The 91,539-nt window shown below is 55.8% G+C and carries 97 protein-coding genes and 2 tRNA genes (1 of these 99 running past the window's edge); 68 read left to right on the top strand and 31 right to left on the bottom strand.

Going from position 1 to position 91,539, the window contains the following annotated elements:
* A tRNA-Asn gene (locus ABMA60_RS11000) sits at positions 1-76 on the bottom strand.
* A 12-nt stretch (positions 77-88) separates the two neighbouring features.
* Positions 89-164, bottom strand: a tRNA-Asn gene (locus tag ABMA60_RS10995).
* A gap of 234 nt (positions 165-398) precedes the next feature.
* On the opposite strand from ABMA60_RS10995, the gene ABMA60_RS10990 reads away from it, so the two are divergent.
* The 4 genes from ABMA60_RS10990 to tusA all read left to right on the top strand — a co-directional run bounded on the left by ABMA60_RS10990 (position 399) and on the right by tusA (position 3,443).
* Positions 399-941: a hypothetical protein gene (locus ABMA60_RS10990; protein ID WP_392802827.1), complete on the top strand. Its 543-nt coding sequence runs from the start codon at positions 399-401 to the stop codon at positions 939-941.
* A 230-nt stretch (positions 942-1,171) separates the two neighbouring features.
* Positions 1,172-2,137 carry a YheT family hydrolase gene (locus ABMA60_RS10985; RefSeq protein ID WP_392802824.1) on the top strand — a complete coding sequence of 322 codons (966 nt, stop codon included), beginning with the start codon at positions 1,172-1,174 and terminating at the stop codon, positions 2,135-2,137.
* Positions 2,137-3,204, top strand: coding sequence for a 23S rRNA (cytidine(2498)-2'-O)-methyltransferase RlmM (gene rlmM / locus ABMA60_RS10980; protein ID WP_392802821.1), 1,068 nt, complete (start codon positions 2,137-2,139; stop codon positions 3,202-3,204). Before ABMA60_RS10985 ends, rlmM begins: the two co-directional genes overlap by 1 nt.
* Complete coding sequence (tusA, locus tag ABMA60_RS10975; RefSeq protein WP_392802818.1) at positions 3,201-3,443, top strand: sulfurtransferase TusA; 243 nt, start codon at positions 3,201-3,203, stop codon at positions 3,441-3,443. The genes rlmM and tusA overlap by 4 nt, the downstream gene beginning before the upstream one ends.
* On the opposite strand, the gene ABMA60_RS10970 is transcribed toward tusA, so the two are convergent.
* Positions 3,416-4,828: an MATE family efflux transporter gene (locus ABMA60_RS10970; RefSeq protein WP_392802815.1), complete on the bottom strand. Its 1,413-nt coding sequence runs from the start codon at positions 4,826-4,828 to the stop codon at positions 3,416-3,418. The genes tusA and ABMA60_RS10970 overlap by 28 nt on opposite strands.
* Positions 4,829-4,945: 117 nt before the next feature.
* Here ABMA60_RS10970 and ABMA60_RS10965 point away from each other — a divergent pair, with 117 nt between their 5' ends.
* Positions 4,946-5,503, top strand: a complete 558-nt coding sequence (locus ABMA60_RS10965; RefSeq protein ID WP_392802813.1) for an elongation factor P hydroxylase — start codon at positions 4,946-4,948, stop codon at positions 5,501-5,503.
* A 3-nt stretch (positions 5,504-5,506) separates the two neighbouring features.
* Here ABMA60_RS10965 and ABMA60_RS10960 read toward each other — a convergent pair whose 3' ends face one another.
* Positions 5,507-8,116 carry an EAL domain-containing protein gene (locus ABMA60_RS10960; RefSeq protein WP_392802811.1) on the bottom strand — a complete coding sequence of 870 codons (2,610 nt, stop codon included), beginning with the start codon at positions 8,114-8,116 and terminating at the stop codon, positions 5,507-5,509.
* A 479-nt stretch (positions 8,117-8,595) separates the two neighbouring features.
* Between ABMA60_RS10960 and rhlB the strand changes: the two genes are divergently transcribed.
* The 3 genes from rhlB to ABMA60_RS10945 all read left to right on the top strand — a co-directional run bounded on the left by rhlB (position 8,596) and on the right by ABMA60_RS10945 (position 11,718).
* A complete protein-coding gene (gene rhlB, locus ABMA60_RS10955; RefSeq protein WP_392802809.1) occupies positions 8,596-9,987 on the top strand; it encodes an ATP-dependent RNA helicase RhlB in 1,392 nt (463 codons plus the stop codon).
* A 3-nt stretch (positions 9,988-9,990) separates the two neighbouring features.
* Complete coding sequence (locus tag ABMA60_RS10950; RefSeq protein ID WP_392802806.1) at positions 9,991-11,130, top strand: 4-phosphoerythronate dehydrogenase; 1,140 nt, start codon at positions 9,991-9,993, stop codon at positions 11,128-11,130.
* A gap of 204 nt (positions 11,131-11,334) precedes the next feature.
* Entirely contained in the window at positions 11,335-11,718 is a 384-nt protein-coding gene (locus ABMA60_RS10945) for a VOC family protein (protein ID WP_392802803.1), read from the top strand.
* A 104-nt stretch (positions 11,719-11,822) separates the two neighbouring features.
* Here the strand turns inward: ABMA60_RS10945 and ABMA60_RS10940 are convergent, their stop codons facing one another.
* Positions 11,823-11,981, bottom strand: a complete 159-nt coding sequence (locus tag ABMA60_RS10940) for a YqaE/Pmp3 family membrane protein (RefSeq protein ID WP_108165774.1) — start codon at positions 11,979-11,981, stop codon at positions 11,823-11,825.
* A gap of 371 nt (positions 11,982-12,352) precedes the next feature.
* Between ABMA60_RS10940 and ABMA60_RS10935 the strand changes: the two genes are divergently transcribed.
* The 10 genes from ABMA60_RS10935 to ABMA60_RS10890 all read left to right on the top strand — a co-directional run bounded on the left by ABMA60_RS10935 (position 12,353) and on the right by ABMA60_RS10890 (position 18,421).
* Entirely contained in the window at positions 12,353-12,922 is a 570-nt protein-coding gene (locus tag ABMA60_RS10935) for a cysteine hydrolase family protein (RefSeq protein WP_392802801.1), read from the top strand.
* Positions 12,923-13,062: 140 nt separating this feature from the next.
* A complete protein-coding gene (locus ABMA60_RS10930) occupies positions 13,063-13,638 on the top strand; it encodes a dihydrofolate reductase family protein (protein WP_392802799.1) in 576 nt (191 codons plus the stop codon).
* Between the two features lie 128 nt (positions 13,639-13,766).
* Positions 13,767-14,345 (top strand): GDP-mannose pyrophosphatase NudK, encoded by a 579-nt coding sequence (nudK, locus tag ABMA60_RS10925; protein WP_392802796.1) that lies wholly within the window; start codon positions 13,767-13,769, stop codon positions 14,343-14,345.
* A gap of 44 nt (positions 14,346-14,389) precedes the next feature.
* Entirely contained in the window at positions 14,390-14,968 is a 579-nt protein-coding gene (locus ABMA60_RS10920; RefSeq protein ID WP_392802793.1) for a YdeI family protein, read from the top strand.
* Positions 14,969-15,179: 211 nt separating this feature from the next.
* Positions 15,180-15,824 carry a hypothetical protein gene (locus ABMA60_RS10915; RefSeq protein ID WP_392802790.1) on the top strand — a complete coding sequence of 215 codons (645 nt, stop codon included), beginning with the start codon at positions 15,180-15,182 and terminating at the stop codon, positions 15,822-15,824.
* Entirely contained in the window at positions 15,824-16,255 is a 432-nt protein-coding gene (locus ABMA60_RS10910; RefSeq protein ID WP_392802788.1) for a hypothetical protein, read from the top strand. Before ABMA60_RS10915 ends, ABMA60_RS10910 begins: the two co-directional genes overlap by 1 nt.
* Positions 16,256-16,306: 51 nt before the next feature.
* Positions 16,307-16,942 (top strand): hypothetical protein, encoded by a 636-nt coding sequence (locus ABMA60_RS10905; protein ID WP_392802785.1) that lies wholly within the window; start codon positions 16,307-16,309, stop codon positions 16,940-16,942.
* Positions 16,939-17,388 carry a hypothetical protein gene (locus ABMA60_RS10900; RefSeq protein WP_392802782.1) on the top strand — a complete coding sequence of 150 codons (450 nt, stop codon included), beginning with the start codon at positions 16,939-16,941 and terminating at the stop codon, positions 17,386-17,388. The genes ABMA60_RS10905 and ABMA60_RS10900 overlap by 4 nt, the downstream gene beginning before the upstream one ends.
* 38 nt (positions 17,389-17,426) lie before the next feature.
* Positions 17,427-18,026, top strand: coding sequence for a glutathione S-transferase family protein (locus tag ABMA60_RS10895; RefSeq protein ID WP_392802779.1), 600 nt, complete (start codon positions 17,427-17,429; stop codon positions 18,024-18,026).
* Positions 18,027-18,031: 5 nt separating this feature from the next.
* Positions 18,032-18,421 (top strand): DUF2784 domain-containing protein, encoded by a 390-nt coding sequence (locus ABMA60_RS10890; protein ID WP_392802777.1) that lies wholly within the window; start codon positions 18,032-18,034, stop codon positions 18,419-18,421.
* Here ABMA60_RS10890 and ABMA60_RS10885 read toward each other — a convergent pair.
* Both ABMA60_RS10885 and ABMA60_RS10880 read right to left on the bottom strand, forming a co-directional pair.
* Positions 18,393-19,103, bottom strand: a complete 711-nt coding sequence (locus ABMA60_RS10885; RefSeq protein WP_392802774.1) for a DUF4386 domain-containing protein — start codon at positions 19,101-19,103, stop codon at positions 18,393-18,395. The genes ABMA60_RS10890 and ABMA60_RS10885 overlap by 29 nt on opposite strands.
* 41 nt (positions 19,104-19,144) lie before the next feature.
* On the bottom strand, positions 19,145-19,840 hold the full coding sequence (locus tag ABMA60_RS10880; protein ID WP_392802771.1) for an NAD(P)-dependent oxidoreductase: 696 nt from the start codon (positions 19,838-19,840) through the stop codon (positions 19,145-19,147).
* A 124-nt stretch (positions 19,841-19,964) separates the two neighbouring features.
* Here ABMA60_RS10880 and ABMA60_RS10875 point away from each other — a divergent pair, with 124 nt between their 5' ends.
* From ABMA60_RS10875 to ABMA60_RS10855, 5 genes are all read left to right on the top strand, one after another.
* On the top strand, positions 19,965-20,867 hold the full coding sequence (locus ABMA60_RS10875; RefSeq protein ID WP_392802768.1) for a LysR family transcriptional regulator: 903 nt from the start codon (positions 19,965-19,967) through the stop codon (positions 20,865-20,867).
* A gap of 258 nt (positions 20,868-21,125) precedes the next feature.
* Complete coding sequence (locus ABMA60_RS10870) at positions 21,126-21,662, top strand: MOSC domain-containing protein (RefSeq protein ID WP_392802765.1); 537 nt, start codon at positions 21,126-21,128, stop codon at positions 21,660-21,662.
* 1 nt (position 21,663) lies between these two features.
* Positions 21,664-22,302, top strand: a complete 639-nt coding sequence (gene tmpT / locus ABMA60_RS10865) for a thiopurine S-methyltransferase (protein ID WP_392802762.1) — start codon at positions 21,664-21,666, stop codon at positions 22,300-22,302.
* 27 nt (positions 22,303-22,329) lie between these two features.
* Positions 22,330-22,722 carry a GFA family protein gene (locus tag ABMA60_RS10860; protein WP_392802759.1) on the top strand — a complete coding sequence of 131 codons (393 nt, stop codon included), beginning with the start codon at positions 22,330-22,332 and terminating at the stop codon, positions 22,720-22,722.
* A gap of 59 nt (positions 22,723-22,781) precedes the next feature.
* Complete coding sequence (locus ABMA60_RS10855) at positions 22,782-23,285, top strand: DUF1993 family protein (RefSeq protein WP_392802757.1); 504 nt, start codon at positions 22,782-22,784, stop codon at positions 23,283-23,285.
* Between the two features lie 2 nt (positions 23,286-23,287).
* Here ABMA60_RS10855 and ABMA60_RS10850 read toward each other — a convergent pair whose 3' ends face one another.
* Entirely contained in the window at positions 23,288-23,836 is a 549-nt protein-coding gene (locus ABMA60_RS10850) for a hypothetical protein (RefSeq protein ID WP_392802755.1), read from the bottom strand.
* Between the two features lie 173 nt (positions 23,837-24,009).
* On the opposite strand from ABMA60_RS10850, the gene ABMA60_RS10845 reads away from it, so the two are divergent.
* From ABMA60_RS10845 to ABMA60_RS10830, 4 genes are all read left to right on the top strand, one after another.
* The gene (locus tag ABMA60_RS10845; protein WP_392802752.1) at positions 24,010-24,366 is read left to right on the top strand and encodes a DUF1304 domain-containing protein; all 357 of its coding nucleotides are present in this window, start codon (positions 24,010-24,012) and stop codon (positions 24,364-24,366) included.
* Positions 24,354-25,382 (top strand): hypothetical protein, encoded by a 1,029-nt coding sequence (locus ABMA60_RS10840; RefSeq protein WP_392802749.1) that lies wholly within the window; start codon positions 24,354-24,356, stop codon positions 25,380-25,382. The genes ABMA60_RS10845 and ABMA60_RS10840 overlap by 13 nt, the downstream gene beginning before the upstream one ends.
* A 15-nt stretch (positions 25,383-25,397) precedes the next feature.
* Positions 25,398-26,054 (top strand): YoaK family protein, encoded by a 657-nt coding sequence (locus tag ABMA60_RS10835; RefSeq protein WP_392802747.1) that lies wholly within the window; start codon positions 25,398-25,400, stop codon positions 26,052-26,054.
* Positions 26,055-26,189: 135 nt separating this feature from the next.
* Positions 26,190-26,606, top strand: a complete 417-nt coding sequence (locus ABMA60_RS10830) for an SRPBCC family protein (RefSeq protein WP_392802744.1) — start codon at positions 26,190-26,192, stop codon at positions 26,604-26,606.
* A gap of 52 nt (positions 26,607-26,658) precedes the next feature.
* Here ABMA60_RS10830 and ABMA60_RS10825 read toward each other — a convergent pair whose 3' ends face one another.
* Positions 26,659-28,518 carry a monovalent cation:proton antiporter-2 (CPA2) family protein gene (locus ABMA60_RS10825; RefSeq protein ID WP_392802742.1) on the bottom strand — a complete coding sequence of 620 codons (1,860 nt, stop codon included), beginning with the start codon at positions 28,516-28,518 and terminating at the stop codon, positions 26,659-26,661.
* Positions 28,519-28,690: 172 nt separating this feature from the next.
* On the opposite strand from ABMA60_RS10825, the gene ABMA60_RS10820 reads away from it, so the two are divergent.
* Positions 28,691-29,596 carry an alpha/beta hydrolase gene (locus tag ABMA60_RS10820; protein WP_392802739.1) on the top strand — a complete coding sequence of 302 codons (906 nt, stop codon included), beginning with the start codon at positions 28,691-28,693 and terminating at the stop codon, positions 29,594-29,596.
* Here the strand turns inward: ABMA60_RS10820 and ABMA60_RS10815 are convergent.
* Positions 29,593-30,810, bottom strand: a complete 1,218-nt coding sequence (locus tag ABMA60_RS10815; protein WP_392802737.1) for a pyridoxal phosphate-dependent aminotransferase — start codon at positions 30,808-30,810, stop codon at positions 29,593-29,595. The genes ABMA60_RS10820 and ABMA60_RS10815 overlap by 4 nt on opposite strands.
* Positions 30,811-30,982: 172 nt before the next feature.
* Between ABMA60_RS10815 and msrB the strand changes: the two genes are divergently transcribed.
* The gene (gene msrB / locus ABMA60_RS10810) at positions 30,983-31,387 is read left to right on the top strand and encodes a peptide-methionine (R)-S-oxide reductase MsrB (protein WP_392802735.1); all 405 of its coding nucleotides are present in this window, start codon (positions 30,983-30,985) and stop codon (positions 31,385-31,387) included.
* Positions 31,384-32,058: a DNA-3-methyladenine glycosylase I gene (locus tag ABMA60_RS10805; RefSeq protein ID WP_392802733.1), complete on the top strand. Its 675-nt coding sequence runs from the start codon at positions 31,384-31,386 to the stop codon at positions 32,056-32,058. Before msrB ends, ABMA60_RS10805 begins: the two co-directional genes overlap by 4 nt.
* Before the next feature lie 86 nt (positions 32,059-32,144).
* Here the strand turns inward: ABMA60_RS10805 and ABMA60_RS10800 are convergent, their stop codons facing one another.
* Entirely contained in the window at positions 32,145-32,738 is a 594-nt protein-coding gene (locus ABMA60_RS10800) for a LysE family translocator (protein ID WP_392802730.1), read from the bottom strand.
* A gap of 57 nt (positions 32,739-32,795) precedes the next feature.
* Positions 32,796-33,635 (bottom strand): AraC family transcriptional regulator, encoded by an 840-nt coding sequence (locus ABMA60_RS10795; RefSeq protein WP_392802728.1) that lies wholly within the window; start codon positions 33,633-33,635, stop codon positions 32,796-32,798.
* A gap of 375 nt (positions 33,636-34,010) precedes the next feature.
* On the opposite strand from ABMA60_RS10795, the gene betI reads away from it, so the two are divergent.
* The 6 genes from betI (at position 34,011) to choV (ending at position 40,902) form a co-directional block, all read left to right on the top strand.
* Complete coding sequence (betI, locus tag ABMA60_RS10790) at positions 34,011-34,619, top strand: transcriptional regulator BetI (protein WP_392802726.1); 609 nt, start codon at positions 34,011-34,013, stop codon at positions 34,617-34,619.
* Positions 34,619-36,082, top strand: a complete 1,464-nt coding sequence (gene betB, locus ABMA60_RS10785; RefSeq protein WP_392802724.1) for a betaine-aldehyde dehydrogenase — start codon at positions 34,619-34,621, stop codon at positions 36,080-36,082. Before betI ends, betB begins: the two co-directional genes overlap by 1 nt.
* 49 nt (positions 36,083-36,131) lie before the next feature.
* Positions 36,132-37,805 carry a choline dehydrogenase gene (gene betA / locus ABMA60_RS10780; protein WP_392802722.1) on the top strand — a complete coding sequence of 558 codons (1,674 nt, stop codon included), beginning with the start codon at positions 36,132-36,134 and terminating at the stop codon, positions 37,803-37,805.
* Between the two features lie 121 nt (positions 37,806-37,926).
* Positions 37,927-38,856 (top strand): choline ABC transporter substrate-binding protein, encoded by a 930-nt coding sequence (locus ABMA60_RS10775; RefSeq protein WP_392802719.1) that lies wholly within the window; start codon positions 37,927-37,929, stop codon positions 38,854-38,856.
* A gap of 55 nt (positions 38,857-38,911) precedes the next feature.
* On the top strand, positions 38,912-39,745 hold the full coding sequence (choW, locus tag ABMA60_RS10770; protein ID WP_392802716.1) for a choline ABC transporter permease subunit: 834 nt from the start codon (positions 38,912-38,914) through the stop codon (positions 39,743-39,745).
* On the top strand, positions 39,742-40,902 hold the full coding sequence (choV, locus tag ABMA60_RS10765) for a choline ABC transporter ATP-binding protein (RefSeq protein WP_392802713.1): 1,161 nt from the start codon (positions 39,742-39,744) through the stop codon (positions 40,900-40,902). The genes choW and choV overlap by 4 nt, the downstream gene beginning before the upstream one ends.
* Before the next feature lie 52 nt (positions 40,903-40,954).
* Here choV and ABMA60_RS10760 read toward each other — a convergent pair whose 3' ends face one another.
* Complete coding sequence (locus ABMA60_RS10760) at positions 40,955-41,407, bottom strand: MarR family winged helix-turn-helix transcriptional regulator (RefSeq protein WP_392802711.1); 453 nt, start codon at positions 41,405-41,407, stop codon at positions 40,955-40,957.
* Positions 41,408-41,541: 134 nt separating this feature from the next.
* On the opposite strand from ABMA60_RS10760, the gene ABMA60_RS10755 reads away from it, so the two are divergent.
* The 4 genes from ABMA60_RS10755 (at position 41,542) to ABMA60_RS10740 (ending at position 44,591) form a co-directional block, all read left to right on the top strand.
* Positions 41,542-42,006 (top strand): DUF1499 domain-containing protein, encoded by a 465-nt coding sequence (locus ABMA60_RS10755; protein ID WP_392802708.1) that lies wholly within the window; start codon positions 41,542-41,544, stop codon positions 42,004-42,006.
* Between the two features lie 6 nt (positions 42,007-42,012).
* Positions 42,013-43,410: a dihydrolipoyl dehydrogenase family protein gene (locus ABMA60_RS10750; RefSeq protein ID WP_392802706.1), complete on the top strand. Its 1,398-nt coding sequence runs from the start codon at positions 42,013-42,015 to the stop codon at positions 43,408-43,410.
* Between the two features lie 156 nt (positions 43,411-43,566).
* Complete coding sequence (locus ABMA60_RS10745) at positions 43,567-44,274, top strand: AzlC family ABC transporter permease (protein ID WP_392802703.1); 708 nt, start codon at positions 43,567-43,569, stop codon at positions 44,272-44,274.
* The gene (locus ABMA60_RS10740; protein WP_392802700.1) at positions 44,271-44,591 is read left to right on the top strand and encodes an AzlD family protein; all 321 of its coding nucleotides are present in this window, start codon (positions 44,271-44,273) and stop codon (positions 44,589-44,591) included. Before ABMA60_RS10745 ends, ABMA60_RS10740 begins: the two co-directional genes overlap by 4 nt.
* Positions 44,592-44,597: 6 nt before the next feature.
* On the opposite strand, the gene ABMA60_RS10735 is transcribed toward ABMA60_RS10740, so the two are convergent.
* Positions 44,598-45,014: a MarR family winged helix-turn-helix transcriptional regulator gene (locus tag ABMA60_RS10735; RefSeq protein WP_392802697.1), complete on the bottom strand. Its 417-nt coding sequence runs from the start codon at positions 45,012-45,014 to the stop codon at positions 44,598-44,600.
* Between the two features lie 86 nt (positions 45,015-45,100).
* Here ABMA60_RS10735 and ABMA60_RS10730 point away from each other — a divergent pair, with 86 nt between their 5' ends.
* The gene (locus ABMA60_RS10730; protein ID WP_392802695.1) at positions 45,101-45,484 is read left to right on the top strand and encodes a VOC family protein; all 384 of its coding nucleotides are present in this window, start codon (positions 45,101-45,103) and stop codon (positions 45,482-45,484) included.
* Position 45,485: 1 nt separating this feature from the next.
* Here ABMA60_RS10730 and ABMA60_RS10725 read toward each other — a convergent pair whose 3' ends face one another.
* The 4 genes from ABMA60_RS10725 to gatC form a co-directional block, all read right to left on the bottom strand.
* Complete coding sequence (locus ABMA60_RS10725) at positions 45,486-47,489, bottom strand: methyl-accepting chemotaxis protein (RefSeq protein WP_392802692.1); 2,004 nt, start codon at positions 47,487-47,489, stop codon at positions 45,486-45,488.
* 161 nt (positions 47,490-47,650) lie between these two features.
* A complete protein-coding gene (gatB, locus tag ABMA60_RS10720) occupies positions 47,651-49,084 on the bottom strand; it encodes an Asp-tRNA(Asn)/Glu-tRNA(Gln) amidotransferase subunit GatB (RefSeq protein WP_392802689.1) in 1,434 nt (477 codons plus the stop codon).
* 63 nt (positions 49,085-49,147) lie between these two features.
* Positions 49,148-50,590, bottom strand: a complete 1,443-nt coding sequence (gene gatA, locus ABMA60_RS10715) for an Asp-tRNA(Asn)/Glu-tRNA(Gln) amidotransferase subunit GatA (protein WP_392802686.1) — start codon at positions 50,588-50,590, stop codon at positions 49,148-49,150.
* A 13-nt stretch (positions 50,591-50,603) separates the two neighbouring features.
* Positions 50,604-50,891, bottom strand: a complete 288-nt coding sequence (gene gatC / locus ABMA60_RS10710; protein WP_392802684.1) for an Asp-tRNA(Asn)/Glu-tRNA(Gln) amidotransferase subunit GatC — start codon at positions 50,889-50,891, stop codon at positions 50,604-50,606.
* A gap of 254 nt (positions 50,892-51,145) precedes the next feature.
* On the opposite strand from gatC, the gene ABMA60_RS10705 reads away from it, so the two are divergent.
* The 8 genes from ABMA60_RS10705 to ABMA60_RS10670 are packed head-to-tail and all read left to right on the top strand — an operon-like array spanning position 51,146 to position 60,478.
* Positions 51,146-52,180 (top strand): rod shape-determining protein, encoded by a 1,035-nt coding sequence (locus ABMA60_RS10705; protein WP_108165728.1) that lies wholly within the window; start codon positions 51,146-51,148, stop codon positions 52,178-52,180.
* A gap of 19 nt (positions 52,181-52,199) precedes the next feature.
* Entirely contained in the window at positions 52,200-53,036 is an 837-nt protein-coding gene (mreC, locus tag ABMA60_RS10700) for a rod shape-determining protein MreC (RefSeq protein WP_392803115.1), read from the top strand.
* Positions 53,033-53,527 carry a rod shape-determining protein MreD gene (mreD, locus tag ABMA60_RS10695; RefSeq protein WP_392802680.1) on the top strand — a complete coding sequence of 165 codons (495 nt, stop codon included), beginning with the start codon at positions 53,033-53,035 and terminating at the stop codon, positions 53,525-53,527. The genes mreC and mreD overlap by 4 nt, the downstream gene beginning before the upstream one ends.
* A gap of 26 nt (positions 53,528-53,553) precedes the next feature.
* Positions 53,554-54,156, top strand: coding sequence for a Maf family protein (locus tag ABMA60_RS10690; RefSeq protein ID WP_392802677.1), 603 nt, complete (start codon positions 53,554-53,556; stop codon positions 54,154-54,156).
* A 52-nt stretch (positions 54,157-54,208) separates the two neighbouring features.
* Positions 54,209-55,669, top strand: coding sequence for a ribonuclease G (rng, locus tag ABMA60_RS10685; RefSeq protein WP_392802675.1), 1,461 nt, complete (start codon positions 54,209-54,211; stop codon positions 55,667-55,669).
* A gap of 33 nt (positions 55,670-55,702) precedes the next feature.
* Entirely contained in the window at positions 55,703-59,641 is a 3,939-nt protein-coding gene (locus ABMA60_RS10680; RefSeq protein ID WP_392802672.1) for a YhdP family protein, read from the top strand.
* A 40-nt stretch (positions 59,642-59,681) separates the two neighbouring features.
* Positions 59,682-60,347, top strand: a complete 666-nt coding sequence (locus ABMA60_RS10675; protein WP_392802669.1) for a nitrilase-related carbon-nitrogen hydrolase — start codon at positions 59,682-59,684, stop codon at positions 60,345-60,347.
* Positions 60,266-60,478, top strand: coding sequence for a nitrilase-related carbon-nitrogen hydrolase (locus ABMA60_RS10670; RefSeq protein ID WP_392802666.1), 213 nt, complete (start codon positions 60,266-60,268; stop codon positions 60,476-60,478). Before ABMA60_RS10675 ends, ABMA60_RS10670 begins: the two co-directional genes overlap by 82 nt.
* Here ABMA60_RS10670 and ABMA60_RS10665 read toward each other — a convergent pair.
* Positions 60,446-61,261 carry an NRDE family protein gene (locus ABMA60_RS10665; RefSeq protein ID WP_392802663.1) on the bottom strand — a complete coding sequence of 272 codons (816 nt, stop codon included), beginning with the start codon at positions 61,259-61,261 and terminating at the stop codon, positions 60,446-60,448. The two genes, ABMA60_RS10670 and ABMA60_RS10665, sit on opposite strands and share 33 nt — an antisense overlap.
* A 116-nt stretch (positions 61,262-61,377) precedes the next feature.
* Positions 61,378-62,181 (bottom strand): DUF1338 domain-containing protein, encoded by an 804-nt coding sequence (locus ABMA60_RS10660; protein ID WP_392802661.1) that lies wholly within the window; start codon positions 62,179-62,181, stop codon positions 61,378-61,380.
* Positions 62,182-62,333: 152 nt separating this feature from the next.
* Here ABMA60_RS10660 and ABMA60_RS10655 point away from each other — a divergent pair, with 152 nt between their 5' ends.
* Complete coding sequence (locus ABMA60_RS10655) at positions 62,334-62,954, top strand: LysE family translocator (RefSeq protein ID WP_392802658.1); 621 nt, start codon at positions 62,334-62,336, stop codon at positions 62,952-62,954.
* 13 nt (positions 62,955-62,967) lie between these two features.
* Here ABMA60_RS10655 and rarD read toward each other — a convergent pair whose 3' ends face one another.
* Entirely contained in the window at positions 62,968-63,894 is a 927-nt protein-coding gene (gene rarD, locus ABMA60_RS10650; protein WP_392802656.1) for an EamA family transporter RarD, read from the bottom strand.
* Positions 63,895-63,917: 23 nt separating this feature from the next.
* Positions 63,918-65,309, bottom strand: a complete 1,392-nt coding sequence (locus tag ABMA60_RS10645; protein ID WP_392802653.1) for a PLP-dependent aminotransferase family protein — start codon at positions 65,307-65,309, stop codon at positions 63,918-63,920.
* 186 nt (positions 65,310-65,495) lie between these two features.
* Here ABMA60_RS10645 and ABMA60_RS10640 point away from each other — a divergent pair, with 186 nt between their 5' ends.
* The 7 genes from ABMA60_RS10640 (at position 65,496) to ABMA60_RS10610 (ending at position 71,655) form a co-directional block, all read left to right on the top strand.
* Positions 65,496-66,194, top strand: coding sequence for an alanyl-tRNA editing protein (locus ABMA60_RS10640; protein WP_392802650.1), 699 nt, complete (start codon positions 65,496-65,498; stop codon positions 66,192-66,194).
* A gap of 56 nt (positions 66,195-66,250) precedes the next feature.
* Positions 66,251-67,042: a PhzF family phenazine biosynthesis protein gene (locus ABMA60_RS10635; RefSeq protein WP_392802648.1), complete on the top strand. Its 792-nt coding sequence runs from the start codon at positions 66,251-66,253 to the stop codon at positions 67,040-67,042.
* On the top strand, positions 67,030-67,638 hold the full coding sequence (locus tag ABMA60_RS10630; RefSeq protein WP_392802646.1) for a LysE family translocator: 609 nt from the start codon (positions 67,030-67,032) through the stop codon (positions 67,636-67,638). Before ABMA60_RS10635 ends, ABMA60_RS10630 begins: the two co-directional genes overlap by 13 nt.
* A 249-nt stretch (positions 67,639-67,887) precedes the next feature.
* Positions 67,888-68,895, top strand: a complete 1,008-nt coding sequence (gene cysP, locus ABMA60_RS10625) for a thiosulfate ABC transporter substrate-binding protein CysP (protein WP_392802644.1) — start codon at positions 67,888-67,890, stop codon at positions 68,893-68,895.
* Positions 68,892-69,746 carry a sulfate/thiosulfate ABC transporter permease CysT gene (gene cysT, locus ABMA60_RS10620; RefSeq protein WP_392802642.1) on the top strand — a complete coding sequence of 285 codons (855 nt, stop codon included), beginning with the start codon at positions 68,892-68,894 and terminating at the stop codon, positions 69,744-69,746. Before cysP ends, cysT begins: the two co-directional genes overlap by 4 nt.
* Entirely contained in the window at positions 69,746-70,573 is an 828-nt protein-coding gene (cysW, locus tag ABMA60_RS10615; RefSeq protein ID WP_392802639.1) for a sulfate ABC transporter permease subunit CysW, read from the top strand. Before cysT ends, cysW begins: the two co-directional genes overlap by 1 nt.
* Positions 70,570-71,655 carry a sulfate/molybdate ABC transporter ATP-binding protein gene (locus ABMA60_RS10610; protein WP_392802636.1) on the top strand — a complete coding sequence of 362 codons (1,086 nt, stop codon included), beginning with the start codon at positions 70,570-70,572 and terminating at the stop codon, positions 71,653-71,655. Before cysW ends, ABMA60_RS10610 begins: the two co-directional genes overlap by 4 nt.
* Positions 71,656-71,704: 49 nt before the next feature.
* On the opposite strand, the gene ABMA60_RS10605 is transcribed toward ABMA60_RS10610, so the two are convergent.
* Entirely contained in the window at positions 71,705-73,450 is a 1,746-nt protein-coding gene (locus ABMA60_RS10605) for a sugar phosphorylase (protein WP_392802633.1), read from the bottom strand.
* A 254-nt stretch (positions 73,451-73,704) separates the two neighbouring features.
* On the opposite strand from ABMA60_RS10605, the gene galU reads away from it, so the two are divergent.
* The 6 genes from galU (at position 73,705) to ABMA60_RS10575 (ending at position 77,812) form a co-directional block, all read left to right on the top strand.
* Complete coding sequence (gene galU, locus ABMA60_RS10600) at positions 73,705-74,553, top strand: UTP--glucose-1-phosphate uridylyltransferase GalU (RefSeq protein ID WP_392802631.1); 849 nt, start codon at positions 73,705-73,707, stop codon at positions 74,551-74,553.
* 63 nt (positions 74,554-74,616) lie between these two features.
* Positions 74,617-75,081 (top strand): GNAT family N-acetyltransferase, encoded by a 465-nt coding sequence (locus tag ABMA60_RS10595; RefSeq protein WP_392802628.1) that lies wholly within the window; start codon positions 74,617-74,619, stop codon positions 75,079-75,081.
* A 65-nt stretch (positions 75,082-75,146) separates the two neighbouring features.
* A complete protein-coding gene (locus ABMA60_RS10590; RefSeq protein ID WP_392802625.1) occupies positions 75,147-76,187 on the top strand; it encodes a serine hydrolase domain-containing protein in 1,041 nt (346 codons plus the stop codon).
* 36 nt (positions 76,188-76,223) lie between these two features.
* Complete coding sequence (locus ABMA60_RS10585; protein ID WP_392802622.1) at positions 76,224-76,556, top strand: SMR family transporter; 333 nt, start codon at positions 76,224-76,226, stop codon at positions 76,554-76,556.
* Positions 76,557-76,615: 59 nt separating this feature from the next.
* Positions 76,616-77,353 (top strand): hypothetical protein, encoded by a 738-nt coding sequence (locus ABMA60_RS10580; protein ID WP_392802620.1) that lies wholly within the window; start codon positions 76,616-76,618, stop codon positions 77,351-77,353.
* A 30-nt stretch (positions 77,354-77,383) separates the two neighbouring features.
* The gene (locus ABMA60_RS10575; RefSeq protein WP_392802617.1) at positions 77,384-77,812 is read left to right on the top strand and encodes a GNAT family N-acetyltransferase; all 429 of its coding nucleotides are present in this window, start codon (positions 77,384-77,386) and stop codon (positions 77,810-77,812) included.
* A 51-nt stretch (positions 77,813-77,863) separates the two neighbouring features.
* Here ABMA60_RS10575 and ABMA60_RS10570 read toward each other — a convergent pair whose 3' ends face one another.
* Together ABMA60_RS10570 and ABMA60_RS10565 are read right to left on the bottom strand one after the other, a co-directional pair.
* Entirely contained in the window at positions 77,864-78,520 is a 657-nt protein-coding gene (locus ABMA60_RS10570; RefSeq protein WP_392802614.1) for a cytochrome b/b6 domain-containing protein, read from the bottom strand.
* A 12-nt stretch (positions 78,521-78,532) separates the two neighbouring features.
* A complete protein-coding gene (locus ABMA60_RS10565; RefSeq protein WP_392802612.1) occupies positions 78,533-78,973 on the bottom strand; it encodes a cytochrome b562 in 441 nt (146 codons plus the stop codon).
* Positions 78,974-79,371: 398 nt separating this feature from the next.
* Between ABMA60_RS10565 and ahpC the strand changes: the two genes are divergently transcribed.
* Positions 79,372-79,938, top strand: coding sequence for an alkyl hydroperoxide reductase subunit C (ahpC, locus tag ABMA60_RS10560; protein WP_392802610.1), 567 nt, complete (start codon positions 79,372-79,374; stop codon positions 79,936-79,938).
* A 114-nt stretch (positions 79,939-80,052) separates the two neighbouring features.
* Positions 80,053-81,648: an alkyl hydroperoxide reductase subunit F gene (ahpF, locus tag ABMA60_RS10555; protein WP_392802607.1), complete on the top strand. Its 1,596-nt coding sequence runs from the start codon at positions 80,053-80,055 to the stop codon at positions 81,646-81,648.
* A gap of 81 nt (positions 81,649-81,729) precedes the next feature.
* Here the strand turns inward: ahpF and ABMA60_RS10550 are convergent, their stop codons facing one another.
* Positions 81,730-82,941, bottom strand: a complete 1,212-nt coding sequence (locus ABMA60_RS10550; protein WP_392802604.1) for an MFS transporter — start codon at positions 82,939-82,941, stop codon at positions 81,730-81,732.
* Positions 82,942-83,026: 85 nt separating this feature from the next.
* On the opposite strand from ABMA60_RS10550, the gene ABMA60_RS10545 reads away from it, so the two are divergent.
* Positions 83,027-83,938, top strand: coding sequence for a LysR family transcriptional regulator (locus ABMA60_RS10545; RefSeq protein WP_392802601.1), 912 nt, complete (start codon positions 83,027-83,029; stop codon positions 83,936-83,938).
* Between the two features lie 53 nt (positions 83,939-83,991).
* On the opposite strand, the gene fabB is transcribed toward ABMA60_RS10545, so the two are convergent.
* Together fabB and fabA are read right to left on the bottom strand one after the other, a co-directional pair.
* A complete protein-coding gene (gene fabB, locus ABMA60_RS10540) occupies positions 83,992-85,209 on the bottom strand; it encodes a beta-ketoacyl-ACP synthase I (RefSeq protein WP_392802599.1) in 1,218 nt (405 codons plus the stop codon).
* A gap of 3 nt (positions 85,210-85,212) precedes the next feature.
* Positions 85,213-85,734 carry a bifunctional 3-hydroxydecanoyl-ACP dehydratase/trans-2-decenoyl-ACP isomerase gene (fabA, locus tag ABMA60_RS10535; protein WP_392802597.1) on the bottom strand — a complete coding sequence of 174 codons (522 nt, stop codon included), beginning with the start codon at positions 85,732-85,734 and terminating at the stop codon, positions 85,213-85,215.
* Between the two features lie 441 nt (positions 85,735-86,175).
* On the opposite strand from fabA, the gene ABMA60_RS10530 reads away from it, so the two are divergent.
* Both ABMA60_RS10530 and ABMA60_RS10525 read left to right on the top strand, forming a co-directional pair.
* The gene (locus ABMA60_RS10530) at positions 86,176-86,970 is read left to right on the top strand and encodes a hypothetical protein (protein ID WP_392802594.1); all 795 of its coding nucleotides are present in this window, start codon (positions 86,176-86,178) and stop codon (positions 86,968-86,970) included.
* Positions 86,971-87,202: 232 nt separating this feature from the next.
* Positions 87,203-87,853 (top strand): hypothetical protein, encoded by a 651-nt coding sequence (locus ABMA60_RS10525; protein ID WP_392802591.1) that lies wholly within the window; start codon positions 87,203-87,205, stop codon positions 87,851-87,853.
* 92 nt (positions 87,854-87,945) lie between these two features.
* On the opposite strand, the gene ABMA60_RS10520 is transcribed toward ABMA60_RS10525, so the two are convergent.
* The 3 genes from ABMA60_RS10520 to ABMA60_RS10510 all read right to left on the bottom strand — a co-directional run.
* Positions 87,946-89,628 carry a FecR domain-containing protein gene (locus ABMA60_RS10520; protein WP_392802588.1) on the bottom strand — a complete coding sequence of 561 codons (1,683 nt, stop codon included), beginning with the start codon at positions 89,626-89,628 and terminating at the stop codon, positions 87,946-87,948.
* Positions 89,629-89,699: 71 nt separating this feature from the next.
* On the bottom strand, positions 89,700-90,569 hold the full coding sequence (locus ABMA60_RS10515) for a FecR domain-containing protein (protein WP_392802585.1): 870 nt from the start codon (positions 90,567-90,569) through the stop codon (positions 89,700-89,702).
* A gap of 13 nt (positions 90,570-90,582) precedes the next feature.
* A protein-coding gene (locus tag ABMA60_RS10510) for a tetratricopeptide repeat protein (RefSeq protein ID WP_392802583.1) crosses the window boundary here: on the bottom strand, positions 90,583-91,539 show its 3' portion. 474 nt of this gene lie beyond the right edge of the window; only the last 957 of its 1,431 coding nucleotides appear in the window; its start codon lies off the right edge, out of view; it ends in the stop codon at positions 90,583-90,585.

Genomic DNA, 91,539 nt, shown 5'->3' with positions numbered 1-91,539 from the left:
TGGCTCCTCGAGCAGGACTCGAACCTGCGACCAATAGATTAACAGTCTACTGCTCTACCAACTGAGCTATCGAGGAAGATAGCGGTTGTGGCTCCTCGAGCAGGACTCGAACCTGCGACCAATAGATTAACAGTCTACTGCTCTACCAACTGAGCTATCGAGGAACAACGAACAACGGCGCGTATTCTAGAGGATGCTTCTTTAGTGTCAAGCGTTAGGCCTTTGTTTTTTTTGGAGTTTTTGGCTAAGTGAGTCGTCTTGCGGTGACCTGAAAGGGCCGTTAACGGCGGCAGCCGCAGAGCAGAGGGAACAAAATTGCCGAGGCTGTCAAAATGGGCACGAAAACTGCTGAAGGAGGGTGTTGGGCTGCAAAGCGTCAAAAAAACAACGAGGAAACCATGATTACGCTGGAAATGATCGATACCGGTGTCAAAATTGCCGGCGGTGTGCTGATCAGCGCGCTGATATTTTGGCTCTACCTGCGTCGCCATCGCACCCTGGACCAGAAGATTGTCGAGGACGTGCGCAAACGGCGCGAATTGTTCGAACGGGTGGCCGCGAACGTAGGTCGGGTACATCACGTTTATCAGCAGTATTTGGGCTTAGCGACCGAGTTCACACGCTATGGTCAGCAATGGCCGCGTAATCGACGCGAGGAAATGGCACGCGTTGGTCAGGAGTTGGTTGATGTGTTCCGTGAACTGACTGAAGCGGAAAGTACGCTGTTGCTCTTGGGCGAAAAGAAGCTGGAGCGTACGCTGCGCATCTATGGCTCCAAGATCGTTAACCTGCGGCGTCAGGTTCATGCCGAAAAACAGCAGTTCAGTGGTGATGAAATGCACGTCATCGACGAAGTTAAAAAGGAGATTTCGCAATTGCGTGAGAGCTTTTTTGACAACCTCAGCAGCCGCTATATGCCGCCGGCGCGTAAGTCTGCCTGATGGCTAAGAAACCCTGTCGTCGTTGTCAGCAAATACGCTATAGCGGTTTTGTGTTGGCCACCTTGATGTTGCTTGGCTATGGATTGATGCGCGCCCTCGGTAGTTGAGTGGCGCCGCTGTTCTGCTTTGCGTAGAATGCCCGGCCTCACGCTTGTCCGGGGTTCTGACTCAATCTGAAGTTGGGTCGTTGTGAAATAACCCCGTGCGCTTTTGGCAGAGGTTTCAAGGCTGTGACGCACGACGATCTCGAATATTCTTCCTATGTGGCCGGTCTGGGTTTGTCCAACGGCCATCTGCAATCCATTGTGCCGTCCGTTATGCGTCACGTCAGTGTGCCGTACCAGCGTCAGCGCCTGGAGCTGGACGACGGCGATTTTCTGCTGATCGATGAACTCGCTGCCGAGCAGGAAAACGCCCCTCTGGTGATTCTCAGCCACGGTTTGGAAGGCAATAGCCAGCGTGCTTATATGCAGGGCATGGCGCGTCATTTTCACGACGCCGGTTGGCATGTCTACGCCTGGAACTTCCGCGGCTGTGGTGGTGAATTCAATCGCCTGCCACGTTTTTATCACAGCGGTGCCATCGAGGATTTACGCGCCGTGATCCGGCTGGGAGTCGAGCGTGGTTTCCAGCGTATCTTTCTGGTCGGTTTTAGCATGGGCGGCAACCAGACGGTTTTGACCTTGGCCGAGCCGGATCTGGAACCGGAAGTGATCGGTGGCGCAGCCTATAGCGTGCCGCTCGATCTGGCAGCCTGTGCTGAGCAACTGGCCAAGCCGGCGCAATCACTTTATATGCGCCGTTTCCTGAAAGACCTGCGCGTCAAAATTGCCGACAAGGCTGAGCATTTTCCGCAGCTGATCAGCCTGGAAGGTTATGAGCAGCTGCGTAACTTTGAAGACTTTGATAACCGCTATACCGCGCCACTGCATGGTTTTCACGACGCTCAGGATTACTGGCAGCGCTGTTCGTCACGAACGGTGCTCAGTCGCTTGCAGCGACCAACCCTGGTCGTTAATGCGCTGAATGATCCGTTCCTGGCCGACGCTTGCTATATGCGGCCATCCGATGCCTCGGCTCATCTGTTGTTCGAAACCCCGCCCCGCGGTGGTCATTGCGGTTTTATCCGCTGGCGTCTGAACCAGCCGCTGTGGTCGGAAAAGCGGGCGCGTGCTTTTGCTCAGGCACTGCTGTGATGTCCAGCCAAGCGTTGTTATTGCTGTGCCGCCCCGGTTTTGAAAAAGAATGCCTGGCGGAAATCACCGCGGTAGCGGCTGGGCTCGGCCACAGTGGCTGGGCGCGTCTGGAAACCGATTCCGGCTTTATCCGTTTCGAGTGTGCCAGTGCTGAGCCGCTGTATCAGTCGCTCTCTCCCCTGGTCTTTGCCCGCGAAGTCTGGCCTGTGCTGGCGACCATCGACGACCTGCCGGCCGCCGACCGAATTACGCCCATTGTTGACGCCCTGAGTGCAGCGCTTGGCGCTGAAACAGCCACCTTTGGTCAACTGTTTTGCGATACCGCCGAAGGTGATGCCTACCGCGCCACCGCGCGCTTCGCCGGTAAATTTGTGCATCCGTTACGGCAGGCATTACGCAGCCAGAAGTTGTTATTGGCCAAAGACAACGCCTCGCGCCCGGCCTTGCATGCTTTTTTCCCCGATTCCGGTCGTGTCTGGCTGGGGGTGGATCGCCCAGCTTTGCGTCCGGCCTGGTCGATGGGTGTGGCGCGCTTGAAATTTCCCGCTGCGGCGCCAAGTCGGTCGACGCTGAAACTGGAAGAAGCGTTTCAGGTCTTTCTCGGTGCCGATTGGCGTGAGCAGCTGAGTCACGATCACAGCGCTGTCGATCTGGGTGCGGCGCCCGGTGGCTGGACCTGGCAGCTGGTACGTCGCGGTTTGCATGTCGATGCCATCGATAATGGCCCGATGAACGACGAACTGATGGCCACCGGCCAGGTGACCCACCATCGTGCCGATGGTTTTCGCTGGCAGCCGGAACATCCGGTCGACTGGCTGGTCTGTGATATGGTCGAGCAACCTTCCAGGGTGGCCGAACGCATGCTCGATTGGCTGGAAAATGGCTGGGCGCGCCAGGCGATCTTCAACCTGAAATTGCCGATGAAGCAACGTTGGGCCGGTTGGTGCGAGATTCGTGCACGCATCGAGCAACGCCTGGCAGAGCGTCGCTACCAACTGCAGGCCCGGCAGCTGTATTTCGACCGCGAAGAAATCACCCTCTATCTGGCGTTGGAGGAAAGCTTATGAGTGCTCATCACAGTGATCATGAACTCGATACCCGCGGACTGCGCTGCCCGGAACCGGTGATGATGTTGCATAAGCAGATTCGCACCATGGCGGCCGGTGAAACCGTCCTGATTCAGGCCACCGATCCGGCCACCCAACGCGATATCCCACAGTTCTGCGAATTTTTAGGTCATCAACTGATCGATCAGCAAATAGCGGGCGATGATTATCGTTACTGGGTGCGCAAGAAAGCCGACTGAGCTTGGGGTCGACTGAACCAGAACAGACGCGTCAGCAACAGCACACCGGCAGAACTCAGCCCCACGGTTAAACCGATCCAGAAGCCGGCCGCACCCATGGCCGGCACCAGCCTGTCGGTGAAGGTGAGGACGTAGCCCAGCGGCAGACAGAAACCCCAGAATGACAACACCATGATGTACATCGGCAAGCGCGTATCGCGATAGCCGCGCAAGGCGCTGATGCAGGTCACCTGGAAGACATCAGCAATCTGGAACAGCGCAGCGAAGGCCAGCAATCGAATGGTCACCGCCTGAACATCGGCCTCGCCGGTATAAAGGGTCGCCACCCAGGGCGCGCCGACATAAAGACCCGCGGCGTAGAATAGGGCGATCGCCAACGCCAGAATCAAGCATGAGCGGGCGACCAGGTGCGCCGTTTCAACCTGACGGGCGCCGATCAGAAAGCTGATGCGCAGCGTCAGCGCCATGCCGATGCTCAACGGCACCATAAAGATCAGCGACACCACATTCAGCGCTATCTGGTGACCGGCCACGACCACCGGTCCAAGGGGCACCAGAAACAGCGCGATCACCGCAAACATGCTGACTTCCACAAAGATGGTGAAACCGATGGGAATGCCCAGCTTCAACAGATACTTCAGATCAGCCAGGTTCGGCGCCGCCCAATCCTGAATCAGATGGAAGGCACGATAGGTTTTGCTGCGCTGCAGATAGATCAGCAAGCCGATAAAGGCCAGCCAGTTGGAAATGGCCGTCGCCCAGCCACAGCCAATACCGCCGTAAGCTGGCAGTCCCAGCTTGCCGTAAATAAAGATGTAATTCAGTGGCAGGTTAATGGCCGCGCTGATCAGCGAGAACACCATAAAGACCTTGGTGTGACCCAGACCGTCGGTCAAGCCGCGCAACGCAACCATCGCCAGCATGGCCGGCACACCCCAGACAAAAGCCTGCAGATAACCCAGCGTAATACCCGACGTCACCGGTTCCAGCTGACGCCAATCCAGAAAGGGCTGAACCTGGCCCAGCACAAAGACCATGATGACGCTGGCGGCCATGGCGACATACAGACCCTGCCAGGTTATCGGCATAATGCGATCCATGGTGGCACTGCCGCGATGGCCGGAAATGATCGGCTGCAGCGCACTCAAGGCACCGGCGAAGAACAGAAACAACGGCGACCATAGACTGGCGCCAATGCCAACGCCGGACAAATCTTCCGCACTGGCGTGACCGGCCATGACAGTATCGATGACACCATTGGCCATCAGCGCCAGCTGGGCGATCAAAATCGGACCGCCGAGAATGGCCAGGGTTTTCCATTCGGTCAGCGTGGTGCCGATCAGGCCAGCCCGGGTATCGGGCGAGGGTTGATGATCCTGATCCAAAGCGACCTCCGCTGGGCAACTAAAAAGGCAGGCTATTGTGCCTTTTTTTGGTGCATTGGCAATGAGGTTCATCAGCCTACTTGCCAGCGGCCGCGTAGCCGGTAGACTGCCGCCGCCATGAAACAACTTGCTGCTGAACATTGGGAAGCCGACGTCGATCGCCTGCTCGCCTGCCTGAACCCCTGGCTGAATCGTCAGTGGCAGACGCAGCTGGTCGCGGGCGTTGACGAGCCTGTCTATTTGCCGGCCAGCGACGACGCATCGTTGCATCGCATCGTCTTTGCCCACGGCTATTTCAATTCCGCTTTGCACGAGCTGGCGCATTGGTGTGTGGCGGGTGACGAGCGACGGTTAATGGAAGATTACGGTTATTGGTACTGTCCGGACGGGCGTAACGCCGAGCAGCAAGCGGCCTTTGAGCAGGTCGAGGTAAAACCCCAGGCGTTGGAGTGGTGGTTTGCGCGAGCCTGTGGGCGGCGCTTTCAGACCAGCCGGGATAATCTTGGTGGCGAGGCGACCGACAGTCGGCCCTTTCGCGCCGCGGTACAGCGCCAAGCTCAACAGTATCAACACAGAGGTTTGCCGCAACGGGCCCATCAAATCGTGCAGCTGTTGACGCACAACTTTGATCAGCCGTGGCCGACGGCGGCAGCTTTCAACACACCGCCAGACTGAGCGTCAGTGACTGTCGTGGCCGGCGGCGGAATTGATCACCGGACCGGCCGACTTGGCCAGCCAATCTTGCAAATCCTCCAGCGGCATTGGCCGTGCCAGCCAATAGCCCTGAATGGCACCGCAGCCGAGTCGATCCAGATGCTGGACGGTCGCTTCGTTTTCCACGCCTTCGGCGACAATATCCAATCCCAGCGCTTTGGCCAGTTGCACAATAGAACGGACCAGCACTTCAGCGGAGGCACTGGTCTGCAGCTGCTGCACAAACTGCTGATCGACTTTCAGACAATCGATTGGCAGCGCGTGTAAATAGGACAGCGACGAATAGCCAGTGCCGAAATCATCCAGCGACACCCGAATGCCGGCATGACGCAGTTGCGCCAGGTTGGCCACCGTGGGTGCCCAGTCGTTAATCAGCATCGACTCGGTGATTTCCACCGCCAGCGTACTGGGATCCAACTGATGATCGGCCAGGGTGCTGATCAGACGATGGGGTAAATTGGGGCGGGTCAGATCACCAGCGCACAGATTGATGGACACGCACAAGGGCCAGCCAGCCGTCTGCAATTCGGCGCTGGCGCGACAGGCGGCGGCTATCACCCAGTCGGTGAGAGCCGGCATCAGCCCGGTGCGTTCGGCGATGGGAATAAAGTCGCCTGGTGGAATGAAACTGCCATCGGCCTGAGGCCAGCGCACCAGTGCTTCGACACCGTACACCTGATTGGTACTCAGGCGTCGTTGCGGCTGAAAATGCAGCATCAATTCATCGCGCGCTATTGCCTGTTTCAAACGATAAGCCAAACGCAGACGTTCGGGTTGATAAGGATCGGTGTCGGCGCGGTATTCCAGATACAACCGGTTTTGAGTGATGGCCTGATCCACCGCCACCTGAGCCTTGCGGATCAAGGTACCCAGGGTGCGGCCATCCTCGGGCAGTCGCGACGAACCCAGCCGACACTGCACGGCTATATCGAGGCCGGGCAGGGCGATGGCTTCGTTCAGCGCGGCTTCGGCGGCATTGGCCAGATCGGCCAGCGTTCTTGCCTCGGGGCCGTTGTCCAGAATCATCAGGAAATTACGGCCTTCCACCTGAGCGATGCGGCGTGGATGCGGCTCTCCCGGGTTCAGCACGCGAGCGCCAAAGTGATGCAGCGGCAGGGACTCGATACGTTGCGCCGCGCTGCGGGTCAGTTGATCGACGTTGGATTCACCCAGGGTGTTGAGTAATTCGCGCAGATTATCGGGCCGGAAAATCACCAGACGTAATGGTTCGTCGCTCTCAATGCCATCGATGAACTGAGCAACCTGGGCCTTATTGGGCAAGCCGGTAATGGGGTCGCGCAACGCCTGGCGGGTGGTTTCTTCCTGATTGCGTGCCAGCGCCCGCAGCGCCCGTCGTTCGCGATCCAGGGCGTCACGCGCGGACGATTCAGCTTGTTTGAGACTGTCGGCGATAACCAGAGACAGGAGCGCTACGGCCATCACCAAGCCGGCGGGCAGCGCGTATTGAGTGATCGGATCGACCGGCAACCAACCCGCATTACGCGCCATGAATAACATGGCAGCTGCCAGAAATGGCAGCCAGGAGGTCAGGTAAAACAGCGCGATGCGTCGTTGCCGGCGTAACGCCAAGGCGCCCGTGGTCAGGCTGAGGCCGAGTAGCCAGATCAGATCGACCAACACGAAAACGCTGATCCAGCGATAACTGAGCCAGGGGCTGAGCAGAATGGGAATCAGGTTGATGATCAGGGTGAAGTTCAACAGGCGGTGCATCAAACCCAGTTGCCGGGTGCGCAGTACGCCCTGGGTAAACAGGATCAGCCCGATAAAACCGATGATGCCGAATTCCGGCGCCCAGTTAACCAGATGCACGGAGATGGCCTGGCCGAGCAAGAGTCGGCTGTGGCCGTTGAGCAAGGCGACACAGATGGACATGCCGAAGACAAACAGCAAGTAAGGCGGATAGATAGTGCGCCGGGTGCTGATCCACAGAAACAGATTAAACACCAGTACAAAGATGATAGCGCCGTAGAAAGTGCCCCAGATAAAATTCTGCGTTGGCAGTTGGCGATAGAACTCGTTTTCATCCCAGAGCGTGATCGGCGCCTGCACCGAACCCTGGCTGCGCAAACGTGCCAATAGAACGTAATGGCCGTCGTTGTAATTGAAAGACATCCCCAGATGCGGCTGGAAAGTCGCCTCATTCTGACTGGGATTGGGTTGGCGGTCGCCGTCGTAAAAGCGTTGGATGAGGGTGCCGTCTTTGATCAGCCAGGCGTCAATCCAATCGATGGTTGGATAATCAAACGACACCATGGCTTCAAAGCGCACTGGCTGTGAGCCACGATTGCTGGCAATGATCGGCATGGCCACCCATAGGCTGCTCCCGGTGTAGCCGATGTTAGGCGGCTGACCAGTGGGTGGCTGGAAGGCTCCAGCCTGGTAACGCTGATAGGCGTGCTGCCAATCGGTATCCGCCGCCGGATCGATCCAGGTGTGGCTGTAAGCAGCCATATTGACTCGATCAACATCAGGGAGCAGGACCAGTGAAGGCTCTGCCGCCCGGACCGATGCAATCACCAGAATCATCCAGACCGGGATGAACCAGTACTTCACAATTGCAGTCTCCTTGGCGGGAACCTCCGGCTCCCTAAGTGAACCTGGCGGTCCCGCCAGGTCTTCCCTATCGGTTGGTACGCGCTGCCCAATCCGAAAGCTAAGACTAGCGGCAGCCTCGCCAGGCAGCAAGGCCAGTCTAAAAGCGTCGTTCATTGACTGTTTTACACGCAGCGCTTGAGAAATTCGAGACTGGCCGAAAAATGCGCTACAATCGCCGCCCCTGGTAAGCGGCGCGCACTGACATCAGCGTGAGCGGCGTTGCCTGGGTTAATCGAACGCCCTGGTTGGCGATCGTGTTCTTTAATGGCTCGTTTGAGCAAAGCAATAAGGTTCTTGCCTTGGCAGCCTCAGTGCGCCGGGTTCGAACATTGGCAGGCCCCCATATTGCCGGCACTGGTCCGGTCGGGATGGCTATTAAGTAATCGACGCCCCAGCCGTTGAATCGCTGGCAGGCGCAAGCAATTAAGTGTGACTCTGTGACCAATCAATCTCGCAAACCCCGTAAACCCCGCTGGCATATCTCGCAATTCAAAGTACCCGAAGCTCCTGGCAAAGTCCGATTCCACGACCTCTTTCTGCCCATCGCTCTGATGCGCGCTATCCATGAGCTCAATTACGAATACTGCAGCCCGATTCAGGGCATGACTTTGCCCTATACGCTGGCCGGCCACGACTGCATCGGCAAGGCTCAGACCGGCACCGGCAAAACCGCAGCCTTCCTGATCACCGTTATTACCGATCTGATGGAGCACCGGCTGCCTGAGCAATACGCTGGCGAACCGCGCGCGCTGATTCTGGCGCCAACGCGTGAACTGGCGCTGCAGATTGCCGAAGACGCTAAGTTGCTGACCAAGCACAGCCGTCTGAAAGTGGCGGCTCTGGTCGGCGGTATGGATATGGACAAGCAGCGCAAGCAGCTGCAGGAAAGCCGCCTGGACATTCTGGTCGCTACGCCGGGCCGGTTGCTCGACTTTATGAACCGCAAGGAAGTCTTCCTCGATCAGGTGGAAACCCTGGTCATCGACGAAGCCGACCGTATGCTCGACATGGGTTTTATCCCGGACATCAAATCCATCGTGCGCAACACTCCGCGCAACGAAGAGCGTCAGACGCTGATGTTCAGCGCCACCTTCTCTTACGACATCCTCAACCTGGCCGAGCGCTGGACCAAAGATGCCGTTCGCGTGGAAGTCGAGCCCAAGGTGAAAACCGCTGAGCAAGTTGAGCAGCACGTCTTTTTGGTGACCGCCGAAGAGAAGTACAACCTGCTGCGTCATGCGCTGAAGCAGCCCGGTGCTGACAAAGTCATGGTCTTCGCCAACCGCCGCGATATTGTCCGTGACCTGAGCGATCGGCTGCGCAAAGACGGCATCCAGAACCAGGTACTGTCGGGCGAAGTGCCGCAAGCCAAGCGCGTCAAAACGCTCGATAACTTCAAAGAAGGCAAGGTGCCGGTCCTGGTCGCCACCGATGTCGCTGGCCGTGGTATTCACGTCGATGGCGTCTCCCACGTGGTCAACTACACCCTGCCGGAAGACCCGGAAGATTACGTACACCGCATCGGCCGTACTGGTCGCGCGGGTGCCAAAGGTCAGTCGATCAGCTTCGCCTGTGAAGACGACTCCTTCCAGATTCCGGCGATCGAAGACTACATCAAGCACAAGATCGACCTGGAACAGCCGCCGCAAGACTGGCTGCAGGATCTGCAGGCATCCGATGACGCAGACGCCGCTGAAGCGGCAGATAAAGCAGAAAAGATGGCAGCCGCTGCTGAGTCTGAGTCTCAACCGGTCGAAGATGACGACGAAGCCGCTTCCTTTGGCCCCGGCAACGAAGCCGAAAGCGAACGTCAGCAGGGCAACGTCTGAGTTATGGCCGCAGGCCTGCGCATCGTTGCCGATGAAAACATGCCGCACGTCGAACCCTGGTTCGACGGCCTGGCGGCATCGTTAACGCGCCTTTCGGGGCGCAACCTCAGCAAAACCGACCTGATGGACGCGGATGTTTTACTGGTCCGCTCCGTCACTCAGGTCAACGCCGAATTATTGGAAGGGACGCCGGTCCGCTTCGTCGGAAGCGCCACCATCGGCACCGATCACGTCGACACCGACTGGCTGGCCGAACACAACATCGCTTTCCACCACGCCCCTGGTTGCAACGCTCAATCGGTCGTCGACTGGGTGCTCTCTGTTTTTGCTCGTCTGCACCTCGACCACGAATTGCACTGGTGGCAACAGACCATCGGTATCGTCGGCGCTGGCAACGTCGGTGGCCTGCTCGCCAAGCGTCTGAATACCCTGGGCGTGCGCACTCTGGTCTGTGACCCGCCGCGCGCTGAAAAAGAAGGCCAGGCTGGATTTGCCGATCTCGATACGCTGTTAACTGCTGCCGACATCGTCTGCCTGCACGCACCCTTGGTGCGTGATGGTCAACACCCAACACTGGGCATGATCGGCGCCGATCAACTGGCGAAACTCAAACCCCGCGCCTGGCTGCTCAACGCCGGTCGCGGTCCGGTCATTCAGGAAGAACCCTTGCAGCAGGTGCTCGACAACGGCCATATCAACGCTGTTCTCGACGTCTGGCCAGACGAACCCCGCGTTAGCGAGCGCTTACTGAACGCCGTCGAACAAGCCAGCCCACATGTCGCCGGTTACAGCCAAGAAGGCAAATGGACCGGCACTCGAATGCTCGCCGAAGCCTTACACCACTGGGCCGGCGAATCGCTGCCCAAAGGCCCGGACTATCCCGCCGCGCCGAAACTGGATGCCAGCTTCTTCAGTACCGCCAGCCCCGAACAGCTGGGCAGCGAACTGATACAAGCGCTGCACGACCCCGCACGTGATACCGTCGCCATGCATCAGAGCGTTAAAGAAGGCTGGGTGCAGCCGAGCGATTTCGATGCCTTGCGCAAGGCTTACCCCAAGCGCCGCGAACTCGCTGCTGCGCAACTTATCAATGTACCGGATGAAGCAGCAGCCTGGCTGCATCAATTGGGCTTCGAGTTCTAAAACAGCAGAACACGCCCCAGTCGCTTAGCCCCAGTTCTCGTTTTTTCTCCAGTCGCCTCGACTGTTATTCCGCATAACGTCATTTTTCAGGATACTCTGGCGTAAAGGTCAAGGATTCGCCGTGGCCATAACAGGCTGATGAGTCCACGTTTATTCAGTAATCCAAACAACCGTTTTGCAACACAGCCAGAAGGAAATGCCTCAATGCTTGCTTACACCATGGTTGGCACTAAAGACCTGACGAAAGCCCGAACCTTTTACGATCCAGTATTCGCAGCCATGGACCTGGAGCTATGCTGGCACGATGAATTGTCGGTGTCTTATGGCAGGCTGGCAGATAAAGACTATCCCCGTTTCTTTGTCGGCTATCCCTTTGATGGTGAGCAAGCCAGCGTCGGCAACGGCACCATGACCGCTTTTTTATGTCGCGATGTCAGCGTTGTCGACCAAGCCTATAATGCGGCGATGAAACAGGGCGGTCGCTGCGAGGGCGAGCCTGGATATCGGCCGCAATACGGCGAGGGTTTTTACGCAGCTTATGTGCGTGATCTGGATGGTAATAAATTGGCGTTCGTGGTTTTTCCGTAGAGTATTGAGGTTGTAGTTACATCAGATAAATTAACTGGATAAACCTCAAGTTACGAGCTGCGCTAGAGGCCAGAGCAGCTCGTAAACAGGTACGGCAATGTCGCTTACCGGCTGGCAATAATCCACACGGCGTGAATAACGCCAGGGAAATAACCCAGAATGGTGAGTAGAATGTTAATCCAGAACTGAGGGCCAATACCGACCTGCAAGAATACGCCGACAGGCGGTAGAAGAATTGAGAGAATCAGTCGAATGATATCCATGATCGTTCTCCTTTTTTGCGTCGTTTTCGGATTGATTCGTTGCTACGATCATTAGATTAACACCTGGAAATGACTAAATAACACAGGTTTTATCGAGTATTCCTTTTTGTTTGCCGAGAATATAACGGCGGTCACAACTGGAGTATTAAGTGGTAATGAGCCCGTTGAAATATAGGTTTGGCTACCCAGTAAATTTTTTGGACATGGAATTTTCAGTTCCGGTTTAATCGGGCAAGCAGATAAAACTAAAGTGTCGGCACGCGACGGCTGTATTGAATGCGACGTTTCGCTGTCCAATGGTGTAGTAACGCGCAGAAATAATGCTTTGTCGGGTCGGCGGATGAAATAGACAACCTGCTCTGGGGATGGTTATGACACTGGCTTCACCCAATCCAATATTGATGTTGATTGACCTGCAATACGCCATCGATGATCCCAGTTGGGGCAGTCGCAATAACCCTCAGGCAGAAACGCAGATTTCCAGGTTACTGCACCTGTGGCGCGAACAGAATTTACCGCTATTACACATTAAGCATATGTCGACAGATCCGAACTCCAAGTATCGGCCTGGCACGCCGGGTAATGATTTCAAGACATTTGCGGCGCCGCTTGAGTCTGAAGACGTCGTTGAGAAAAAGACCAACAGCGCTTTTATCGGCACCGACCTGGATAACTGGTTAGTTAGTCGGGGAATAACCGAGATCGTGATGGTCGGTGTGATTACCAATAACTCGGTAGAGGCGACTGCTCGCATGGCGGGAAACCTGGGGTATCAGACTGTAGTGGTATCGGATGCCACCTATACCTTCAATAAGACCGATTTCGGCGGTCGAGAGCACTCAGCCGAGACGGTTCATAATATGTCATTGGCTAACTTAGACGGTGAGTACGCCAGAGTGCTGGATACAGAAGCAGTGCTCAGTCTGGTGCGAAAACACTAGCCAATATTTTCCAACAGCCGTCGAAATCAGACCTTCCCGCTCGACTAAGCGCTGACGGCATCTAAGCTGTCACTCATTCATTTGGGAGGTCTGATATGGCCAAGGTTTAAAACCGGCATTAATAAATCGAGGGTTTGGCAATGGTGAGGTCAAACGGTCATGTGACCATTCATATGGCAACCAGCCTGGATGGCTTTATTGCCCGCAAGGATGGTCGCGTCGATTGGATGGAAACGACGGATGAATTTCGCGCGGGTAAGGAGCTGAGTTCAGCAGCGGTCGAAACCTTTCTCGATGGTATTGATTGTTACGTCATGGGCTCCCGGACATATGAAACGGCGCTCGACTTCGAAGCAAAAGGCTTTGGCTGGGCTTATGGCGACAAACCGACTGTCGTACTCACGCATCGGAGCTTGCCGAAAAGCCGTGACACGGTGGAATTCTATTGCGGTGATCTGAGCGAATTGATAAACCAGCAGCTCAACTCAAGGTTTCGTTCCATCTGGGTCGCTGGCGGCGGTTCCGTTGCCGGAGAGTGTCTGCGACTTGGTTTAGCCGATGAAATTTCATGCTCAATATTGCCTGTGGTCATTGGTGAAGGCATTGCATTTTTTGACGGTCTTAACCGCGACGTTCCACTGCATCTGCTGGAGGTAAATGCCTACAAAAGCGGCATGGTGGAAATGCGATACGCAGTTATAACACCGAAGCAATAGCTTACCTCCTGCCACAAAAGCCACCGTTGTTAGCAGCCGACAGGTATTGATTGAAGTTAAGTAATAAGCGGCAGTATTGTGTTTCGATTCCTGGTTCTGTTTCGGTACCAAACAATGAGGTAACGGCTGTGAATGACAAAATTCGTAATATCGAAAGTACTTTGTTATCCGATAACTGGTACCGATTGCACAAATATCGATTCGACTATCAAGGTCCCGATGGTCAGTGGCAGACCCAGGAACGTGAAGCCTATGATCGTGGCAACGGTGCGACCATATTGTTGTATAACCCCGTTAAGAAAACGGTCATATTGACTCGCCAGTTTCGCCTGCCAACTTATATCAACGGTAATGACGACGGTATGCTGATAGAGAGCTGTGCCGGGCTGCTGGACCAGGATAATGCCGAAGATTGTATTCGCCGGGAGGCAGAAGAAGAGACGGGTTACCGAATAGAACAGGTACAGAAAGTCTTTGAAGCCTATATGTCACCGGGTTCGGTTACCGAACTGGTCTATTTTTTCATCGCCCGATACAGTGAATCGATGAAAGTGTCGGAAGGTGGGGGTCTGGCGCATGAGCAAGAAAACATAGAGGTCCTGGAAATCCCCATTAGCAGTGCCCTTGCCATGATCGATAGTGGCGACATACGCGATGGCAAGACCATCATGTTGCTGCAATACCTTCAGTTAAAGGGAATGCTGTGACATAGTCCGGATATTGACGGGATACTTTATATCATTGTTTGCTTATGAACGCCCAAGTTGATGCCTTTATCGATAATGCCAAGCGTTGGTCCGATGAATACCGGGCGATGCGCCATATTGTTCTGCAATCAGGTCTAACCGAAGCCTATAAATGGGGCAAACCCTGTTACACCTTAAATGACAACAATGTCCTGATCATTCAGGGTTTTAAACACTTCTGTGCCTTACTGTTCACTAAGGGCGCCTTGATTGAAGATCCTGCTGGCATATTGCAATGGCCGGGCGAACACACTCAGTCTGCAAAGCGGTGTTGTTTTAGCGATGTCGAAAACATTCACCAGGATGCCGCTGCTATTCGCGCTTGCATCGATGATGCGATTCGAGTTGAAAAGGCGGGGTTGAAGGTTGAATTCAAGAAAACCGAGGCGTTTTCTGTGCCACCCGAATTTCAGCAACGTCTGGAGGAACTGCCCACATTGAAGTCAGCGTTTGAGTCGTTGACGCCTGGTCGTCAGCGCGCCTATTTGTTGTATTTTTCCAATGCCAAACAATCAAAAACCCGGGCTGCTCGGGTGGAAAAATATCTGGAACGGATACTGGATGGGTTGGGATTAACTGATTGAGTTGATAGGCGCAGCAAAGTCGCCTGTTAACACCTGAAAACCGGGAGGTTGAAATGGATATAGTTGCATTGACCCTCATGCCCATTGGCATGCTGGGGTTCATTTTTGGGTTAATTGCCTTCTCGAAAGTCGTTCGTCTGGAAGCGCAGGTCGATCATTTGCGGACTACTCTGAAAGAGCGCTCGTCTATATTGGATGAGGACGTATCGTTGTGAAATATGTTTTGTGGTGGCTTTATTCAACAATGATAATCGTCTTCGTAACCTTCGGTCTCTTTCAGGCATTAGGTTTAGGCCAGTTTGCTTTAGGTAATATTTTTAATGTTGCTATAAACCTGCTGTGTTTGGTCGGCGTGTATGGATATGTCTATAACAAGCCGATCTTTAAGAGAAGCTTATGGATATTGCTGTTTTGGTTCCGGGCGATCTCCGTTGTGCCGAGTGTATTATTGCTGGCTATTTATCCGAATGAAGTGGCGATGCGCTCAGTCGATCTGCTGATTAATGTGATTCTGATAGTGCCATTGCTTTATGCCTTGTATCGGTATGGATCAATCAATAACCCGCTCTGGGGTGTGGAAAGCCAGGAAAATTTTGTGGCGGTGCTGCAGCAAAGCCTGAGCTCAACAGATGAAATTGAAACCCTGATCCTGTCCGACCAGCCTGAAGGTAAGGTGAAAACTACAGTGCGCATTTCCAAGTCAGATGGTGGCCTTCTGGTGCGTATTGAAAAAGAGGCTGCGGGGAAAACGGAAGCCTTTAGCAATGAGGTTGCTGATATTCCTCAACTGGCCAGATTTTTAAGACATAATACCTTAGTGCGTGCCGCTGACTTTTCATTAGTAGAGGGGTCCTGATGTTTGATTTTGGTAAAAACCCTTTGCCACTCAGTCCAGTCGACTCGCATGAGAAGACGCGCCTGATCATTATGTATCTCTGTTGCGTCATGGTTGCCATAACTGCCATTGCTGGTCCGATTATCGGTTTGGTTATTGCTTTGGCTTCGCGCAAAGGAGTCAGTAGCGAGCTAGCGAAGAGTCATATTAATAAGCAGTTGCGCGTGTTTCTCTTTACCGCCATTTGGATGTTGGCAAGCATTGCGTATTTCTTGCTGGCATTTACCCTGACCTATTGGCTCGAGAAGGGGTTAGGTGTAGATACTGGCGATATAGAAGACTTTGTGTTTCTGTCGGCAGCCGCAATCTTGTTAGGTGCCTTTATCTGGTACTGTTATCGGTCTTTGGTTGGTTTCATTTTGGTTCTGAGAAATGAGCCAATTAAGCGTTAGAGTGTATAGACCGAGATGTCATCTATTCCTGAAGTGCAGCGGTAGAACGAGATGTTAAAACCCATTCTGTGGTGGCTCTATGCCGTGGTGGTTATTGCATTAACTGTAATGAGCATCCGCTTGGCACTGGGGCAGGATTATTCAGTGTCGATCAGCTCGGCAGGGATCGGCGGAAATATCTGGATACTCTTTGCGCTCTTTGGTTATGTCTATAATAAACCCATCATTGGCTATGAGCTCTGGCGGTTTTTATTTTGGTTGGCGCTGGTCGTCCAGCTGCCGCTGATGTTGGGGTTAGTGGGTGTCTTGTATTCCGGTGTGATGTCTTTCTGGATTAGCGTCATGGTCACCCTTTTCTATGGGTTGCTGAACGTTCCCGCCTTCTACGTTTTATATCGCTATGGTGATTTTTATCATCCGGCCTGGAATCATGGTTTGTTCGATGATCAGTTGGCGGCCCTGCAGCAGCGTCTGGCCAGGGAGTCAACTGTCGTACTGAGCTATCAGGACGCTGAATCACCATCGCATTTTGAGGTTCATATTGCCGCGATCGAAGAAGGCTATCGGGTGGATATTAAAAAGCGTTTCATTGAGCAAACCTCTTCGTTTTCAGATTCCCTTCCAGATGCACAGGGCGTGCTTCGTTTTCTTTATCGCTTTCCTGAACTGCGTAAGATAAATCCATGAGTCGAATCAGTGTGCGACCTATTTGGTCCGGTTTCTCAGTGGTCATGGCGTCCGCTGTTTATGCCGACTGTCCGTTCCCTGAAGGCATTCAGCATACGCCGGCCATTGTTCGCGAAGCCATGCAAATGTACCAGCAAGGTATGCCCGCTGCGACACTTCGGCAAGCCGCACTCAGTTTTGAACAAGAAAAGCCATGGGCGACCGAAGTTATGTTGGCGGTAGTTGATGAAATCTATGGCTTTGAACCGCCGATCGAGCTCGATGTCTATGTGCCCTATCGGATGGAGATCTGTTATTTAAAGAGCGAGTATGATGCGCAGGAAGAGGATTTTCCTTTTGCCGAGGCATACCCTTTGTTGCAGCAATGCACAGCAGAGGAAGGTAGACAAAAAGGAATCTGCGCCATGCGCACAGCGCAACAGATATCCGGAATCACAACAGACTAGCGGTATCCTTAGGTCGGCAATTTTGAGATGGCAAATTCATGAAAATCTATGGCGATCATCAGTCGGGCAATTGTTATAAAGTTGAGCTGTTATGCAGCTTGTTGAGTCAGTCGTTTGAGTGGGTAGATATCAACATACTTAACCATGAAACAGCGGCAACTGCGTTTCTGGCTATGAACCCCAACGGCAAGATACCTTTATTGGAACTCGACGACGGCCGTTGCCTTTGGGAATCGAATGCCATTATCAATTACCTGGCCACCGGTTCCGACTTGTTGCCAGTTGATGCTTTTGCACTGGCCAAGGTACAGCAGTGGCAGTTCTTTGAGCAGTACAGCCACGAACCCAACATCGCCGTCGCCCGTTTTATTGCCAAGTATCTGGGCTTGCCGGACGATCGTCGCGCCGACTACGAAGCCAAACAGGCTGGTGGACACAAAGCCTTGCGAGTCATGGAAACCCAGTTGCAGCAAACGCTGTTTTTAACCTGCGATCAACTGACGACTGCAGACATCAGCCTTTATGCCTATACCCATGTGGCGCACGAAGGTGGTTTTGATTTGGCCGTTTACCCGGCAATTCAAGCCTGGCTGGGGCGTGTGGAAGCCTTGCCCGGCTATCGTGCCATGAGTGCTTGAAGCCCATGATGAATACGCTATTGGTTTGGTTGGCGAATGCCGTTTTGTTGGTGCATGTATCATTCGTAGCATTCGTTGTTTTTGGTCTGGCGCTGGTCTATGTCGGTTATTTTTTTGAGTGGCACTGGGTGCGCAACCGGGTGTTTCGGCTGTTGCATTTGGCGGCGATTGGTTATGTGGTGGTGCAATCCTGGCTGGGCGTGATCTGCCCGTTGACGATAGCGGAAATGAAGTTGCGCGCCAGTGCTGGATTGGACACCTACAGCGGTTCCTTTATTCAGCACTGGCTGCAAAGTCTGTTGTATTACAGCGCACCGGACTGGGTGTTTATCGTGGTCTATAGCTTGTTTGGTGCGCTGGTAGCGTTCAGTTGGTGGCTGGTTCGACCGCGTTGAAATTGTCCGTTTTGCCCGGCCTGAAAGCCCGGTACAGCAACGCCAATGGCAACAGGACTTCGCCGATAAAGGTGTATTGAGCGATGAACAATCGATCCGTGCCCAGCGCGAACCAGGTGAGGGTATCGAGGCAATAGCCAATACCGCCGATGATTAATAACCAACCGACAATCGACGGCAAAAAACGGGCTTTAGCCACCAACCAACCCATCGGTATCAACCACAATCCCCAGAATATATGAGCGATCATGATGCCGTCGGCGTGCAGTTGAAACGCGAACAGGGTGGCGGCGTCGAGTTGGTCGCGGTTAAACACCGTGCTCAGGCTTTCGGAATTCAACAGCATTAAACCAGCTACCCGGCACAGTTCGTTGAGCATCGCAATGGGCATGGTTGCCAGCGTGAACAGCACCATAAATGCCGCCATAGTGTTGCCAAATTGGCGCAGTAAATAGTACAGCGCGACGACCAGAAACAACTGCGTAATCTGAATGCCAAAGGCTGTTAAAATGCTCCAGCGGATGGCGTTTGTGTGGGCTTCAATATTGGCCAGCGTCGCGGCTTGATCACCTTCCACCCAGATAAATTCCGGCACGTAGAGAATGCCAAATACTCCCAGCGGAATCAGCAGCAGATAGAGTGCCGCGGCAATTCGGGCAAGGCCTTGTTCTGATGGTGTCATGGTTGGGTTCCCCTTGTTCAATGTGAATGAAATTGTGGTTGTCAGTGCGATGGCGCATAGGCCAGGGCCGATTCGCTTTGGCAACTGCAAATGGCTGGTGCCTGTTGAATCAGTTCGTCATCGCTGATGGCGTGCACCATAAAGAGCGCAAAGTCAGTGCGCCGGGTGCGATTGCTGGCCAGGGCTGCATCACCCACATGTTGTGACCAGATCGGCAAGCCTTCGCTGGGGCCTTCTTCCAGATCGCTGCCGCGAACCACCGTCCAACGGCTTGAGCTGTTGAAGATCACCTCGGTCGCTCGCACCTGGTCGTCCAGATCGACGACTCTCAGCCAGCGCGCAAGACGACCGGCAGTGGCCACCAGGGCTTTTAACTTCCAGCTATAACGATCTTTGCCGTCCAGACTGATGTGCCAGCCGCAGGAGAAAATCAGCCGGGCGTCAGCCGGTGCATTGTCCAGCACCGCCCGGGCCGTGCCTGAGGCGTAGTGGTTCATCCCCCAGGGCACTAAGACCGTCAGTACGGCGTCGCAACCGGCGCTGGCACGACGCAGAGTGTCCGCATCGTCGGTGGGCGCCCCATGCAGCTCGATGCGACCGACATAGCGCGCCAGTTTGGGCAGGCTTTGTTCGCGGCACACCGCCGAGACCTGATAACCGGCGGCCAGAGCATGCTCAATCATGTACTGACCTAATTTTCCCGATGCTCCGACGATGCATATTTTTTTGGCTTTCATGGCTGACTTCCTGTTCTGAATGGTTGGGTCCAGTTTACGTGGGCGTTTGCGCGCGTTACATTGCCGAAAAGGCCTGGAGGCTATACGAAAATGCATAGCAAGGGTCGTGACCGGGAGAGGGAAGATGGATTGGTCCGGCATCAATTTTGACTGGAATCGCGCGCGTGCTTTCTTGGTTACTGCCGAAGAAGGGTCGTTTTCCGCTGGTGCACGGGCGTTGGGCGTGGCGCAACCGACCTTGGGGCGCCAGGTTGCAGCCTTGGAGCAAGAGCTCGGCGTAACCTTGTTCGAGCGCCTGGGGCAGGGCTTGGCGTTAACTGATGCCGGCCAGCAACTGAAACAACACGTTCAATCGATGGCGGACGCCGCCAGCCGATTCTCCCTCTCGGCCTCGGGCCAGAACACCCAACTGGAAGGCCGGGTGGTGTTAGCCGTCAGTGAAATCGAGGCGGTGTTTCTATTGCCGCCAGTGATCGAACAGCTTCGCCAGCACTGGCCCGGCATCCAACTGGACATTCAGGTGTCTCATAGCGTGGCCGATTTAAAACGCCGCGAAGCCGATATTGCCTTGCGCTCCTTCCGGCCCAGTGAGCCCGATTTGATTGCGCGCAAACTCTATGAAGAACCAGTGTGGATGTATGGCACGCCAGATTACTTGGCCAGTCTGGGCCATCCGCAGCGACGGCAGGACGTGACTGACGTGCAACTGATTGGCTTCGAATCCGATCACCAATTGGTCGACTATCTGGCGCCCCAGGGTTGGGCGATCGGACCGGACAATATTCATCTCACTACGCTGTCGCAATTGTTGCAGTTGGAGTTGGTTAAACGGCATTTGGGGCTGGCTTTTTTCCCGCAGCGCGTCGGCGATGCGCAACCATTATTGCAGCGTGCCTTTGAACATTTGGGTGCACCCTTGCAATTGCCTCTGTGGCTGGTCAGCCATCGCGAGTTGCGCACCAGCCCGCGAGTTCGGGTGGTGTTTGACGCACTGGCGCAATGGTTTTCGCACCCTCCCGAAGCTTAAATATCAGGTTGCACTGGCCCGTTCTATCCATCACTTCGCAATCCCGACCCTGACGATCGACACCTTGCGTTGCCGCCGGACCAGCGGTATACAGACTGTCTTTTAAATCTGCGCAGCGGCCAGCATTGGTCGTTCATAACGGTCTGTATCGCGCCTCCGTCGGCAACTGACCAAGGTGCTATTTTCTTCGTTTTGCTTAAGGCCGGTGATGTGCATTAGTAAGGTTCGATTGAATGTGAATGAACACAGGAGTCAGTGATGCGAGTGGTGTCTTTAAGCAAAGATGATCAGCATCGTTTTTCCAAACAGCGGGTCGATGAACTGACCTTTATTGCCGGCGAAGGCATCGTCGGCGATGCCCATAGTGGCGACAAGGTGCAACATCGGTCGCGCGTTAAGGCTAACCCGGATCAGCCCAACTTGCGTCAGGTACATTTGATTGCGACCGAATTAATTCATGAATTGCAGGCCAAGGGGTTTGACGTGCACCCAGCTACACTGGGTGAAAATGTACTGACTGCCGACATCGATTTGCTGGCTTTGCCCACTCATACCCAATTGAAATTGGGTGACGATGTGACGGTTCGTATCACTGGTCTACGTAATCCCTGCGCGCAGTTGGATCACTATCAAAAAGGTCTCACCGCCGCGGTCTTGGATCGCGACGCCGACGGTCAATTAATTCGTAGGGCAGGAGTTATGGCAGTGGTGGAAACCGGAGGTGTGGTGCGTACCGGCGATGCCATAACGGTGCAGCTACCGGACTTACCTCATCAAGCACTGGAGCCCGTTTAAAATGGACACATCTTTTTGGCATGAGCGCTGGCAAAGCAACCGCATCGCTTTTCATCTGGATGAGGTGAATCCGCTGCTGGTGCGCTATTTCAACCATCTGAAAGTATCTCCCGGGGCGCGCGTTTTTGTGCCCTTGTGCGGTAAAACACGTGACATCGGCTGGCTGCTGACTCAAGGCTATGACGTCGTTGGGGCCGAGTTGGTGGAAACGGCGGTGGAGCAATTATTCGCACAGCTAGGCGTGCCGCCGACAATCATCGAATATGGCCCCATGAAGCATTATCAGGCGCCGAATCTGGATATCTGGGTGGGAGATGTTTTGGAATTGACGCCTTCATTATTAGGCAAAGTCGATGCGGTCTATGATCGTGCCGCCCTGGTGGCGATGCCGGAACATCTGCGCACCGTTTACGCCCGACAGCTAAAAATGCTGGCTGCAAATGCAGCACAGTTATTAATCAGTTATGTCTATGACCAATCGCAGGTTCCGGGGCCACCGTTTTCAGTGCGCGACGAAGAGGTAGCGCACCTGTACGGCGACGCCTATCAACTGACGTCACTGGCACGCTTTGATGTACCTGGTGGTTTAAGAGGGCAGGTTGCGGCCGAGGAAGTCGTATGGTTATTGCAGTCAAGCTGATCATCAATCAAGCAAAGAGGGCCTACTATGATTACCGGTTCATGCCACTGCGGGGCCGTCCGTTGGGAGTTCAACAAGCAACCTGAAACGGCAACCGCCTGCAACTGTAAGCTCTGTCGTCGCTACGGCACTCTTTGGGCTTACGACTTCGAAAACGAAGCCATTCGGTTGAGTGGGCCTACTTCGGTTTATAGTCATGGTGATCGTGAAATCGGTTTTCATTTTTGCAAGCAATGTGGCTGTATAGCCTATTGGCGTGGGATTGAAACGTGGCCCGATGGCCGCCGGCGTGTCGCAGTGAATTTACGCTTGGCTGAACCCGAGGCAGTGGCCGATATTCCGATTAAACATTTTGATGGTCTGGACCGGTTCGAACCGCTGCCGCTGGACGGTCAGTGTGTAGGTGACTATTGGTATTAAGCGGCTACTCCATCGATATAAATTGAGTCAAAGCTGCGTTGGCTGTGAGGTAAATAACGATGCTTGAACTGCAAAAATTATTGCTGCATTACCTCCAGCAACTGATCCAATTGTTAGAGAGAATTCCGGCGGAGTGTTACCAGGCATCGTTGGCGCCTGACATGTTTTCATTGGCGGAGCAGGCGAGAATTGCATCGAATTACAGTCTGCGTCTTTATTGTCCGCTGATACAGCAGCCCGTCCCAGACTTTGATCAGGTAAACCTCAGTAAGCTGGCTTTATTACTGGAAGTCACGCAACGACGTGATTATTTGCAGCGCCAGCCAGCAGTAACCGAGTTGAACGAGGCCCGACTCATTAATGAGCGGGCGGGGTTTGCCGATCTGGAATTAACCGAACCGCATTTTATTCACCACTATGGGCTGCCAAATTTCTTTTTCCATTTCAGCATGGTCTATGCCATTGCTCGTCAACAGGGTGTGGTGTTGAGTAAGGCTGATTTTGACGGCTACCACATCTACCCGGATGGATTTAGTTTTTTTCAGCCGCAAACGGACGACTAACGTTAACCACGCATGATTGGCCGGCTCAGCTCTACAGCCGCTTTGTCGGGTTGCTGGCTGTGGTAACGGACCACAACGCGGTCACCAACCATAGCGTTGAGTCCAAAGGATGCCGGCAGACCGCGAAACCATTGGGTGCGTCCCAGGTACTCAATTTGTGCATCTATTAATCGCATCCGGTTGACGCTGATACGGGAATAATTCATCGCGACAAGGGTTCCGACTGTTTCGCTGTCTGCATTTTTCAGCGTTCGTTCTGTCTGCAGTGAACCGTAAAAATACTTTACTAGGTAGGCTAGGCCGACCAGGGCGAAGATCGACAGACCAGCTGTGATCAAGCGGGTGCTGAACGGCAAAATTGAATCGGGATTCAGCAGTTGGTGGAACTGCCCTGAGCTGATGATGATATAGACCGCTACCACGCTAATAGCGACGACCATTACCAGTATCGCCAGCGCCGGTGACCGGTTTCTGAGCACATAATACAACCCAAGCACCGCAAGGATGGCAATTGGCAGGTAAGTCGACATAAGTTCCAGGTGAGCGGGCATGGTATCCATTCCTTAAACAGCAAAAGCGGGTCAATATAAACACTTGTGGCAACGCTGTCAGGTCTGGTTTTGAGGCCAGGACACCAAAGCTGTGACGCTTGTTGAGTTCCCGGAAAGAATCTATAAATATTTTAGGCGGGCTATATTGGGCCGCCATGACAGGAGTGTTGATCATGATGTGGATTGCGAATGTACTGGTCTTGTTGGTAGCGGCTCTGCACGCTTATTTTTTGGTATTGGAAATGTTCCTGTGGGACAAACCGGCCGGCATGAAAGCCTTTAATTTAACGCCCGAACACGCAGCGACGACCAAGTCGATGGCGGCCAATCAGGGTTTGTACAATGGTTTTTTGGTCGCCGGTTTAGTCTGGGGCTTGTTATTGGGTGAGGCTGGCCTGGCCATTAAAACCTTCTTCCTCGGTTGCGTCGTTGTTGCCGGTGTGTTCGGTGCCGTGACCGTCAGTCGCAAGATCCTTTTTGTACAGGCGTTGCCGGCGGCCGTCGCCTTGCTGGTTTTATGGCTGAGCTAAGGTCGCGCGTTAAGGCTGTTTCAGTCTTGTGCTGGCTGGCAACTGTCAGCCTGGCCTGGGCCGATGTCGATGACGCTGCACTGTTAAATCAGGCGTTGGTGCAGTTCGGTTACAGCGACCATCAGCTGCAGATTGACGGCGATGATATCCACTATTACCTGCACCAACAGCAGCATCTGCCACAACATCTGGTGTTGTTTATTCAGGGCACCGATCCGTTCCCGTTATTTTTTTACCAATTCAAAGAAGACGGGCCGCACTTTTTCAAAGCTTTCAATAATGATGATCAACGACTGTCGCCGGAGATGGCCTATGCGGTGGTGGCAAAACCCGCGCTGAGTGGTATCCGTGAGTGGCAACACTTCGATGTACCCCAGGCTTATCACGATGCCAATTACCGCGAGCGACGGGTCAGAGATCTCAGTGCAGTGATCGATGATATTCGGCAACACCATCTGGCCGAGGGTGGCAATATCATCGTCTACGGGCATTCGGAAGGGGCGCAGCTTGCGGCGGCTTTGGCGCGTGAGCAGCCGGCCATTACCCATCTGGGTTTCTGGTCCGGTAACGTCCTGAACAACTTTTATGAGTTTGCCTTGTTCGAGCGGCTGGCGGTGCGTCAGGGACAGCAAAGCGATGCTCAGGCGCAGCAGAATATTGAGGCGTTGCTGCAATGGTATCAGGCGGTCTTGGCCGATCCGCAGTCGACCGAGGTTGATGACTGGGGCTTTAGCAATCGTCGCTGGGCGTCCTATCGCCACGCGCCGCTGGAGGATTTACTGGCGCTCGAAATTCCCATCTATGCTCAGTTTGCCAGTAACGACGACAGCACGCCGATCGAAACCGCTTATTTATTGCCGGTACAGTTTTTATCAGCGGGCAAAACCAATCTCGATTTTCACGTCTGTCTGGGCTGTAACCACAGCTATGTGGAAGAGGGCGACGAAGGTGCTATTGATCATTGGCCGTCGGTGTTTGACGATTTCCTGCAATGGACACAAAGCCAATCAGAATAACGCTGAGCACACGCTATGATTTCACGGTTACCACCCTGGGTTGAATACGGCGCTTTTGCCTTGGCGCTGGTGGCCGGCTGCGTCAATGCGATTGCGGTTTTGGGATTGGATCACCAGGCGTTGTCACATTTATCGGGCACCGCCACTTCCTTTGGGGCAGGTTTGGGGCGACTGCCCTGGAGTCAGAGTCTGCATCTGCTGCTGATATTGCTCAGCTTTTTTTGTGGCGCCTTGCTGTCGGGATTTCTGGCTGGCGGTGGTGCGCTGAAATTGGGTTACCAGTACGAAATCCTGCTGGTGATCGAGGCGCTGTTGTTATTCGCCGCCACAGCATTTTTCGCTCAGGGTTCTCACCTGGGTCAATACTTGGCGTCGGCCGCCTGTGGTTTGCAAAACGCCTTGGCGACCACCTACAGCGGCGCTGTGGTACGCACCACTCACGTCACCGGTTTATTTACCGATCTGGGTATTATGCTGGGTTCCTGGTGTCGGGGCGAAGCCTTTGATCGCCGCAAGTTTGTATTATTTAGCCTGATCATTCTTGGTTTTATCAGCGGCGGTATTGCTGGCGCCTGGTTATTTCCGCGCCTGAGTTTTATGGCGCTGCTATTACCGGCCAGCACCTGTTTACTGCTGGCGATTGTTTATCATCTGTTTCGGGTTCGGCAGTGAGGATGCTCTAACGGTCGTTGAGTGTTCTAAAATATCGGTGGTTGTCGAAATCGCGCCATGGCATTCGATAAGGGAGATTAGGAAAGTCACTGCAATCCGGTGACGGTAGCAACGACCTCTGCTCTGGGAGAGCTTATGAAAATCACTATCAGTACCCAAGTAAAAGCACCTTTAGAAATCGTTTGGCAGGCCTGGACCACACCCGAAGACATCAACCAGTGGAACGCTGCCTCGGACGATTGGTGCAACCCACGCAGCACCATTGATCTGCGCGTTGGCGGTCGATTCAACTACCGCATGGAAGCTCGCGATGGCAGCGCAGGCTTTGATTTCGAAGGCACCTTTATTCAGGTTGAAGCGCCCCTGGTGCTGGCCTACCGCATGGATGATGATCGTCAGGTGGTGGTGGAGTTCGAAGCGCAGCCCGATGCTGTTGTGGTTAAAGAAACTTTCGATACTGAAGATCAAAATACCGCGGAATTACAGCGTCAGGGTTGGCAGGCAATTCTGGATCGTTTTGCCCGGCATGTGGAAGCCAAACAGCAGGCTTAAATGTAGCCGGGAGCGGTCGGGGTGGTGAGGCAGTGCCACCCCGATGTTTAACTCAGCGCTCGGCAGACTGCTGTTCTTCTTCTTCCAGCTCGGTGGGATACAGCCGGCCTTGAAGCATCTCTTCCCAGTCGCGGGTCATTTGGCGCACTTTTTCGATGTAGGGTTGGTTTTCCATGGTTGGAATGCTGGGGTCCCACAGTTCCGAGACTTCCACCATGGAGCGACGATCCACCTTTTCGAACTCATCGGAAATAAACTGCGCGCGGTCGCGGCTGATGCCCATGGCTTCAATAGCTGACCGACCCATACGCACCGAGCTGTCGTAGGTTTCACGAATCACGTCGCGGCAACCGGCGTACCACAGATCATAAACATGGAAGCGGTCGAAGGCGCGCGCGGTGATATGAACCTGCGGATAGGTTTTGTGGATGTAACTGACCAGCTTGGTGATTTCTTCTTTGTTGTCGATGGCGACCACGACGACTTTTGCATTTTCGATACCAGCGGCCTTGAGCAGATCTGGCCGGGTAGCGTCGCCGAAAAAGACGCGCAGGCCAAAGCTGCGCAGCATTTCCAATTGGGTTGAGCTGTAGTCGATGACGGTGGTGGAAAAGCCGGTGGCGCGCATCATCCGGTTGACGATACCACCCATCCGACCGTGCCCCAGAATCAGCACTTCACCCTGTTCGGTGATCTCATCCATGGTGCCTTCCGGTTGGTTGTAGCGCGGCAGCACCAGGCGTTCGAAGGCTAAAAACAACAGCGGCGTCAGAATCATCGACAAGCCCACCACCAACATCAGGCGGTCGGCGATGTCGGTTGGCAAGACCGCATTGGCGACACTGAACGACAGTAATACAAAACCGAATTCACCGGCTTGGGCCAGTGCAATGGCGGTGAGGTATTTGTTGGAACCGCGAATGCGGAACGCATAGGCAAGCGCCGCCAGCACCAGCGCCTTGATGACAATCAAGCCCAGAGTTAAGCCGAGCAGCAGAGCGAATTCATCGAACAGCAAGTTAAAGTTGATGCTGGCTCCAACGGTCATAAAGAAGAGGCCCAGCAGCAGCGCTTTGAAGGGTTGAATATCGGCTTCCAACTCGTGTCGGTATTCGCTGTTACCCAACACCAGTCCGGCCAAAAATGTGCCCAGCGCCGGTGACAAACCGACCAGGGTCATCAATAAGGCGATGCCGATGACCAGCAATAGGGCAGCACCGGTAAAGAGCTCACGCAGTTGCGCGCTGGCGACAAATCTCAGTAGCGGCCGGGCAAGGTAATTACCGATCACCAAGACAAAGGCGACGGCAGCGGTCGTCACCAGCGCTGTCTGCCAACCGACCAGACCATTGACCAGGCTGAGGCTGGCGCCATGGTCGTCACTGCTGCTGTGAATTTCGCCAAGCGCTAATAACGGAATCAGCGCCAGCATCGGAATGACGGCGATATCCTGAAACAGCAAAACCGCAAAGCTGGCTTTGCCGCCGTCGCTTTGCATCAGGCCTTTTTCATTCAGCGTTTGCAGCACTATCGCGGTAGAGGACAGCGACAACACCAGCCCAACGGCCAGGGCAATCTGCCAGGGCTGACCCAGCAACATGGCAATGGCCATAACGACGAGGGTGGTGACGACAACCTGAGAGCCACCCAGGCCGATCAGCTTGCGGCGCATCGCCCAGAGTTGTTGCGGGTTAAGCTCCAGCCCGACCAGAAACAGCATCATCACCACACCGAACTCGGCAAAGTGTTGTACCGCCACCAGATCGACGCCCAGCACCGTCAGCAACGGACTGATCAAGACGCCCGCCAGCAGATAGCCGAGCACCGAGCCCAGACCCAGACGAGCGGCGATCGGCACGGCGAAAACACCGGCGATCAAAAATAGAAAAGCTATCAGTAAAACGTCGGTCACAGGCGGGCCTCGCTTAGTGGTATTTAGTGAGTGGCTCAGTGGCGGGAAGGGCAGGCATTACCATCGGTCAAGCGTGTTGGCTTGTCCAGCGTGGCAGCGTTAGGCCCTCTCGGCGCTTGCCAAAGAGCGCTAAAAAGCGGCTATAGTGGGGCCGTTTTTAGCGATTCAAACGATGTTTATGATCAGTGCCAAAGCCGAACGTTATTACCAGTTATTGCAGCGCCAGATGGAAAAACTGCGCGCTGAGCGGCAAACCCTGGCGCAGGAGCGCGCTGCCCAGGAAGATTTTGCCCAGATGACCTTGCGGCTGCCAGCGCAGATGCGCGTCGAGGTCGATACCTTGGCCGGTGTGGCCGGGCGCTGGTTGTTGCCCGCCAAGGTGCGCTCCTTTGGTACGGTGTTGTTTCTGCACGGTGGTGCTTACCAGACCGGCTCGTCGATCACCCATTTGAATCTGGCGGCATATTTGGCGTTGGCAGCCGGTCATCGTCTGTGGTTGCCGGACTATCGGTTGGCACCCGAGCATCCTTTTCCGGCTGCTTTGGATGACGCCGTGGCGAGCTATCAGCAGTTGCAAAAAGACGGACCGGTGGCCTTGGCCGGTGATTCCGCCGGTGGTGGTCTGGCGTTGGCAACAGCCTTGCGGTTGCGCGATGAACAACAGCCGGTGGCGGCGCTGGCGCTGCTCTCGCCCTGGACCGATTTAACGCTCAGCGGCGCCAGTCATCACCGCCGTGCCGAGGTCGATCCGTTCTTTCCCACGCCCGAAGGTTTGGCTCTGGCGGCTGAACGTTATGCGGCGGATCATGCGTTGGACCACGACTTTATTTCGCCGTTGTTTGCCGACCTCAGTGGTCTGCCAGCGATGTGTGTGCACGTTGGCGATTACGAAACCTTGCTGGACGATTCGGTAGAGTTGGTGCGCCGTGCTCAGGCGGCTGGGGTGGATGCTCAGGTGGAGGTGTGGCCACAGCTGTGGCATGTCTGGCAGAGCTACGCCGGTCGGTTGCCGGAGGCTGATCAGTCACTGGCGGCCTTGGGCGAATTCCTTGGCCGCCAGTTGCTGGCAGAGCGTTAAGCCTGGCGGTAGTGGCCGAAAAAGCGGCCCATCCGTTCCATGGCATCAAGCAGCGTTTCGCGCGGTGGCAGGAAGACGATGCGGAAATGATCGACATCCGGCCAGTTAAAACCGCGTCCATGCACCAGCAGAATTTTTTCCTGCCGCAATAAATCCAACACCAGCCGTTCGTCGTCGCTCAGGTTGAATTTCTGTTTGTCGACTTTGACAAACATATAGAGCGCGCCCTTGGGTTTGACGCACGACAAGCCCGGCATGGCGTCGATCATCTCCCAGCACAGATCACGCTGATCGCGCATGCGCCCGCCAGGAATAATCAAATCGTTGATGCTTTGGTAACCACCAAGCGCAGTCTGAATGGCATGCTGCGCCGGTACGTTGGCACAGAGCCGCATATTGGCGAGCATGTTTAGGCCTTCAATAAAGTCGGTGGCCTGATATTTCGGACCGCTGACCATCATCCAGCCGGAACGGAAACCGGCCAGGCGATAGGCTTTCGATAAACCATTGAAAGTGATGGTCAACACATCGTCCGACAGCGCCGCCAGGCAATGATGGACGGCGTCGTCGTAGAGAATTTTGTCGTAGATTTCATCGGCCAGAATAACCAGGCCGTGTTCGCGCGCGATCTCGATCACTTCCAGCAACAGCGCTTTGGAATAGACAGCACCGGTCGGGTTATTGGGGTTGATCAGCACGATGGCTTTGGTTTTTTCGGTGATCTTGGCGCGGATGTCGGCCGGGTCGGGAAACCAGTCCGATTGTTCATCGCAGATATAGTGCACTGCGGTGCCGCCGGACAGCGTAATGGCGCCGGTCCACAATGGATAATCCGGCGCTGGTACCAGTATTTCATCGCCGTTATTGATCAGCCCCATGCACGCCAGCTGGATCAGTTCGCTGACGCCGTTGCCCAGATAAATATCGTCGATTTCGACGCCCTTAACAGCGCGCTGCTGGTAATACTGCATCACCGCTTTGCGCGCCGAATAGAGCCCTTTGGAATCGCTGTAGCCTTCGCCTTGCGGCAGGTTACGGATGACATCGGTGATGATTTCATCCGGCGCATCAAAGCCAAAAGGTTTGGGGTTGCCGATGTTCAGTTTAAGGATGCGGTGGCCTTCATCTTCCAGACGACGAGCTTCGTCGAGCACCGGGCCGCGAATGTCGTAGAACACATTGGCCAGCTTGTGCGATTTGTGCAGCGTTTTCATGAAACTCCCAAGCGATGTATAGCGAACGGAGAGGCACTTTCTATAAAGGGCGCTTTGCGGGTCTTGAGTGACGCAGACCTTGAAGGGCGGGCGAAAGACGCCATTGTCCAGGGCAGTCTGTTGCGTAGCCGAGTATAAACCTGCGCTTTGTTATTTCCTATGGGAGGCCAGCATGTCCGAGAAAATCGTCAAGACCGATGCCCAATGGCGTGAACAGTTGACCGATGAGCAATACCGCGTCACTCGTCAGGCCGGCACCGAACGTCCTTTTACCGGTGCTTATTGGGATACGGATAAGCCGGGCATTTATCGCTGTGTCTGCTGTGGCAGTGAGTTGTTTAATGCCGACACGAAATTTGACCACGGCTGCGGTTGGCCGAGTTTTTATCAGTCGCTCGACAAGAGTGCCATCGTCGAGCGTGATGATTTTTCTCATGGCATGCACCGCATTGAAGTGCTCTGTGCCAACTGCGATGCGCATCTGGGGCATGTCTTCCCCGATGGTCCGGAACCGACCGGCGTGCGCTATTGCATCAACTCAGCTTCGCTGAATCTGGATGAGGCAAAGCCCGAGTGACGTTGTCGTTTGCCAAGCTGCAACGCGATGCGTTGGCGCATCATCACCAGGATGATATTGCCGATCGTCTGCCGGTTATTGCCAGCCGCGATGAGTTGATCAGCCGCTCCGATGCCGACTGGCTCAGCCTGATCAGTCGCCGGGTGTTTCGTGCCGGCATGAAGCATTCGGTGATCGACGCGCGCTGGCCGGCGTTCGAAGAAGCCTTCTGGGGTTTTGATCCGCGTGCTTGTCAGTTGATCGATGACGATCGCTTTGAACAACTGATGCAGGACGAACGGCTGATTCGTCATTGGGGCAAGATGAAAACCATTCCGGTCAACGCCCTGCTGGTACAACAGCGTTCCAAACAGCACGACGGCTTTGGCCGTTTTATCGCTGACTGGCCGACCGACGACATCGTCGGTTTATGGCAGGTGCTCGCCAAAGAAGGCGCGCATCTGGGCGGCGATGGCGGCTCCCGGTTATTACGTATGGCCGGCAAAGACACCTTTGTGCTCTCGGGCGATGTGGTGCGGGTGTTAACCAATGCCGGCATCGTCGCCCGTAAACCCACCGCCAAACGCGACCTGCGCTTGGTGCAGGAAGTGTTCAATGAACTGGCCGAGGAGTCCGGTTGGCCGTTGGCGCATCTGAGTATGTTGATGGCGATGAGCACGGGAGACGCTTGACGGGAGACGCTGAACGCAAGTTAGCGGTTGCGTTCAGCGGTTCCGTAGCTGGCGTCTCCCGTCTCCCGTCCAGCGTCTTCCAGCCATCAAGCAATTTGCCCAGCCACCAAGGCCGACCAGACCGTCGCCAATAACGCCCCCGCTAATAATCGATTCATCCAGCGATGCTGACCGGCGCTGTGTAACCAGCGGTTGGCGCTTTCTCCCAGCCAGGCCCAGCAAAAGATGGCCGGTATCACCAGCGAAAAGAACGTACCTGCCAGGTGCAACGCCTGAGGCAGCGCCGGCAGCGCCGGGTCGGCAAAGAGACTGCTGATGGTGACCGCCATCAACCAGGTTTTGGTGTTGACGATCTGCAGCGCCAGACCAGTCGGCCAGCTGATCAATTTGGCGTTGGGGTCGGCTTCCAGATTCACCGGCGCCCGCGCCAGCGAAATCGCCAGCCAGCTTAACCAGAGCGTGCCCGCCCAGGCGAGTGACAGTCGTATCCAGTCAGTGTCCAGCAGCCAGTTTGCCAAGCCCAGTGCCACCAACATGACGATGCTCGAGGCCGCGAAAGCCGATGCCAGCGCAAAGGGCCAGACACTGCGCCAGCCAGCGTGCTGGCCCTGGGTCAATGCCAGCAGGTTGGTCGGGCCGGGGGTGATAACAGCGAAAAAAGCGAACAGGGCGAACGGCATGACGGACTCCAAAAAACCATCTTGATAGGAGTCTTTAGTGTGACGGGACAGTTGTGGTCAGTCTGGAAGGTCCGTGCAGCGGCGACGGTAATCGGCAGGCGTTAATTGATAGGCGCGGCGGAACCAGCGACCCAGATGGCTCTGGTCGGCAAAGCACAGATCGGCCGCAACCTCGGCGGGTGTCTGGCCCAGCGCTAACAGGCGTCGCGCCTGGGTCAGCCGCAGTTGAATCAAATAAGCATGAGGCGCCAGGCCATAAGCAGCTTTAAAGGCGCGGCTAAGACGAAAGCGGTCGGTGTTCAGCGCCTGAGCGAGATCGCTGAGACCCACATCCTGATAAATATGATCGTGCAGATAAGTGCGGGCCCGCTCGGCCAACTCAGGCTGGCGTGCGTCCTCGCTGCGTTTGCGCCACTGCAAATGAGCGGTGGCCTGAGTCAGCATCTGATCGGTGCAAGCATCGCGCACCATACGTGATTCGCCCTGGTGCAAGGCCAGAAAGGCGGAGGCAATACTGCCGATCAGCCGGCGGTCATTCGACAGGGTGGCATCGACGTGCCATTCGAACTGGTCGGGCAGGTTGTCGAACAATTCTGCTAACCGAGTGTCGACCCAGTCTTTGGGCAGGTAGAGGATGCGATAGGTAAAGCCTTCCTGTTGCGGTGCTTCGCCATCGTGAACTTCCCCCGGTTCCAACAAAAACGCATTGCCCGGGGTCGAGCGCTGTACCTGACGGCGGCAGTTGAATTGCTGCACGCCCTGTTCGGTGTAGCCGATGGAATAGTCGTCGTGAAAATGTGGGTCGTAAGCGTGGCCACGAAAATGCGCGCGCAGCGATTCAATGCCGGTATCGGCGTCGCGTTTGAGATCAATCCAGTGGTGGTTTTCAGCGGACATCGCAGTCTGGTGGCATGGGCTTCAAACAGAAGTGTAACAGTGAAGCGCGCTTGCCGCTGGTTGTCTGGAACATTTGTGCACGTTGTCCAGGTCTGGCATCTAGTTAGTGCACTACAGTTTATTTTGTCCCAAAACAGGGCGCTGTCTGCCCTGAAATAGCGCCGTGGCGTCGTTTTCAGTCATAGCGGTGTGTCGCTTCTGGAAGTTGAAGTTTAGGGTTCAATGCTTTAGGGTGTTTTTTATTGAACGGTCAATTAACAAAAAACGGGAGACGCTGGACGCACGCTTCGCTGACGGGAGACGCTTGTTAGGGGTTAGCTATTCAGCGTCCTGCGTCTCCCGTCCAGCGTCTCCCGTGTCCAAAAAGGATTGCCAATGCCCAAAGTCGGAATGGAGCCCATCCGCCGTCAGCAGTTAATCGACGCTACCCGTGCCTGCATTGGTGAGTCGGGTTTTGCGGCGACGACGGTGCAGAGCATCGCCAAACGGGCGGGCGTTTCGGCCGGCATCATTGCGCACTATTTCGGCAATAAGCTGGGTTTGTTGGAAGCGACGATGCGCGAATTGCTGCAGCAACTGAAGTTGGATCTGATCGGTCGTTTGCCGGCCAATCCAACAGCGGAGCAGCGCATCGACGCCATTATCGAAACCAACTTTTCCAAGACCCAGACGGATCCACTGTCGGCCAAAACCTGGTTGGCGTTCTGGTCCAGTGCCATGCACGAACCGACCTTTGCCCGCTTGCAGCGCATCAACGAAAAACGCCTGCATTCGAACCTGCGTTACAGCTTTAAACAATTGAACCATCCGGCGCCAAACCAGGCGGCTGGAACCCTGGCGGCCTTGATCGATGGCCTCTGGTTGCGCGGCGCTCTATCTCCGGACGGCATTCAGGCCGACCGCTGTATTGCCCTGTGCCGACACCAGACCGAACTGTTGATCGCCGTCGCTAAACAACACTCGAATCATACGGAGACTGCTTAATGAGCTTGCCGAGACTGACCTCTTTCATCCACGGCGAATACCTGGCGCCGGGTGACGGCGAGACCTTTGAGGTGCTCAACCCGGCCACCGGCGAGGCCATTTATGAAGTGGAAATGGCCGATGCCGAGACGGTCGATAAAGCGGTTCGCAGCGCTCAACAGGGCTTTGCTACCTGGTCGGCGATGAGCGCTTTTGAGCGCGCCCGCATTCTGCACAAAGCCGTGGCGCTGTTGCGCGAACGCAACGATGAGCTGGCTAAGGTCGAAGTACTCGACACCGGCAAACCCTGGCAGGAAGCGAGCGTCGTTGACGTCGTGACCGGCGCTGACGTGATCGAATATTACGCCGGTCTGGCGCCGGCCATTGAAGGCGTACAGCAGTCGCTGGGGCAGGATTTTTATTACACCCGACGCGAACCGCTGGGCGTTTGTGCCGGCATCGGCGCGTGGAATTATCCGTTGCAAATTGCCTGCTGGAAGGCCGGTCCGGCGCTGGCTTGCGGTAATGCGCAGGTATTCAAACCGTCCGAAGAAACCCCGATGGGCGCGGCCAAGCTGGCGGAAATTTTTATTGCAGCCGGTATGCCGGCGGGTGTGTTCAATGTGGTGCAAGGTGATGCCCGTGTCGGCCAGGCACTGACTGGTCATCCGGATATCGCCAAGGTGTCGTTCACCGGCGAAGTCGGTACCGGCAAGAAGGTGATGGCCGCGTCGGCCAGCTCGCTGAAAGACGTCACCATGGAGTTGGGTGGTAAGTCGCCGCTGATCGTTTTCGCCGATGCCGATTTGGACAACGCCGTCGGCGGTGCCTTGCTCGCCAACTTCTACACCCAGGGTGAAGTGTGCACCAACGGCACTCGTGTCTTTGTCCACGACAGCATTTACGACGCCTTCGTTGAACGCGTCAAAGACCGCACCGAACGCAATATCGTCATCGGCGATCCGATGCATCCGGACACCAATATCGGCGCGCTGATCTCGCGTGAACACCAGCGCAAGGTGCTCGGTTTTATCGAAGCCGGCAAAGCCAGCGGCGCGCGTTTGGTTACCGGTGGTCAGCCGGTACAGCCGGAAGGTTGTGAGGGCGGTTTCTTTGTGCAGCCGACGGTGTTTGCCGATTGCAGCGATGACATGCCGCAAGTGCGCGAAGAAATTTTCGGCCCGGTGATGTCGATTCTGCGTTTCAGCGATGAAGCCGAAGTCATCGAACGCGCCAACGATACCCACTATGGCCTGGCGGCCGGTGTGTTCACTCAGGACATTCAGACGGCGCATCGGGTGATCGCCCAGATGCAGGCCGGTATCTGCTGGATTAATGCCTGGGGCGATTCGCCCGCGGAAATGCCGGTCGGTGGTTACAAGCAGTCTGGCGTTGGTCGCGAAAACGGCATCGAAACGCTGGCGCAGTACACCCAGACCAAGGCTGTTTATGTCGGCATGGGCAAAATCGACGCGCCGTTTTAATCGGCTGTTTTTAACCAACTTCAATTAACCATAAGAAGTGAGCAAGACCATGGCGTACCGCTTCGATACTGAATACGACTACATCATCATTGGCACCGGTTCAGCCGGTTGCGTGCTGGCCAACAGACTGTCCGAAGACAGCGATCGTCAGGTGCTGGTTCTGGAAGCCGGCCGCAAGGACGACACCTGGAAAATCCATATGCCGGCTGCGTTGATGTACAACCTGGTCGACGATAAATACAACTGGTATTACCACACCGAACCCCAGGAACATATGGACGGCCGCAAGCTGTATTGGCCGCGCGGTAAAGTCTGGGGTGGTGGTTCGTCACTGAACGCCATGGTTTATGTGCGTGGCCATGCCTTCGACTACGACCGTTGGCAGGAAGAGGGTGCCACCGGCTGGTCGTACGCCGATGTGTTGCCTTATTTCCGCAAGGCGGAAGCGCGCGAAAAAGGCGGCGATGATTACCGCGGCAGCGACGGCCCGCTCAACGTCCACACCGGCGATTTTCCCAACCCCTTGTTCGATGCCTTTATCGAAGCCGGCCAGCAGGCGGGTTATCCGTTCACCGAAGATATGAACGGTTACCAGCAGGAAGGCGTGGGCGTGATGGACATGACCATCAAGAAAGGCAAACGCTGGAATACCGCTCAGGCTTATCTGCGTCCGGTGCTGGATCGCCCGAATTTGACCGCCGAAACCGGCGCCATGGTGCAGCGCATTTTGTTCGACGGCGATACCGCTGTCGGCGTCGAGTACATTCAAAAAGGTCGCACCGTTCGCGTTAAAGCCAACAAAGAAGTGATCGCCAGCGGTGGTGCCATTAACTCACCGCAGTTGCTGATGCTCTCCGGTATTGGTGATGAAAACCACCTCAAAGAAATGGGCATCGATGTCGTTGCGCATCGCCCGGGTGTGGGCCAGAACCTCCAGGATCACCTGGAACTGTACGTCCAGCAAAAATGTTCCCAGCCGATCACGCTGTACAAATACCAGACCCAGCCGCACATGACCTTCGCCGGCATTACCTGGTTTTTGAATCACGATAAGGGCGCTTGCCGTACCACTCACTTGGAAGCCGGTGGTTTTATTCGCTCTGAGGCCGGCGTGCGTCACCCGGATATCCAGTATCACTTCCTGCCCTCGCAGGTGATCGACCACGGTCGCACGCCGCCGCAGTTGCACGCCTATCAGTGTCACGTTGGACCGATGCGCCAGACCAGTCGCGGTTATCTGAAACTGCGCTCGGCCAATCCGAGCGAGCATCCGATCATTCAGCCGAATCTGCTATCGACCGACCGTGACGTCTGGGAAATGCGTCAATGCGTCAAGCTGACCCGCGAAATCATGGCGCAGGATGCGTTCAAAGAATTTCGTGGCGAGGAGCTGGAGCCTGGCCCGAACGTTCAGACCGATGCCGAAATCGATGCCTGGGTGCGCCAGAACGCCGACAGCGCTTATCACCCATCCTGCACCTGCAAGATGGGCGCGGCTGACGATCCGATGGCCGTGGTCGACAGCGAAGCGCGTGTCTATGGCGTTAACAATCTGCGTGTGGTGGATGCCTCCATCATGCCGTCGCTGGTCAGCGGTAACCTCAATGCGCCGACCATCATGCTGGCGGAAAAGTGCGCCGACCATATTCGTGGCCGTGAAATGCTGCCGCGTTCTACGGCGCCGGTTTGGGAACACCCGCAGTGGCAGACCCAACAACGTTAATCAATACAGTGTAAGCAAGACGGGCCGTCAAACCGCGGTCCAATAACAAATTGCCGATTCCCGGCAACCAGCGGGCCGCAGAGCCCGCCTTAAACGACACAAACCCGAAGAGGACGAGACCATGAAAGTGCAATCGATGATGGCGGCCGCCCTGGTCGCTGGCAGTGCTGCCACTTTGGCTCACGCCGCCGAACAATGTGAAACCGTACGCTTTGCCGACGTTGGCTGGACCGACATTACCGCCACCACCGCTCTGACATCCGCCGTGCTGGAACGCATGGGTTATGAAACCGAAAGCGAACTGCTGTCCGTGCCGGTGACTTACCGTTCCCTGGCCAACGGCGAAATCGACATCTTCCTGGGCAACTGGATGCCGACCATGGAAGGCGACATCGCCGCTTACCGTGAAGCCGGTACCGTCGACATTGTTGGCGTGAACCTCGAAGGCGCTAAATACACCTTAGCCGTACCCCAGTATGTTGCCGATGCCGGTGTCACCAGCTTCGCCGATATCGCCACTCATGCTGATGAATTTGAAGGTCGTATCTACGGCATTGAGCCGGGTAACGACGGCAACCGTCTGATCCAGGACATGATCGATACTGACGCCTTTGGCCTGGAAGACTTCGAACTGGTCGCCTCCAGTGAAGCCGGTATGCTGGCTCAGGTCGGTCGTGCGGTGAAACGTGATGACTGGATCGTCTTCCTGGGTTGGGAGCCGCATCCGATGAACGCCAACTTTGATCTGGCTTACCTCTCGGGTGGCGACGATTACTTCGGCCCCGATTACGGCGGCGCGACTATTTATACCAACACTCGCGCGGGTTACGTCGATGAGTGCGCCAACGTCGGCACGCTGCTGAACAATCTTCAGTTCACTCTGGCCGCCGAAAACGAAGTGATGGCGCTGATTCTGGACGAAGGCATGCAGCCGGAAGCCGCCGCCGAGCAGTGGCTGAGCAACAACCCGGACGTCCTTGATGCCTGGTTGGACGGTGTCACCACTTTGGACGGCGAACCTGCGCTGGACGCGGTCAAGTCCGCTCTTTGATTTGTCACCAGAAGAGGCCCGCCGCTGCGCGGGCCTCACGATGAGACACTGACTTATGGATAACTACAAGATTCCACTGGGACCGGTCATCGAAAGCTTTTTCGATTGGCTGGTTGATTCCGGTGCCTGGTTTTTCGATGGCGTGTCGATTGCTCTGGAATGGATGATCGAAGGCGTCACCGAGGCATTACTCTGGTTCCCGCCCTGGGCCTTTATTGTCATCAGCGCGGCCTTAATTTACTGGCTGCGACGCAACATCGGCTTAACGGTTTTTGCCATCTTTTCATTTTTACTGGTGTGGAATCTGGGCTACTGGGAAGACACCCTGCAGACGCTGGTGATGGTGGTCTGGGCGACCTTTATTTGTGTGTTGATCGGCGTACCGATTGGCATTGCTGCGGCGCACCGCGGCTGGCTCTACACCGTCTTGCGGCCCATCCTCGATTTGATGCAGACGGTACCGACCTTCGTTTATCTGATTCCGACGCTGACGCTGTTTGGTCTGGGTGTGGTGCCGGGTCTGGTGGCGACCATTATTTTCTCCATCGCCGCGCCCATTCGGCTGACCTGCCTGGGTATTTCTCAGGTGCCGACCGAACTGGTTGAAGCCGGTAAATCCTTTGGCTGCTCCAATCGCCAACTGCTGTGGCGCATTGAATTGCCAGCGGCCGCATCGAGCATAGCGGCGGGCATTACCCAGTGCATCATGTTGTCGCTGTCCATGGTGGTGATTGCCGCTTTGGTCGGCGCCGATGGTCTGGGTAAGCCTGTCGTGCGAGCGCTGAATACGGTCGATATCGCGCGCGGTTTTGAAGCGGGTTTGGCGATCGTGCTGGTGGCTATTTTGCTCGACCGTCTGTTCAAACAACGTGAAGGAGCCAGCGCATGATTGAGTTCAAGAACGTTGATTTGATTTTCGGTAAGCGGCCGCAGCGTGGCTTGCCGCTGATTGACGACGGCTATGACCGTGCTCGTCTGCAAGCAGAAACCGGCCTGGTGTTGGGCGTGCACAACGTTAATTTGCGCGTTGAGAAGGGCGAAATCTGTGTGCTGATGGGCTTGTCCGGTTCGGGTAAATCGAGCTTGCTGCGCTGTGTGAATGGTTTGAATACCGTCACTCGAGGGCAGGTTCTGATCGATCAGGCCGACGGCCAGCAGGTCGATTTTACCAACGCCGATGAAACCACTCAGCGCGACTTCTGCATGAAGCGCATCGCCATGGTGTTCCAGCGTTTCGCGCTGATGCCCTGGTTGACGGTGGCGGAAAACGTCGCCTTCGCGCTGGATGTGCAGAAGCTGTCGAAAGACGAGATCAAGCGGCGCGTCGATGAGCAGTTGGAACTGGTTGGTTTGACCGGCTGGCGCGATCACAAACCCAGCGCGCTGTCTGGCGGTATGCAACAGCGCGTCGGTTTGGCGCGCGCCTTGGCGACCGAGTCGGACATTCTGTTGATGGACGAGCCGTTCTCGGCACTCGACCCGCTGATTCGTCAGCAATTGCAGGATGAACTTTTGGTGCTGCAGGAGAAACTGCAGAAAACCATCATCTTCGTCAGCCACGATCTGGACGAGGCGCTCAAGCTGGGTAACAACATCGCCATTATGAAAGACGGCGTTATTGTGCAGCAGGGCAAACCCCAGGAAATCGTGCTCAACCCGGCTGACCAATACGTCGAAGATTTTGTCGCTCACACCAACCCGCTGCATGTGTTGCGCGGTCGTGATGTGGCCCAGGCGTTGGCCGAACATCGCCAGGAAAACGGTCGTTATTGCATCGACGAGCGCCAGGGTTGCTGGTTTGATCCGAGCGACAACAAAGTCTATCGCGGCAGCGATGCGGTCGAGGTGCAGAACTGGCAGGAAGGCGATGCCATTGATTCGCTGGCGGCAGTACCGACGCGCGTCAGTGGTCAGTGCCGCTTCCGTGACATCATGGAAGTGCGTTATCGCACCGGCTGTGCGGTGCTGGTGGAAGACGCCGGCGACGTTAAAGTCGTGGGTGATACCCAGCTGTATCGCAGCCTGCTCGGTAAGCGCGCGGCCTGATCCGCTCACAGCGCCAGGCGACCAAAATCGTCTGGCGCTGTGTTGTTAATCTCTAATCTTCCACCGGCTCCAGAATGGCCAGATGCTGATAGAGCGTTTCGGTCAGTTCTTTGATGGTCATCGCCTGTTCCGGCGTCATACCACTGCGGCAATAAAACAGCTCCGGGACTTTTTGGGCTTCGCGCTGTTTATGTCGACCCGCCTGCGTTAATTGAATCACGCGTTGCCGTTCATCGCTTTGCGAGCGTTTGCGTTCGATAAATCCTTTCTGTTCCAGGCGTTTCAGAATGGGCGTCAGGCTGCCCGAGTCGAAACGTGTCTGCCGCACCAGTTCTTTGACGGCAATGCCGTCGGCTTCCCACAGCGCCATCATCACCAGATACTGCGGATAGGTCAGATCCAGAGGGTCCAACAAGGGCCGATAGGCGCGCACCATGGCGTTGGTGGCCGAGTAGAGTGAATGGCAGACCTGATTGCTGAGGGTTTGTTCCGGGCGGATGCTCATAACGGTCATTCGTAGATGTGTGCAAGTATTTTGCGCGCAAGGTATTGACCGGTCAAGACTTCAGGCATAAAGTTTGCGCACAAGATATTTGCTGGCAAGCAAAAAGCGCAAAAAGCGCAAAAAGGAGAGAAGCGATGAAAATTCTAATGATTGTAGTCTTGGTTCTGGTGGCGCTGATTGCGCTGAACATTCTGACCATCATTGTGCAGAACAACAGGGTGCCGGAGCTGGGTCACGACAATGGCAAATTGAAGCCGCTGAGCAAGAAACCCAATGCGGTGTCTACCCAGGCCGATGACGAAGAACGCCGCGTGCGTCCCTGGCCGTTCAAAGCCGATCAGGCTGCGACCCGTGCTGCCATTCTTGCAGCGGTCAAAGCCTATGGCGGCGCTGAAGTGATCACCGAACAAGACGACTATATTTATGTGGTGTTCACCACCGCCAAGATGCATTTCCACGACGATGTTGAGTTCTATCTCGACAGCGAAGCTCAGCAGGTGCATTTCCGTTCCGCCAGCCGCGCCGGTTATTCCGATATGGGTCTGAACCGCCAGCGTTATGAACAACTGACGGAACTCTATGCTCAGGCAGAGGTCTGATTGGCCATGAAAGCTTACGATTTGATTGTTATCGGCACCGGCGCCGCCGGCCTGACCGCGGCCTTTACCGCCCTCGGTTTTGGCAAGCGCGTGCTGGTGGTGGAAAAAGATCGCCCCGGCGGCGAGTGCACCTGGTCCGGTTGCGTACCGTCCAAAGCGCTGATCAATCAGGCCAAGGCGATCCATACTGCGCGGCAATTTGCTGATATAGCCATCGATGGCGCGGCGATCCTGGAAAAGGTGCGCGCTGTTTCCGAGCGGGTTTATCTGGATGAAACACCCGAGGTATTGGAACAGGCTGGGGCTGATTATCTGAACGGCACGGCGCGGTTTATCGATGCCCATCATATTGATGTGGATGGCCAGCGTATTTCCGGTCGCAAATTTATTCTGGCAACCGGCAGCCGACCCATGGTGCCGCCGATTGAAGGTCTCGACAGCGTCGATTACCTGACCAACGAAAGTGTCTTCCAGCAACAAGATTTGCCCAAGTCGTTGCTGGTGCTCGGCGGCGGTGTCATCAGCATGGAACTGGCGCAGGCGATGAATCGTCTGGGTGTGGCGGTGACCATCGTCGAGATGGCGCCGGAAGTGCTGCCGCGTGAAGAGCCGGAATTTGCCGCAGCCTTGCGTGAGCGTCTGCAAAGTGAAGGCGTGCGTTTTGAAATCGGCACCAAGGCCGTGGAAGTGAAACGCTCGGATGCTGGCACCACTCTGGTTGCCGAGCGCGACGGCGAAACTCTGGAACTGTCGGCGCAGCGTTTGCTGGTTGCCTTGGGCCGCAAAGCCAATGTTGAAAATCTGGGTTTGGAAAACGCCGGAGTCAAAGTTGATCGCGGTCTGGTATTGAACAAGCAACTGCGCACCACGGCGAAAAATATCTACGCCTGTGGCGATGTGGCCGGGCCTTATCAACTCAGTCATATGGCCAATTATCAGGGCAAAATTGCGGCCATGAACGCCATCCTGCCATTACGACGCTCGGTGAATTATGACCACATCAGTTGGGCCATTTTCACCGATCCGGAATTTGCCCGCGCTGGCCTGACCGAAGCCGAAGCGCGCCAGCAATATGGCGACAGCATCCGCGTTTATCATTACGACATGGCCGAAAAACTCGACCGCGCTAAAACCAAAGCGGGCGATGGCGGTCGCATCAAGCTGATCACCAGCTCGCGTGGCAAAGTCCTGGGTGCTCACATTCTGGCCGAGCGTGCTGGCGAGTTGATCGCCGAAGTGCAGGTGCTGAAAACACTTGGGCTGAACTTCGCCAAGCTGCAAGCAGTGATTCATCCGTACCCGACCTACGCCGACAGTCTGCGGCAGATGTCGCAGCAGGTGTTGCTGGATAACATTTTTCAACATCCAGTGGTGCGTTTTGCCCGTAAGTTAGTCGGTAAGTAGCAATCAGGCGGTGCGCCGCCTTTCCCCAAGCCCGCGTTTTTCCCCTTTGTCGCGGGCTTCTTTTTTTCCTTTTTTAGCCAATCCCCTTGGCGGTCCTTGGTTTCCCTATCTGGCTCTGTTTAAATCCCTGCCTTCGTTGTAGCGCCGGAGCCGATCATGACCACCCATGTCACCCCTGAATTAACACTGAGAGGCACCTGGGTCGGTTTCTGGCGGTTGCTGCCGCTGTCTTTGTTTGTGGTTGCCTTTGGTCTGGCGTTCGGTCTGGCGGCGGTACAAACCGGCCTGTCGCCGAGTGAGACGGTGCTGATGAGCATGACCGTCTTTGCCGGTACCGCTCAGTTTGCGGCTCTGGATTTGTGGGAAGGGCAGGTGCCGGTATTCACGCTGCTGGTGACCACCTTTGCCATCAACGCCCGCCATCTGCTGATGGGTGCCAGTCTTTACCCCTGGTTGCGCAAACTGCCGATCGGCAAACGCTATGCCTCCATTCTGGTGTTATCCGATGCCAACTGGGCGATGACGCTGAACGAATTTCAGGCCGGTCACAGCCGCAACCTTGGCTTGCTGCTCGGTGGCGGCATCGCACTCTGGTGCACCTGGATGACCGGTACCTTATTGGGCATGGCCGGTGGCAGCGCCATCGCCGAGCCGGAGGTTTTCGGGCTGGATATGGTGATGGGCTGCTTTATGTTGTCGATGGCACTCGGTGGTAAGAAAAATCCGCGCATGATTACCGCCTGGGTGGTCGGCGGTGCAGCGGCTCTGGCGGCCTATCTGTGGTTACCGGCCAATACTCATGTGGTGGTTGGAGCCTTGGCTGGTGGCTTGGTCGGGGTGTTCTGGCTGGAGGAAAAACGATGATCGGTATCGATGCCTACGGCGGTTACGGCGGGCTGATACTGATTGGCCTGATGGCGCTGGTTACCTTGGTGGCCCGCTTCGGCGGCGTCTGGATTATGTCCTTTATCCCCATCAGCCCTCGGGTCGAGAGCTTTATTAACGCCATGTCCGGATCGGTGCTGATCGCCATTTTGGTGCCGGTGGCGGTTGAAGGCGATCTGGCGGCGCGCCTGGCGCTGCTGGCAACGGCCGCGGTGATGCTGGCGACCCGGCGTACTATGTTGGCCATTGCCGCTGGCATTGCTACTGCCGCCGGTTGGCGCTTGCTGATCGGTTAATCCGTCTCAACGCAAATTGCCTTCACACTGGCGCAGTGCCTGCGCCAGCTGTGTCTGTTCTGCCTCGCTGAGGCCAGCCAACATCTTACCTTCTATGTTATTGACCCGATCGTGCGCCTGATGCAGCAGCGCGCGGCCGCTGTCGGTCAGCTGTGTCTGGATGATGCGGCCGTGATCCGGGTGCGGCTGGCGCGCAATCCAGCCCTGGCGTTCCAGCGTTTTAATCAGTTGGATCATGCTTTGCGGCGTCATAAAGCAGGCGCGCGCCAGTTCTGCGTTGGATAACTGATCCGACTGCGACAGGGCGCTCAGCGTTGAATATTGCGAAGTGGACAGGTTCAGCGGGCGCAATTCGTCGTCCATATTGCGCCGGATAGCCTGTTGCACACCCTTGATCAGATAGGCAATTCGGTTGTCGGCCACGGCCATTTCCTGTGTCTATTGATAAGTATAAGGAAGCTGATAATATATCAGCTTCCTTATACTGTCATAAGTCGGAGGACAGAACAATGACAGCCAGTAATGATGCCAAGGTCTTGGGTCCGGGTTTTATTTCTTTGCAGGTTAATGATCTCGACGCTGCCAAGACGTTTTACACCGAGCAACTGGGGCTGGTACCCAGCAATGACGGGCCACCACATGCGGTGGTGTTCCAGGAAGGCGCCATTCCCTTTGCGCTGCGCACCGCGGCGGTGGATCTCAGTGACAGCAAGCATCTGGGCTGGGGTTTAGCGCTTTGGTTGGAGTGCAAGCAGATCGACAGCCTGCATCGGCGGCTGGAAGCCTACGGCGTTGAGATTCAGCAGCCGCCGTTCGACGGGCCTTTCGGGCGTACCTTCAGCATCGTTGATCCCTTTGGTTATCAACTGACGCTGTACGGTACGCCGGGCTGATTCAGCTGAGTCGGAACTGGCCGATCAATTGACGCTGATCTCCCGCCAGGCGGGTGAGTTTTTCGCTGTTATTGGCGGCTTCGCCGGCGGTCTTGGCCAGATCGTCGGCCATGTCGGAAATGTGCACCACGTTCTGAGTGACTTCGCGGGCAACCGCGCTTTGTTGTTCTGACGCGGTGGCTATCGATTGGCTCATATCATTGATGTCGGCCAGCCGCTGCACCATGGCCGACAGTGATTCGCCGGTGCGCCGCGATTGTTCGGCTGAATCGCGCGATAGTTCACGGTTACTGGACATAATTTGCACCGCATTCTGGGCGCGTTGACGCAGCCGATCGATCATCTCACGGATGTCGCCGGCCGATTGCTCGGAACGGTTGGCCAGGCTGCGCACCTCTTCGGCAACGACGGCAAAACCGCGACCCTGTTCGCCGGCGCGGGCGGCTTCGATGGCCGCGTTCAGCGCCAGTAAGTTGGTTTGTTCGGCGATTTCCTGAATCACATCAAGCACCGATTCAATCTGCTGGCTTTCCTCGCTGAGGCTGTTTACCACGGCCTCGGCTTCCTGCTGAGCGCGATCCAGATCCTGGCTGTAACGGATGTTGGTTTCCATGCTCGCCATGCTGTCTTCGGCCGCCTGGGTTACCTGTTCCACTTCGCTGCGGGTACGCTCGGCATTGCTGGCGACTTCACTGACGGCGGCTTCCATTTCGGTGATCGCCGTAGCGACGGAGCCGGTTTGTTGCTGCTGGCGTTCGACGCTCTGGCGGGTTTGGTCGCTGGTGCCAGAGGTGGCGGTGGCCAAGGATGAGATGGTGTCCGAGGAACTGCGGATTTCGCGAATCAATTCGCTCAGCCGGTCAGCCAGGGCATTGACGCCGGCGCCGATGCGGCCGATTTCGTCGTTCGACAGTCGCGCCACTCGGTTGGTCAGATCGCCTTCGGACAGACGCTCCAGTGTTTGCAGGGTGCGTTTTAACGGCGCGCGCATGGAGCGCACCACCGATGCCCCCACCGCGATCGATAAACCGATGGCAACGAACAGCATCAGCAGGGTCAGTTTCTGGGCGTTGCTGGCGGTGCGTTCGGCGTCATGACGCGCCTGCTGAGTCAGTTCGCGGATACCGCCGATGATGCCATCCAGGGTGCCCAGACTGGTGGTCATATTGGCGTCCATGTCCTGAATCAGGCTGTTGCCCTGGCTGGAGAAACGCACAAAGTGTTTGTGGCTCTGGAACAGACCACCGTGGCCCTCGGTAGCGCCGTGCAGGACTTCAATATAGGGCGCAATCACTTCGGCGTAAGCCGCGTTGTCGTCCTGCAGCGAAGCCAGTTTGGCATCCAGCTGCTGCAGAATGATATCCAGTTCGGCTTCGGTGCTGTTGATGCGATCCACCCGCGAAATCGCCAGCGATTGCTGTAACAACGACTGCGCCGATTCCGCCTGCTGCATGATGGTTTGCAGATCCCATTGCAGTCCGGATTGACCCAGGGCTTCGGCCTGGCTCGACAACGAACCCAGATCGCCACTGAAAAAGGCCCAGTCGTTATTGAACAGCTGGGCTTCGACCAGGGCGTCTTCGCGCGCTTTAATGAGGTTGTTTTGCAGGTCGAGGTGACGCTCGGCCTGGGTGAACAGAATGTGCGCCAGGCTGGCTTGCTCAGCCAGTTGTTGCTGCAACGACGGGTAGAGTTCAAGACGTTGATTCAACTCATTGGCCAGATTTTGATAGCGATCGTGAATGTCCAGATATTGTTGTTCCAGCTGCTCACGTTGCTCGGCTTCATCGCTGTTGGCGTGGGCTGTGACAGCACGGTTGGCTTCCTGCAACAGGCTGCGCAGGCGATTGGTATCGTCCAGCAAACCACCCAGATGAGTGGAGGCCAATTCCATATGTTCCGAAAGTTTGGTTTCGACGCTGATGGAGTACAGAGTGATGGCGGAGAAGATCAACAGCAGGGCGGCGAACCCGGCTACAACGCGGGTAATCAGAGACAGTTTCATCGTGGGCTACGTCGGCGATATAGCAGGATCGGACTTTTAAGGCTAAGGGAAGGCGCTGGGGGTGTCTATAGCGGGAGACGCTTAACGGGAGACGCTAAACGCCTAACCGGCGTCTCACGTCCGGGCGGCGCTCCGCTCCCGTCCAGCGTCAAGCAGCTGGCTTATCCCGCCAGCTTATCTTTCAACAACTGATTCACCTGGCCTGGGTTGGCCTGGCCTTTGGACGCTTTCATCACCTGGCCGACGAAAAAGCCGAACACCTTGTCTTTGCCGGAGCGGTATTGTTCGACCTGCTCAGGGTTGGCGGCGATGACTTCGTCAATCATGGCTTCGATGGCGCCGCTGTCGGTGACTTGTTTCAGGCCACGTTTTTCGATGACCTCATCAGCGCTGCCTTCACCGGCGGCGATGCCTTCAAACACCTGCTTGGCCAGCTTGTTGGACACGGTGTTGTCCTGGATGCGCTGAATCAACTGACCCAGATGCTCGGCGCTGACCGGGCTGTCGGCGACATCGATTTCATCGCGGTTGAGCAGTGCGGCCAGTTCGCCCTGACACCAGTTGGCGGCCAGTTTGGCATCGCCACAGCTGGTCACCACCGCTTCAAAATAGTCGGCCATGGCGCGACTGGCCGCCAGCACGGTGGCGTCGTAGTCGGACAGGCCGTAGTCGTTCTGGAAACGTTCGATCTTGGCATCCGGCAGTTCCGGCAATAGATCAGCGACCGCCTGCACATAGGCATCGTCGATTTCCACCGGCAACAAATCCGGCTCGGGGAAATAACGGTAGTCGTTGGCGAATTCTTTGGAGCGCATCGACCGGGTTTCATTTTTGTCAGCGTCGTACAGGCGTGTTTCCTGAACGATTTCGCCACCGTCTTCGAGCACATCGATATGCCGTTGCACTTCGACATTGATGGCTTTTTCCACAAAGCGGAACGAATTAACGTTTTTGATTTCGGTGCGCGTGCCCAGCTCGGTGCTGCCTTTAGGACGTACCGAAACGTTGGCATCGCAACGCATCGAGCCTTCGGCCATATTGCCGTCGCTGATGCCGATGTAAGTGACGATGGAGTGGATTTTGCGCAGATAAGCCACGGCTTCTTTGGCGTTGCGCATATCCGGCTCGGAGACGATTTCCAGCAGCGGTGTGCCGGCGCGGTTCAGGTCGATGCCGGACATGCCTTCGAAATCTTCGTGCAGCGATTTACCGGCATCTTCTTCCAGATGCGCACGGGTCACACCGATGGTGCGGTGGCTGCCGTCGTCGAGCACGATGTCGACGTCACCCTTGCCGACGATGGGATGATCCATCTGAGTGATTTGATAGCCTTTGGGCGAATCGGGGTAGAAATAGTTTTTGCGATCAAAGACTGAGCGCTTGCCGATTTCGGCATCAATGGCCAGACCAAAAGCCACTGCTTTACGCAGCGCGCCTTCGTTGAACACCGGCAAGGCGCCGGGCATGGCCAAATCGACCAGGCTGGCCTGGCTGTTGGGCTCGGCACCGAAACGGGTGGACGAGCCGGAAAAGATCTTGGACTGGGTGGAGAGCTGTACGTGGATCTCCAGTCCGATGACGATTTCCCATTCCATCTTTGGGTCCTCTGAAAGTTCGCAGTCGGGCCGCTCAGGGCCCGTCTTAATCAGGTTTCAGCCTTAAGCCGGTGTTTTACTATGCCAGTCGGTCGCTTGCTGGAAGCGGTGACCGATGTTCAACAGCCGGCTTTCATCAAAGTAGTTGCCAATCAGTTGCAGGCCGACCGGCAGACCATCGACCTGACCGCACGGCAGCGCCAAGCCAGGCAGACCGGCCAGGTTGACCGAGAGGGTGTAAATATCCTCCAGGTACATGGACACCGGGTCGCCGGATTTTTCGCCCAGCTTCCAGGCCGGCGAGGGCGTGGTCGGGCCGAGAATGACATCGACCTCAGCGAAGGCGCGCTGGTAGTCGTCCTTGATCAGGCGACGCAGCTGCTGAGCCTTACGGTAATAGGCATCGTAATAACCCGCCGACAACGCATAGGTGCCGACCAGGATACGGCGCTGGACTTCATCGCCGAAGCCTTCGCTGCGGGTGCGCTTGTACATGTCTTCCAGATCGACCGGATTGTCGCAGCGGTGGCCGTAGCGAACGCCGTCGTAACGCGACAGGTTGGTCGAAGCTTCGGCCGGCGCAATGATGTAATAAGCCGGGATCGACAGTTCGGTGCGCGGCAGAGAAATCTCCTTAACCACGGCGCCCTGACTTTCCAGTTCTTTAACGGCTGCCATGACCGCTGCGCGAATGCCGTCGTTGAGGCCGTCACCAAAATATTCTTTGGGCAGGCCGATGCGCAGACCGTCGAGCGGTTGGTCCAGATTGGCGCAGTAATCCTCCACTGCGACATCCATGCTGGTGGTGTCTTTGGTGTCGAAGCCGGCCATGACATTGAGCATCATGGCGGCGTCTTCGGCGGTGCGGGTCAGCGGGCCGCCGCAATCGAGTGAGGAACCGAAGGCGATCATGCCCCAGCGTGACACCCGGCCGTAAGTCGGCTTCAAACCTGTCAGGTTGCAGAAGGCGGCCGGCTGGCGAATGGAGCCGCCGGTATCGGTGCCGGTGGCCGCCGCCGCTAAACCGGCAGCAACGGCCGCGGCCGAGCCACCGGAGGAACCACCGGGAACGGTGTCGCGATTCCAGGGGTTGCGCGTCGGACCATAAAAAGAGCTTTCGGTGGATGAACCCATAGCGAATTCATCCATGTTGGTCTTGCCCAGAGAGACGGTACCGGCTGCTTTAAAACGCTCAGTCACAGTGGACTCGTAAGGCGCAATAAAATTATCGAGCATTTTCGAACCGCAGGAAGTGCGCACGCCCTGAGTACAAAAGATGTCTTTGTGGGCAATCGGTACACCGGTCAGGGTGCCAGCCTTACCTTTGGCGCGCGCCTCGTCGGCGGCAGCGGCGCTGGCCAAAGCGGCATCTTCGGTAACGGTAATATAGGCATTGATATCGCTGTCGGCGGCGATTCGATCCAGATAGTGGCGCGTCAATTCGACGCTGCTGAATTCACCGGCGGCCAGGCCGTCCGACAGCTGTTTCAGAGTTTTTTGTTCCATGGTCAATTGGGGCTCACTCTATGACTTTCGGGACCAGATAGAGGCCGTCGGTGGTGCTCGGCGCTACGCTTTGATAAGCCTCGCGCTGATTGCTTTCGGTAACTTCGTCTGCACGCAACCGGGCGGTGGCGTCCAGCGGATTGGCGAGTGGCTCAATGCCGGAAGTGTCGATTTCCTGCATGCGATCCACCAGCGTCAGAATGCTGTTCAGGCTGGCCAGAGTGGCTGGCATTTGATCGTCGCTGACGTTCAGGCGGGCCAGGTGGGCCACGATTTCAACCTCGTTACGATCAAGGCTCATGGGTGTCTCCTTAGGATGACATCGGCTGGCTGGGTTGGAGTGTCGTCGAAGTGACGCTGCGCACACTAAAGGCACGCTAAATATTTGAAAGCGCGTAAGTTATCATATTTACAGCTTGCCCAACATCCCCGCCATTGATACATTGCGAGGCTGTTTAGTGGGGTTAATAGTGCTTTAAAAGAGCGCTGATTCGGGGCGCTCGACCTGGTCATTTTGACCCCCACCGCAGCCATCGGAACTGGAATTGTCAAATCATGTTTAAGAAGATTCGGGGAATGTTTTCCAGCGATCTGTCGATCGACTTGGGAACTGCCAACACCCTCATCTATGTACGCGACCGCGATATTGTCCTTAATGAACCTTCTGTTGTAGCCGTGCGCATGACCGGCAACCAGAAAACGGTTGCCGCTGTCGGCGAAGAAGCCAAACGCATGCTGGGCCGTACGCCAGGTAGCATCCAGGCGATTCGTCCTTTGAAAGACGGCGTTATTGCCGACTTCCATGTCACCGAAAAAATGTTGCAGCACTTTATTTCCAAGGTGCATGAGAATTCCTGGTTTGCACCCAGCCCGCGTGTGTTGATCTGCGTGCCGTGCAAATCCACTCAGGTGGAACGCAAGGCGATTCGTGAATCGGCCTACGGCGCTGGTGCTCGTGAAGTCTTCCTGATTGAAGAGCCAATGGCCGCTGCCATCGGCGCCGGCCTGCCGGTTGAAGAAGCACGCGGCTCCATGGTCGTGGATATCGGCGGTGGTACCACCGAGATCGCGGTTATTTCTTTGAACGGTGTGGTCTATGCCGAATCCGTTCGCGTCGGTGGTGACCGTTTCGATGAAGCCATCATCGCTTACATTCGTCGCAACTACGGCTCGCTGATCGGTGATTCCACCGCTGAGCGCATCAAGATCGAAATCGGTTGTGCCTACCCGGGCACCGAAATCCGTGAAATCGATGTGCGCGGTCGTAACCTGGCCGAAGGTATTCCGCGTAGCTTCACCCTCAATTCCAATGAGGTGCTCGAAGCGCTGCAGGAAAGTCTGTCTGCTATTGTTTCAGCGGTTAAAGGTGCGCTGGAGCAAACGCCGCCGGAACTGGCGTCGGATATCGCCGAACGCGGTCTGGTACTGACCGGTGGTGGTGCCATGCTGCGCGATCTGGATAAGTTGCTCAGCGAAGAAACGGGCCTGCCGGTGTTGATCTCCGACGACCCGCTGACCTGTGTCGCCCGTGGCGGTGGCCGGGCACTGGAGCTAATGGATGAGCGCATCTTCGATTTCACCTCTGACTGATCGTTTGTAGGAGGCTGTCATCAGCGCGCTCTTCACTGCCGGCCCCCAGCATGGTTATCGCCTGCTGGTGGCCGTTGTTTTTGCCATCACCTTGATGACGCTCGACGCTCGTTTTACCCAGCTCGATTACGTCCGTCAGGGTCTTTCCTATCTGGTTTCTCCCGTCCAGCAACTGATTCGTTTGCCGACCGATATGGTGCGCTGGTCGAGTCAGACCTTTGCTGAGCGCGATGAATTACTGAACGACAACCAATCGCTGCGCAGCCAGGTGCTGATTCTGCAGCAAAAGGTGCAACAACTGGCTGTGTTGCAGGCGGAAAATCAGCGCCTGCGTTCGCTGTTGGGCGCCACCGAGCGGTTCGAAGCGTCTTACCTGACCGCTGAAATGATCAGCATCGACCCCGACCCCTTTACTCACCAGGTGATCATCAATCGGGGTGCCCAGGATGGCGTCTATATGGGGCAGGCGGTGCTCGATGCGACCGGTCTTTTTGGTCAGGTGATTCAGGTTGATTCATTGTCATCACGAGTCTTGCTGGTGGCCGATGCCAACCATGCGGTACCCGTGCAGGTAAACCGCAATGGCATGCGTTCCATTTTGGTTGGTACCGGCGATCTGAACAGCCTGGAGTTGGAGTTCGTGCCGGAGACGGCGGATATCCAGGTGGGTGATCTGTTGATGACCTCTGGTTTGGCGAGTCGCTTCCCGGAAGGTTATCCGGTCGCTGAAGTGCAGGCGGTGGAACACAATCCCGGCGAAGCCTTTGCCCAGATTCGTGCCCGTCCGCTGGCGGCGTTGGCGCGCAGTCGTAACCTCTTGCTGGTGTTTAAAGATGGCGAGGAGATCAACCGATGAGGCAACGTGCTAATCCACCTCAGTCGCTGTGGGTCATCGCTGTTTCTTTTTTTATCGCCTACTTGCTGGCCGCCGTCCCCTTGCCACATGTGATTGCGCTGGGTCGTCCGGACTGGGTGGGGCTGTTTCTGATTTTCTGGGTGCTGGCCGTGCCGGAACGCGTCGGCGTTTTTATCGGTTTTTGCGTGGGCCTGTTGCAGGATGTGGTGATGGGAACCTATCTGGGAACCTTCGCCCTGGCGTATTCGGCACTGGCTTATGTGGTGCTGGTGTTGCACCTGCGTTTGCGCATGTATCCGCTGCTGCAGCAGGCGGTGGTCGTCTTTATGATCATCGCGCTCAGTCAAATTCTGGTGCAATGGTGCAAGAGTTTCTTTAACTCTGGATTTGATGCCAGCATGCATTTATTGCCGGCGGTGATCAGCGCCATTTTCTGGCCCTGGATTTATATTCTGTTGCGCTCGGTGCAGGTGCAATTCCGCGTGCAATAGCAGTCACGCTCTGGCGGGAATCCTGTATGAAACTTTATTTGGCGTCGCAGTCACCAAGACGCAAACAATTACTGACCGATCTGGGTGTTGCGTTTGAAGTGTTACCCATAGCGGTCGATGAAAGTACCACAGCGCTGGAAAGCGCCGAAGAATATGTTGCGCGTCTGGGTGAAGCCAAGGCGCGAGCCGGTCTGGAAATACTAGCCGGCAAAGGTGAGTCGCAGGTATTGACTCTCGGCTCAGATACCACCGTCGTCGCCGACCAGGATATTCTCGGCAAGCCGCGCGATTACGATGACTTTGCCGACATGATGGAGCGTTTGTCGGGCCGCTCGCACCGGGTGTTTACCTCGGTGGCTGTGGCTTCACACGATTCGGTCGATATTAAGGTGGTGGAGTCGCGTGTGGTCTTTGCTGAACTGCAACCCCAGGCAATTCGTGCCTATTGGGACAGCGGTGAACCTCAGGACAAAGCCGGGGGGTATTCGGTGCAAGGGCTGGGCGCGGTCTTTATCAAACGTATTGAAGGCAGTTATTCTGCCATTGTCGGTCTGCCGCTGCGCGAGACGGCCCAATTGTTGACCAGCCGCGGTATTAAGGTTTGGTCCGGAGCGCTGGAACGGGTCTGAGCGCGGTTGTGACGGTCACGGCTCGATGCCGACGCAACCAAAGGACACAAACATGAATTCGGAAGTTCTGGTCAATGTGACCCCCATGGAAACCCGGGTTGCCGTGGTCGAAAACGGCGCTGTTCAGGAAGTGATGATTGAACGCGAACAGACCCGGGGCATTGTCGGTAATATCTATCGCGGCAAGGTGGTGCGTGTGCTGCCTGGCATGCAGGCTGCCTTTGTCGATATCAATCTGGAACGGGCGGCTTTTATTCATGCCTCCGATATCGATGGCACCCGCGGCGATGGCGACAGCCAGAAATCCATTCAGTCTTTGGTGCGTGAAGGTGAGTCCATCACCGTTCAGGTAATCAAAGATCCCATCGGCACCAAGGGTGCCCGTCTGACCACTCAATTATCGGTACCGTCGCGCTATCTGGTTTATATGCCGGACAGTCATCATATTGGCGTGTCACAACGCATCGAAGGCGAAGATGAACGCGAGCGCTTGCGGGCTGCCGTTGCCAAAGCCAAAGCGGCCGAAGAAATCGAGCAGGGCGGTTATATTTTACGCACCGCAGCGGAAGGCATTGGTGAGGCGGAAATTCAATCCGACCTGAATTATCTCAAGCGGGTTTTCCGTGTCTTGAACGAACGCATCGCCACCACACCCGGTCCGGCGATTATCTACGAAGATTTACCTTTGTATTTAAAAGTCGCACGCGATCTGGTGCGCGCCGATGTGGAAAAAATTCGCATCGATTCGCGCGAAACCTTCACCAAGGTGATCGACTTTGTGCGCAAATACACGCCCGAAGTGGAGCCGGTGTTTGAATACTATCCGGGCGAGCGACCGATCTTCGAAATGTTTTCGGTCGAAGACGAAATTGCCCGTGCGCTCGGTCGCAAAGTGGAGCTGAAATCCGGTGGTTATCTGATCATCGATCAGACCGAAGCCATGACCACAGTGGATGTAAACACCGGTGCTTTTGTCGGCCATCGCAACCTCGAAGAAACCATTTTCAAGACCAACCTCGAAGCGGTCACGGCCATCGTGCGGCAACTGCGGCTGCGCAATCTGGGCGGCATCATCATCATCGATTTTATCGATATGGAAGACACCGAGCATCAGCGTCAGGTGTTGCGCATGCTGGAGAAAAACCTGGAGCGCGATCACGCCAAGAGCAAGGTCACTGGCGTATCCGAACTGGGTCTGGTCGAGATGACCCGCAAGCGCACCCGCGAAAGCCTCGAGCATATGCTGACTGAGACCTGCAAGGTATGCGCTGGCCGTGGCCGTCAGAAAACCGCTCAGACCGTGTGCTACGAAGTGTTCCGGGAAATTTTGCGTGAAGAACGCGCCTACAATAATGATCAATATCTGGTGCTGGCGTCGCAGGATGTGGTCGATCGTTTGTTGGATGAAGAGTCGTCCAACGTCGCCGATCTGGAAGAATTTATCGGCAAGCCGATTCGCTTCCAGGTGGAGCCCATGTACACCCAGGAACAGTTTGATGTCATCTTGCAGTAAGGTGCCAAACCCGACCCTACTGAAGCACGTCCGATGATCCCGATTCGAATTGGCCAGGCACTGCTTTCTGCGTTGCTCAAGGTGTTTGCCTTTTGGGTGCTGCTGGTCGCTGCCTATCTGGCGCTGGGGCGGCAGTTTTTCCCGGAAATCGAGCATTACGACGAACAGCTGTCGGCCATGCTGTCGCAGAAGCTGGGCGTTGAGGTTCGCATTGGCCGGCTGCAAGGACGCTGGCAGCGTTTTAATCCGGTGCTGATTGCTGAAGAAGTCGTGATCGGCGGGCAGATTGAGGTCGACCGTCTGCTGCTGGAGCCGGCCATTGTGCAATCGCTGGTCACTCTGTCTCCGGTCTTTGGTCGCTTTGAATTATCCGGTTTTAGCGCTCATCTGGAGCAGGGCGCCAATGGCTGGCGCATGCTGGGGCTGGGTAATGGCGGTACCGGGAGCGCCGCAACCAGTAGCAGCGAGCCGAGCCGATTGTCGGTTGAACGGCTCGCCAGTCTGGTGCGGCAGCAGCGCCAGGTCAGTTTCAACGACCTGACGCTGACCATTCAACCCCAGGATTTACCGCTCACCACCCTGGTTCTCAGTGAAGGCCGTCTGACCGGTGCTGGCGAGAGCAACTGGCTGCGCGCCGATGCGCATCTGGTGCGCGACACCCTGGATGTGCCGCTGGAACTGCAGGCAGAAAGCCTGCGCAACGATGGCGACTACGAGGTAGACCTCTATGCCCGTCACGGCGCTTTCGATTTCGCACCCTGGCTGCAAAGCCGGCTGCCCTGGCTGGCGGAACTGGATGTGGCTGGCGAGTACTGGCTGAGTTTACGTGAGGATCGCTGGCAGGATCTGACCATGCGGCTGCACACCAACCGCATGCAGCTGCAAGGCAGCCAGGCCAGCCTGAGCCTGGATGATGCGCAAACCGAGCTGTATATGAGCCGGGCCGAGAACGGTTTTGATCTGTGGCTTAACCAGTTGGAGCAACAATGGACCTTGGCTGGGCAACCGCTCAGCCGCGCCAACGTGCCCGTCCAGGCGCGCCTGCAACAGCGAGATGGTCAATGGCAAGCACAGTGGGATCGCCTGCCAGTACAGCCACTCGGTGCCTGGATGGGCATTCACAATGGCGGCGGTTTTTGGCGTCAGGCGTTACCCTATGGCGAGTTGCGTGACGGCTGGTTAACGATTGATGCGGCAGATCCGAGCTCAATGCGGTTGGCCGCCGATGTTACCGATGCGGGTATGCAGCCGGCTTCTGGTGCACCTGGTTTAAGCGGCCTTGATGGCCGGTTGCGTGTTGCCAACCAGGGTGCTCAATTGAGTTACGATGACCGCCAGATCGATTTGAATCTGCCCAATATCTACGATCAACCCTTCGTTTTTTCGCGTCTTGCCGGCACCCTGGATGTCAGTTGGTGGCCGGGTCTGGGCGTGCAATTGGCGTCGCGTCATCAAGCCTGGCTGGCGGCGGATATCGACCAGCAGCAGAGCGGCTTGTCGGATTTGCCCATGGCCGCGCGCTGGAAACTGAACATTCCGCTGGGCAATGCCGAGCGCGAACTGGGTTATCAACTGGCCATGGAAGTACCCGAGGCGCCCTTGGGCTGGGTAAAGCGGTTGCGTCCAGACCGTCAGATACCCGCCACTGCCCGCGACTGGATTGCCGACCAGATTCTGGCCGGCGATTTCACGGATTTGACCTTTGCGCTGACCACCTCGAATCGACAGGGGCAACTGGTGCAAACCGGCCTGAGCCTGGATGCTGACTTCAATGGCGCCCAGGTACGAATTGATCCCGACTGGCCGCTGCTGAGCGGCGGTGAAGGTCGTTTGACGGTGGGACTGGATCGGCTCGATGTGCAGGCGCGGTCGGCACGCCTGGCTGGTTTGACGCTTAACGATGGCAAGCTCGGTTTTCCCTACGCTGACCAGCGTCTGGACCTGGATATGGATGTGGCCGGTCCGGCGGCGGCGGCCCTGGAGCTGTTTCAGAAAGGACCCTTGTCCGATCTGGCCGGCGATAACCTGGCCGGCTGGCGCGCCAGCGGTGACAGCCAGGCCCAGGTGAAACTGGCCATAGCGTTGGATGGGGCGCCGCTGCAGGGCAATGTTCAGGGCCGCTTGAGCAACGCTCAACTGACCTTGCCGGAGCAGCAACTGGACATCAAACAGCTCAATGGCGAACTGAACTACAACAGCGAGCAGGGGCTCTATTCCAATCGGCTCAACGGCATGCTGTTTGGTACGCCATACCGCGCCAGCCTGCGCACTGTTGAGCAAGCTCAGGACAGCGCCATCGAATTGACCGTCGCCGGTAACGCTCCGCTGGCCGATTGGGGACGCTGGCTGAACGACCCCTGGCTGTCCGCACGCAGCGAACGCACCGCAGCGCGCGCCCGGCTGCGCTTTGGCCGGGACACCGAAATCGACATCAGCTCCGACCTGGTCGGGGTGCCTTTGGAGTTGCCCCAGCCGTTGGGTAAAACCGCGTCCAGTGCGGCGCCCTTGTCGGTTCATCTGCAACAGGGGGCGACTCGTTCAGGCTGGCAGGTGCGGCTGGATTACAACGACGTATTGAGCGCCCAGTTTGAATTGGCTACCGATAACAGCTTCGAAGGTGGCTCCCTTGCTATAAATCAACCATTACGGTTGCGTCCGGGTGAGCGTGGTTTGTTTATCGACGCGCGTTTGGATGAGGCCGACCCAACCGTCTGGCAACAGGCCTTGCAGGCCCAGGCGCAGAGTTTTGCTGTGCCCGGTGAATCCAGTAACAGCCACGCCAGCAATATAGACACCACTGGTGCAAGCTGGGAGTGGCTGCGTGAATTGAACTTAAGCGGTCGTCGCTGGACCTATCTGGGGCAGGAGTGGACTAACCCGGATATTCAGATACAGCGTGGCGAGGAAGCCTGGTTGATAACGGTGGCTGCTGCGGAAGTTGCCGGTCGAATTTCACAGCCCTTTAACCCCGAGAATCCGGCATTTATAGACCTGGATTTCCTCGCCTTACCAGCGCGTGACGACGAGGTGGACCCGGCTGTTGAAGCAAACGATGCCCCGCAACAACCGGAAATACCGATCGATCCAATGCAGGCAGCGCGCCCGGAAGACATTCCGCTGATGAACCTGCAGGTGGCTCAGCTGTCGGTCGGTGAGCGCGATTTAGGCAGCTGGCGTGTGGAAGTGGTGCCTGGCGATGATGAAGTTCAGGTGCAAAATATTCGCGCGCAGATACCGGGGGCGGAACTGAATGGCGCCCTGGTCTGGCGTTATCTGGATAATCGTCACCACACCGAACTGAGCGGTCAGGTCACCATCGATAATATCCAGACGCTGCTCGACAGTTGGGGTTACGCTCCGGTGCTCGCCAGCAGTGGCGGCAGCTTTGATATTGATCTGGGCTGGCAGGGTTCGCCAGCGTTCTTTGATTATAGCCGTCTGGAAGGGCGTGTCGGCCTGGAGTTGACCAACGGTGCCATCCTCGAGCTGGATGAATATGAAGGCGTCAAACTGGTTGGCCTGCTGAATTTCACCCGCGTATTGCGGCGCCTGGCGTTGGACTTTTCCGATCTGATCAACGATGGCATCACCTACGATGTCATTCGTGGCGAGCTGTTGTTTGATCGCGGCTTTGCCCGGGTCGGCGAACAGTTAATCATCGACGGCCCGGCCACCAAGTTCAGCTTCACCGGCGATGCCGACCTGGTGCGTGACCAGATTGATGTCGATATGGTCATGACCGTACCCTTGTCGAGCACCTTCCCGCTGGTGGCATTGCTGGCCGGGGTGACGCCTCAGGCTGCGGCCGCTATTTATGTGACCGAGCGGGTGTTCAACAATGAACTGGAGCGACTCAGTTCGGCACGGGTGCATGTGACCGGCTCGCTGGATGAGCCAGAGCTGCGGTTTTATCGCGTCTCTGACGGCAGTCAGGTACCGGCCGGTGCGCAGACACCGTCGGATGAACCCTAGCTCGCAACCCGGTCCTGTCTGACAACGAACGGAGGTCACTATGAAGTGGTATCTGGCACAGCTGATCAGCACCCGGGACACCTCGGCAAACTTGCAGGCGGTTGAGCGTCATATGCGCGCCGCCGCAGACCGAGGTTGTGATGCGCTGCAACTGCCGGAAATGTTCGCCCGCTTTGGCACCTCCAAAAACGCTGACATCGCCGATTTCGAAGCCGACTTTAACGGCCCGGTGGGCAAACCCTTGCGCGCCATGGCGCAACGCTATGGTCTGTGGCTGGTGGCGGGCACCGTGCCGGTACGCGTTAATGACGAAAAGCTGCCGCGGGCGCGTTTGCATGTAGTCGACAGCGACGGCGAGGTGCGCGCTCACTACGACAAAATCCACCTCTTCGATGCCACCGTCGGCGATGCTCAGGGTCGTTATCGTGAGTCGGATCATTATCAGGCCGGCGAGCCGGCCGCGGTCACCGTCGATACGCCCTGGGGCTGCTGGGGCCTGAGCGTTTGTTACGATCTGCGTTTTCCCGAACTCTACCGTCTGTTGCGCCAAGCTGGCGCGCCCCCTCGGCGTTCACCTTCAAAACCGGCCAGGCGCATTGGGAATTGTTGTGCCGCGCGCGAGCGGTGGAAAACGGCTGCTATCTGGTCGCCGCCGGTCAGGGCGGCCAGCACGACGAAAAACGCCATACCTGGGGACATTCGCTGATGGTGGATCCCTGGGGCGAGGTCGAGCAGTTGGGCGAAGGCGATGCTGGTCTCGTGGTCGAAACCGACTCTGAGTTGTTGAAGACGGTGCGCACTAACTTACCGAGCTGGGAAAACCGACGTTTCGTCTGAACGGCTCGTCCTGTTCTCAGCGAAGTGGCGACTGTCGGTAACTTCACCGGAATCATCCAACTGCACTTCTTCAACTGCAAAACGACCGTCGGCGTGAACTCTTAGCCAGGTTCGGCAGCGCGTGCCATAGCGTTCGCCGGTGATGGTCTGGGCGGAAAGCTGACGCTCAATGTCCGTGGGTACACCGGTTGACGGCAGCTGCGCATCAGCGACGGTTGTGCGGTCGGTCAGTACCGAGGCCTGAGCAAAGTCGGTTTCTAACACAGCAGTGTGGGTTGCCATCTGTCGGCAGGCGAGCTCGGTTTTGGGCCAGGGTGTATCGAGCGCATCGTTGCTCAGAGCATGGATGCCCGGTTGCAACCATTGACCGTCCGGATGATCGGAACTGAACCAGAACAGACGCTGAGCGTTACCGATAACCAGATTGAAACCGCCATATACCGTTATCTCTGGTCGAACCTCGGCGTGGAAGCTTTCAATGCTGCCACCAGCGGCGATATGGCGGATAAACCGCAGTGGTAGTTCGCCGCGACTGCGTTCAGCAGTGCGACCGATGTAGCCGGGGCGGATATTGGTCAGCAGCGCAAAGTCACCGCCTTTACCGATGGCCAGCCAGGTACCGCCGGCTTGCTGATCACGACCGGCCAGAATGGCAGGCTGACCAGCTGTTTGCGGCCACCAGTGCATCGGCTCGGTCGGCCGCGCGCGAAATTCATCCCGATTGGCGACCAACAACAAAGGCACCTCGGCCTCGGGGCGCCAGTTTAAAACCATCAAGCACATTTGGGCTCCTGTGGAGCTGGAAGACGCTTGACGGGAGACGGGAGACGCCGAAAAGCGCTAAACCCTCTCCGCCAACAAGCGTCTCCCGTCTCCCGTTATGCGTCTAGCGCGCAGCGTCAGCTGCGCATATCCGTCGATTCAAAAATCTTATCAGCGCTGGCAGCAACAAAACCCTGATAAAGCTGGCCTTCATCGTTCAGGTAGCGTTTGGCGAATTCGTAATAGCAGGTGGTGACGTCGTGGGTTTCGCCGCCGGCAAAGTCGAATGGCTGGACGCTGGCTTTGGTGGAGCCTTGTTCCAGCAATACGTCGGGTGAACCTTTAACGCGGCCGCCGCTGGCATTGATGGCAAAGCCCAGGTCTTCGACCAGGTTGTTGATCGCTTCGATGCTGTCGATGTCACGCAGCGCGTTAACGTCGATGGTGAAGTGGTTGCAACGCAGGCCAATAACGCTCAGCCAGGCGGCGTATTCGCTCTCGCTGGCCAGTTGCTGATAGTCGGCCCAGGTCGGCACATTCCACAGCGGGCCGCGCCAGAAAATGGAGGCGTCGTTAACGGCGCTGGGGTCGATCTGTGCAATCAAACCGTCGATTAAACGCTGGGCTTCGGCCGACAGTTCTTCCACTCGCAGCTCACTCAGAAAGATGCGCGGCTGTTCCGGGTTGGGGGGAATGTAGCCATAGGCATCGAGTTTTTTCTCGGCGAAATGGTAAGGCTCGTAACGCTGGTAACCCAGATCGAGGATAAAGGGTTCCAGTTTTTCCAGCGCGATGGGGCCGCGGTTAAAGGTGCGAAAAGCCACGTGATCGTTCTGGATGGTTTCGCCACGCTCACGCAAGGCCTGGGCGATGGTTTCCGCCTGGGGCGTCATGCGGATGTAGTCTTGCCAGAGGTGGTCAAAAAAAGTGTCGATGTGCATAGCGGTCTCCACGCTTTTTATTTGGCCAGAAGTGTAGAGTCTGGTTCGCCGGTCAGGTTAACAAGGCTAGGCCATCAATTTGTCACAGCGCGACCTTCCCTTGACGCAAATCGCTGGTTAGGGTGCGTGCTGATTTCTTGCAGGAGTTGCACATGCCCAGTTGGTGGCCTTTTGTTCTGGTTTATACCGCCGCGGTCATCAGCCCCGGTCCGGACTTTGCACTGGTGGTGAAATCGGCGTTAACGCGGGGTCACCGGGCCAGTACGCTCAATGCGCTGGGTATCGGCTGCGGTGTGACCTTGCACACCCTGATTGCTGTGCTGGGCATCAGCGCGCTGGTGCAGTCGTCCACCTGGCTGGCGATGACTTTGCCCTGGCTGGGCATTGGTTATCTGCTCTATCTGGGGTGGGGCGGTTTGACGGCGCAGCCCAGTGAGGAAGCTGATCTTCAACCTGCAGCGACTACCGGTCGGGGCGATTTCTGGCGCGGCTTTTTGACCAATGTATTGAATCCCAAAGCGCTGCTGTTTTTCTCCGCCATCCTGGTGCAGTTGGTCAGCGGTTTGAACAACTGGATGCAGCTGGCGCTGGTGTTGTACGTCTTTGTGATTACCAGCGCCTGGTTTGCGGCGGTCGGTCTGGTGTTGGCGCGGCCGACTTTACGCCAGCGGTTTCTGCGTCGTCGTCATTGGATCGATCGCACCGCTGGCGCTGTCTTTGTGTTGCTGTCGCTGCTGTTTATGCTCGATTGGTGGCAGCGCTGGATCGGCTGATCAACTCGGCTCATTAACTGGGTTCGGTGACCAGCAGTTCCGCTTCGTGTTTACGCAAGCGGCGTGAGCGACGCATCTGACGCAAAGAGTCGATGGAAATGATCAACAGCGCCAACCAGATCAAGCCGAAGGTGATCAGCTTCGCCGGGCTCAACGGCTCACCGTAAATAAACACCGCCGATAAAAACATGCCGCTCGGGGCAATGTACTGGAAGAACCCCAGCGCCGTCAGACTGATGCGATTGGCGGCGGCGGCGAACAGCATCAGCGGTGTCATCGATACCGGACCGGCGCCAATCAGCAGGAGATTCAGCCACAGGCTGTTGTTGAGCGGGTTGCTGGTCGGGGTTTGCACGATGAACAGATACAGCAGGCCAATCGGCAGCAACAGACCGGTTTCCAGTGCCATGCCAGTCAGGCTGTCGACGCCGAGCTTTTTGCGCACCAGACCATAGACCGCAAAGCTGCCCGCCAGCGCCAGTGCAATCCACGGCAACTGGCCAAACTGAATCACTTCAAAGACCACCGCCGAGACACAGAGCGCAGCTGCTAAGGTGCGCACCTTGTCGAGTCGTTCGCCAAAGAAAATCATGCCCAGCAGAATGCTCATCAGCGGGTTGATGTAATAACCCAGACTGGCGCTGAGCATAAAGTTGGCGTTGACCGCCCAGATAAAGAGACCCCAGTTGAAGCCGATCAGGCAGGTGGAAGCGAGCAGTGCCCACAGCGCTTTGCGATTGCGCAGCACCTTGAACAAGGCGTCGCGCCGGCGCAATAAGACGATGATGACCAGCGTAATCAGAAACGACCAGATGATGCGATGGGCCAGAATTTCTATCGCCGGCACCTCACGCAGAATCTTCAGGTACATGGGCGCAATGGCCCAGATGGTGTAGGCGAGCAGGGCGTAGATGGCGCCGGTTTTGGTGTTGTTATCCATAAGGTGTCCTGGTGCTGATGAGGTTAAATATGGTTGAGCGAATCGCGGCCATATTCCGGGCTGTTGATGATTTGAATCAGGGTGTCGATGGCGTCGAGCAGGGTGTCACGCTGCAACTGGCCGCCGATGCACAGCCGAATCGCTTGCGGCGCGGCAAACTGGCCGGCGGCAAAGACTTCGGCGGCCTTGATGCGAATGCGGTATTCGGCGGCGCGTTCGACCAGATTGACCGCGCGCCAGGGCGACGGCAGCTCCAGCCAGACGTTAAAACCGCCACAGCGTGCTTGCAGTCCGGCGGCATCGAAACGCGCTTGAATGGCCTGGTGGCGCCATTGCAACTCGGCTTTTTGAGTGGCAATTAAGCGATCGCCGTAGCCCGAGGTCATCCACTGGCAGGCGATTTCCGTGGTCAGCGGCACCGCCATCCAACAGGTCGCCCGAAAGGCTGCGCTCAGCGCTGGTATCCAACGCTTTGGGCCGCGCATAAAACCGACGTGCAAACCGCCGCACAAGGCTTTCGAAAGACTGGCAATGGTGATGGTCAGTTCTGGGTGGCGGGCCGAAAAGGACGGCGCTTCGGGATCACCCAGGCAACCCTGCACATCGTCTTCAATCACCATGATCTGATACTGACGACAGAGCATGGCCAGCTCTTCAATGCGCTGCGCCGACATGGCGCCGCCGGTCGGGTTATGTTGCCGCGTCATCAGATAGAGCACGCGCGGCGGATGGCGCAAACACTGGGCTTCTAGAGCGTCGGGCAGCAGGCCTTCGGTATCGAACTGCAACGGCATCAGGCGCAGGCCTTGCTGGTTGGCAGCGGCCACCAGGCCGGGGTAGGTCAGACCTTCGCAGGCGATGCCATCGCCGGCTTGCGTCAGGCCCAGCAGGGCGACAAAAAAGCCATGCTGACCACCGAGCGTAACCAACAAATCATCGGCGCTGTAATCGCCCAGGCCGGTCTGTTGCAGCCATTGCCGACCGACTTCACGCTGGTGCGGTAAACCAAATTCGGATTGATAGCGCAGCAAATGCGGCAGCACTGGTGAATTCTGCAATTCGGCCAGACTGGCCTGCAGTTGCTCGGCCTGATCGAGTTCCAGTGCCTTGGAAAAGCCCAGATCGATGCCGGTATCGACGGTGGAATCGGTGACCTGAAAATCGGTGCCCGATGTTGTGGCGCCGCGCACATAGGTGCCGCTGCCGACACGTGCCTCTACCAAGCGCCGCCGTTCGGCTTCGGCATAAGCCCGGGTGACGGTGCCGACCGTCACGCCCAGTTCTTCGGCCAGTTGCCGATGGGTCGGTAAGCGATCACCGGCTTTGAGGTCGCCATCGCGCAGCGCCTGCTCGATGCGACCGGCCAGTGCCTTGTATTTGGGACCGGTGCATTGGTCGATATTGAAAATTGTCATGGTTACAAAGATTTGCTTGCAGCCAAATGTCTGCGCATTAGACTGCAATTGTTCCTATTTTCCAAGGCTTCGATTGTTCCATTTTATGGATCGAAGTGTTGAATAATCAGCACTGTAGCGATTTTCCGAGTGTCTTCATGCTTGGTTTACATTGATACAAATTGTATCCCTACAAAAGGAGTCAATATGCGCCAGCCTTTCCAGTTGGATTCGTACCAGACCCAAATGACGGCTCAGGTCGTGGCCTGTGACGATCAGCGTCTGGTGTTGGACAGCACGCTGTTTTACCCGCGCGGCGGCGGTCAGCCGGGCGATACCGGCTGGATCAACGTGGCTGGTCAGCGCCTGGAAGTGGTGGATACACGTTACAGCGAAGATCGTTCGCAGATCGAACATCATCTGGCCGAGGCAGTGGCGCTGGCGCCGGGCGAGACGGTTGAGCTGGAACTGGATTGGCAGCGACGCCATCGTCATATGCGCATGCACACCTGCCTGCATCTGCTGTGTCATCTGATCAAAGACCCGGTCACCGGCGGCAATGTCGGCGCCGATCAAAGCCGTGCCGAGTTCGATCTGACCACGCCCATCGACAAGCTGGAGCTGGAAGCCCAGTTGAACGCGTTGATTGCCCAGGGCGCTGACGTGACCACCGAATGGCTGCCGGAATCGATCCTCGATGAACAGCCGGAGCTGGTGCGCACCATGAGCGTTCAACCACCACGCGGTGCGGGCGAGTTGCGCATGGTGCGTGTTGCAGGGCTCGATTATCAGCCGTGCGGCGGCACTCATGTGCAGAATATCCGTGAGATCGGCCAGGTGCGCATTCCGTCGATCAAAAGCAAAGGCAAACAAAACAAACGCATCAATGTGGAGTTGGTGGACTGAACCACCGCTGCCGTTAACACCCGGCGCCTATTCCCAACATAAAGGAGCACAGTGAGATGGCTTTTCCGATCTATCAGGTTGACGCCTTCGCCGAGGCGGTTTTTCAGGGCAATCCAGCGGCGGTGATGATTCTCAATGCACCACTGGACGACGCTGTGATGCAGCAGTTAGCGATTGAAAACAACCTGTCGGAGACCGCCTTTGTGTGGCCGCATGGCGACGATTGGAACATCCGCTGGTTTATGCCCGGCCAGGAAGTCGAGCTGTGCGGGCACGCCACTCTGGCCAGTGCCCATGTGTTGTGGAATGAACTGGGTTGCGCCGCGCAGGTGCTGCGCCTGCACAGTCGCAGTGGCCTGTTGGAAGTGCGTCGCGCGGGCGATCAACTGGAATTGGATTTTCCGGCCTATGCGCCCAACCCCAGTCAATTACCGGCCGAGGTTGAGCAGCGACTGGGGCTGCCCACGGTCGAGGTGATTGAGGATCGCTTTTTGCTGGTGGTGCTCGACAGCGAACAGCAGGTCGCCGAATTCGAACATCATTTTGCCGACATCGATGCGGTCGAACACGCGGTCATCTTAACCGCCGCCAGTCAGCGGCCGGGCATCGATTTTGTATCGCGGGTGTTTTGTGGCCCGAAAGACGGTGTGATTGAAGATCCGGTAACCGGTTCGGCGCACTGTTTGCTGGCGCCTTATTGGGGCCAAAAATTGAATAAGACGACGCTGGTCGCTGAACAGCTATCTAAGCGCCACGGCCGGCTGGAATGCGAACTAAAAGGCGACCGTGTACGCATTCGCGGTCGGGCCCAAACTTACTTACGAGGCTTTGTTGAATGGACGTCCTGACGCTGAGTTTTTTAGCACCGATTTTGATCTACACCTTCAGCGTTTCGGTGACGCCGGGGCCAAACAATTTAATGGTGACTGCTTCGGGTGTGAACTTTGGATACTGGCGCACCTTGCCGCATATCACCGGGATTTTTGTGGGCTTTTTTACCCTCAATATTTTAGTGGCGGCTGGCATAGGCGCCGTCTTGTTGGCCATTCCGCAACTGCACTGGGCGCTAAAAATCGCCGGCTCGGCCTACTTGCTGTGGTTGGCGTGGAACATCGCCACGGCTGGTGGTCTTGGCAAGACAGCCGACGGCGAAGCCAAGCCGATGCGCTGGTGGCAGGCGGCGCTGTTTCAGGTCATTAACCCCAAGGCCTGGGCCATGGCGCTTACCGGCATTGCGGCGTTCAGTCTGTCGGGCGATGACTACTGGCCGAGTGCTTTGGCAGTGGCTTCGATGTTTGCACTGGTGACCTATCCCAGTTGCAGCCTTTGGGCTTTGCTGGGGATGCAACTGCGCCGCGCGTTGCAGGACGAACGCAAGCGGCGCTGGTTCAACGGCGTGCTCGGTGCGCTGACGGCCTTGAGTGTGGTGTTTATTCTTTTATAAAACGTTCTGACCTTCTGCCCGCAACGGCGACGTTCACCCTCCCGGCATCCCTGCCAACAACGTCGCCGGGCGGAAGGTTTTTTCAGCCTTGGATAAGAGTGCCGGACTCCTTGGAGTGACCACTGACAGCGTTAGGGCGAAGTCATCCAATCATAGAACTAAATGTTCTAATTTCCTGGATTGTCATTCCATTATCGTTTATTTACTCTGGCCGCCATCTTAATAACCGCCTGTTTTTAAGGAGTACTGATGGTCCGGTTAATCGCTTCCGTTTCTGCTTTGGCTGTGAGTTTGACGTTGGCTACTGCGCCGGCTCAGGCCGAAGATTCCCGCGAAATTCTCAACACCTCTTACGACATCGCCCGTGAGCTCTTTGCCGCGGTCAACCCGAAATTTATCGACTGGTGGCAAGCCGAGCAGGGCGAAACCGTCAGCGTGAAACAATCGCACGGCGGTTCTTCCACTCAGGCGCGTTCCATCATGCAAGGCCTGCGTGCCGATGTAGTGACCTTTAACCAGGTTACCGACGTGAATGTGTTGGCCGAAGCTGGACTGGTCGCTGACGACTGGCAGGCGCAGTACCCGAACAATGCGTCGCCTTATTATTCGACGACCGCTTTCCTGGTGCGCAAAGGCAACCCCAAAAACATCGAAAGCTGGGATGACCTGGCGGCCGATGGCGTCGAGCTGGTGTTTCCGAATCCGAAAACCTCGGGCAACGGTCGTTACACCTATCTGGCGGCCTGGGGTTATGCCGATCGCGCCTTTGATGGTGACGAAGCTCAGATTGAAGACTTTATGAAAAGCTTCCTCGGCAACGTCGAAGTGTTCGACACCGGCGGCCGTGGCGCGACCACGACCTTTGTTGAGCGCGGTATCGGTGATGTGCTGATCACCTTTGAATCGGAAGTGAACAACATCCGTAACGAATACGGCGTTGATGACTACGAAGTGGTGGTACCGCCGGTCAGCATCCTGGCTGAATTCCCGGTCGCGGTCGTAGAAGATTACGCCGAGCGTAACGGCAACCTCGACTTGGCGCGTGGCTACCTCGACTACCTCTACACCGTCGAAGCCCAGCGTCTGTTGGCCGGCTTTAATTACCGCGTCAACGACCAGAGCGTCGCTGCTGAATTCAGCGACCGTTTCCCGGAAGCCGAATTGCTGCGGGTGGAAGACATCTTCGGTAGCTGGCCGCAAGCGATGGAAACGCACTTTGCCAGCGGCGCCAAACTGGATCAGTTGCAACGTCGATGACCACCGCTCGTTTCACCTTGTCACGCCAACGCCGGGTTCTGCCCGGCTTTGGTCTTTCACTCGGCGTCTCCCTGACTTTTATTTCGCTGATTCTGCTGCTGCCTTTGACCAGTCTGGTCGGGCAGTTGTCGCAGTTAAGCTGGTCGCAATATTGGTTCCTGATTACCGATCCGCGCATCGTTGCCAGCTACAGCGTTACCGTTGGTGCGGCGGCCGTGGCGTGCATCTTTAACGCGGCCTTTGGTCTGCTGATGGCCTGGGTGCTGGTGCGTTACGACTTTCCCGGTAAGCGTCTGGTCGATGCCTTAATGGATTTGCCCTTTGCACTGCCGACGGCGGTCGCCGGTATTACTCTGGCGACGCTCTATTCCAGCAACGGCTGGATTGGTTCTTTACTGGAACCGACCGGCATTTCCATCGCCTACACCTGGGTCGGCATTGCCTTGGCGATGGCCTTCACCAGCATTCCTTTTGTGGTGCGCACCGTGCAGCCGGTACTGGAAGATTTGCCGGTGGAAATTGATGAAGCCGCGGTCAGTCTGGGGGCCAAAGACGGCCATGCCTTTCGGCGCGTTATCTTGCCGCATCTGTGGCCGGCGCTGGTGACCGGCACCGGTCTGGCCTTTGTGCGTTCTCTGGGTGAGTTCGGCGCAGTGATTTTTATTGCCGGCGGCAAACCTTACGAGACCGAAATCACGTCGCTGATGATTTTTGTCCGCTTGCAGGAATACGACTACGCCGGTGCCTCGGCCGTGGCGTCCATCGTCTTGGCGACATCCTTATTGCTGTTGCTGGTAATTAATGTCTGGCAGGGCCGCTTTATTAAACGCCTGCACGGAGGTCGCGGCTGATGATTCGCATTGGTGATGCGCCTTTAGTGCGCAGAATTTTAATCGGCTCCGCCCTGGCATTAACCGGGCTGTTTCTGGTGTCGCCGCTGGTGGCGATTTTTGCCCAGGCGTTTGCGCGTGGTGTCGACATTTATTGGCACAATCTCAGTGATCAATACACTCTGGCCGCCATCGGTTTGACCTTGATGGTCTCGGCTTTAACGGTGCCGATCAATCTGCTGTTCGGTGTCTTTCTGGCCTGGCTGGTGACGCGCTTTGAATTTCCCGGCCGGCGTTTATTGCAGACTCTGATCGATATTCCTTTTGCCGTTTCGCCGGTCGTCGCTGGCTTGGTTTATCTGTTGCTCTATGGTCGCAATGGCTGGCTCGGTGGCTGGCTGGACGCCAACGACATTCAGATTATGTTTGCCTGGCCGGGCATAGTCTTAGTGACCCTGTTCGTTACCTGTCCTTTTGTGGCGCGTGAATTAATTCCGCTGATGCAGGCCCAGGGTTCTCGCGAAGAGGAAGCCGCGGTTACCTTGGGCGCGTCCGGCTGGACGGTTTTTCGTCGCGTCACCTTGCCGAATATCCGTGGCGCTTTGCTGTACGGCGTGATTTTGACCAACGCTCGTGCAGTCGGCGAATTCGGCGCGGTCTCGGTGGTTGCCGGTGCCATTCGCGGTGAGACCAATACCTTGCCGTTGCAGGTTGAACAGCTGTATCAGGATTACAACACTGTCGGTGCCTTCACCAGTGCGTCCTTGTTGGCGCTGATGGCACTGCTGACGCTGGCCGCCAAGGCCATGCTGGACAGGCGCGCGGAGCGCCGGGAGAAACACTCATGAGCATCCGTATTGAACAGGTTGCCAAAAGCTTTGGCCGCACTCAGGCGCTGGAGCCGATTAACCTGGATATTGCCGAAGGCGAACTGATCGGTTTGCTGGGCCCGTCCGGTTCCGGCAAGACCACCTTGCTGCGCATCATCGCTGGCTTGGAACAGGCCGATGGCGGTCGCATTCATTTTGGCGAGCGTGAAGTTACCCAGCTGCATGTGCGTGATCGACGCATCGGTTTTGTGTTTCAGCATTACGCCCTGTTCCGTCATATGACGGTGTTTGAAAACGTCGCCTTTGGTCTGCGCGCCTTGCCGAGAAGCGAACGTCCATCCAAGGCGGAAATTCATGCGCGGGTGACGCAATTATTGGAAATGGTTCGGCTCAATGATTTTGCCGAACGTTTTCCGGCGCAGTTATCCGGCGGTCAACAACAGCGTGTTGCCTTGGCGCGTGCGTTGGCACTGAAACCAGACGTGCTGTTGTTGGATGAACCTTTCGGTGCGCTCGATGCCAAGGTGCGTCAGGAACTGCGGCGCTGGTTGCGGCATCTGCACGAAGAACTGAATTTCACCAGCGTGTTTGTGACCCACGATCAGGAAGAAGCCCTGGAATTGTCCGACCGCGTCGTGGTGATGAGCAACGGTCGTATTGAACAGATTGCCACTCCCGATGAGCTGTACCGGCAACCGGCGAACCGTTTTGTGTTTGAATTTTTAGGCGATGTGAATCGTCTGGAAGGCGAAGTGCGCGACGGTGTGTTGACCTGCGGCGATGCGCATCTGGATGTCGCTGATTTGGCCGACGGTCGTCAGGAAGTATTGTTGCGTCCGCACGAAATTTCCCTGGCGGCTGAGCCCAGCGCGCAGTCCCATCTGCCGGTCACGGTAACCGCCATTGTTCCGGTCGGTGCCGAGGTGCGGCTGGAACTGGAAGCCGATTGGCTGGTGGAACCCTGGCTGGCGACCATCAGCCATGCCGATTTTGAGCGTTTAGGTGTGCAGCGTGGCAAACGCCTTTTTGCGACGGTGACTCAGTGGCATCGTTTCGATACCGAGGCCACGCAGCAGCCGCAGGCCGTGGCGTTAAGCTGATAAACGAGGTTCGCCGGTTTGCTGACCGGCGAACCCTGAGCCGCCTCGGTTAAGCGTTTCTAACCGGTACTAGCCAAACCACCTGATAGGGCGCCAGCGCCAACTCCTCATTGGCGGCGACGTGCTGTTCGCTGATCAGATCGAAGTAAGTCCAGGCTTCTTGCGATGGCAGCAGTCGAGTCAGGTCCAGGGTGCGCGGCACGGCGGTGACGTTGAAGATGCCGTAGACGCGACTGTCGTCTGCATCGCGGCGCAGAATAAAAAACGCCGAATCCAGATCCACCACCCGCTGGCGAGCTTCAGGATGAAACGCCGGCTGTTCACCCCGCAATTTAATGCGCCGCGCCAGTTCCTGGCTGACGATATAGGACGGATGTCGCTCGTCGGTCATCACCTCATTCAGCTCATTCCACTGCCAGGTTTTGCGATTGATTGAACGCAAGCGCCCGGTGCGTTCAACGCCGGCCAAGTCGTTCGGTGAACCGATCAAACTCTGCAAATAAAAACCGGGAATGCCCTGCAGGCTCATCATCAAAGTTTGCGAACACAGAAAACGTTCCACCTGCCACTGGTCGGCACCGGTGCGGGTGCCTTTAAGCGCGTCGAAATAACTGATGTTGATTTCGTAAGGACTGTCTTTGCCGTTGGGGTTGGCTTTCATGCTGACGTAGCCGCCGAACTGGTGCATGCAGTCGAGCAGACTTTGAATTTCATAGGCCGGCAAAATGCCTTCGAGCGCGCGCAGGCCGATGCCGTCGTGACTGGCGGTGAAATTCAGGTAAGTGCAGTGCGGAGGTGGCGGTGCCAGTGTCATCGCCCAGTTGGTCAGCAGGTCGGCGTTGCCGCGGTTCAGGGTATAGAGCACCAGCGGCGGCAGCGCGAACTGATAGACCATCGAGGCTTCATCGCCCTCGCCGAAATAGGACAGGTTTTCCTCGTGCGGCACATTGGTTTCGGTGACCAATATGACCCAGGGCGCAACGGCATCGACGATGTCGCGCATCAGTTTAACGATCTCATGGGTTTCCGGCAGATGAATGCAGGAAGTGCCCAAGCGCTTCCATAAAAACGCCACCGCATCGAGCCGTACTAAGCGAGCACCTTTTGACAGATAGAACAAAAACACATCCATCATCGCCAGCAGCACATCGGGGTTTTCGTAATTCAGGTCGATCTGGTCTTCGCTAAAAGTTGCCCAGACATGACGAGTGCCACGGTGCGTATTGATGGGTGCGGCTAATGGCGAAGAACGCGGTCGGGTGACCATGGAAACGTCGGTAGCGGGGTCGAGATCGATAAAGTAATTGCAGCCCGGTTCCTGGTTTTGAATGTACTCAATAAACCAGAGGTTTTCGCGCGAGCAATGGTTCAAAACCAGATCGAACATAATGCCGAAACGGCGCGCTAAGGCATCGATATGATCCCATTGGCCGACGGTATCGCGCACCTGTTTAAAGTCGATGACCGAAAAGCCGTCGTCAGAGCTGTAGGGATAAAAGGGCAGTAAATGGATGTTGCTGATCAGGCTGGGATAGAAGGCTTCCAGAAAGCGTTCCAATTGCAATAGGCCCGGTTCATCGCGATTGCGAATGGCATCGCCGTAGGTAATCAGCAGATTGTCGGTTTCATCCCAGTTTGCGCTGCGGGTGTGATGGTAAATAGCGCTCTGATAACGATTCAATAAACCCATCAATTGATCGGTCACCGCCGGGGCGCGTTGTGCACCGTACAGCAACGTCATACGCTGCTCGGCTGATTCTCGAAAAGCCGCCAGACGGGCCTCGGCTTCTGTCATGTTAGTCTCCCTAACCTGATGTATGATGATCACAATTGAAGTAACGCACCATCCTGGTGCCATGCTTCATATTGGTGCAACAATATTAGTGTAAGGACAGTTCCAACCCCAGACCGCCATTGGCGCGCCAAAGCGGTGCAGGGCTGTACAGCTGACCCCAGCTACGCCGGTTATATCGCAAACAACGCGCCACAATTGCGGGTGGTCAGTTAATTGCTTAGAACTGAAGACAAAGCAGAAATAGAGGATAGGAAATGATTCGCAAATGTATGTTCCCCGTTGGCGGCTACGGAACGCGTTTTCTGCCGGCAACCAAGGCGCTGCCCAAGGAAATGCTGCCGATCGTCAATAAGCCCCTGGTGCAATATGGGGTTGAAGAGGCCATCGAAGCAGGCTTGAACGAAATCGGCTTTGTGACTGGTCGTGGCAAACGCGCCATTGCCGACCATTTTGATATTTCCTATGAGCTGGAACACCAGATCAATGGTTCCAACAAGGAAGAGTTTCTCAAATCGATTCGTCATGTGATGGATGAGGGCATTTTCTCGTTCACGCGCCAAAAAGAAATGAAAGGTCTGGGTCATGCCATTCTTTGCGGCGAAACTCTGATCGGCAACGAACCTTTCGGTGTCATCCTGGCTGACGACCTCTGTTTGCCCGAGCCTGAAGAAACCACGGAAAACGTCCTGGCGCAGATGGTCAAAGTCTTCAATCAATTCCGTTGCAGCATCGTTGCGGTGATGGAAGTACCCGAAGATGAGATCCACAAATACGGTGTGATCGACGGCGAAGAAATGAAAGACGGTCTCTACCGCGTAAAAAGCATGGTGGAAAAACCCAAGAAGGAAGACGCACCTTCTAATCTGGCGGTCATTGGTCGCTATATTCTGACGCCCGACATTTTTGAAATTCTGCGCAATACGCCGCCGGGCAAGAACGACGAAGTTCAGTTGACCGATGCCTTGATGACCCAGGCCCAGGATGGAGTGGTCATGGCCTATCGGCTGAAAGGCAAACGCTTTGACTGCGGTTCTGTTGAAGGCTTTGTCGACGCCACCAACTACTGCTACGAAAACCTCTACAAAAAAGGTCTGTTGACCTGATCAAAGCTCAGCCCGGGTCGTTCTGACCCGGGCTTTGTTCGACCTATTTTTCGGAACACTTCTATGTCTGATATTGAGATTCGCGATGGCGGTCTGGAGCATCCGGCCGTTGTTGAACTCCTGGCTGCGCATCTGGCGGGCATGGCTGAACACTCACCGCCGGAAAGCGTGCATGCACTCGATTTGAGTGCACTGCAACAACCGAATATTCAGTTTTGGACGGCCTGGCGTGACGATCAATTGCTTGGCTGTGCGGCTTTGAAAGCACTGGACGAGACGCATGGCGAATTGAAGTCCATGCGTACCGATCCGCGCTTTTTACGGCAGGGCATTGCCCGCGCTTTGCTACAGCACGCTTTGGATCAGGCGCGCACCAAAGGCATGCAACGCATCAGTCTGGAAACCGGCTCAATGGACGCCTTTTTGCCGGCGCGACGGATGTACGAAGCCGTGGGTTTTAAATACACCGATCCGTTCGCCGATTACCAGCCGGACCCGCATTCGGTTTTCATGACCTTGACATTCTAGAGCCGTCGATTGGCAGCATGCTCTGCTAGTCTGTCAGCTTTGCTGTGGGTGCGGAGTAGGTTGCCATGTTTCGACCTGTTGTGATCAGTTGTTTATCGTTCGGGCTTTTAGCGCCGGTTCTGGCCGAGTCTCCCACCGAATCCATTCATCTTGCTGCTGCTCGCTTTAATAATCTTTATACCCTTCAGGTTGCTCAGTCCGGCGAACTGATTCTGGCGGAAAGTTTTAATGGTGCCCGACTCGATCAGCCGGCCAATATCAAGTCGGCGTCCAAGTCGTTAATGTCAGCGCTGGTTGGCATCGCTATTGAACGCGGTGTGCTCGACAGTACTGATCAGCTCATTGCGCCGTTATTGAGTGATCAATTGCCAGCCGATCCGGATCCGCGTTTGCAGCAGATCACCATCGGACATCTGTTATCGATGCAGGCGGGATTGGAGCGCACCTCCGGCCGCAACTATGGTAACTGGGTCAGCAGCAGGAACTGGGTGCAAAACGCTCTGGCGCGTCCGTTCGATGCCGAGCCGGGTGGTCGCATGCAATATTCCACCGGCAGTACGCACTTATTGTCGGCTATTCTCACTCGTGAAACCGGTCGTCCGACCGATGAACTGGCCAACGAATGGTTGGCGCCGGCTGGCATCCGCATAGTCAGTTGGTTGCGCGATCCGCAAGGTATTCCACTGGGTGGTAATCAGGTCAGTATGACGCCGGCGTCATTGCTCGCCTTTGGTGAACTCTATCGTCGTGGTGGTCGGGCAATGGACGGCACTCAGGTGGTTTCACAGCAGTGGATTGATGCCAGCTGGCAGCCTTATACCCGCTCGCGCTACACCGGCGATGGCTATGGTTATGGCTGGTTTCTGCGTGATTTTGACGGCTACGACGGCTACTACGGTTGGGGATACGGCGGGCAGATGGTCTATGTATTGCCGGAGTTGGAGCTGACCATCGCCATCACCTCCAACCCCGATACGCCAGCCGGCCGCAGCGGTTATCGTGGCCAGTTGCATCGTCTGGTAGAGCGCGAAATTGTACCCTTGGCAGAGCAACGCCTGGCCGCTATTGATTCCGGTTTGATGGTTGCCGCTCAGCAAGTTGAGTAAACTGCGCTGTCTTTTGTCGATGTTAAGAGGCCTGTCATGAAAGCGTGGTTGATTCTGGCGATCGCGATCACCGCCGAAGTTGTGGGCACGACCGCACTCAAAGCCAGCGATAATTTCAGTCGGTTGTGGCCGTCGGTGATAGTGGTCGTCAGCTACGCGCTGGCATTTTATTTATTGGCGCAAACTCTGAAAGTGATACCCGTTGGCATCGCCTACGCGATCTGGGCCGGCGGTGGCATAGTACTAATTACTCTGGTTTCCTGGTGGATGTTTGATCAGAAACTGGATTGGCCGGCGCTTCTGGGTATGGCGCTGATCCTCAGTGGTGTGCTGGTGTTGAATCTGTTTTCACGGGCTGTGCCGCACTAGGGGCGTGGTCAAAAAAGGCAAGGATAACGCAATCGTAACGCAACGAAGGGACGGCTGAGATGGCAGTAATAACCCCCAAGCGACTGGTGTTGGTATCGACGGTGTTGGCAGTTGCTGCCTGTACCGTAGCGGATTCGGAGAGTGTTCTGACCTCGGGGATGTCGGCGTACATCGATGTGATTGCACGTGGCAATGGCACCACTGAGGTCGTTGCTGCGCTGGCGGCGGGCGACAGTTTAAATTCGGCGCGTATTGAATTGCAGGGCGATGATCGCCTTCTGGCAAGTAACGGTGTGCAAATCCAGCAGCTGTCGAAACGATACAACGGTTTTTTAAGCTATGGCGCTACGTTGAATGGCGACAGTGTTAACCGGCGTTACGCGGTCGACTTTGAGCGCACTGTCGATTCATCGACGCATTCCTGGACCTATCTGCCGGAACCGTTCGAAATCACTCACCCCGCAAGTGATGTACTCATTGAGGATGATGGCGTCGATCTTGAGTGGGAGGTCACTCACGGAGGTCAGTTGCGTCTAAAGGTGAGCTTGGAATGCAGCAACTATGCGAATCAGAAATCGTTTCGCAGCTCTGTTACAAACATCACCGATGATGGACACCACTACCTGGATCTAGATGGGCTAATGTCTGCTTTTAACCAGCCTTACTTTTTCGATGTCTGTGATGTGACCGCCACCTTGCAAAGTCGCCAGAGCGGCCAATTAGATACACGCTTTGGTAAGGGTGGGTCGATTGACGGCATTCAAAGTCGCAGCCGTCATTTCAAATTCGAACCTTAATCTTGTTTCACCGCTGAGCAGAGGCAACCCATGCGTGTGGTATTGGCACAAAGCGATAACGACTTGCAGCAACTGGCGCCGGTGATGTGCCAATTGCGTCCGCACTTTGATACCGAATCTTTAGTGCGCCAGGCGCGTCAGCAAATGGACGAAGAGGGCTATCATCTGGCGATGGTGGTGGATGACAACGCAGCGGTGTTGTGTGTCGCTGGCTTTGTTATTCAGCGCAAACTGGCCTGGGGTAAGCATCTCTATGTTGATGATCTGGTCACCGACGAAGCTCAGCGTTCCACCGGTGCAGGTGCGTTGATGATTGAGTGGTTATCGGATTACGCCCGCGAACAAGGCTGTGAACAATTGCATCTCGATAGTGGCGTACAACGTTTTGCCGCTCATCGTTTTTATTTCCGCCAGGGCTTTGTGATCAATAGTCATCACTTTGCGATGACGGAACTCTAGTCAGTTTTTAAGTCTATAAAAAAGCGGCCGAAGCCGCTTTTTTTGTGCCCTTTAAACCGGCAAGGTAAATAACCAGCCCAACCAGATTAACGCTGCGGCCAGGCTGAACAACAACCAGTAGCGATTGATATCACTGCGTTCTGCTGCGCCTTTTAGCGCCGGTTTGCGACCGTGCACCATGGCTTCAATTAAGGGTTCTTTGAAGCGGATGCGGTGGTAGAAAACCGCCAGGATATGGGTTGCAACCAACAACAGAATTAACGGCGGCAGGCGCGGATGCAACCAGGCAGCCAGATCGATCGCCCAGCTCGGCCCATCCATATTGAAGGGGCCGAACCAGAACACATCATCGCCGAAAAACAGGCCACTGACGGCCTGTAACGTCAGCACCAACAGCAGTACCAACACCATGGCGGCACCGGCTGGGTTGTGTCCGGCTTCGGCATCGGCGTGGCCACGTGCCAGTTCGCGCAAGTGTCGAGCGACGGCTTTAGGTGACAGATTCCAACTCGACCAGCGCGCGTAGGTGGTGCCTACCAACGCCCAGATCAGTCGAAACACCAGTAACGCGGAGAGGGTGTAACCGGCGTAGAAATGCACCTGTATTTGACCAACATTGACGCTGATAAACAGCACCAGCAGACACAGCACCAAGGCCCAGTGAAACAGTCGAATGGGCAAATCCCAGACTTTAATGTTGGTACTCATAAGTCGAACCTATTAATCGCAACTGCGGTCTTTAAAGTGACGGTGGCCGCTTTTGCGCATATCACCAATCTCTTGCAAGTGGCTGGCAGCGGTTGCGGTATCACCGGCATCCAATGCCGCGGCTACCTGATCCAACTGTGCAACCAGATCATTCATGGCCGTTTGAAACGCTTCGATATCCTCGGCACTGCCGCCATCTTGTAGCGAGTAGGGCGTTTCATCAGAGGCATCGACCGCCGCTTCGCGCAAAGTAGCGACGCGTGTTTTGGCTTCTTCAATGTCGTTGCCGCGCACGGCGCGGACCAACGGACGCATATTGTCAGCCAGCGTTTCCATGTTGGCGTAGAGTTCGGTTTCGTCGCAGCTTTGGGCGAAGGCGGTCGCTGACAAACCAAAACTGATGGCCGCAGCGGCCAGGAAGCGTTTCATATTGAACGTGAAGGAAGCAGTCATAGTGGGTCCTTTTTTGGGGGCAGTTTTTTATGACCGGGACATGATACTAGAGCGATTCTTAAGTCAGGATGAAGCCAGTGTGGAGGGATTGTAAAGTTCGTGTTTAGCCGTCTTCACGGTGATTCAGAGCGGTGCGAAAAGGCTTGTCAGCACCGACTTGGCGCGGGCTTTGGGCTGTCTTGGTGCCTGGATATTCAGTCCGATAGTGAAGGTTTATCGATTTAATAGGTTTATCATAAATTTCTTTATGATCGTATTTTCCTATCAAAGTCATTGATAGACTTTGATTTTATCAATGCCACTTGCTCCCTAATATTTGCGGTGTCGAAGGCGGCCGTGTTCCGCCGGGTTTTAACCAATTCGTATCGAATGAATGACTGCAAACTGAGGAGCAATACATGAACCGCTATATCAATTCTGAACTGAAACCTTTTAAAGCGACCGCTTTCCACAACGGTGAATTTGTTGACGTCAGCAGTGACGACATCAAAGGCAAGTGGGCGGTTTTCTTTTTCTATCCGGCCGACTTCACCTTTGTTTGCCCAACCGAGCTCGGTGACCTGGCGGACAACTATGAAGAGTTCAAAAAAATGGGCGTTGAGATTTACTCGGTCTCTACCGACACCCATTTCACGCACAAAGCCTGGCACGAAACGTCTGACACCATTGGCAAAATCGAGTACCCGATGCTGGGCGACCCGACTGGCACCATCACTCGTAACTTCGGTGTGATGATCGAAGAAGACGGCCTGGCCGATCGCGGTACTTTTGTGATCGATCCGCAAGGTCAAATCAAGATTGTTGAAATCACCGACGGTGGTATTGGCCGTGATGCCAGCGAACTGCTGCGCAAAATCAAAGCCGCTCAATACATCGCCGCTCACCCGGGTGAAGTGTGCCCGGCCAAGTGGAAAGAAGGTGAAGCAACGCTGTCTCCGTCACTGGACCTGGTTGGCAAAATCTAACGCCAGTAGTGACGATATAAATGAGCCCTCCTGCGGGAGGGCTTTTATAAATTCCGCAGTCTGGCTTGATCAAGCAAGCGGGACTGCTTTGGACACACGATTAAGGACAAACCGATGTTGGATGCCAATCTGAAACAGCAACTGGACACCTATTTGCAAAATATTGTCACGCCCATCGAGGTCAGTGTGTCCAGTGATGATTCCGCCAAAGGTCGTGAACTGAGCGAGCTGGCGCATGAAATCATCGAACTGAGTGACAAAATTAACCTGGGTTCTTTTCACGGCCAGCGTACTCCGAGCATGGCCATTGCGCCGGTCGGTGAAACGCCGCGTGTGAGCTTCGCTGGCGTGCCCATGGGCCACGAATTTACCTCTCTGGTATTGGCGTTACTGCAAGCCGGTGGTCACCCCTCGAAGGCCGATCAAAGTCTGCAGGATCAGATCAAAGCGATCCCCGGTCCGCTGCATTTTGAAACCTATATTTCGCTGTCGTGCCAGAACTGCCCGGATGTGGTTCAGGCGTTGAATCTTATGGCAAAACTGAACCCGAACATCAGCCACGAAATGATCGATGGCGGTGTGTTCCAGGACGAAGTGGAAGCCAAAGAAATCATGGCGGTGCCGTCGGTTTATCTGAACGGCGAACACTTTGGTCAGGGTCGGATGTCACTCGAAGACATCGTCGCCAAGGTCGATACCGGCGCGGCCGAACAGCAAGTTGAAGCGCTGAACCAACGCGACACTTACGATGTACTCGTCGTTGGTGGTGGCCCGGCGGGTGCGGCGGCGGCCATTTATGCCGCGCGCAAAGGCATTCGCACTGGCTTGGTTGCCGAGCGTTTTGGTGGCCAGGTCATGGACACAGTCGGCATCGAAAACTTTATTTCTGTGCCTTACACCGAAGGCCCGAAACTGACGGCCAGTCTGGAACAGCACGTTAAAGAATACGGCGTTGATTTGATTGTCGGTCAGCGCGCCGCCGAGCTGAGCCGCGATGGCGTGGTCAAGTTGGGTCTGGAAAGTGGCGCGGCCCTGAGTTCGCGTTCAGTGATTCTGGCACCGGGTGCGCGCTGGCGGAAAATTGGTGTACCCGGCGAAGCCGAATACACCAACAAGGGCGTGGCTTATTGCCCACACTGTGATGGTCCGTTTTATAAAGGCAAACGTGTGGCGGTGATCGGTGGCGGTAACTCCGGTATCGAAGCGGCCATCGACCTGGCCGGTATTGTCGAGCATGTGACGGTCTTGGAATTCGCCGACACCTTGCGCGCTGATGACGTCCTGCAACGCAAAGCCAAATCGCTGCCCAATGTCGATATTCTGACCAACGCTCAGACCACCGAGATTGTCGGTAACGGCAAGGCAGTGACCGGTTTGAACTACACCGATCGCGCCACCGACCAAGCCAAGTCGATTGAACTGGCCGGGGTCTTTGTGCAGATCGGTTTGGTGCCCAACACCGAATGGTTGCAGGACAGCGATATCGAACTGAACCGCATGGGTGAGATGGTGATCGATAGCCGCGGCGCAACGTCCATTCCGGGCGTTTACGCCGCCGGTGATGCGACCACCGTGCCCTACAAACAGATCGTCATTTCCATGGGCGCGGGTGCCACCGCTGCGCTGGGTGCTTTTGATTATCTGATTCGTGAATCGGCGCCGGCCAGTGACGCTGACGCGGCCAAAAGCGAAGTCGAAGCTGTCGCTTAAATCGAGCGGGTAAGCAATAAAATGAGAAAGGGTTCAGTGATGGTGCTGGACCCTTTTTTGTTGAACTAAACAGGCCTGTTTTTATTGTGTTGGTCGCATCTTGGAACTCATTAATCTGGGCAGCAATATCGCCGTTAATGCACCTAAGCCAGCCAGACTCCACCATAGCCCGCTAATGCCCAACCAGGGCAGCAGCCAGGAAAATCCAAAAGCCACGGCCAGACCGCCGGCCTGAACAGCCAGACTGATCAAACTGAACAAGGTTGCTCGTAAATGGCTGGGAGCCGTGCGCGCCACCAGCGTTTCCAATGGCACATTCAGCATCGACAGGCTGAACATAAATCCCAGATAGGCCGAAGCAAAACCGATAAGGCTGGATTGCCAGGCCAGCGCAGCAAATACCAGCGCCACCCAGCCGAGCAACGCCATCAGCCAAAAAGAACTGGCGCCACCGAAACGACGCACCAGTCGAGTCAGCACCCAGGGGCCGACTACCGCCGCTAAAAAATAACCACTCGATAACCAGCCAAAGACGGCGTAGCTGATCGTCGGGAACAGAGTGCGCAAACGAGCCTGCCAATAGGTTTCCAGAGCGAACAACAACAGGCCGATAATCCAAGCAACTAAAACCAGGGCGCGCAGTGTCTGGTTTGATCTCAGTTGAGCCAGCGCCTGACGAAGGGGTTGCACACCGCTGCCATGATCAGAACCTAAGTCGCCTTCGTGAAACAGCCAGGGCAGCAGGCAGAGATGTAAGGCAGTCAGACCGGCTTGCAGCAGAAGATTCCATTGAGTGGCTGGCTGCTCACACCAGAAGGGTCCAAGCCAGGTGGGAAGGTAGCCACCGAGAATGGCGCCGGCTGCCAACCCTGTGGCTGTGCAACTGTGAAAGCGACCGATATAAACATCGAGACGATGACCCAGCTGTGTGCGCTCCAACGCTTCAACCTGCCAGGCTTCAATGCTGCCGGAATCCAGAGCACGACCCACACCGGCTAGCGCCAGGGCTGCAAACAGCCAGCCAAAGTCCGTGCTGACTAAACACAGCAGTGCCGCCAACAGGGTCAAGAGGCGCGACAGCGCATAGATACGCACTCGGCCGTAACGGTCGGCCAGGGCACCTAAGGGCAATTCCAGCACTGTCGTGGCACTGGCATAGGCGCCAAACAGTAAGCCGATCTGAGTCAGATCCATGCCTTTGATTTGCAGGAAAAGCGTTTGTACGGCGACGAAAACACCCAGCGACATTCCCGCCAGGAGGTAATGCAAACTGAGGCGATTAACTAAGGCCATAAGCGCTCCGCATTTAACTGCGGCAGACCTTAGAATTGAGCTACTGTAAAATAAATACAGGTAGTCGTTAGGTTAGATAAACCAAATGTTTAAAATAGATTGGTTGCGTTCTTTTGTCGCCGTGGCTGACCAGGGCAGTTTTACACTGGCGGCGCGGCAACTGGAGCTCAGCACCATGGCGCTGAGCAAGCACCTGAGTCAGTTGGAAGCCGAACTGGACGAACCCTTGCTCAAGCGCAGTACCCGTTCTCTTCAGTTAACCGAATTTGGTCAGGCTTTCCTGGCGCGCGCTGAACATCTGCTGCGCGAGCAGGATGCTTTGGCTGAGTGGGTGCAATCCCGCCACAGCGAGCCCAGCGGTGTACTCCGGGTGATGGGTGTGGAGATGGCGTTGCGCACCACCGTCTTACCCTGGGTCGCTGAATTCAGGCAACGCTATCCGCGTATCGAGTTGGAGATTGATATTGCCAATGAATTGATCGACCCGAATCGACAGTCATTCGATGTGGTCTGGGGCACGGGCCGTTACCTGGGCGACCGTTACCCGGGCTTGATTCGTCGGCGTCTGCTCAATGCCGACTATGGGGTGTTCGCAAGCCCGGATTATCTGGCGCGTTTTGGCATGCCACAGCACCCGCGTGAATTGGATCGGCATCAGCTGATCGGCCAACTGCACGATGAACCGAACAACTTTCTGGTGATTCGTGATGCAGGCGCAGGGACCGATTTATTGCCGGTCTGTTATATGACCGCGCCGGTCAAGGCCAGTCTCGGTCATTTGCAGCTGTGCATCAGTGGTTTGGGTTTAATCAACGCCAGCGCCAACTTGCCTGAGGTGCAGGCGGCGATCACTGAAGGGCAATTAGTGCCGGTGTTGCGCGATTACTGGTTCGAAGCGATGGACCTCTATTTCTACACCCATCAGGTTCGGCAACGCCAAGCCAAGGTGGATGCCTTTATCGACTTTTTCTGGCCCAAAGCCGAGCTGTTGGGCTAAAAATAACGGCCAATAAAAAAGGGCCCGAAGGCCCTTTCTCAGTTGGCTATTAATTAGCCTTCGTAGCGCTGCATCACCAGGGTAGCGTTGGTGCCACCGAAGCCGAAGCTGTTCGACATGATGCGGTTCAGCTTCACGCCTTCGCGCAATTCAGTGACCACATTGGCGTCGCCGGCTTCCGGGTCGAGGTTGTCGACGTTGGCGCTGGCGGCAATGAAATCACCTTCCATCATCAGCAGGCTGTAGATGGCTTCCTGTACGCCAGCGGCACCCAGGCTGTGACCAGACAGCGACTTGGTAGACGCTACCGGCGGCATGTTCTCACCGAAGACAGTACTGACTGCTTTCAGCTCAGTGACGTCACCGGCTGGAGTAGAAGTGCCGTGGGCATTGATGTAATCAATGTCACCGTCGACGTTCTGCAGCGCCATCTGCATGCAGCGCACCGCGCCTTCACCGCTCGGAGCCACCATGTTGTAGCCGTCGCTGGTGGCGCCGTAACCGACGATTTCGGCGTAGATTTTGGCACCGCGCGCCTTGGCGTGTTCCAGTTCTTCCAACACCAACATGCCGCCACCGCCGGCGATGACAAAGCCATCACGGTTGGCATCGTAGGCGCGGCTGGCGCGCTCGGGAGTGTCGTTGTACTGGGTCGACAAGGCACCCATGGCGTCGAACAGGCAGCTCATGGTCCAGTGCTCGGCTTCGGCACCGCCGGCAAACATCACATCCTGTTTGCCCAACTGGATCAGTTCCATGGCGTTGCCGATGCAATGCGCGCTGGTAGAGCAAGCTGAAGAAATGGAGTAGTTCACGCCTTTAATCTGGAAGGGCGTTGCCAGGCAGGCAGAAACGGTAGAACCCATGGTCTGGGTGACGCGATATGGGCCAACTCGCTTGAGGCCTTTTTCGCGCAGAATGTCGGCGGCTTCTGTCTGGCTGCCGGAATCGGCGCCACCGGAACCGGCGATAATGCCAGTGCGGATATTCGATACCTGATCTTCGCTCAGGCCAGCATCGGCAATGGCTTGCTGCATGGACACATAAGCGAAGCCCGCGGCATCACCCATAAAGCGGATCGATTTGCGGTCGATGTGCTCAGCCAGATCGATTTCCGGGGTACCCGAAACGTGGCTGCGCATGCCCATATCAGCATAAGTCTGGTTAAAACGGATGCCGGAACGACCGGCGCGCAGGTTGGCGGCTACGGTGGCGGCATCATTGCCCAGGCATGAAACGATGCCCAGGCCAGTCACTACAACGCGTTTCATCGATTAGCCTCCCATCTGTTCAGGTTTGAACAGACCGACTTTTAAGTCTTTAGCAAAGTAGATGGGTTTGCCATCGCACTCGACCACGCCATCGGCAATGCCCATGACCAGACGCGATTCCATGACCCGCTTGATGGTCAGTTTGTAGGTGACCAGTTTGGCGTCCGGCTCGATCTGGCCTTTGAACATCAGTTCGCCAACACCCAGCGCACGGCCACGACCTTCGTTGCCGCGCCAGCCGAGGAAGAAGCCGACCAACTGCCACATGGCGTCGAGGCCGAGGCAGCCAGGCATAACCGGGTCGCCCGGGAAGTGGCACTGGAAGAACCAGAGGTCCGGATTGATATCCAGTTCAGCAATGATTTCGCCTTTGCCGTTGTCGCCACCGGTGTCAGTGATCAAACGGATGCGATCCATCATCAGCATGTTGTCGACGGGCAGCTGGGCATTGCCCGGGCCAAACATGCGCCCATGGCCGCACTCGATAAGGTCTGCTTTGTCGAATGAATTGGGGCGATCGGTCATAAAAGTCAGGTTCTCTGTCTTTAGATAAAAGGAATAGTGCGCGCACGATAGCTGAAAGGGTGGGTTGATTCCATGCCGTGGGGGAAAAAGTGAGTCAAGATTATAGGGGTTAAGGCAACAGAGTGACCGCGGGTGATGGCGGCGGATCGCTTGTTGATGAGTCGGTTGGATTTTCGTTTTACCAACCAAAACGCGGTCAATCGACTGTGTTCAATGAATCTACGAAAGCCACTTTTACTCGCGAACAGGGCCTGCATTCGCTAAGCACAGCTGTGCCGCCGATCGGATGTTGATCCAGTTCACAAAACCATCCAAAACATCACTAAAGTCAAAAATATGACTGGTAAGCGTGGCAATCGCGCCATAAATATGGCGCTCGGTGCTGGTTGTTCAGTATCCGTTTTAAAGGGTTTTAAAGAATCTTATTCGAGGGAGAGTTGCATGATGAAGAAGGAACTATTAAGCGTTTTCGCCGTGGCTGCATTGTTGGCAGGTTGTAATTCCGAGAGCAATGGTGGTCCAGGTAGCCTGTCGTTTGATGTTGGTGGGCATTGGGAGATTTCGGAACTAGAGGGTATATCCAAGCATTTCATGAATATCGTAGTGGATCCTGACGGCCGTTTTATGGGAACTCAGGGAGACCCGAATATAACAATTATTGGTAGTGATGCCGGTGCAATAGGGTTGGAGGGTTCGGGTGTTAGTGGTCTTGCTCGTTATTGTAAACCGATTACTAAAACAGAAGACGAACCATATCCGCATGAATGCGGATCGCTAAGTCTTAATCTGAATATTGAAGACGACAACACCATGGTCGGTGAGCTTGTTATGACGGATCCAACTAATGCTGAAGGGGCGTCCGTCGAGGTCAAGGTAGAGCGATTAACTGACCTGAACCAACCTAAAGATCTGGGTGTTAATCTTAATAGTACCTGGTTATCACTCTATATCAGAGATCAAAACCCTGGTAGTTCAAACGGGCAACAAGATGCTACCGTGAATATCGACTACTCTGCTGGGACATTCACTTATACTTATAAAAATTTCTCAGTACAGGGAAGTATTTCTGAGGTAGCCGATAATATCTACAGCGTAAAGAGCTTCGAAGGAGAGTCTATAACAGCAAATGGACTGGCCTTTGTTGACGCGGACGGTCTGTTGCACATGGGAGTCGTGGCCGGAACCGGAGCGGATTCGGTTATTCTTGGTGATATTTATAGAAATCTCTTCGATTAATAAAATTTAAAGGCCCATGTTGATTTTCAGCATGGGCTTTTTTAGTTGTGATATTCCTTCCGAACTGTCATCGATCACCGTCGCCAGCCAGAGGGCTGCGGGCATGGCTACCTCATAAAAGTTCCCACTAAGCCGCGATAAACCAAAAATAAGCGCATCTTAGTCGGCTTAGTTGGCTCGCTGTCATATCATGTCTGTTGTTGGATGAATCTTTGTTGGTGTGGATATGGTTGTGCGTTGTCATATTGGGTTGGGGCTTTTGTCGCTGGGTGTTGTGACCATGACCGCTCAGGCGGAGACGGGCTTGTACAGTCGCTTCTATCTGCGCTATCAGATTTTCAATGAGGCTGATAACGAGCGGGTTTACGAGCAGCTCGAATTCCAGGGCTCGAACTGGAGCGGTGGCAGTGGCGAGGTGGTCTATGACGATCTGCACAGTCTCTTTCTGGTGGGCGGTGCGGATTTGACCTTCAAGTTTGACTCCTGGAAGTGGTTTGCCGGCTGGGAACGATCGGGCTTCGATATCGACTACCACCTGGAAGGTGATTCTTATGAAGCTGAGGCTTACTTCGATGTCAGCAACCTCTATATGGGCATCGGTCTCGAGCGCCGCCCCTTTGAAGGCCCGCTCTGGTTCAGCGTCGCCGCTCAATACAACCTGCCTGCGGTAGAGGAAACCTTCAAAGAATTCAGGGCGGATGAATCGGAATACTGGTCGGTGACTATTTCCTTTAACCTGGCCGGTGCGAGTGCTCCGGGAAGCTGGTCAACCTATTTAGCGTCGACACAGGGCAAGCGTTTGGGGGGTGGAAGTTTTCCACGCGCCGATGGCGTGGAGGCCGGTGTTGAGGTGCCTTGGTATTTTAGTGCGGATAGTGACTGATTTTTGGTCGATTAATTGGTTTATAAAATAGAAATTCCGACTGGTTGGTCGGAATTTCTATTTTATAATAGTTAGCCGTCCGTCTTTCGTTTTTAGTTGGGTGGAGGCGGACCGTTTTCTTCTGTAACTTTATCCATTGTGAAAACGCCGTAATCTTCCAGTTCGCCGTTATTACTTTGAGCAGTAAAGCCACCAGTCATTCCTGAAGGTCCTCCATCAACCTCGCCTGTGAAGATGCCATTGACGTTGCCCTCCAGGCCAATTGGACTCCCTTCTCCTTGGCCGGAAATAACCGAGCTGTTGGAAGTTAGGGTTGCATTTAGAGTTGTGCCTTGAACGCTACCAGAGAAATCCAGATTCCAAATAGAAGAATCCGAAGAAGTGTAAGATATTCCTCCTTCAGCATAACCATCATCGAAATAAACCGTCATATCTCCGCCGACAGGAGATTGACTAAACATTGATCCTCCTGCCGCTGTTTCTAGGTTACTCAAACTAAAATCAATCGTACCAGCCAGATTGGCTTGAGTTGGCTCAGTCTCAATGAAGTAAAATGGCTGCTCAATTGTGCCAGCATTGAATCCCGTATTCTCACCAGCGTCAGTTGTTCCTGCTGGACCATCATTTTCTTGGCCAACGTAATTCCATTGTTGCCACGGAAATAATGTGTCTCCTCCGTCCGAATTGTATGTTGCGTTTGGTCGTAATATAAAATTAGGTGGATTGGATAGATTTTCGCTAGTGCCTTGATTTTCGTAGGCTACAAAAAATTCTTGGTCGGTCTCGACTCCAATTGAGTGAGCACTAGAGTAAGCAATTATTGGCCCCAATTCGGAGATAGGATTACCATTGGCATCCGTTTCAGACGGAGCCATCACTAGAATACCGACCACTGTTCCGGCACCGTCTAATGCCTCTCGCTCGGCTTCTGTCAGCACCACACTCTTTTGCTGCAATTCAATAAAAGCATCTTCGAGTTCAGAGAAATTAAACTCATTGGCACCAAAGTCGCTGTTGTTATCGGTATCGTTGATAACGCCGGTGCCGGGATCGTCCGTTGAGCCTGCGGGGCTGTCGTTGTTGAGATCGCCATCGCCATCTTCGTCACTGCCTTCGTCTTCGTCGCCTTCCTCATCTGATCCGGTTTCCGGCGTATTCGGTACATTTAAATTAGCCGGCGGGTTCAACAGACCCTGGGGTAAATTGCCGGCCTGAACCTGAGCGAAAACAAACTCGCTATCCAGGCCGAGGTTCAGTGAACCCTGGTCGTTGGTCAGGACGATGCCACCTTCGTAGACACCAACGGTCAGGGTGTCGGATTGGAACACCGCTTCGTAATGCGTACCGCGAATACCGATGCTGGCGTTGGGTGTGCGTACCTGATAAGCATCGCGTTCGGATTTGCCAAAGCTGCCGCTGATGGTGCGGAAACCACCGCCGAGCAGGTCCATCAGCACGCGTTCGTTCTGGCTGTCGGTGGCGCCGTGATATTCGCTGATGCGCAGTTGCGAGTCGGCACGCAGGGCGAGAATGGCGTTGTCTTCAAAGCGCAGTTGCAAGCGACCGTCGGCGCCGGTGACCAGCGTATCGCCTTCGAAGATGTCGGAACGGCGCTGCAAGGGGCGGCGTTGCTCTTGTGCATCAATGGCGAAGACTTCGCCGGCGGCGATTACCACTTTGCCGGCCGCGGCCCAACTGGTTAGCGGTGCTAATAAAACCAGCAGTAGAGAGAAAATCCGTATTGCGTTTTTGAGTTCCTGTCTGAGTGTTTTCATAGTGCGTCCTGCTAAATCCGTCATGGGATCAACTGCGATGCAGCGGTTGCGTTCGTCCGTGTTTAAAACAGTCAGCCGGTGTTGTTACCGGTGATGAAAACACCGGCGTTGTTAGGGCGGCTGAATGCCAGGCGGTTATTCGCACATTGAGCTTTATCCTGTTTCTCAATGTCGTCTTCGATGGCGCTGAAATCAAAATCCCCGTCGCTGATGGCGTCGGCATCTGGAACCGGCAGGGTGGTGTTGTCCGGGTCGTTGCTTGGCGCCTGGCTGTTGCCGTTAGTGAGGTCGGAAAGATCGTCGTCGCCACTGTCTGAACCGGTTTGGTTTGCCGTTGTGCCCGCTCGCGGTGTACTGAGAGCCAGCAGGTTGGTCGGCGGGTCCAGCAGGCCGAGTGGCAACTGGCCGGATTCGAGCTGGGCATAGAGGAAATCGTTGTCCAGGCCGAGGTCGATGGTACCCAGTGCATTGGTCGCAGTGAGGCTGCCCTCGTAGACGCCGACGGTCATGGTCGGGGTCGCAAAAACCACTTCGTAGTGCGCACTGTGAATGCGGACGCTGGCGGTGGGCGTGCGTACCCGGTAGCTGGCCTGATCCGCTGTGCTGAAACGGCCACCGATGGTGCGAAAACCCCCGGTTAGCAATTCCATGACCACCTGTTCGCCCTGATAGTTACTGATGCGCAGTTGAGAGTTGGCGCGCAGCGCGAGAATGGCGTTGTCTTCGAGGCGCAACTGCAGATTGCTGTTGGCGCCGGTGATCAGGGTGTCGCCTTCAAATACGTTGTCACGGCGTTGCAGCAGACGGCGTTGGTTCTGGGCATTAACGGCAAAGACATCGCCAGCGGCGATAACGACTTTACCGGCGGCCGCCCACAGTGGCGTAGGCAGCAACAGTGCCAACAACAAAAGGCAAAGTGGGAGGCCGGTTAAGCGTTTCATTTAACTGCAACTCCTAGAACGTCAGCGTAACGGACTGGTTGATAACCAGTCGGTCACGCTCGTAGGCATTGATGTTCGATATTACCCATTCTGCGCGTGCGCCGGTTCGGGTTTGTAACCAGGGTTTGGCCTGCCAGCTTAAACCCAGGTCGGCGGTGATCAGTTGGTCTTTGCGCACCTTGGTCTGGTTGCTGCCGCTGTTTTCCAGAAACAGCAAGTCGTCGTCCTGATAGGTGCGCAGGTCATGACGGAAAGCGAAGTCGGTGCTCAGCTTGTGGGGCCATTGCCAGCCCAGGCTGTAGCGATTGCTGATGCCGTTCCACTCCAGGTGTTCATCGCTGTTGCCGCCACGCCGAAAGCGGACGAACTGGCTGTCGAAACGATGCCGGCGATTGTTCTCTGCGGCGGTAAACAGCACGCCGATGGCGTCGGTACTGCTGTCGGCCGCTGCATCGCTCTGCGCAAAAGCCATATTAAGCTGAGCGGCCAGGCCACCTTCCAGAACGCCCCACAGTGGCGTTGTTGCCTGGCCACTTAACGCCGCTGAAAACTGATATGCCTCGCCACCGACCAGATTCTGGCTGAGGTTGGTGGACACCTGAGCACGTGATTTGCGCGGCAGGGCGCGTTGCAAGCGGTACTGAGCGGTGACGCGGGTCTGGTTGAACTCTTCTTCATCACCCGGGTAACGAGTGGCCTGGCCGAGCAGACCGAACACATGTCCGGTTTTCAGGCTGGTCGGTTGCACCAGGCGGGCACCGAAACGGAACTGGCTGTAGACGCTGTCGATGGCCAGCGACTCTTCGCTCAGGTCGGTCAGGCCCAGCAGATTGGGGTCGAGCTGACCATCCAGATTGCCACCGCCGTTGATGTTGGTGTCGTAACCGGCTTCGAGGCCGGCGAACATCGTGAATTGACGATCACGGGCGCGTTCAATGGCGGTTATGCGGTCGAGAAAGGCCTGAATGTT

The sequence above is a fragment of the Saccharospirillum sp. HFRX-2 genome (assembly GCF_043196805.1).
Classification (GTDB): Bacteria; Pseudomonadota; Gammaproteobacteria; order Pseudomonadales; family Natronospirillaceae; genus Saccharospirillum.
Note: the sequence above shows the minus strand (reverse complement) of the source record. Positions and strands in the feature narration are given on the sequence as shown.

What these genes read in the sequence shown, in the direction of transcription:
- ABMA60_RS10990 (WP_392802827.1), top strand. Translation starts at nt 399, where the DNA reads ATGATTACGCTGGAAATGATCGATACCGGTGTCAAAATTGCCGGCGGT.
- rlmM (WP_392802821.1), top strand. Translation starts at nt 2,137, where the DNA reads ATGTCCAGCCAAGCGTTGTTATTGCTGTGCCGCCCCGGTTTTGAAAAA.
- tusA (WP_392802818.1), top strand. Translation starts at nt 3,201, where the DNA reads ATGAGTGCTCATCACAGTGATCATGAACTCGATACCCGCGGACTGCGC.
- ABMA60_RS10965 (WP_392802813.1), top strand. Translation starts at nt 4,946, where the DNA reads ATGAAACAACTTGCTGCTGAACATTGGGAAGCCGACGTCGATCGCCTG.
- ABMA60_RS10950 (WP_392802806.1), top strand. Translation starts at nt 9,991, where the DNA reads ATGGCCGCAGGCCTGCGCATCGTTGCCGATGAAAACATGCCGCACGTC.
- ABMA60_RS10945 (WP_392802803.1), top strand. Translation starts at nt 11,335, where the DNA reads ATGCTTGCTTACACCATGGTTGGCACTAAAGACCTGACGAAAGCCCGA.
- ABMA60_RS10940 (WP_108165774.1), bottom strand. Translation starts at nt 11,981, where the DNA reads ATGGATATCATTCGACTGATTCTCTCAATTCTTCTACCGCCTGTCGGC.
- ABMA60_RS10935 (WP_392802801.1), top strand. Translation starts at nt 12,353, where the DNA reads ATGACACTGGCTTCACCCAATCCAATATTGATGTTGATTGACCTGCAA.
- ABMA60_RS10930 (WP_392802799.1), top strand. Translation starts at nt 13,063, where the DNA reads ATGGTGAGGTCAAACGGTCATGTGACCATTCATATGGCAACCAGCCTG.
- ABMA60_RS10920 (WP_392802793.1), top strand. Translation starts at nt 14,390, where the DNA reads ATGAACGCCCAAGTTGATGCCTTTATCGATAATGCCAAGCGTTGGTCC.
- ABMA60_RS10910 (WP_392802788.1), top strand. Translation starts at nt 15,824, where the DNA reads ATGTTTGATTTTGGTAAAAACCCTTTGCCACTCAGTCCAGTCGACTCG.
- ABMA60_RS10905 (WP_392802785.1), top strand. Translation starts at nt 16,307, where the DNA reads ATGTTAAAACCCATTCTGTGGTGGCTCTATGCCGTGGTGGTTATTGCA.
- ABMA60_RS10900 (WP_392802782.1), top strand. Translation starts at nt 16,939, where the DNA reads ATGAGTCGAATCAGTGTGCGACCTATTTGGTCCGGTTTCTCAGTGGTC.
- ABMA60_RS10895 (WP_392802779.1), top strand. Translation starts at nt 17,427, where the DNA reads ATGAAAATCTATGGCGATCATCAGTCGGGCAATTGTTATAAAGTTGAG.
- ABMA60_RS10890 (WP_392802777.1), top strand. Translation starts at nt 18,032, where the DNA reads ATGATGAATACGCTATTGGTTTGGTTGGCGAATGCCGTTTTGTTGGTG.
- ABMA60_RS10885 (WP_392802774.1), bottom strand. Translation starts at nt 19,103, where the DNA reads ATGACACCATCAGAACAAGGCCTTGCCCGAATTGCCGCGGCACTCTAT.
- ABMA60_RS10880 (WP_392802771.1), bottom strand. Translation starts at nt 19,840, where the DNA reads ATGAAAGCCAAAAAAATATGCATCGTCGGAGCATCGGGAAAATTAGGT.
- ABMA60_RS10875 (WP_392802768.1), top strand. Translation starts at nt 19,965, where the DNA reads ATGGATTGGTCCGGCATCAATTTTGACTGGAATCGCGCGCGTGCTTTC.
- ABMA60_RS10870 (WP_392802765.1), top strand. Translation starts at nt 21,126, where the DNA reads ATGCGAGTGGTGTCTTTAAGCAAAGATGATCAGCATCGTTTTTCCAAA.
- tmpT (WP_392802762.1), top strand. Translation starts at nt 21,664, where the DNA reads ATGGACACATCTTTTTGGCATGAGCGCTGGCAAAGCAACCGCATCGCT.
- ABMA60_RS10860 (WP_392802759.1), top strand. Translation starts at nt 22,330, where the DNA reads ATGATTACCGGTTCATGCCACTGCGGGGCCGTCCGTTGGGAGTTCAAC.
- ABMA60_RS10855 (WP_392802757.1), top strand. Translation starts at nt 22,782, where the DNA reads ATGCTTGAACTGCAAAAATTATTGCTGCATTACCTCCAGCAACTGATC.
- ABMA60_RS10850 (WP_392802755.1), bottom strand. Translation starts at nt 23,836, where the DNA reads ATGCCCGCTCACCTGGAACTTATGTCGACTTACCTGCCAATTGCCATC.
- ABMA60_RS10845 (WP_392802752.1), top strand. Translation starts at nt 24,010, where the DNA reads ATGATGTGGATTGCGAATGTACTGGTCTTGTTGGTAGCGGCTCTGCAC.
- ABMA60_RS10840 (WP_392802749.1), top strand. Translation starts at nt 24,354, where the DNA reads ATGGCTGAGCTAAGGTCGCGCGTTAAGGCTGTTTCAGTCTTGTGCTGG.
- ABMA60_RS10835 (WP_392802747.1), top strand. Translation starts at nt 25,398, where the DNA reads ATGATTTCACGGTTACCACCCTGGGTTGAATACGGCGCTTTTGCCTTG.
- ABMA60_RS10830 (WP_392802744.1), top strand. Translation starts at nt 26,190, where the DNA reads ATGAAAATCACTATCAGTACCCAAGTAAAAGCACCTTTAGAAATCGTT.
- ABMA60_RS10820 (WP_392802739.1), top strand. Translation starts at nt 28,691, where the DNA reads ATGTTTATGATCAGTGCCAAAGCCGAACGTTATTACCAGTTATTGCAG.
- ABMA60_RS10815 (WP_392802737.1), bottom strand. Translation starts at nt 30,810, where the DNA reads ATGAAAACGCTGCACAAATCGCACAAGCTGGCCAATGTGTTCTACGAC.
- msrB (WP_392802735.1), top strand. Translation starts at nt 30,983, where the DNA reads ATGTCCGAGAAAATCGTCAAGACCGATGCCCAATGGCGTGAACAGTTG.
- ABMA60_RS10800 (WP_392802730.1), bottom strand. Translation starts at nt 32,738, where the DNA reads ATGCCGTTCGCCCTGTTCGCTTTTTTCGCTGTTATCACCCCCGGCCCG.
- ABMA60_RS10795 (WP_392802728.1), bottom strand. Translation starts at nt 33,635, where the DNA reads ATGTCCGCTGAAAACCACCACTGGATTGATCTCAAACGCGACGCCGAT.
- betI (WP_392802726.1), top strand. Translation starts at nt 34,011, where the DNA reads ATGCCCAAAGTCGGAATGGAGCCCATCCGCCGTCAGCAGTTAATCGAC.
- betB (WP_392802724.1), top strand. Translation starts at nt 34,619, where the DNA reads ATGAGCTTGCCGAGACTGACCTCTTTCATCCACGGCGAATACCTGGCG.
- betA (WP_392802722.1), top strand. Translation starts at nt 36,132, where the DNA reads ATGGCGTACCGCTTCGATACTGAATACGACTACATCATCATTGGCACC.
- ABMA60_RS10775 (WP_392802719.1), top strand. Translation starts at nt 37,927, where the DNA reads ATGAAAGTGCAATCGATGATGGCGGCCGCCCTGGTCGCTGGCAGTGCT.
- choW (WP_392802716.1), top strand. Translation starts at nt 38,912, where the DNA reads ATGGATAACTACAAGATTCCACTGGGACCGGTCATCGAAAGCTTTTTC.
- choV (WP_392802713.1), top strand. Translation starts at nt 39,742, where the DNA reads ATGATTGAGTTCAAGAACGTTGATTTGATTTTCGGTAAGCGGCCGCAG.
- ABMA60_RS10760 (WP_392802711.1), bottom strand. Translation starts at nt 41,407, where the DNA reads ATGAGCATCCGCCCGGAACAAACCCTCAGCAATCAGGTCTGCCATTCA.
- ABMA60_RS10755 (WP_392802708.1), top strand. Translation starts at nt 41,542, where the DNA reads ATGAAAATTCTAATGATTGTAGTCTTGGTTCTGGTGGCGCTGATTGCG.
- ABMA60_RS10750 (WP_392802706.1), top strand. Translation starts at nt 42,013, where the DNA reads ATGAAAGCTTACGATTTGATTGTTATCGGCACCGGCGCCGCCGGCCTG.
- ABMA60_RS10745 (WP_392802703.1), top strand. Translation starts at nt 43,567, where the DNA reads ATGACCACCCATGTCACCCCTGAATTAACACTGAGAGGCACCTGGGTC.
- ABMA60_RS10740 (WP_392802700.1), top strand. Translation starts at nt 44,271, where the DNA reads ATGATCGGTATCGATGCCTACGGCGGTTACGGCGGGCTGATACTGATT.
- ABMA60_RS10730 (WP_392802695.1), top strand. Translation starts at nt 45,101, where the DNA reads ATGACAGCCAGTAATGATGCCAAGGTCTTGGGTCCGGGTTTTATTTCT.
- ABMA60_RS10725 (WP_392802692.1), bottom strand. Translation starts at nt 47,489, where the DNA reads ATGAAACTGTCTCTGATTACCCGCGTTGTAGCCGGGTTCGCCGCCCTG.
- gatB (WP_392802689.1), bottom strand. Translation starts at nt 49,084, where the DNA reads ATGGAATGGGAAATCGTCATCGGACTGGAGATCCACGTACAGCTCTCC.
- gatA (WP_392802686.1), bottom strand. Translation starts at nt 50,590, where the DNA reads ATGGAACAAAAAACTCTGAAACAGCTGTCGGACGGCCTGGCCGCCGGT.
- gatC (WP_392802684.1), bottom strand. Translation starts at nt 50,891, where the DNA reads ATGAGCCTTGATCGTAACGAGGTTGAAATCGTGGCCCACCTGGCCCGC.
- ABMA60_RS10705 (WP_108165728.1), top strand. Translation starts at nt 51,146, where the DNA reads ATGTTTAAGAAGATTCGGGGAATGTTTTCCAGCGATCTGTCGATCGAC.
- mreD (WP_392802680.1), top strand. Translation starts at nt 53,033, where the DNA reads ATGAGGCAACGTGCTAATCCACCTCAGTCGCTGTGGGTCATCGCTGTT.
- ABMA60_RS10690 (WP_392802677.1), top strand. Translation starts at nt 53,554, where the DNA reads ATGAAACTTTATTTGGCGTCGCAGTCACCAAGACGCAAACAATTACTG.
- rng (WP_392802675.1), top strand. Translation starts at nt 54,209, where the DNA reads ATGAATTCGGAAGTTCTGGTCAATGTGACCCCCATGGAAACCCGGGTT.
- ABMA60_RS10680 (WP_392802672.1), top strand. Translation starts at nt 55,703, where the DNA reads ATGATCCCGATTCGAATTGGCCAGGCACTGCTTTCTGCGTTGCTCAAG.
- ABMA60_RS10675 (WP_392802669.1), top strand. Translation starts at nt 59,682, where the DNA reads ATGAAGTGGTATCTGGCACAGCTGATCAGCACCCGGGACACCTCGGCA.
- ABMA60_RS10665 (WP_392802663.1), bottom strand. Translation starts at nt 61,261, where the DNA reads ATGTGCTTGATGGTTTTAAACTGGCGCCCCGAGGCCGAGGTGCCTTTG.
- ABMA60_RS10660 (WP_392802661.1), bottom strand. Translation starts at nt 62,181, where the DNA reads ATGCACATCGACACTTTTTTTGACCACCTCTGGCAAGACTACATCCGC.
- ABMA60_RS10655 (WP_392802658.1), top strand. Translation starts at nt 62,334, where the DNA reads ATGCCCAGTTGGTGGCCTTTTGTTCTGGTTTATACCGCCGCGGTCATC.
- rarD (WP_392802656.1), bottom strand. Translation starts at nt 63,894, where the DNA reads ATGGATAACAACACCAAAACCGGCGCCATCTACGCCCTGCTCGCCTAC.
- ABMA60_RS10645 (WP_392802653.1), bottom strand. Translation starts at nt 65,309, where the DNA reads ATGACAATTTTCAATATCGACCAATGCACCGGTCCCAAATACAAGGCA.
- ABMA60_RS10640 (WP_392802650.1), top strand. Translation starts at nt 65,496, where the DNA reads ATGCGCCAGCCTTTCCAGTTGGATTCGTACCAGACCCAAATGACGGCT.
- ABMA60_RS10635 (WP_392802648.1), top strand. Translation starts at nt 66,251, where the DNA reads ATGGCTTTTCCGATCTATCAGGTTGACGCCTTCGCCGAGGCGGTTTTT.
- ABMA60_RS10630 (WP_392802646.1), top strand. Translation starts at nt 67,030, where the DNA reads ATGGACGTCCTGACGCTGAGTTTTTTAGCACCGATTTTGATCTACACC.
- cysP (WP_392802644.1), top strand. Translation starts at nt 67,888, where the DNA reads ATGGTCCGGTTAATCGCTTCCGTTTCTGCTTTGGCTGTGAGTTTGACG.
- cysT (WP_392802642.1), top strand. Translation starts at nt 68,892, where the DNA reads ATGACCACCGCTCGTTTCACCTTGTCACGCCAACGCCGGGTTCTGCCC.
- cysW (WP_392802639.1), top strand. Translation starts at nt 69,746, where the DNA reads ATGATTCGCATTGGTGATGCGCCTTTAGTGCGCAGAATTTTAATCGGC.
- ABMA60_RS10610 (WP_392802636.1), top strand. Translation starts at nt 70,570, where the DNA reads ATGAGCATCCGTATTGAACAGGTTGCCAAAAGCTTTGGCCGCACTCAG.
- ABMA60_RS10605 (WP_392802633.1), bottom strand. Translation starts at nt 73,450, where the DNA reads ATGACAGAAGCCGAGGCCCGTCTGGCGGCTTTTCGAGAATCAGCCGAG.
- galU (WP_392802631.1), top strand. Translation starts at nt 73,705, where the DNA reads ATGATTCGCAAATGTATGTTCCCCGTTGGCGGCTACGGAACGCGTTTT.
- ABMA60_RS10595 (WP_392802628.1), top strand. Translation starts at nt 74,617, where the DNA reads ATGTCTGATATTGAGATTCGCGATGGCGGTCTGGAGCATCCGGCCGTT.
- ABMA60_RS10590 (WP_392802625.1), top strand. Translation starts at nt 75,147, where the DNA reads ATGTTTCGACCTGTTGTGATCAGTTGTTTATCGTTCGGGCTTTTAGCG.
- ABMA60_RS10585 (WP_392802622.1), top strand. Translation starts at nt 76,224, where the DNA reads ATGAAAGCGTGGTTGATTCTGGCGATCGCGATCACCGCCGAAGTTGTG.
- ABMA60_RS10580 (WP_392802620.1), top strand. Translation starts at nt 76,616, where the DNA reads ATGGCAGTAATAACCCCCAAGCGACTGGTGTTGGTATCGACGGTGTTG.
- ABMA60_RS10575 (WP_392802617.1), top strand. Translation starts at nt 77,384, where the DNA reads ATGCGTGTGGTATTGGCACAAAGCGATAACGACTTGCAGCAACTGGCG.
- ABMA60_RS10570 (WP_392802614.1), bottom strand. Translation starts at nt 78,520, where the DNA reads ATGAGTACCAACATTAAAGTCTGGGATTTGCCCATTCGACTGTTTCAC.
- ABMA60_RS10565 (WP_392802612.1), bottom strand. Translation starts at nt 78,973, where the DNA reads ATGACTGCTTCCTTCACGTTCAATATGAAACGCTTCCTGGCCGCTGCG.
- ahpC (WP_392802610.1), top strand. Translation starts at nt 79,372, where the DNA reads ATGAACCGCTATATCAATTCTGAACTGAAACCTTTTAAAGCGACCGCT.
- ahpF (WP_392802607.1), top strand. Translation starts at nt 80,053, where the DNA reads ATGTTGGATGCCAATCTGAAACAGCAACTGGACACCTATTTGCAAAAT.
- ABMA60_RS10550 (WP_392802604.1), bottom strand. Translation starts at nt 82,941, where the DNA reads ATGGCCTTAGTTAATCGCCTCAGTTTGCATTACCTCCTGGCGGGAATG.
- ABMA60_RS10545 (WP_392802601.1), top strand. Translation starts at nt 83,027, where the DNA reads ATGTTTAAAATAGATTGGTTGCGTTCTTTTGTCGCCGTGGCTGACCAG.
- fabB (WP_392802599.1), bottom strand. Translation starts at nt 85,209, where the DNA reads ATGAAACGCGTTGTAGTGACTGGCCTGGGCATCGTTTCATGCCTGGGC.
- fabA (WP_392802597.1), bottom strand. Translation starts at nt 85,734, where the DNA reads ATGACCGATCGCCCCAATTCATTCGACAAAGCAGACCTTATCGAGTGC.
- ABMA60_RS10530 (WP_392802594.1), top strand. Translation starts at nt 86,176, where the DNA reads ATGATGAAGAAGGAACTATTAAGCGTTTTCGCCGTGGCTGCATTGTTG.
- ABMA60_RS10520 (WP_392802588.1), bottom strand. Translation starts at nt 89,628, where the DNA reads ATGAAAACACTCAGACAGGAACTCAAAAACGCAATACGGATTTTCTCT.
- ABMA60_RS10515 (WP_392802585.1), bottom strand. Translation starts at nt 90,569, where the DNA reads ATGAAACGCTTAACCGGCCTCCCACTTTGCCTTTTGTTGTTGGCACTG.